Raw genomic sequence first — 115,343 nt, 5'->3', positions numbered from 1 at the left:
ACCCTTGAATGTCGAAGAGTCTTATCCCGCAAGCATGGCCGAGTGTACGCTCGCCGCTTGGTGATAAGACTCTTTTTTTTATTAATTACGGCCCTGCGCCGCGCTGTGTCGTGCTCCGTTCGTTATATTATAACGAATAGAGCGCACCACCGGGTACATGGCTCATTAGTTGCATTTCATCGAACTATTCTCGGCCGCCATACTGTTGCGAGCACAATAGTTGCGTTTCATTGAACTAATTCGACCGATTCGCCGCCAACACACCAAACTCGCCCGTTTAGATGCTCCAAATCGAACTAAATAGGTCTTCCGCTTCGTACAAGACAAATTAGTTGCCCAGAATGACACTATAGCGTATTAACCAGCTTTTTGGAGCGTACCGCATCATGCCGAGCATTGCTCACTACTGGGTACATGGCTCATTACGCCCTCAGAACATTCCCTTTATATTGGCGCGGATGGGATCGAAGCCTCCCGTTACGTCAATAACATTACCGGTCAGGAAATTCGATTTCGGCTCGCATAGGAACAAGACGACGCGCGCGACATCCTCGCCTGCGCCAGGCCTGCCCATCGGCGATTCCGAATCATGTTCATGTTCAACCTCTTCAATCGACCGCTCCTTGTTCGCGCCGCGAATGTCGCCAGGGCCGATTAGATTGACCGTTATGCCGAATGGCGCTTCCTCGACGGCAAGCGACTTCGTGAATGAAACTAGCCCTGTCTTCGCTGCTGCGTACACCGCTCGGTGCGGCCATGCTCTTGCTTCTCCCGCATGACCGAAGCCGAAGTGAATGATTCGTCCCCATCTGCGGCTCCGCATGCCTGGCAGCAAACGATGGTCAAGCAGCATTACGCCAAGCAGGTTGCCATGGAGCAGCCGTATAATCGTAGCTTCGTCGTAATCGCTGAATAAGCGCCGTTCACGCACGAACGGACCGGCGTTGTTGACTAGAATGTCAACGCCGCCGGCCCATCGCTCCGCCTCGCTAGCCAGCTTCTCAACGCCCTCAGCTGACGATATGTCGGCTTGCACCGTAATCGCCCTTACGCCAAGCTGCTCGATCTGGCGCTTCACTTGCTCCGCCTCTAGCTCGCTCTCATAATAATTAAGCACGACATTGCAGCCCTGCTCGGCAAGCTGGATCGCCGTTCTCTTGCCTAAGCCCTTCGCGCTTCCTGTCACTAATGCTGTTCTGCCCTTCAGCTCCACGAGTAATCCCCTCTCCCGCTTATGCTTGCTAATTTCTCATCAGCTTACAGCCGTATTGGAACGACAGGCGCATCGATTCCATTGCCAGCGTAACGCCGTCGGACAAGTCGATCGCTTGCTGCTCGATATTCTCCAGCTTCGCTTCTTCACCGTACATCCGGTGACTTTGGATCAGATCGTCGTGCATCTCCGAATTCATGTAATGAATCTCCGTATTTCTGCGCTTGCGCAGCCGATTCGTCGCTTCCTTGTATTTCTCCTTCACGTCGTTAAGTTTCCACGTCAGTTCAGGATGGGCTTTGCGCTCGCGCATATTGCGAAGCACTGTGAAATACGAGAAATGAGCCTTCACCTTCTCCGTGCGCATATCGAGCAATTCATTCAACAGAGTACCGAGCTTATCCAACAGGGAAAACACCCGTATGAACCCGTTTTTGTCGTAATAGACATACCGGGAATAGTTCATGCGTTCCTCCGGCGACATCTGCTGCACAGAAACGATACGAATTTTTTGCTTATAATGGCTCGCTGCATAAGAACTCTGCTCCAGCTCGTCGAGCGCAGAACGGAGTCCAAGCGTCCATATCTCATATTTGCGCAGCCTATGGTCGGCATCTTGGCCGGCAGCAATACGCTTCGACACAAGTGATCCGAATTCCTCCATGAGCCGAAGCGTTTCCTCCAGACAGCCCGTGGCTTCCCTTGGAGGCTCGTCAAACAGAAATCGAAGCATATCGGCAGCCTCCTTATTAGCTATTTAGCATTTGTAATGATTAGCTCGGACGCTCGTCCCTGAATCGCCATGACCGGAAGACGAGATCGAGCAGAAGTCCGAACAAGCCGGTAATAATCAAGTTATGCAATAAGCTTGTGAAAATAAACCAATCTTCATTGCTCACCGTAGCCGTAAGCAGCGCTCCGCTGAATATTTGCGTAATGACAAGAATGAGCGACCAACCGGCAGCTTTCGTAAGACCTGCTTCCGGCTTGCTTACTTTACGGATGAATACGTACAATCCTGCAATCACAAACCCGAGGACAAGCGCTGCCACCCGGTGGATGAATACGGCGCCTGTAGCGCCTTCGATCTCCGGTACAATCTCGCCGTTGCACAACGGCCAGCCTAGACAGCCGCCTGCCGCCTCGGTATGACGGATGAAAGCGCCTAGATAGACGACAACATAGCAGTATACCGCCGTAGCAAGCGCAATTGGAAAGATGGATGCCGGTACTTTCACAATGCCGGTCTGCCCCCGCTTCGCCCGATACGTCCATACGACGAGCAGCAGCGTTGCAGCGAATGCGATGAGCGATATGCCGAAGTGAATCGCCATGACCGGCGGCGATTGCGGCCACTTCACGGCTGCCGCCCCCATTAACGCTTGAACGATCGTGAAGAGAAGCGCCCCGCCTGCATAGAATAGCGGCTCTTTGTAAGCCCCGCTTTGCTTGTCCCTGCGATGCATGCGCAATACTGCCACATACGTTGCAAGCACCAAGATGCCTTCGAAGCCTGTAACAAGACGATGCGAATATTCGATTAATGATTCCAGCGTGTATGAAGGTACGAATTTGCCATTGCATAATGGCCAGTCATCGCCGCAGCCGCGGCCTGAGTCTGTATTCGTGACGAGCGCGCCGGCGAGCAGTACGAGAAGCATTCCGATGCACGTAGCGATAGCTAATGTGCGAAAACGGCCGGTTACCATAATAAAATCACCTTTTTTCAGGAATTAATCACCTTTCAATTATATCGATAACAAATGTCAAAAGCCATGTTGAAAATGTGACACTTACGCATATTCGCCTTATAAAAAAGGAAAGCCCGCGTCGCGGGGTGAACAGCTCCCTTAACGCGGACTTTCTATTATTTGCTTTCCAGCGCGCCGCTAACCGCGATCGCACGATCGACGAACTCCTCGATCTCCTCGCGCGTCTTGCGCAGCTTGCTTACGAACCTCACCAGCTCCTGGCCTTGCCTGAAGGCGATGAAGCTCGGAATTCCCAAAATATTAAGCTCGGAGCATAAATCGGGCAAATCGTCGCGATCCAGCTCAATGAACGTAACTTGCCCCTCATACTTACTCTCCATATCAGGCATAAAGGGATTAATAAAATGGCAATCCCCGCACCAAGTCGTCTTGAATACGGCAATCGTAAGTCCATCGCTCGCTACGGCGGCGCGAAACGCCTCTTCCGTCGTTAACTTCTCCATACTGCCACCTCCGCTTCTTGTGTCCTAATCCAATTAACATTTGTTCCTGTCCGGCAGGTTATACTTCGCGGGCAATTGTCAACGATTTCTCCCCGTAAAAATCTTGCCACGCAAGCTTCGCATTCAGCGCATTGCTTAAGCTTCGAGCCGGAACATAGGTTGTACCGTCAACACTTGTTACCGGGAATGACCAAGTTGCGCCGACACCGTTAACAAGCACCTTATCGCTTCCGGTCTTTAGCTCTATCGTCGTTTCTGTTGCCTCGTCGTACAGCGTTATCGCTTTTGTCTTCGGATCGTATTGAATTTCGCTGCCTAATGCTTCTGCCGTAGGACGCAGCGGTACAAGCGTAATTCCGCCTTTTACAACGATGGGAGGATTATAATAGCTGTCGACGTAGAAGCTTACGGATTGACGGTTCAAGTGTAATTTGTTTCTCAGTATATCATATACTGCCGAATCCTCCTTGAACAACTTCAAGAGCTGATAGTCACTCAGTTCCAACAGCTGATTCTCGTTAATATACGTTGCCGGAACGACTGCCGGTTCCGCCAACACATCGCCATTAACATTCCAAAGCTCGCTAACCGAAGTTAAAGTGAAACCTTTGACAGGAATGAAAGACAACTCCTCATCTTCTTCAACTGGCAGCGTGTACGATAGCTCGAGACCCTGTTTGCGAATATCCAGCTTGCTGTCAACATAGACGTCGGCTTTCACATTCAAGTTGTCGCCCAGCAAGGTATCGATCAATTCTGGGTCTTCACTTTCCATCGCTTTCAACTCATCCTGCAAATCTTTAAGCATAATAACTGCTTCATCTATTGCTTGTTGAATAAGCTCATCCGTTGTTGGTGCATCAAGCTGTCCGCTCTCCTCGAACGGATTAACGGTGCCGAGCGCTTCCCACACATCCGGATTGCTCGAGAGTACCTCTACGATTCCTTTGATCATTTTTTCCAGACCTGCTTGATCGGCAACAAGCGCATCTACATATTTTTTCACCCATGCCCAAATGGCTTTGCCATCCATCTCGGCATGTACTTGCATGAGTGCGACGGATTCACCGTTAATGGTCTCCGTAACAGGCTTCACATCAATTTTCTCCGGATTAGGCAGGTTGTCGATCGCGTATCCCCCAACCGTATCGATAATCGCATGGCCTAGCGCCGCCAACGATTCTTCTCCGTCTGCACTCGCATTCGCTGCAGTGTCTACGCCAGCAAACTCTGCCGCAAGACTTTCACCCGTCATATCGAGCACGAAAGGCTGCTTGGCGCCTTCAATCTCCACAATCGCATTGGACTCGTTCATTTTCATCGCGAAACCAATCGAAGTTGAATCTCCCAGCGTTAGCTTCCCGTCAAAAGATGCACGCATGCTGTCTTCCATTTTGACATGATCGAGTTGAAGCTCCACTTTAGATAAAAGTTTATAAATAGCAATCTCTTCGTCCAATAAATCATTGAGCGCTTCATCATCAAGTTGCATCTTGAAAGTTAGCGTCTGCTTGCTCTCGCTCGATGTTACTTTAAGCGTATTCTTCAATACCGTGTTCAGGTCGACGCCGCCAATCGCCTGACAACCTGATACGAACACTAATACAAGCGTGAGCAATAGGAGCATCAGCTTGCTAGGCCGTCCCATTTTCTTAATCAATGTAAATACTCTCCTTCATCACTCGTCTATTAAACTTAATCATTATACTAGAGTGTCTATTATATGTAAATGTATGGAAACTAGAACATTTGCATTCTCTATGAGAAAAATCCCTCGCAGTCAGTAGGACCGTGAGGGATTTTGTTTGTTTAAGAAGTCCCATTTTTATAGCGCCTTGCGATAGAACGGCTTCAGTACCTTCGTAAGCAGCTTGCGAAGCGGTCCAGGGAAGGAACGGATATCCTCAGGCGTAATGACGCGAAGCGCAGCCAGCAGGGCGAGATACAGCGCGCCGACGACAGCGGCCGTCACAATGCCGGCTACCATATAGCTCAGCTTGTCCGCCCAGCCGTCCGTCCAAGCGAGGATGCCGTTCTCTGCTCCCCATCCAGCAAGCGCAGATACGGCAACCGCGATGATGTATTTAACCCAGCGGCGTCCGAGCACGTTAAGCTTAACAATTCGGTTAATGGTACGAACGTTCATTAGCGTGATGACGATGAAGCAGATTGAAGAAGCGATAATGAGTCCGTATACGCCGAGGAATGGGGCAAGCGCAATGCTGAATACCACTTTAAGCGCCAATCCGAAGAACGTATGATACATCGGTGTCTTCGGTCTGCCAAGTCCGTACAGGATCGAGTTTGTCGTCATCATCGTAATTTGGAATATCGTTCCTACCGTAAGCAAAGCTACCGTACTGCTTCCGCTTGGGCTCTGAAACAGAAATCCCGTCACGGAGAATGACGCCACCGTAAGAAGCATAGCAATCGGTACCCCGGTGAAGCAGACAATCCGCATAACAAGCGAAGATTGGCGCTGTACTTCATTCATATTGCCAACCGAGAAGGCGGAGGATATAACCGGAATAATCGATGCTCCAAGCGCAATCGCCAGAATTGGAGGGATGCCGGCAAGCGACATCGCCTTAATCGTATAATCGGCGAATACATGCGTAGCCGTCTCCAGATCATAGAACCTCTCCGTCAGACGGATGAACAGCGTGGAATCGAACGTGTATAGAAATTGTACGGTCATCGCCGTTACGACTGCCGGTATAGACATACTGAATATTTCCTTGTAAATCGAGCGGAAACGCAGCTCCGAACCGCTTCCTTGCTGCGACCGAAGATTCGCGCCGCCCTTCCGAGCTTGTTCGGCCAAGTCCTGACGTCTAAGCTTCCGGCCAAAATAGACCATGACTACGAATGCGCCGATGCTGCCGAACACGCTGCCGAAGGTTACGGCCGCCGCTCCCCAAGCATCTCCCCAGCCCCAAGCTAAGACGATCAGGGCGATTCCGATCCCGCCTATGACGCGAAGAATTTGTTCAATAATCTGCGAAATGCCGCCTGCGGCCATGAACTGTCTGCCTTGGAAATATCCGCGCATCATCGCTATGATCGGGAACAGCAGCAAAGCAGGTGCGATCGCTCTTACCGCCAAGTCTGCTATCGGCTTCTTAACGATGTCGGTATACACGGGTGCAAGGATGAACATGGCCGTCGCCAGCAATAAGCCCGTCACGGCCCCGAACAGAAGCGCAGCCTTATATATTCGTCTTGCTTCCTCCGGACGACCCAGCGCATAACGCTGCGAGACCATCTTGCTTATCGCGCTCGGGATGCCGCCCGTTGCGACAACTAGCAGCAGCAAATACACTTGATTGGCAACGGCGAAAGCCAATTGCCCGTCTTTGCCCAGCATGTAATCGAGCGGCACACGTTGAAACAGTCCGAGAAACCGGGCTGTGAGCGCAGCCGCCGCCAGTATGAGCGTACCTTTAATTAACGAGTCTTTTTTCAATACTTGAGAGGCTATGTCTTTCACTCCTGTCTTACACGTTAGCTTTATTGCTTAATGAAAAATTAAAGGACGAGCCACAATACGAACAATATGATCATGATCGCTTGAAGAATGACTTTCACAACTACGCTGGTAAACAATCCGACCATGGAGCCCCAGCCGGCTTTGAGCGCTTTTTTGAACTCCGTGCCAATAATAAGCTCACCGATAACGGCGCCTGCAAACGGACCGATAATAAGACCGAAGGCCGGAATAACGAAAGGTCCGATAATGATACCGATTGTACTGCCGATTACCGATGCCCGATTTCCGCCGAACCGCTTGACGCCCCAAGCACTGACCGCATAATCGGCTATGAAGAGGACGACCAATATGATCGTTTGGATAATCCAGAAGAAGACATCAAAGTCACCGAACGAGAAGAAGAAGCCATACACGAAAAATGCGGCGTAAATCGCGAGCACGCCCGGCAAGATTGGATATACCGTTCCTGCCATCCCGATAACGAATAATAAAACGACAAGAATCCAACCTAATATTTCCATACTCGATCATCCCTTCAGAACGTAACGTCTAATCACTTCCGCGACCCCATGCTCATCGTTCGTAAACGTAACGGCATCGGCGGCATCCTTGACCGCTTGCTGGGCATTGCCCATCGCTACGCCTAATCCCGCTTCGCGGATAGCCGCAATATCGTTCAGACTGTCGCCTACCGCGACAACCGAAGACATATCAATGTGAAGCAGCTCACATAACTCGCGGAGCGCGCTTGCCTTGGACACGCCTTGCGGATTCATCTCCAGATTCCAAGGTGAGGAGTTCGTAATCTCAAGCGCTCCCCAGCTCTGAACCTCAGCCAAAATTTCGTTTCTTGCTTGATCATCCTCCGTGTAATAACCGAATTTGAGCCAATGATAGGAATCGTAATCGGTTGCCGGATTAATCCACTTTTCCTTGTTGTAGACCGTGTCCGTCGTATAAGCCCAGAACCATGGCTCGCCATGCTTTAGTGCTAGCTCGTGCATGCGTTTCACGTACACGGAGCTCAGATGAGTCCGCTTATACAGCACATGCGGCTTATGCCATATCTCGCTCCCGTTAACGGTAATCATCGGTGTATCGAGCCCCAGCTGCTCCGCATAAGGCAATGCGCTTTGGAAGCCTCGACCTGTCGAGAAGCTGACAATTACGCCCGCATCAAGCGCCTTCTGTATCCACTCCGCGTTCTCCGCACTGATCTCGCTTTGTTCGTTCAACAGCGTTCCGTCCATATCCAGTGCGACCAATTTGTAATTCGACATACGTAAATCCTCCCGGCAGCCTAGAAAAAAACCGCATCTATATTTTTTGTACTCTAGTTGACTCAATTATTTTAGCACATTTGGCGCATATTCCAAATGAAAGTATTCACTGGCCTCGCTTTTGTATATACACAAAAGAGCTTGTACAAGCAGTCTTAACCGCTTGTACAAGCTCTCCTTATGTTGCTACTCTTCCACGCTGACGTCCGTCGCTTGCGAGGCTTCGGCGTCAGGGGTCGCATCTGCTGCGCTGCCCGCTGCCGCCGAATCAGCAGGCTTAGCGGCCTTCGCTGCCTTCTCCTCCTCGACTAATCGATCAAGCAACTGCTGCCCCTCAAGCTGTACTTTGGCAAGCGCGTCCTCGATCGATACGCCTCCGTCCTTCACCTGCCCGAGCTGCTGCTCCATGACGCCGTTTATTTGCATCCAGAACTGCTGCGGAAGCTTGCTGTAATCGGACATTGAATTGCTTCTAACCGGCTTCAGCTTGTAAAATGCATCCAGGCTATGTCCCGCTTCGTCCTTGATGTAGGTCGACCGAATCGGCAGTCCATTGTTATAGCCTGACTTCGACTTAACTCTGGCATACTCTTCGCTCGTTATATACGATATAAATTGCCATGCGGCATCCTTGTTAGGCGACTCGGACATGATCGCGAATAGATTGTATGTGCCCATATTGCTGCTCTGATCCGGGGCTTGAATGCTAACGGGCGTCGTCACGACATCCCAGTTCTGCACCATCTTATCCTTAACCGTATTGTACTCGCTCGCTTGCTTAATCTGCTCTAAATAATACGCATCGCCGATCATCATCGCAGTACGGCCGGCAATGAAAGGGTCTCGCAGCAAATAATCTTCATACGTCGTTCCGTTCTCCATCTGCTGCTCCATGCTTTCGTAATAAAGCGCATTCGATGCGAGAGCCGATTGGGCGAGGCTTAGCGCTTGCTTCCAGCCCTCTGAATCCATCGTCATCTGCTGCTTTGACGCATTCACGATTCTTAATCCTTCGGTATTGCCGATCATATTGCCGAGCTCGGACAAAGTGCCGGAATAGCCCGCTTTCATCCCGTAAATGCGCTCCTTCGGCTCGCCCTCGGTAGGGAACTGCTTCGCCAAATGGAGCACTTCTTCCCAGCCCATCTGATCCGTTGGCGGAGCTATCTGATACTTATCGAATAAATCCTTATTATAGTAAAGCACCTGGCTGTAGAACGAAGGAGTCAATGCGTATAGCTGGCCTCCGCCCATTTCCTTCAAGTAATCGATCAGCCCGGGGATGATCGTCTCCGTATCGTACTTTTCCTGCTTCATTACCGTTTCCAGCTCGTATAGCTTTCCTTGCTCGACCAGCTTCTTCAGTTGATCTTCCTGCACCAATACAACATCCGGCTTTTCCTCGTCGATGAACTTTTGCATAGCCTCATTGTAGTCAAAGTTCGGATCGCCATTGCCATTGTTCATATTCTGGGTCGATACGATCTGCAGATCGATATTCGGGTACAAAGCAGCGAAAAGCATTCCGAAATCCTGATAGAAGGCTTGTTCGTTATAGTACATAACCTTCAACGACTGCGGCTTGTCCGATTCGTTATTTCCAGCGCCGAAGCTGCAGCCTGCCCCTGTCAGCAACGCACCGATCAGCCCCGCCGTCGCCGTATACTTCCATATCGATTTCACCATGTCTACTCTATCCCCCATCTCTTTCCAATGAAATATATTCCAAATATTCTAAACGTTAATAGATGGGAGAAAGTTTCATAATAGATCGAAATTTGTAAATAAAAAGCACCTGGTCCTCGGCATTTGCCGATGTTCCAGGTGCTCTAACTCTAATTAGAAACGGTTACCTCCGTTTAAGCCGCCAGCTTGCGAAGTCTCAGCTTCTTCACGACGATGCCTTGCGAAGGTGAGAAGAGCAGCGCTATTGCGAACAATACGCCGGCCGCGCATACGATACAGCCGGCGATCGATGCATCCATTATTTTAGCCGAGAAGTATCCAACTACTGTGCTTGCAATGCCTACTCCGATGCTTAAACCGATCATCATGCCTAGACGCTCCGTTAGCAAGTATGCCGTTGAAGCCGGGATGATGAGCAGTCCGACGACGAGAATCGCGCCGACGCTCTCGAACGAGCTTACCGTTGCCATCGATACGAGGCCCATGAGCAAATAATGGAAGATCGCAACCGGTATGCCGATAGCGGCGGCAAGTGCCGGATCGAACGCGCATAGCTTGAACTGCTTATAGAACAGGCTGATTACGGTCACGATTACGATCAATGTGAAGCCTAACAACCAGACTGCCCGAGGTCCCATATTGACACCGCCAAGCTCCCAGATGTTCCAATGCACATAAGCAATCTCCCCGTACAAGATTGCATCCTGATCCAAATGCACTTGGCGCGCGAACAAGCTGACGAGTACAACCCCGACTGCGAACAAAGCGGTGAACACAACTCCGATTGAAGCATCCGACTGGATACCGCTTTGCTGGAACATTTGGATGAGGAAGGTCGTTAGCAGACCAAATACGAGCGCCGCGAACATCATGAGCAACGAATCTCTCGAGCCGCTCAGCAGGAAGGCGATAACGATACCCGGCATAACGGAGTGGCTTATTGCATCTCCGATCATAGCCATTTTTCGAAGAACTAGGAAGACACCTAATATTGCGCAGCAGCTTGCGACGAGCGAACCCGTCAATAGTATCCAAAAGTCGCTCATACCGCTGCCTCCTTCTTCGTGCTGTCATGAATCGTAATCTCGCGTTCCTGCGCGAACCGTTCTTTCGCCCGTTGGCGCATCAACCGCTTCGCCACCAGGCCCCGCTGCGGTCCGAACAGGATCGATAGCACGAATACGACCGTAGCCGCGAGTACCGTTACCGGTCCAGTCGGCAAGTTCGATACCGATGCGCTGAAAAGTGTGCCGATCGCTCCGCTTGCCGCGCCGAATATACCGGATAGGATGACCATTAAGCTAAGCTTATTCGTCCAATATCTGGCCGATACGGCCGGCGTAATGAGCAGAGCCGCTACGAGCACGACTCCGACCGCTTGAATGCCCGCTACAACGGCAACTACCATCAGCAGCATAAGAAGCTGTTCCAGCGCGGCTACCGGGTAACCGAGACCTCGTGCAAAGCCTGGATCGAATGAAATAAGCTTAAATTGCTTGAACAGCAATGCGCAGACAGACAGCAGTACGACGCAGACGATGGACATCGTAATGACATCGGAGCCGATCATCGATGCCGCCTGGCCGAACAGAAATTTATCAAGACCGGCTTGGTTGCCATAATTGCCATGCTGAATAACAGTTAGAAGCACGATTCCGAGGCCGAAGAATGAGGACAAAACAATGCCCATCGCAGCGTCCTGTTTCAGCTTCGTATGACGCGTAATATAGCCGATACCGAATGTGGCCACTACGCCTGCTAGACCTGCCCCAATGAGAAATAAACCAATCGACTTAATACCCGTCAGCATGAACGCGATACAAATACCGGGCAAAGCCGCATGCGCAAGCGTATCGCCCATTAGGCTCTGCTTCCGCAAATAGGAGAAGCTGCCGATAACACCGCTGCTTAGACCAAGGAGCGTACAGCCGAGAAAGATCCATTGCATGTTCGGGTCTGTAATCATCGACCAAATGTTAGCCATCTGCTACACGCCCTTTCCGTTAGATGCAGTCGGCAATGGAAAGCTGCGGTCAAGAAAGGCCAGTCTGCCACCGTAAGTACGCTGCAGCTGATCCTGCGTGAACACTTGATCGGTAGGTCCGTAAGCTTGCAGCTCCACATTAAGCAGCAGCACCGAATCGAAATAATCTTGAACGGTTGCAAGATCATGATGGACGACGACAACGGTCTTGCCTTGGCGCTTCAGCTCTTGAAGCAGCGTAATAATCGCTTTCTCCGTTGCGGCGTCGACACCTGCGAACGGTTCATCCATGAAATACAGCTTCGCATCCTGCGCCAACGCTCTTGCAAGGAAGACACGCTGCTGCTGGCCGCCGGACAGTTGGCTGATCTGACGATCGGCGAAGTCGGCCATGCCGACCTTGCTCAGACATTCAAGCGCGATTGCTTTCTCCTTCGCGCCTGGTCGGCGAAGCCAGCCGAGATGCCCGTATCGCCCCATCATAACGACATCAAGCGCATTCGTAGGAAAATCCCAGTCGACCGATTCCCTTTGCGGCACGTAACCGATGAGCTTGCGCTGCTCTTTATACGGCTTGCCGTATACGAGCACCTCGCCGCCAATGCTCGGTATGAGCCCTAGCGCAGCTTTCATAAGCGTCGACTTGCCGGCGCCGTTCGGTCCGATTACGCCAATCAGCTCGCCCTCGTTAATTTCGAAGGTTACGTTCCGCAATACTGGTTTCTTCTGGTAAGCAACCGTCAGTCCGTTCACGGACAACGGGGATGGTGCTGATACGTGCGCGGTTTGCTTAGTCATGGCTTTCGTAAGGCTCATATTTATCACTCACTTTCGTTCCATTAGTTTCTTATTCTTATTTCAATGCACTTACAATCGTATCCACGTTATGCTTCACCATGCCGATATAAGTGCCGTCCTCTGTTCCCTCATCGCCCATCGCATCGGAATACAATTGGCCGCCGATCTTCACGTCATGGCCAAGCTGACGAGCGCCTTCAATGACCGATTCAATCGACTTCTTCGGCACGCTTGATTCGATGAACACGGCCTTAATCTTGTTTTCCACCAAGTAATCCCGAAGTTTGCTGACATCCTTGGAGCCGTATTCAGACATCGTATTCATGCCTTGCAAACCCGTGACAGTTAACCCGTATGCTTCGCCAAAGTAGCCGAAAGCGTCATGCGCCGTCACTAGAATTCGTTTGTCCTCCGGTATGAGTGCAATTTGTTCCTTCGCGTACGCATCAAGCTTCTCCAGCTCCTTCAAATAATCGGCAGCGCGCTGTTTGTAATCATCAGCGTTGGCAGGATCTTTCTCGACCAGCGTATCGCGAATGACCTCGGCAGCAGACATCCATAGCTTCACATTGAACCATATATGCGGGTCATGCGAACCGCTGCCCTGTGCCGGATTCGCGTGCAGCTGTTCCTCTTTCAAGTAAGAGGATACGGCAACAGTCGGCTTACGCTTCTCGAGCTGTTCGAACATCTCCGCCATCTTGCCTTCCAGATGCAGGCCGTTGTAGAAAATGATATCCGCGTCATCAAGCTTCTTCACATCGCCTTGCGACGCTTTGTATAGATGGGGATCGATACCCGAGCCCATTAAGCCGATAGCATCGACATGGTCGCCGCCGATCTGCTTGACGACATCCGTAATCATCCCAATCGTCGCCGTCACCTTCAGCTTGCCTGCGCTCTCCCCGCCTTGATTAGTAGTAGAGCCCCCGCATGCCGATACGGCAAGTGCCGTTATGGACAGAAATATAATCGTCATAATGAACCTTCTAATTGCTGAATTGGATTTGGTATGCTTGCGCATGATGTTCCCTCCCTTTCGTGTTTGGAAAATCGAATTTTGAATTTTGTGATTTTTTAATTTAAATGGTTGCGTCTTCACCTTATCGTCAACGGACAAGTTTCCCTTGCGAACATTATTTGACCTAGAGAATATTATTTAGCTTAGTGCCTCTTTTTTTATAATACACAAAAATGTTTCTCTAGTGCAACATTTATTTTTATCAAGCTCATCCTAGCTTTACTAATGAGTCAGTCCGCTCATTAGCTACGCCAATTAGCGATCGTTACTTAAAAAGCAACAGTCGTCCTCTTACACCGCTTTAGCCTGCACATAATCCCATTCAAACCGTCATCCTTTAGATATGATCACAATTTATATGATTTTTCACACAAGACCAGTTAAACAAGATGTAATTGTAAAAACTTATACGATTTATCATACAAAAGTGGTTACTCCATCCACGCAGCCGATGATTTTATACGATTTTTCGATCAAAGACCTTGATTTGACCTATCCGTAAGGTTGGTTTATACGATATATCGTACAACTATTGGTTAGTTACCGTTAATCGACAGCCTCTGGAATCCATACAAAACGAAAAAACTGCCCCTTTCACATCCAATCGATGGATGGAAAGAGACAGCTTATACGCTTATTATTTATCTTATTCCGCCGCAATGCCGGCCGTACCGTCAGCAGTATTGCCAGCATCGGCACCTTCTACCGGAGTCCCGCCAGTGTTAGCGGCAGTCTTCTTCTTAGGCACGCCGTACAACCCAACCTCTTCATCGTAAGCGTCAAAGATTTGACGTGCGATCGGAGAGGCGCCATAGCCGCCGAAGCCGCCGTCAGGTATCACTACCGCAACTGCAAGCTTCGGTTTGTCGGCGGGCGCATAGGCGATGAACACCGCGTTCTCCGCGCGTCGGGTGGCGACATCCTGTTCGGAGGTACCGGTCTTCCGTCTATAGGAGTAATCGACGCCCTCGAAGCCTTCCGACTTAACCTCGGACATGCCTGCTTCGATTTCTTTCCAATACTTCTCGTCAATGTCGATCGAGTTCAATATTTCAGGCGTAAAGCCTTGAATCACATGGCCGTTCGAATCTTTGATTTCGTTCACGAACTGCGGCTTCATCCGCTTGCCGCGATTGGCAAGCATCGCCGCATATTGGACGAGCTGTAGCGTCGTATATTTGCCTTGCTGACCGAAGGACGCATAGATAAGCGCGGACTGCGAGCTTCCGTTCTTCGATTCTTTGAAGTAATCAATAACGCCTTTCGATTCATTCGGCAAGCCGCTGCCGGTCAATACACCGAGACCGAACTGCTTCATATAATCGTCCCAAATTTCGACGCTGCTCTTACCATCTACATTGCCGCGCATATACAGCTTGTTGCCCACCATCGCCGCCATGAACGGGTTAGACGATTTCGCAATAGCGCTTGCACCGTCGAGGCTGCCGTATACGTGATTCAAGGAGTTTTTGATAAACGTCTCATATCCCTCCCGCCCGAAAGAGAACACCCCCTTATCCGGATACCTGGTCGTCGTTGTGAATAAGCCCTCGTTAAGTCCAACCAATACGGACAACGGCTTCATCGTCGAGCCCAGATTCAGAATAGACGATGGATGATCGTTTCTTTCCTCCACCGTCTTGTAGTCGCCGTATACGGTCGAGATCGTGCCGTTCGACAGTCTGTTGCCGATATTTTCGTAATCCTCATTGCTGATTCTTCCGCCCGACCAAATATTCGGATCGTAATCCGGCATGCTTGCCATCGCAATAACTTTGCCGGTATCGACCTCCATCGCCACGGCATAGCCAGTTTTGGCATATTCAGCTCGCTCGTAGGAGTTTGACGACGTTGATATTTTATGGATATGATCGGTAATTGCTTGCTCCGTCTTCAACTGCACATTTTTGTTGATCGTCAGAATCAAGTCCGAACCTTTCTGAGGGTTCGTAATTTCCATTGGACCAATAATAATCCCTTTATTATTGACCGGATACGACTTCAGACCGTTCGTCCCGCGCAATACGTCCTGATACATCAACTCAATGCCGCCGAAGCCCACGTCTTCCTCTTCCAAATACTTGAGTGTCCGGTCAGTAATTTTCATTTTCTCGCTATAAAATTCGCTATCCAGTCGCACGCCGCTATACTTCTTCAAATAGCCGACCAATTGCACGGCGATCGTGCTCTTGTCGTAGTTGCGTATGCTCTCCTCCATAATTTCGATGCCTATGTAGGAATTTTTATTTTCCATCAAATATGCGATTTCCTCGTTCGTTAGGTTGGCCTTAATCCGCCTTGGCGTCGAAATAATATTTCGTTTGGATCCCAAATCCATCTGTCGGATAATATCGCCCACCGTCATCGCCGAAGCGGGATCCCCGTATTTGCTGAACACTTTGTCTAATTCCATCGCCATCTGCTCTGCCTTAGCAATCGTATCAGCCTCCTTGGGCTCCGGCTGCAGGCTGTAATAAAGTGATTGCGTTGAAGTCGAATAAGCGATCGGATGACCGGTAGAATCGTAAATATTGCCCCGAATAGGCGGCATCGCATCGTCGCGCATCCCTTTCTTCAGTCCTTCCGCAGTGAGCGTCGGACCTTCCACGAACTGCAAGACAGCAAGCTTGACGATTAAAATGCTAAATAAAACAAAGGTAAGGAAAAAAAACAAATTAAGCCGGAATGAAAATTGTCGCCTGTTCGCCATCTCCCGTTGATGCGGATCGTCCTGCACTTTTTCACCTCATTACTTCCATACGTACCATCCATTAGGAAATAACGAAATTTAAATGAAAAAGGTTGCAATAAAAAAAAGCTGCCCTTCTCGCATCCAATCGATGGATGGAAAAGGACAGCTTCGTTTATTCATAATCGTTTATTCCGTATTGCCCGTTGCTCCGTCAGCAGCAACATTGCCTGCATCGGAACCATTTACCGGTTGATCAACATAGTTAGAAGCAGTCTTCTTCTTCGGTACGCCGTATAGTCCAACCTCTTCGTCATACGCGTCGAAGATTTGACGAGCGATCGGCGATGCGCCATAGCCGCCGAAACCGCCGTCAGGCACAACAACCGCTACCGCAAGCTTCGGCTTGTCGGCAGGCGCGTAAGCGATGAACACCGCGTTCTCCGCGCGTCGTCCGGCCACGTCCTGCTCGGATGTACCGGTCTTCCGTCTGTACGTGTAATCGACGCCCTCGAAGCCTTCCGACTTAACTTCGGACATGCCTGTTTCAATCTCTTTCCAATATTGCTCAGGAATATCGATCGTGTTCAAGATCTCCGGCGTGAAGCCTTGAATGACATTGCCGTCCGAATCCTTGATTTCATTCACGAACTGAGGCTTCATACGCTTGCCTCGATTAGCAAGCATAGATACATATTGGGCGAGCTGAAGCGTCGTATAACGCCCCTGTTGTCCGAAGGAAGCGAATATAAGCGCGGACTGCGAGCTTCCGCTCTGCGCCTCCTTGTAATACTCGATAATGCCCTTCGATTCATTCGGCAGTCCGCTGCCCGTAAGAACGCCCAGACCGAATTGCTTCATGTATTCGTCCCAAATCTCGACGCTGCTCTTGCCGTTCACATCTCCGCGCATGTACAGCTTGTTCCCGATCATCGCTGCCATGAATGGGTTAGAGGATTTAGCTATGGCGCCAGCGCCGTCGAGACTGCCGTATACGTGGTTCAAGGAGTTTTTGATAAAACGCTCGTACCCCTTCCGGCCAAACGAGAACACACCCGTATCCGTATACCTAGTCGTCGGAGTGAACAAACCCTCATTAAGTCCGATCAACACGGACAACGGCTTCATCGTCGAGCCAGGCGGCAAAATAGACGACGGGTGGGAGTTGCGTTCCTTCTCCGTCTTATAGTCGCCGTATACGGTCGAGATCGTACCATTCTGCAGCCTGTTGCCGATATTCTCATAATCCTCGTTGCTAATTCTTCCGCCTGACCATATATTCGGATCGTAGTCCGGCATGCTCGCCATGGCGACAACCTTGCCCGTATCGACCTCCATCGCTACCGCATAACCCGTCTTGGCATATTCGGCGCGCTCATAGGAGTTCGACGACTCCGATATTTTTTTGATATGGTCGGTAATGGCTTGCTCCGTCTTTAACTGAACAGTTTTATTGATCGTCAGGTAAAGGTCCGAACCCTTCTGCGGGTTCGTAATTTCCATCGGTCCAATAATAACCTCTTTGTTATTAACCGGGTATGACTTCAGTCCGTTCGTTCCGCGCAAAACGTCCTGATACATCAACTCGATACCGCCGAAGCCGACATCTTCCTCTTCCAAGTATTTAAGCGTCGCATCGGTAATCTTCATCTTCTCGCTATAGAACTCGCTGTCGAGCCGCACCCCGCTATATTTCTTCAAGTAGCCGACCAATTGTACGGCAATTGAGCTTTTGTCGTAGTTGCGGATACTTTCCTCCATAATGTCGATACCTTTGAAGTTGCTCTTGTTCTCCATGAAATAGGCGATTTCCTCATTCGTCAGGTTCGACTTGATCCGCCTAGGCGTAGAAATGAAATTTCGTTTAAACTCCAAATCCATCTGCCGGATAATATCATCTACCGTCATGGCCGAAGCCGGATCGCCATACTTAGTGAACACTTTGTCCAGTTCGACCGCCATCTGCTTTGCCTTCTCAACCGCATCGGCCTGCTTCAGCTCCGGCTGTACGCTGTAATACAGCGATTGCGTCGAAGTCGAATAAGCAATTGGATAGCCTGTCGAGTCGTATATATTACCCCGAATAGGCGGCATCGCAACGTTGCGCGTTCCTTTCGCGGCCCCTTCTGCGCTAAGCGTCGGACCTTCTACGAACTGCAAGATCGCAAGCTTCACGATTAAGACGCTAAATAATACGAATGTAACGAAAAAAAACATATTAAGCCTGAATGAAAAATTACGTCTGTTTACGATCTCCCGCTTTTGCGGATCGTCTTGCATGCTTTCACCTCTTAATCATAAATATGCCATTCATTATATCGCAGCAGCTTCTCTAATATGCGTCTGCTCAAAGCCTGGGGAATTGAACCAATCACCGGAAGAGGCCCATGTAGCATCAAGCGGAATCCAATTGTCGTCGCCATCGCCAATGTTCACTTCATTCCAAGCATGCGGTCCGAAGCCGCCGCTTCCATCGGCTCCAAGCCCCGTCACGACTCTCACATCGAGCCCTGCCGTACGTGCCATCACGGCATACAGCCTTGCTGTATCAATACATACGCCTTTGCGCGTTGCGAAGGTGTCAGCCGGCGTCTGTTCTTTCCATATGCCCCGCTCGACGTAATTGTTAGCTTTGTCCCAATCATACTCAATGCGTGAACCAAGCCAATCATATAGAAGACGTGCCTTCGCCTCGTTGTCGTTCCCGTCCTTCGTTACGAATAGAGCGGCCTCAGCGATATCATCCGGTACGGCATAGTCGATAATCTCGTATTTGCGCTGCAGGATTTGGCGGAACTCCGCCTCCACCGCCTCAGCAAGCACTGGGCCTTGACCCTCCAGCATATCGCCTGCAACCGGAGCAAGCATCGCAGCAGCCTCTCGATACAACGGTGATTCGGCGATCTTGTCTGCGTACCAGCCATTAGGGATTAACGAAACATAGACGAATAAAGTTGCAATGAAAAGAAAAGATCTTCCGGCACCATGAACGGCACCAATAATTGCACCTGTAGCCTTGCTGGCATAACGGCGTCCAGGAAGCTCTTCCATTACGCCGCTGCTATTCCTCTCCCGTATGAAGCTGCTCCATGCATAACTGAACAGCGGCTCGGCGAAGCTGGCAATCACTCTGAATATCAAGTAGATAATTAGGAAGAGCATCCCGTACCTTAGCAGCGCGAAATCTCTCAGGCCTGTCAGCAGCGTAAACCACGCTTGCTGCGCACTTCCGAGTTCATGTGCCGGCACTACAACGGTCCGGGTGAGCCACCTCGCAACTTGAGGAGAAGCCCAGCCTGCAAGTTGTCCAGCGATGACAAGTCCCGCTATCGCCACAACGCCCTCCCATACAAAAAAGAAAAGACGCTTCGCTGATCCCGACGCGCCCCTCTTTATCCCTTGCAATAATGAAACAAGCAATAGCAGGAGAGCAATGATCGCTACGGGCTCCAGCTCATCGAACCGCAACATCCAATCGAACATAATCTCTCCTTTCATGAAGCCTTACCGGTATTAGGCTAATATACATCCCCAATATTAACGGAGAATGAATTAGCCGTTGTTCTTCGCTTGATCGATAAAGGCTTGTATCGCGCTATCTACCTCGATCGTTATTTTCGGGGCGCCGCGGAAGGATACGGTCACTTCATTGTCGCCGGGTTTGCCGTTAAGCTCTAGGTTCTTGGTCTTGATTGTATACGAGCCGTCCGCGTTGCTAATGAATTCAGCATCCTTCGCATCGCCCGCCATCGCAGTCATCATTTCTTGCTTCGCGCTGTCAACGACCTTCGTGCTGATCACTTTCAGATCGTCCATCGTATAGCCGCTATAAAGAACGACGCCGATGACGATAACCGCGACAATCGCCCATTTCACGACCGTCTGCACAATTCGAACGATTAGAAGCAGCACGACAATCGCGATAACGAGCACGAACCAGTTGTCTTTGAAAAAAGATGTCCATGTGTCTACGTCATACGCTGAAAAATCTAAAAAATCCATTCGATCCCCTCCATTATACCTCGTACAAAAAGCTATTACAAAACATTATACCCTACGTCCTATATACCGTAAACGCTTCCTTCCACTTTAGCCAGACATATCCTGTCCATTAATGACGTACAAGTAGTTAGTAAAGAGAATGAGCAAGGAGGATAACGGAGTGAAAACTGCCATCTGGCTCTATTTATTTTTGTTTGTCGCGTTCTTCGATTTGCATGCGCAATACCCGATATTGACGCCGTTCGCCATCTCGCTTGGCGCAGCGCCCTCCTTCATCGGACTTATGATGGGAATGTATTCGATCACTCACCTGCCAGGCAATCTCATTGCCGGCTACGGCGTCGATCGATTCGGAAGCCGCTTATTTATTGTTTTCAGCCTCCTCGCGGCAGGCATTATACTCCTCTTTCAATCGCATGTGACTGACCCTTGGCAGCTGCTCGTGCTTCGCTCCATTAGCGGATTCGTGCTCGCTTTCCTGTCGCCTGCCTGCCTGGCGCTGCTGGCGCGCCTGTCGAACAATATTACCGAGCAAGGCAAGCTAATGGCCGGCAACGGTCTCGTCCATACGCTCGCATCGGTCGTCTCGCCGGCAGCGGGGGCGTATCTTGTCGCGAAGATCGGCTTCACGACCGCTTTCACGGTGCTTGGCTGGTTGCTGGTTATAACAGCTGTATGCGCCGTCTTCTTCATCAGTGACAAGCGTATGAATGTCGCTCCTCTGCCTGTCAAAGCAAGCTCCGAGAGCGGAAGCAAGAAGCCGAAGACTGCGCAGCAGCCGCTTGGTGAGGGTACGCCGATCCCTTGGCTCGTCTTCCTGCTGCCGATTGCGACCAGCTGCTCGCAAGGTATATTGTCGTTCGAGCTTCCGCTCATGGCGAAATCGCAGGCATCCATAATGACGACAGGACTGCTGTTCTCCGTCGTCAGTATCGGGGCGCTCATTACGCTCAGCATGCTGTTCCTGAACCGGATCTCAGCTTTCCAACGAACTTTATGGGGGGCATTCATGTTAGCCGTCGTCTACTTCTGCCTGGCGGCTGGTGTCCCTGCTCCGTTCACTATGATGCTGCTGCTGATAGGCATGGCTAAAGGCATTATTCTGCCAGCGTTATCGACGCTGTTAATCGAGTTAAGCGGCGGCGCCAGATACGGCCGCACGTTCTCCATACTGTCAATTGCCTTCTCCGTCGGCGCTTTCATCGGGCCGATGGCCGCAGGCCAGCTGCGCGATCAGCTCTCGCCTTATTTCATCGCTTTCGTCGCTCTCATGCTCGCCGTCGCTGTATTGCCGTTCTACAATTCGAGAATATTAGCTTCTCGCACCTATTTTTCATAAAACTGGGTATTCGCACACGGCAATTGTTCCCTCCGCACATAGGATACATTATGTCAAATGACTATGCCGGCATGACAGAAGCCGATAAGCGAGGCTATCATGAGGGCTGAGAGCATCATTGACCTCTACCTATGAAAGAGGGGTGAATAATAAGATGTCTGGACATGTTGAATCAACTAGCCGGGGCATTGGGCATCACGGCAACAACAACATTGCAACTATTCTGGTCTTGTTTATCTTGCTCGTAATTATAGCGTGTGCTTGCATGTGGTAATGATCCATTACCAGCAAGCGAAGAGGCGGCCCTGCAATAAGCAGGCCGCCTTTATTTTCGCACGAAAGTAACTTAATATAGAGTGGACAAGCTAAGACAGAGGTGATTATGATGGATGTTGCCATTATTGTAGAAGGTAAAAACGACAAAAGCCGTCTGAAACGGGTGCTAACCGAGGACGTTCCCATTTACTGCACGTATGGGACGCCGGGATCGGAGCAGCTTGAGAAGCTGCGTAAGCAAGCAGGCGACAAGCAAATATACATATTTACCGATAACGATGCTTCGGGCAAGCGCATTCGCGGCTTGCTGCGCGATCTGTTCCCGGATGCCGAGCATATTTATACGCGCAAGGGCTATCCCGGCGTTGAGCATACACCCGAGGATTATTTGATCGAGCAGTTAGAAAAAGCGGGCCTCGATGCGCATATTGTATATCCTGCGCCGGGTCCCGCTTTACAGTGGAATAAGGACGAGTTCTAATTACGCTGCTGCTGCTGTATCTTCTACAGCAGCTTGTTCAGCTCGCCTAATATTGTATCTGATGTAACATTCTCATCGCTGCCGTTAATCCATTTGCGGATTTGGCCGTCTTGATCGACAATCGTAATGACGTTCATATGGGCGAACGAGCCGTCTTCTACCTTGGCTACGCTCACGCCGAAGTCTCTTGCGAGCTTGATCGTCTGCTCCTCGTCATCGCCCCGCAGGAACTTCCAACCGTTCGGCTGGGCGAAGTTTCTCTCCGCGAATGCTTTGATGACCTCAGGCGTATCCCTCACCGGGTCGAACGTGATCGATATCAGTTCTGCCTTCGTTCCGAGCTTACCGGATTTTTCCAGCTTTTCTTGAACCTCCGACAACAGGAAGGTCGTCGGCGGACAAACGTCCGGACAATTCGCGAAGTAGAAGTAAACGATTCTCGCTTTGCCGTTCGTCGATTCAAGCGATACTTTGTCACCGCTGTCCACATCGGTCAATTCGAAAGCAGGCGCTGCCATCTCGATCGGCAGCGGTGCTTCCGGCTTAATCACATACGTAAACAATAAATAAATGCCCATTGCCGCGCATAACGCGAGTACTGCAAGTTTAAAACTGTGCTTTTTCAAAAAAACCATCTTCGCATCACCTTCGTCTTCTATCTTCTATTAGGTCAATGTCGTATTCGCGATCATCGCGATGAACACAACCATCAAATAATTAACCGAAATAAGGAAATTCGCCTTCGCCCACTTCTCCGTATCTTGCGCTGCCGTGCCACGAAGCGTATGCACGAGCCATACAACGCCGCAAAGAATGGAAATAATCAAGAAATAAATGCCCGCATAACCGTAAGTATAGAGCAGCACGCAAGTTGGAAGAAGGAGCAGCACATACGGAATCATTTGAAGCTTCGTCCGCTTAATCCCTTTCACAACCGGAAGCAACGGGAATCCCGCCTCGCGATATTCTTCTACCCTTCTTATCGCAAGCGACCAGAAGTGAGCCGGCTGCCATAAGAATAGGAACGCGAACAGAATCCAAGCTCCGGCATCCACCTCGCCCGTTACCGCGCAATAACCGATAACCGGAGGCATGGCGCCTGATATGCCGCCAATCGACGTACTCCATGTCGAGCTCCTCTTAAGCCACATTGTATAGATGACAATATATACGAACCAGCCCAGCAATCCGAGCCAGCCTGTAAGCGGACTAACGAGCACAAACAGTACAGCTAGTCCAACTGTGCCCAAAATAATTCCGTATGCAAGCACGGTTTCCGGCTTCATTCTGCCAGTCGGCAGCGCCCGGTCCTTCGTTCTTTCCATTTTCAGATCAAGCTCACGGTCCCAATAGTTGTTAATGACGGTCGCTGAAGCTATCGTCAGCGTCGAACCGGCCAACATATAAATAAGCAGCAGGAACATCTCCATATCGAAGTCCCATTTGGAAGCTACGATAAATCCGCCTAGAGCAGCAAAGATATTAAGCCGAAGCAGCCGCGGTTTTGTTAATGCAATCAAGTCCTTCAGCACAAAGCAAAGCCTCCCGAGTATGCGACAAGACGCAACTAGCGCCTATCATTCATTGATGAATCGTTCTTAATCATACCGAAAAACACTCTCAATGACAATGTTCGACGGTTTTGTTCATGAATTCGCCACTCAAATTGTGACAAATCTTTTGTAACCAATTCGCCCAGCGCTCAATACAATGGGTATGTAGTTTGATGCCTATAAGGGCCCAGCGCGCATCAAACCGTTTGTGACAGTAGTCAGTATGCGAAGGGAAGTGAACGACCTAAGCCTATGGCCGTTATTAAAACGAATTCCGAGGAAACGAAAATGTTAGCCCGGCTTATGCGTGCGGAAGCGGAAGGCGAAGGCGAGCTTGGCATGCTTATGGTCGGCAATGTCGGCGTCAACCGAGTACGCGGCAATTGCTTGGATTTCAAAAACATTCGTTCGATCCCGCAGATGGTGTTCCAAAGTCCAGGCGGCTTCGAAGCAACCCAGAAAGGTTATTTCTATCAGGCTGCACGAGACAAAGATATTCGGTTAGCTGAGCGAATGATCAACGGGGAAAGACAGCACCCGGCGTCGAACGCGCTTTGGTTCTTCCGTCCTGCGGGCAATTGTCCGAATACGTGGTATGACCAAGGCAACAGCGGCCGCTACAAAGCACATTGCTTCTTCGTTCCGACGCGCGGCGATTGTCCAGCCGTTTATTAACGTTTATCTTGCGTAAACGGCAATCGCTACGCACGAACCGTTAACTGCGTCTTTGCGCAGCTCGGTTCTGTGCCGTAACAGTTACCGTTTCGCGCTGAAATATAAGCACACGAAAGCGAGGAAATCTCGAATGTCCAACGGTTATGGGTACAAAACAGCAGTAAGCCCGGCGAATACTGGTGCTTACGGGTACGGGTATGGCGGCTACGGCATGCAAATGCCAACGACGCTTCCGGCTCAGCAAGGTAATCAAGCTTTCCCTCTTCAAGCGATGGCTAATCAAGCGATGCCTATGCAGGCAATGGGTAACCAACCCATGCCACTCCAAGCAATGGGCAATCAAGCGATGCCGCTTCAAGCGATGAAGGCCCAGTCGACGATGCCGCCAGTAGGCGTGCCTAGCGGCGCAATCGTAACACCATCTGGCGGTAATATCGTATCCCCATTCGTAGAAGAGTCGTATGTGGAGAACATACTACGCCTGAACCGCGGCAAAATGGCTACTTTCTACATGACCTACGAGAACAATAGCCAGTGGAATGCGAAGATTTTCAAAGGCGTCATTGAAGCGGCTGGACGCGATCATATTATTATTAGCGATCCAACGACGGGTATGCGCTACTTGCTGCTGACGCTTAACCTGGACTATGTGACATTCGATGAGCCAATCGCTTACGAATATCCGTTCCAAGGCGGCGTAGTCAGCTCGGCGACTCCGCTCGGACGCTAAGACTGTACAGAGGAGAAGGCCGGCTTGAACGTCCATATATGGAACTTGCCGGCGCCGCCCTCGATCCAACCTGTGATTTGAGACCAAGAAGAACGCTCGCTGCAGCGTTCTTCTTTGATTTGCTCGGCTTGTTCGGCAGTATTCGCTGACCATAACTCGACGAATAGATGGTGCTGATCTGTTCCTTCATATATATGGACGCAATCATTGTCCTTTAGCAAAGCTTGCGTATAACTCAAATAGGTTTCTCGATGCTCGGGTTTAATGCGATATTCAGCGAAACAGATGTACATAATACGTCATACTCCTTTGTCGATTAGATCATAATAACGAATGAACCATAAATGACTTCGCATTACACAACAGGGGGCTTCCAATGGATACAGGTACACATCTCGTTATGGGGATCGGACTGGCAGGACTCGCTGCCGTCGATCCTGTCGTTGCCGCTAATCCATCGATTCAGACTGCCGTTCTGCTTGGTACAATTGCCGGCTCTCAGGCGCCTGATCTTGACGGTCTGCTACGATTTAAAGGCAACGCCGTCTATATTAAAAACCACCGCGGCGTATCTCACTCCTTGCCGGCCATCGCCATTTGGACCATTCTTATTACGGCCGTCCTTCAGCTGCTTTACAGAGGTTCTCTGCCTTGGCTGCACATCGGCGGCTGGGTGCTGTTAGCCGTTTGCGTCCACGTCTTCACCGATTTATTCAACACCTACGGCACCCAAGCGATGCGGCCCTTTACCGATAAGTGGATTTCGTGGAACATTATTCACATCTTCGACCCGGTCGTCTTCACGACCCATATCATTGCTATTTTACTTTGGGCTGCGGGTCTCGTAAATCCCGCACTGCTGTTCCCGTTGCTGTATTTGTTCACCGCTGTCTATTTTGTATGGCGCACATTCGTTCAGCGCGGCAAGATCGCGTTACTTCCCAAACTGGACAAGGAGCATAAGAAAGGCGACTCCTACATTGCGATTCCGACCATATCGTTATCGATTTGGAACGTAGTCAAGGAGGCTCATGATGGCAGCTTTGTAATTGGTACGCTGCACGGCGGCAAGCTGAGATGGCTCGACCGCGTCAGATGCTCAGATCACCCGGCTGTAGCCTTGTCCAAGAACGAACCTGCTATCCGTTCCTTCCTCTACTTCACCAGCTTCGCATGCGCGGATGTTCGCGAGCATAGCTGGGGCTATGAGGTACGATGGTCGGATGTTCGCTACCGGCATCGCAAGCAGTATCCATTTGTTGGCGTCCTACTCATGAATCAGAAGTACGAGACGATCGGCTCCTATGTCGGCTGGCTTAGCGACGAACGGCTTATGAAGCGTCTTCGAATGGATACGTATTAATATTGATTGTAGCCTGCCCCTTGCTGCATAATAGAAGGGGCTTTTGTTTTTGGCTTTTTGCGCAAACCGTTTAAGAAGAAACGCCTGACGGCGTCTTTTCTATAGACGCCATCGTTTCGTCGAAACGTATAGAAAAAGTAGGAGCAAACTCATATACTTTCCTATACGTCAAGCGTAAACGGCTATCGCCGTCCTTTGGCGGCGTAAGCTAACGTTTCGCGGTGAAATATAGGCATAAGGATAAGAGTAAAACTTATACTTTCCTATATTTTAAATAAAAAGGAGCTCAAGGTTTCCCTTGAACTCCATTTGATCCTTGTGTATTAAAAGCGCTTAACGGTAGCCGCCAGAAAGCTGTTGTTCAGCAATTTGGACTAGCTTTTTCGTGATGTAGCCACCAAGGGAGCCCGCTTCACGAGTTGAAATGTTACCGTAATAGCCATCTGCCGGGATTTGTACACCGAGTTCTTGTGCCGCTTCCAACTTCAGTTGATTAAGAGCTTGACTTGCTTGTGGAACGATCAGTGTATTGCTTCTGCTTCCTGCCATGAGGTATTTCTCCTTTCGTCTCCTGCGCTTGATTGTGTGGTGCAAACTTATTATGTGCACAAAAAGAGAAACTATGCTCTATCCCCCAAAAAAATATGATCAAAGTTTGTGAAGGAGAGAATAACGTCATGTCTAAGCAACTATCCTTGTTTTTCGCCGTCGTATCCGTCATATGGATGAGCGCAATGGCTATATCCATCAGTCATAGCGGCTGGCTAGTACTATTGTTCGGTCTGCTATGGCTGTTCACGACAGGTGCCGGTTTTATCGTTAAGGCGCGCATGCGCCGTAAGAAACAACAAGGCTGAACGCCATCTGGCGTCAGCCTTGTTGCTTCTTCCTATCGTTATCCGCTAGCCGCGCGGGCGAAGGAAGCCCATTAGATCCTTCGCATCTGCTAGCGTGCGGGAAGCTACTTCAGACGCACGCTCAGCACCTTGCTTCAAGATATTATGAATCTCGCCTGAATTGCGAATATCGTGATACTTGTTCTGCAACGGCTCAAGCACGGACACAACATGCTCGGCCAAATCCTTCTTGAACGGTCCATAGCCTTGCCCCTCGTAACGCGCTTCGATCTCTGCAATGCTCATGTTCGCGCAGTGCGAATAGATCCCAATCAGATTGCTGATCTCCGGCTTATTCGCCGGGTCATATTTCACTTCGCGACCGGAATCGGTTGTTGCTCGGCTAATTTTTTTGCGGATGACATCCGGAGGATCGAGCAACGCGATGAAGCTCGCCGGATTCGGATTGCTCTTGCTCATCTTCTTGCTTGCATCGTCAAGCGACATGATGCGCGCGCCTACCTTCGGAATATAAGGATCTGGAATCGTAAAGTACGAGCCGAAGCGCGTGTTGAAGCGATGCGCCAGATCTCTAGTCAATTCCAAATGCTGTTTCTGATCGTCGCCTACCGGCACAAGATCCGCGTTATACAGCAATATATCAGCAGCCATTAGCGTCGGATACACGAACAAGCCCGCTCCGACGGATTCTTTTCCTGACGACTTATCCTTGAATTGCGTCATACGCTCCAGCTCGCCCATATTGGCAAGCGTCGTGAACAACCATCCGAGCTCTGCATGCTCGCGCACATGAGATTGAACGAAGACCGTTGCCTTCGACGGGTCGATACCCGCAGCGATGAAGAGCGCCGCTACCGCTTCGGTCTGCTCTCTAAGATTAGCGGGATCCTGCGGCACGCTGATCGCATGCAAATCCACGATCATAAAGAAACATTCCTCGGAATGCTGGAGCTTCACGAAGTTTTGCAACGCTCCGATATAGTTTCCGAGTGTTAGCTGTCCGCTTGGCTGAATGCCGGATAGTACTTTTTTCAAATTCAACTCCACCTTTCTATGGCCATCATCTTTATCGATATAAGGGTTCGAAAAAACGCAAAAAAACCCTCGCCGCAAGGGACGAGAGATCGTGGTGCCACCCTAATTCGTCTGCGCCGCCCGTCACCCTAATGCAGGGGCGAATGCCGCACAAACCTTAACGCTCAGTAACGGTGAGCATCCGGATGAACATTTTCGGCAGAGCTGCAGCTACCGGTTCCGCACATCGGCTCCGGGTTCCATTCAGCTTCGAGGTTTGCACCGGTTCGCAGCTACCACCGGCTCTCTGCACGCAATTCGCCTCAAGCTTACTTGTTCCCATCATCGCATTTAAACTGATTATACTCGCGCTGACATGAATGTCAAGAAGCCATGCGCTCATACGCAAACGTTTGAAGCTGGCGGCAAGACGCCAACAAGAAATAAAGTTGTCCTATAGCCAAAATTGGGAGCATATGCTATATTAAGTCGTATAATCGTAATCATTACTATTAAAGGAGAGAGACGCACCGCATGCTTAAATGGATATTCCGTTTCGGAACGCCGCTTCTCGGTGTTGGCAGCCTGATTATGCTAACCCTGATCGTCACGAATCGCGAGCTGCCGACGGCCATCTTCACGGAAGCTAACTTCCAGTCGTTCAAAATATTGTTCATTAGCATCATATTGGAAGCTTTTCCGTTCATCCTGCTCGGCGTACTCTTCTCAGCGCTGCTGCAAGTATTCGTAACGGACGAGCTCATTCAGAAATGGACGCCAAAAAATCCGGTTGCCGGCGTGCTGTTCGGCGCATTGCTCGGCCTTCTGTTCCCATTGTGCGAATGCGGTATGATTCCCGTCGTCAGACGTCTGATCCGCAAAGGGATGCCCGCGTATATCGGTATCGTATACTTGCTCGCCGGCCCTATTGTGAACCCTATCGTATACACATCTACATACACCGCGTTCCGTACGACGCCGGAGATGGCTTTCGCCCGGATGGGACTAGCTTTCGCAGTATCTTTCATCATCGGGTTGCTGCTTTACAAGTTCATGAAGAGAAGCCCTCTTAAAGCAATGCCTCGGCAAAACCATGAGCATTCAAACACCCATGACCATGAACATCAACACGGCCATGCTCACCATCACCACCATAGCCACGAGCACGAGCATGGAATTGGCGGCAAAGGCTTCCGCTCCAGAATCTCATCCACGATGGCTCACGCATCCGACGAGTTTTTTGAGATGGGCAAATATTTAATATTCGGCGCATTGCTTACCGGAATCATCCAAACGGCTGTCGATCGCAGCACGCTTGCCGTATTCGCTGAGCAGCCCGTATTTTCATACGTGTTCATGATGGGCTTCGCTTTCATCTTATCGATATGCTCCACATCCGACGCTTTCATCGCTTCTTCCTTCAGCGGCATTTTTGATTTCGGCCCGTTGCTTGCCTTTCTCGTATTTGGTCCGATGATCGATTTGAAAAACACGCTTATGCTGCTGTCGACATTCCGCATTAGAATCGTGCTCGCTCTTATCGCATTAACAGCCTCGCTTACTTTCATAGGGGCTTGGTTAACGGAGGTATTCATATGATCCACCATTTACTGCGCGCAACTATACTAACCGGCTTTGCCTTTTTTATCGTTTATTTGTTCCAGACGGATGAGATGACGCTATATATCGCCCCCCGCATGGAACTGTACGTGAAGCTGTCGGCCATCGGCTTATATGCCGCAGCGATCTATCAAATATATGCTGCCCTTCAGAAGCGCATGGGCAAGCAGGAAGTCGACTGCGGCTGCGAGCATGACCATGAGCCTTCGCCTTCCATTGCCAAGAACACGCTCATTTACGGCTTATTTCTCCTGCCGCTCGCGCTCGGTTTTCTAGCACCGACCGGGACGCTTGGCAGCGCCCTCGCAGCTAAGAAAGGCGTCAGTTTATCGGGAAGCCCTTCGTTTGAACGGGCTGACCTGATAACTGCGCCTGTACCTGAGGTTGACCCTGCGCCAATATCGGAAGAAAAAATGCTCGATGCGCTATTCCCTTACGACGAATATACGATCGACCATGCGAATTATGGGAAGATCCTCTACTCCCTGCCTGCGATAGAAGTACCCGAGAAACAATTTATCGAGACGCTGACGACGCTTGATTTGTACCGGGAAGCTTTCTTAGGCAAGGAAGTCGTCCTTTCAGGCTTCGTTTACCGAGAAGATGAAATGGGCAAGGATCGAATCGCGGTCAGCCGCTTCGCCATGAATTGCTGCTCGGCCGATGCCTTGCCTTACGGGCTTATGATTGAATGGCCCAAAGCTAACGAGTATGCCTCAGACGAATGGGTATCCGTCAAAGGAACGCTTAAGACGACCAGCTACATGGATAATGAGATCATTACGCTTGAAGCTACGAAGATCGAGCGAATCGAAGCGCCGGCAACTCCATATGTGTATCCGGATCTGGAGTTTGCTTACTAGACCGCTTTTCGCTGGAAATAGGTCCAGCCTACCAGCCCGAATACGCAGAAACCGCCTACTATTACGATAAACAACGTTTCCATCGACATGTTAAAGGCGCCGAACCCGTAATCGTCGCGTGGCAGCATGGCCAGCATCGGCTGCGCCCACGGATAATAAGGTCCGTATTGCGATGAATTGACGATGAGAATGTTCGGCAGCGTCAATACGACATTAACCGCGAGCGGTGCAGCAAAGCTCTGGAACGCTATCGATACGAATAGCTGCAGCGCCGCGAGCGGCAGGCATGCGACCCAGCCGCCAAGCATCGATCCAAGCAGAATAGACCATGGAATATCGCCGCTGAATCCCTTCATGAAGCCGAGCAGCAGGATGAACAATAGCAATAGAAGCTGAGTTACGCCAACAAGCAGCATGACCATTCCCAGCTTGACGGCGTACACCCCCGTTCTCGATACCGGGAGCGACAGCATCTGCTTCCAGCCCCCGCCGACATGCTCATACCTGCACACGAGTGCGGCGAATATACCTACGAGCAGCGGCAGGAACAGCATGGCATGCAGCGCGGATGCTATCGACAACACCTCTACCCATGGAAATTGTACTCCCTTCTCCAAATCCACTATGCCGATAACTGCCACGAACAGCGGACTGACAGCTGCAAGCAGCCATACAACCGATCGTCTAAGCTTCATCCATTCCGACCGAATCATGCCGATCATCACCTCACATCCTTTCTAACGAACTGATACATGCCGAGGAGCAAGACGATGAGCCCTAGCGCCAAGCCCGCTCCTACCGAATACAGCGGCAGATCCCAAGCATTAATGAGGTACGGCCATTTCCATGGCATCCAATCGGGAAACTGGGACGCGAACATGCCCGCAATCATACCGATAATTCCGACGGTTAACGGCAATGCCTGGTTGTGTATAATAACCGATAGCCCTACTTGGAGAGCAACGAAAGGCATGATCGCAAGGAACGGGTAATATACGGTCGTCATCAGATCGACAATCGGCATTCCCTCTACGCCAAAACCGAGCAAAATGCCCAGAGCAACGGTGAACGGAACAAGCAGTGTGCTAGAGCATAACAGCAATATGGCCGTTACCGCGAATTTACCGAAGAAAATCCTCGCTTTGCCTACTGGAAGCGCCATTGTCTGCTTCCATGCATTCATCTGATGATCAATACCTGCCGTCATGGAGGCAAGAATCGTTAGTCCAATGAACAACGTAGGCAGCATGAGCATAGATACATTATGAATTAATCCGCCCCATAGATCTTCAGCATATATTTGGGTCAAATAATCGTAGCGGAGTCCGAAGTTGACCGCTTGCAGCGCAATTACACCGAACGGCCCTAATAAGACAAGCAGCCAGACGAGCTTCCTCTTCAGCTTGAGGAATTCGACAGACATAATGCGCAGCATCATAAGCTCCCCTCCACTCCTGTCATATCGAGGAAAATGCTCTCCAGCGATACTTTCTCTTCTTCCACGCGGAATACTTGGTGATGCCCGCCAACGAGTCTTGCTACGATTGCGGCTATTGCCGCATTATCCGTCTCCGCGACCGTAAGCTTGCCCTCGTCCAGCGAAGCACTAACCCCGCTTGCGCTTAGCAGCTCCCATGCGGCTTCCGGATCATTTACACCAAGACGGATATGTCCTTGCGCACGCTCGCGCAGCTTCTCAATCCGATCCTCGTAGATCAAGCTGCCCTTTGCAATAATGCCTACTCTTGTCGCCATCTGCTCAATCTCAGACAACAAGTGACTGGAAATTAGAATCGTAACCCCATGCGACTTCGGCAAGCTCTTAATCAACTCGCGAATTTCCAAGATGCCTGCTGGATCAAGACCGTTCGTCGGCTCATCGAGCACCAGCAGCTCAGGATTTCCTAGCAACGCCGTCGCAATACCAAGCCGTTGCTTCATTCCAAGCGAGTACCCTTTGACAGGGCGCTTCGCATCCTTCGTCAGCCGGACGATCGACAGCACCTCGTCAATCCGTGACTTAGGCGCATTTAGAAGTCGTCTTACCGCCTCCAAGTTCTCAATCGCATTCAGATGCCCGTAATACGACGGATATTCAACGAGCGATCCGACTTTGCGCAGGATTTCTAGACGATCCTTGCTTATGTCTTTGCCGAAAATGCGGACCTGTCCTCTAGTAGGCTTCGCCAATCCGAGCAACATGCGGATCGTCGTTGTTTTCCCTGCACCGTTCGGGCCGAGAAAGCCGTATATATCGCCGCGTTCAATTCTCAGATTAACGTCCTTAACGACGGGCTTTCCGCCTAATTTTTTCGTAAGCCCTCGTGTTTCCAATATCATTTCTTTATTCGTTGTCATTGCCTATCACCTCTGTAATCATCTTAAAGGCGTTAGGTTAAGACAACAGGAGCGGCAAGGTTAAGTTTTGTTTAAAAAAACAAGAAAAACCGTCAAGGAGAGTCCTCCTGACGGTTCGATACAGAACCAGCAATATGAATTATCGTTCCCTCGCTGCTGCTTGCGATCTCGCTGAACAGTCCCATCTCCTCCAGCATCAAGGAAGCGATCGCAAGACCGATGCCTGCGCCTCTCTCCTCAGACGTCTCATTCATTCCCGGACCATGATCCGCTATTGTCAAAATTCCGCCTTGCTCCTCGCTTAATCGAAGCGCAACATAACGCCCCGACTGCGCATGACGCAGCACGTTCTGAAAGTAGTTGTCGAGCACTCGCTCCATCCATTCGGGATCGATGTGCCAATACACAGGTACATCCGGCAGGTTGATATCGATGTCAAAGCCTTGCTGCTCGAACGCAGGATACCAGCCAGCAATCGATGCTCTCGCCATCCGGACTATATCAATCCGCTCCGGACGGTACGGATATTTACCTGACTCCAGCAGTGTGAAAGAAAGCAGATTCTCGATCAATTGGCTTACATATTCGATCTTCCGATCAATTAATTGCAGCGATTGCCGACCTACCTCGGACAGTGTCTCCTGCTTTAGGCCGAACGCATGCGCTCTTATCGCAGTAAGCGGCGTCCTTAGATCATGAGAAAGCCTTGCGATCAGCTCTCGCCTAAGTCCCTCCTCATTCGCCTCGCGCTCGCGGCTCGCCTCGAGCTTGCTCACCATCTCATTAAAGGCTACTTCCAACTGGCCGATTTCATCCGGCTTGTTCGTGGCGACAGGAGCCGGTATGCCGTTGTTCGCAGGAAGCGACATGGCCGCTTGCAGACGAACGAGCCTCTTGCGAATGCCGTTGAAAAAAAGGACTGAAATAAATAAAAAAACCGCTAGCACGATCGTTAAAACGATAAGGTACATCGGTAATATCGACTTGGAAGCACTGCCCGCGCCAGATTGCATGAGCACCCTAGGCACTTTGAATACTATAAATCCTTCCGAGCGTGTATCCCCGATAAAAGCTACAATCGTGAAATCCTCTCTGCCTACGCTATCTTTCATGAATTGAACGGTGTACGAAGCGCTCCACTGCGCAGGCAATCGTAATTGCTCGTTCACTGGGAGCTGTAGCTTCGTACGACCGCTGCCATCCACCCAAAATAAAGTCGATTCTGGATACTCCGCTTTCTTACGAATAAGCGCTGCATCAACTTGCTCTGGTGATTGTCCGCTCAGTCTTGCCGCTTCGTCATGCCACATCGTCTCCAATTGGTTTCCGTCGCGGTATAGTCTCGACTCCATCGTATCCGCAATCTTGCCTCCCCCTTGTAAGAAGACGATCACCGACACGACGGGCAGCGATATTGGAAGCAGCATCACCGCGCACAACACAATTAACATGTAACGCGAAAGCAGTGAACGCTTCAAGCCCATCTTCCGCGAATCGTTGCTCAGCCTGTTCATCGCTTCACCCGATAGCCGATCCCACGAATCGTCTCTATAATAAGCGGATTGCTTGGATCGAGCTCGATTTTCTCGCGAAGATACCGGATGTGAACCATAATCGTCTTGTCGCCATCTATATACGGATCTCCCCATACTGCCTCATATATTTGTTCCTTTGTAACAATGCGGTTCAAGTTGTCGAGAAAATAAAATAAAATTTGGAGCTGCTTCGGAGTCAGCGGTATTTCGTCCCCGGTTCGTCCATCGTACACGGCCTGCAGTTGCGGCTTAATAACCAAATGACCAATCGCCAGCTCAAGCTCGATCGGTTGACCGTATCTGCGCAGCAGTACATCCAGTCTTGCCGCAAGCTCATCGGGATGGAACGGCTTCGTCAAATAATCATCCGCGAAGCGAAGACCCTGCAGCTTATCGTCTACTGCTGTTCTTGCGGATAACATAAGGATCGGCACCTGCGGTGCTTCCTTCTTCAGCCGTTGCCCGATCGTGAAGCCGTCAAGGCCGGGCAGCATGACGTCCAGCACAACAATGTCGGCACTGCCAACACGATCCACAGCAGTATCGCCTGTAATCAGCCAATCTACCGAATATCCGCGCCGCTCCAAATCCTCCTTGACCCAAGCTCCGATTTCCTTGTCGTCTTCTATATAAAGCACCTGTTTCATTAACGGATATAACCTCGATTCCGAGCATGATTGTATTATCATAGTCCAAGGCTTCCCCTAAAGTGAAGTTAAATTTCGTTTAAAAAATAAGGGGCCGCCTGCGTGTGAGCAGACAGCCGAATTCGCCATTATTGCCATTCTCGCAGATCATGCTGCTTAGGAACGAAGCGGGTATTCCAATTGGCCATATTGTAATTAGACTCGTAGAGGATACTTGCAGACCAGGAACCGGCGCTAGGCCGAACAGAAAAGTCATACATGATCTCGCCATGCGTCCAATCTCTGCGAAACTTAAGCGCCTCAATCGCCATTTTACGAAATTCTTGCACCTGTAATAACGTGAGTCCTTGCCCTTGGCTTTCGAACTTGCCGTTCCTGCTTTCGATCGGGTGATGCCTGAGACCAAACTTGCCAACTGCATTATTACGAATATGAATCATTACCGTTCCTGCTGCAGCGTTCGTGAGCTCCCCCTCTAGTTTACGAAATACAAAATCGATTTGACGGGCGAGTGGCATAGAATCCAATTCCATACAAACATTCCTCCTTATTAATTATTGTAAAATTTTATATGTATAGATCTCAAGGCATATTATATATGCGCATTGTCCCTATTACAAGATAAAATTTGATAAAATATTACTATTTATGATTCAATTCGACTATTGATCGCAGATCTAAAAGAAGTATTCATTTTCTGATTTAAACAAAAAGTATTTTTTCCCATTAAAGGCATTTTAAAGATAGTTCGATTATCCTGATTTAGATCATAAGTAATTATTGATTACACTTGTCTAATTCTCTTTAAATGGTATCATTTTCTAATTTTTCATTCACCGAAAATAGGTTTAGTATTTTCCGAACAACATTTTGCGCTTATTACAATGGGTAAAAAGGATTCATTTCGTAATCGACAATTATAGACCTTATTCGATAGCGGTGCTATAATATGGATAATCTATTAAAAGGAGCGCTTACATTATGAGCCAATGGTACTATTCGTTATCCGTACGAAATAAACTTTTGATTACGGTTTACTTCAATTTATTGATCTTTGCTATTGCAATGCTGCTTATATTGCAGTTTTCCGGCGGATCGTTAATTGGAGGTATCATCGCTACCATTGTTGTAGCCATAGTTGCGTTCCCTCTCATTTCATTTATCGAGAAGGCGATCAACCATTCCTTCGATGAGATGTCAAACACGGCGTTCCGAATTTCCAAAGGCGATTTTACGCAAAAAATTGATATGACCTCTTCCGTTGCACTGGGCGAGCTGGGACATGCTTTTAACAGTATGATCGACAAGCTGAAGGACATATTGACCGAGACATCCAATATTACCCGTCATGTATCCGAAACAAGCAGAAGCATCTTCGATAAGAACAGCAACATTAAGATCGCGATGGAGCAGGTCGCTGCCTCTGCCAATGAGCTTGCAACCGGGGCAAATGAAATATCCGAGGATGTCGCCGATATGAGCGATTCCATTCACGAAATTGAAATGCGCGTTACATCGTACGCAAGCGCTACGAAAGAAATGAACAATCGGTCCGAGCACACGCTTCAGCTCGTCGAGAAAGGCCGACAAGCGCTTGAAGTACAGTCCGACGGGATGCGCCGCAACGTAGAGGCTACAGCTAAAGTGTCGATGACAATCGAAGAGCTTGCCCGCAAAGCTCAGGGCATATCGGCTATTACGAAGACGATCTCCGACCTGGCTGAGCAGACCAACCTGCTGTCGCTTAACGCTTCCATCGAAGCTGCTAGAGCGGGAGAGCATGGCAGAGGTTTCGCTATTGTAGCGCAGGAGGTGCGCAAGTTAGCCGAAGAGTCGACGTCTTCTACCAAGCAAGTATTCACGCTCGTGAAGAGCATCGATGAAGGCATTAAACATACGATCAGCAATATGAAGGTTAATGAAGAGGTTGTACATATGCAGACTGAGCGTATTCGCGAATCGGAGCTTGTATTTGCCGAAATCGTTCAAAGCGTTCAATTCATTACCGAGCAGATCTACGCATTCGCGCAAGAAAGCGATTCGATGCTTGAGAGCGCTCGCAAAATCGCAGGAGCCATTCAGAATATTTCGGCAATCACCCAGCAATCGGCTGCCGGCACCGAGCAAGTATCCGCTTCGATGAACGAGCAAATTACTTCGGTACAAACCGTCGTTACGGAAACAGAGCGTATGTTAACGATGGCTACCCAGCTTCAACGGACGATCCAAGTATTCAAAGTGAAATAAACAGTCATTCATTAGGAAAAGCCCCTCAGAGAGACCGGTGTGAAGTGCCGGGCCTCTGAGGGGCTTTTTCTCCTATATTCTATAATTGCGCTTGATTCTCCATACGATACGCTTCTCGTCGGCTCTCCCGCTCGCTTTCCTTCAGGCGCGGGCATGTAAAGCAATAATAGCCGCTGTCGACCAAGTAATACAAACAGCAAGAGGACTTCATACGCATTTGCTTGTTCGGATCCTGAAGCGATTCCGTCATGTGAAACTTAACGGCTAACGGATTTTTGTTTCTTCCGAACAACGCCGGATCAAGCTCCTTGACCAGCTTGTAATTGGCCTCCGCCTTTTGCTTAACAGAATCGCATTGGGCGGACGCCATCAATCGATCATAGCCATAGGCAAGGGAGGTAGGCAATTGCCCCCATAACATCGCGCTCTTAAGCGTTCCAGCCCGTTCAATCGACTCGTAGATCGGTCTCACCGTATGAGCGAAGTAATCGCCCAGCTTCTTCGCCTTCCAAAGCTCGACCTCTCCCTCATCATCTGGTCCGTTGACCCAATCTGTATGATTAAGCTTCAATGCGCAGCTAACATATTTGCGATCTTGATAAGTTGCTTCATGTACTTGGAACTGAATATTTTCAAGCGATAGATCGAGCGTTTTGTTCCATGCCGACAGCATATACAGCATACCAAGCATCGGACCTCTGAACCAGCCTGCCATATACACCTCGGCTACCGAAATATCGGTGCCTTTCACTAATGGCATATATGAATTAAGAACTTGCTTCATTATATTCTCATTCAACAAATCAGTTGCCGCGCAACTAAATAGGATGCTCTCTTTGTCGTGAACAGCTAAGTTAAACTCATCATCCAACAAAGCTGCTATCGCCTCATCCATATTCAAATCCATCCCCTCCTACAACCGCAAACGGCTTCCGCCGTCTATTGACGGCTGCACTATGAATGCACATGATAATCGTTTTCATTATATCGTCTCTTCCTCGGATTGACAATGCGCATGAAAAGATGACGGTCGGGAACACTAGCCGCATTGCCTGTTCCACAATAATCGATCGGAGATTGAAGCTGAATGCGCACACAACGACTCTCTATGGCAATGAAATCGGCCGTACTGCTCCTTATTTGCTTAATGCTGCATGCCGGAATTGGCACTTCATCGTCTAGAACATCCTTTGTGTATGCTTCCCTTAAACCGAAACAGGCCGCGAAACAACAGCGTAAAGACGACATGTCATGGGTGAAGCTGCAAAAACAATTTCCCGACAATTACGTGCTTAACGGACCTCGCAATTCGAGGAAGGTTGCTCTTACTTTTGATGATGCGCCTGATCCGAGATATACGCCGGCCATCCTTGATATTTTGGCCCAATATGACGTATGCGCAACGTTTTTTATTGTTGGCAACCGTGCGCAGAAGCATCCGCAGCTTGTTCAGCGCATTCAACGTGAAGGCCATACGATTGGCAATCATTCTTACGATCACGCTGTTATGTCTAAACTATCGCTTAGCGGCTATCGCAAGCAAATATGGAGTACTGACGCAATCCTCAAGAACATTATAGGTTATTCACCGCGTTATGTACGCCCTCCGTACGGGGAGCTGTTGCCGCAGCAGGTGAGATGGAGCAAGCTAGCGGGTTATACAATCGTGAATTGGGATGTCGATTCCGTTGATTGGAAGAACAGTCCAAGCTCAGCCGTGCTTCGCAACATCAAGAAGACGCTCCAGCCAGGCTCGATCATTCTCCAGCATGCAGGCGGCGGTGATGGACAAGACCTCTCAGGGACGGTTAAGGCATTGCCGCAGCTCATCCTCCTATTAAGGAACAAGGGCTACGAGCTGGTCACCTTGCCAGAGCTGCTCGGCAAGTCGGCCGATCGGCCTATACAATGAAAGAAGGCAGACCCCATGACTTATGAAGGGTCTGCCTTAATTTCATTATTCCAAAATATAAATTTTCACTTGCTGAATGCCGAACTTCATCGCTTTGCTCTGACTGTCAGGAACAAAAATGTCGATTCGATTGCCTTTGATCGAGCCGCCGATATCGGTTGCCGTTGCGATCATACCGCCTTGCGGCAATCCATTGTAGTCATAGCCGGTCACATAAAGTTTCGTTCCAAGCGGAATCATCTTCGGGTCTACAGCAATCGTACCTACCTTCAGGCTATTGCCGAAGTAATCGAGCCCAGCCCAGCCGCCGTTCTCGGAAGCAGCCGCCGTATAGGCTGTCGCTTTCACTAGAAGCGACTGGGAATAAGCATACGATTTGCCGCTTAGCGCCGTTACCTTAGAAGCTGTTGTATCGGATGCCTCATTCGCAGCCATAGCTGTAACCTTGTTCGCTGCAGTGTTGCCCGTGGCCGGAATAGTCAACCTAAGGCCTTTATATATATTGTCCGGTTTCACGTTGGGATTAGCTTTCATGATCGAATCAATGGAAACGTCGTATTTCTGAGATAGCTTCCAGAAGGTCGTGCTCTCACCTGCGATATGAGTCCTAGAGGCAGCGTTAACAGAGCTCGATGCAAATAGTACCGATAATCCAACGACTGCTGCGGCGATCATAGTTTTGTTCAAGTCGATATCCTCCTTACGCAAATCGATGCGCTAAGTATTGTTGTCGTTCTCATCAGTATGTGCTTTCATTTCCTTGAAAAAAAGAAACGACAGGGGCGAATGCGCCCCTGTCGTCAATCTCGGGCATTCCAACTGCTTAATGCTTAGCCGATGAACATTTGAACCCATTCGCCGTTCACATAACCAACGCCGATTTTGGTAAAGCTTCCGTTCAAGATGTTGGCACGGTGGCCTGAGCTATTCATCCATGCTGTCATAACCTCTTGCGGAGTACGTTGACCCGAAGCGATATTCTCGCCTGCATAGGAATAAGTGACTCCGAATTGGCGCATCATATCGAATGGCGAACCGTAAGTCGGTGAAGTATGGCTAAAGTAGTTGTTCACGTCCATATCGCGAGCTTTCTCCGTAGCTACCTTCGTCAGCAACGTATCAACCTTAAGAGCGGAAAGGCCTGCTTTAGCGCGCTCTTGGTTCACTAGATCAACGACTTGGGATTGGAAAGCGCTAAGACCAGTGCTAGGCGCTGTCGAAGGTGCTGGTGTCGTTGTCGGCTTTGTTGTTGGCTTTGCAGTAGGAGCTGGCGTCGCAACCGGCTTTGTTGTTGGCTTCGTTGTCGGAGCTGGCGTTACCACCGGCTTCGTTGTTGGAGCTGGAGTTGGGTTAGTCACATTACCCGTTCCTGTATTGCCGCCTGTCGAAGGCAATGTAATGGTGCATCCGTTAAACAGGATCTTACCCAAATCGATGTTGCTAAGGTCAATTCCGTATTTGTTCGCGATTTGGTTAATCGCGTCTTGATTAAATGCGAAAGTATGAACGTTGGAGTTCGTCTTCACTACAGGTGCGGCACCTGCCGTTTGAGCCGAAACACCCGCACCGATCATCGTTGCTGCGATAATGCTGGCGACACCTACACGTATTGGTTGCATCTTCATGAAATTTTCCTCCTAAAAAGATATTATTATTTATACAAAACGTCTTGCGACTGTCATTCCAATGAGACAGTGCTTGTTTTGTATGCGTTCGGTCATCCCCGACGCCACTTATCTTAACATGGGGTTTTTGGCGATTCATGACACAAAAACTGCCAATTCGGACAAAATAACGGTCAAATCCGCACTGTCACTGCTTTATGAGAATCTGCTAATTTGCGATTCTAGCCTTTTTTCATGCGAAAAAAGCCTTAAGGAACAACAAAAAAGCATACATACGGACCTAACCGCATGTATGCCTTCTACTGTCTCTACTTAATCGATTCCAAGCTTGATATTGCCCGTTTCCGACTCCGCTTCGATCTTGATTGCGCCGCTTCCAAGCTTGCCGCTATACGCATGCTCGGTATGCATTGAGGCTTCAATGCCTTTCCAATCGATGTCCCGATTGCCATGCGCATGCTTCAAAACAATTTCCGCCGATTCCGGCTGTTTCTCGACTTCTAAACGGATATTGCCATGGTTTGTTGTTAAAGAGACGTTATCTTTCAATTCATCCGCATTAAAGCGAATATTGCTGCTCTTCGTGCTTCCTTGGACAGCGCCTACTCCATCTTCGATCGTAATATTGCCATGATCGGAATGTACCTTTAATTGTCCGACACTGTATGTTTCGAGCTTAATATTGCCGCTGCTGCTCTGCAGCTCCACATTGTCGCCGGTTACGTTCTCCAGATCCATATTGCCATGACTCGCCGTCAGCTTCACAATGCCGGCTTGCAGCTCCTCAGTATCGATATTTCCGCTTCCCAACGTAATAACAGCTTCCTTGGCCGTTAAATGCTCGATATCGATATTGCTATGCTTTGAATCTAATTCAATGCTATCCCATAGCCGATCAGGCAGCTCGATAACGAGGTCAACATCAACATAATTGAAGCCTACAAAAAAGATATCCTTATAGTCTGCATGGATCTTGGCTGTATCGCCTTCAGCTTCCGCTGTTAGTTCGAACCGATCCACATATTTTTTGCTTGCGCGGCCATCGATACTTACTTTGATATCGCTTGTCGCGCTCCGCTTTATCTCGATATTCACACTGTCTGAATCCACTTTAATGTTATGGATATCTTTCGCATCAATCGTTTTCTCCACTAGAACGGCTTCCGTTCCGAACGTCTTCAAATCCTGCATATTAAAGGTCATAAAGACGCCGATAATTCCAGCAATCAGCATAATGACGGCAAACGTCGCTAGCTTCTTCATTTCGAATTCCCCCTAACGACACGCGTGTTGAACTTCAAATATTTCAAAGTCATAATATAGAAAAGGCTCGTTAGTTTCTTTAGCCCGATCCCAAGCAAAATGGATACCGAGAAGCATATTAACGCCAACGACAGAGCTTGCGGCTTCGTGAAGGTCTCGACCCAGAAGCTGTCCGCGATGGTTGCAAAGCCCACAAAGGCGATTGACAGCGCCACAGCCCACAGGGATAGCAATACGGCTGCTAATGCCACATAAGGTCCGATGATAAAGATCAAATTGAATAGTCCGAGACTAACGGTTGCGAACACGGCGCGCGAAAGTCCTCTATAGGTTTTGCTCGTCTCGGCTTGCTCTACGCGATAACCGAGCAGCAGCTCTCCGGCGATATGTCTTGGGTCACCCAGCTCAAGAGCGGCTTCTTCCTCGCTCTGGCCGTTCTGCGCAGCCTGCTCGAAGTGCAAATAATAATCGTAGAGCCATTCCTTACGCTGCTCTTCGGACACATTCCTGAGCAGCCTGTTCAGCTCGTTCATATAAGACTGTTTTGTCATCATGGCCTCAATCCATCCTCTACTATTTCATTGACTGCTTTCGTAAACGAATTCCATTCTGAGATCAGCATTCGCATGTGACTCCAGCCTTCGGGCGTCAAATGATAATATTTGCGCGGCGGTCCTTCGGTCGATTCCTTCAAATAAGTGGAGAAGAACCCCTCTTGCGTAAGCCGGTTAAGCAGGGGATAGACACTGCCCACTGCGAGCTCGAACTTCTCAGATATCATGACGGCAAGCTCATAGCCGTAGCGATCACCTCTTGTCGTTAGGACGAGAACACATATTTCGAGAACGCCTTTTTTAAACTGAATGTTCATTCCGTATCCTCCAATTGCGTAATGCACGTACTTAATATTGTTAGGTATTCATTAATGTAGAATAGCTTATCGCAAGCACGCGTCTTTTCGATCAGTCTTCAGTAACTATACAATACCATGTAGTATTCTACAATGCAATATAGTGATTACAAAAAAATACCACCATCAAGGGCCGAAGCCGCTTGACGGTGGTATTCCTGTTCAACGGTGATTAGTTAACGCTAACGAACTTGCCTGTAGCTTGCGATTCGAATGCGCACAAGATCACTTTAAGCGACGCGCGTCCGTCTTCGCCAGTTACCGCTGGAGTCGTGTTGTTCACAATGCTCTCGATGAATGCATCGATTACACCGCTCGATTCTTGCTTATCGTTGGTCGAGATAGCGCCTACTTTGTGTTTCTCAACCGTACCGTTGCGCAGCTCAACGATAACTTGATCGTCTGGATGCGTTCCGATCTTCATAACGCCGTTCTCGCACCATAGAATCGTGCTGTTGTCTTCGCCTTTGTAGTACGTCCAGCTTGCAACAAGCGTACCCATCGTGCCGCTCTTCATACGAATCAAGCAAGCCGCGTTGTCGTCTACATCCGTATCTTTGTGCTGTGTGCCAACGAAAGCTGCGATCTCGGAAACTTCGTCGTTCAGCATCCAACGGATAAGGTCGGACTTGTGTACGCCAAGGTCGCCCATTGCGCCCATGATTGCTTCAGGCTTGCGGAAGAACCAGCTGCTAGCGCCGTCGATCGACCAGTTGTCTGGACCCGGGTGTCCGAAGGACGTACGGAACGTAAGCACTTTGCCGAGTATGCCGGATTCAAGGATTTGCTTCGCCTTCACGTGCGGAGGCATGAAACGTTGGTTTTGGCCAACCATCAGATGTACGTTGTTTTTCTTAGCCGCTTCGATCATTGCAGCAGCCTCTTCGTCTGTTACAGCCATTGGCTTCTCAACAAGAACGTGAACGCCAGCGTTAGCTGCAGTAATGGACATAGGTGCGTGAAGCGCGTTCGGCGTATTTACGCTTACTGCGTCAGGCTTCACTTCAGCAAGCATTTGCTCATAATCAGCAAAAGCTTTGGCGCCGAATTGATCTGCATAGTGCTGAGCGCGTTCGATGATTGGATCAACGAAAGCAACAAGCTCAACGTTCGCATGAGACGCATATTCCGGGATATGACGGTATTTCGAGATGGAACCACAACCAATGACTGCTACACGAACTTTGGACATTTAGTTTCCCCTGCCTATCTTATAAGTTAAGTTAGCGAAATATCGCTTATTTCAAATAATTGCTTTTCAACCATTCCATGCTTTCGCCAACGGATTCAAGCGGCGGATTCGCGCAAGTATCTTGCTCTACGATCAACCATTCCACGTTAGCTTTCTCAGCTGCATCAATAATCGGAAGAAGCGGCAAGTCTCCGCGGCCAAGCTCAACCGTATCGATTTGCTGGCCTTTCTCGCCGCCGCGGTAATCCTTCAGGTGAAGAAGCGGCAGACGTCCTGCGTATTTAGCGATATAAGCAAGCGGATCTACGCCGGAATATTGTACCCAGCCGATATCCATCTCTACTTTCAAATATTTCGGATCGATACGCTCGTACAAAGCGTCGAATACGATTTGGCCGTCAATCTCCACTTCGAATTCGAAATCATGGTTATGGTAAGCGAAATCAATGCCTTCAGCTTGGAAACGTTTACCGTATTGCTCAAAATTCACAAGATGAGTACGCCATGCTTCCGTATCGCGTGCGTCAACTGGCAACCAAGGGCAGATTGCATACTTCGCGCCAATCGTTTTCAAATAAGCAATTTCACCATCAAGATTTCCTTCAAGCAGGTGCAGGCCGATATGCGAGCCGATTGCTTTCAGGTTAAGCTCTTGCAACAAGTCGCGCAGCGCTTCTGCTTCCATGCCGCCGTAACCTGCGAATTCTACACCCTCGTAACCAAGTGCGGCTACCTTGCGAAGTGTGCCTTCAAAATCTTCAGCCAATACATCGCGCAGCGTATACAGCTGCAAACCGATACTGAGTCGTGTCATGCGAGTAGCACTCCTTTATATAATCATATTGTGTTCATGGATAAGCTCATTGCTGTACGTTTTCCATTATATATAGTACCCCATTATAAAAACAGCTATCTTATTAGCATTTTTATATGCGATTTTGGTAAATGCATGTTCCAAAATGAAAGGCCCCCTAACAGCAGCCGCTGCAACGGCCATCGTTAGGGGGGGCATACCGCGGTTAGACGGCGATTATACGATTATTGGATCGTGATGACGAACGATGCTTCTGCCGCTCCAGCAGCGAAGCGTGCGACTGTGCCGTCGACTTCAGCCGATGCGCCTTCAACGGAGGCAATTGCGCCAATGCCTTTGAGCGATACCGAGAACGGCTTGCCGCTCGACTTCACCTTGAAGGAAATGGAGTTGCCGCTTCTTACGGCAGAGATCGTCAGCTCAGACACGCCTTTCAGATCACGTACAATCGTCTCAGCAGTACGGCCATCCTCCAGGTTATGCAATTGAAGCTCAACGCCGTCAGCATAATCGTAGTCCGGACGAAGATCGTTCGCGCCAAGCGCAAGGAACGAGTTCGGACGTACAAACAGTGGCAGGCTGAAGAAGTCGTACGTTTCTTTGAACCATTTGCCGCCGCAGGCAATGTCGCCGGTCAGGAAATGCGTCCATTTGCCCGCTGGCAAATAATAGGTCACTTTGCCTGCTTCATTGAAGATCGGTGCAACGAGCAGCGAATCACCCAGCATGTATTGGCGATCAAGCTGTTCGCTTGTTGGGTCTTCTGGGAATTCGAGCACCATTGCGCGCATCGATGGAACGCCTTGTTCAGTCGCTTGTACAGCTGTGTTGAACAAATACGGCATGATACGGCTCTTTAGCTTCGTGAAGTGGCGAGTAACATCAACCGCTTCCGTATCATATGCCCAAGGCACCCGGTACGATTTGCTTCCGTGCAGACGGCTATGGCTCGACAGCAAGCCGAATGCCAACCAGCGCTTGAATACATGTGCCGGAGCCGTGCTCTCGAAGCCGCCGATGTCATGACTCCAGAAGCCGAAGCCGGACAAGCCTAACGACAACCCGCCGCGGAGACTTTCCGCCATCGACTCGTAATCCGCGTAGCAGTCGCCGCCCCAGTGAACCGGGAACTTCTGTCCGCCAGCCGTTGCGGAACGCGCGAACAACGCTGCTTCGTTTTTGCCAAGCTTCTCTTCTAGAACGTCGAACACGACTTTATTGTACTGGTACGTGTAGAAGTTGTGCATTTTGATTGGATCAGAACCGTCATGGTACACGACATCAGTCGGGATACGCTCGCCGAAGTCCGTCTTGAAGCTGTCGACGCCCATATCGACCAAATCACGAAGGTAACCTGCATACCATTCGCAAGCAGCCGGATTCGTGAAGTCGACAAGCGCCATGCCTGGCTGCCATAGATCCCATTGCCATACGTCGCCGTTTGGCTTTTTAACTAGATAGCCGTTTTGCTTGCCTTCTTCGAACAGACGGGAGCGCTGCGCAATGTAAGGATTGATCCAAACGCAAATTTTAAGACCTTTTTCTTTCAGGCGCGCAAGCATGCCGACCGGGTCCGGGAATTGACGCTCATCCCATTTGAAATCCGTCCAATGGAACTCGCGCATCCAGAAGCAGTCGAAGTGGAATACGTGAAGCGGAAGATCGCGCTCAGCCATGCCGTCAACGAATGAGTTAACCGTTGCTTCGTCGTAGTTCGTCGTGAACGACGTCGTCAGCCATAGTCCGAACGTCCATGCCGGCGGCAGCGCAGGCTTGCCCGTCAGATCGGTGTACTTGCCGAGAACTTCCTTCATGCTAGGACCGTCGATGACGAAATACTCAAGCGACTCGCCCGCCACGCTGAATTGAACCTTCTTTACTTTCTCCGAAGCAACCTCGAACGATACAAGCTCCGGATGGTTGACGAATACGCCATAACCTTTGTTCGTTATATAGAAAGGAATGTTTTTGTACGATTGCTCGGAGCTTGTACCGCCATCCTTGTTCCATAAATCGACGACTTGGCCGTTTCTAACAAACGGCGTGAAGCGTTCTCCTAGGCCGTATACCCATTCGCCTACTCCAAGATCAAGCTCTTCGCGCATGAACGCGCCATTGTTTTTCTCCGTAATGTAAGCCATTGATTTTTGCGCGCTGCCCGTAATACGTTCCGAGCCGCGGTAGAAATCGACTGCCCATTCCGGACCTTTGCGTATGCGAACGCTCAGGCTTCCGCTCGTCAATACGGCCTCGTTCTCGTTTTCCTCAATAACCGCATGGCTGCCGTCCGACTTCGATAGCTCGAAAGCAGGTCCGCGATCTACGACACCCGCGTGGTGAATGAGCTTTACGCCGATGACGCCGGGAAGCGGAGAATGAAACTGAACCGTTAGCAGCATCGTATCAAGCATATTGGAGCGTGTTAAGATCGGACGCGGCGATGCGTATGCGATCAGCTTGCCGTCCTGTTGTTCAAAGTCATGCACTTGGACTGCGCCAAGCACATCATAGCCTTCTCGAATCAGCCAGTTGCCGTCAGTAAATTTCATGATCGAACCAACCTTTCTTCATTCATCTATTGGTATAGTGTTGCATTCTTGTATAGTTGCATTATACTGATAATATTAAGAACGAACTAACAGAATAATGCTCATCTATAGCACTATTTTGATGAAATACACGCCATTCATGCAGCCAGAGGCACAAAGGAGACTGGAATGGATCAAACAACACGTCATTCCTTGAAAGAGGACCGGCTTCACGGCAACAATATGTTCCCTTTGGCCGCCTATTGGATCGAGAGGGATGAACCAGGCGCTCCAATTCTTGACTGCCATTGGCATGCGGAGGCTGAATTTTTCTTTGTGCTGGAGGGCGAGGTGCTGTTCCAGGTTGATACCGACTATTTTCCTGTCCGCGCGGGCGAAGCGGTGTTCATCGATGGCGGAGACATTCATGCCGGCCATTCACTGAATGACTCAACCTGCAAATATTGTGCGATCGTATTCGACACCCATATGCTTGCGAGCGGCAGCTTCGACGCTGTTCAAGAGAAATATGTGACACCTCTGCTGGAGAAGAAACGTACTTTCCCTAGACATATTACATCGGCGACCGAATGGGAGCGCTCGTTGCTCTCTCATCTGCGTGGCATGATGGAGGCGTACGATAATGGGCAGAACGGGTTCGAAATCGCGATCAAAGGACGGCTTTATCTCATGCTTCATGAAATATGCTCCGGGAAGCGCTTCGTTAATCGCACCGAAACGAGCAATGCCGATTCTACGAAGATTGACCGTTTGAAGACTGTCATCCTTTATATGCAGCACAATTTTCATCGTCCGATTCGAATTGCCGAGCTCGCCGACCAGATCCCAATGAGCGAAGGCCAATTTTGCCGCTTCTTCAAGACGATGACGAGACAGACACCGATTGAATATTTGAATGCCTATCGCATACGGCAAGCAACGGAGCTGCTGCTGGATCCGGAACGCAAAATAGCGGCGATTGCGTTCGATGTCGGCTTTGAGCATATTAGCTACTTCGTTAAAGTATTTCGCAAAACGATGAAGTGTACACCTTCGCAATTCCGCAAAGAGCGCACAGGAAGCGATTCCTAACGATTCATAGCGGCTTAAGCCGTTCTAAACGGTTCAAAACCGTAGAAGTTACAATATTGTAACCTTATGCTCATTCTTTTTTAAGAATTATTTAATAATTATGCGTTACACTTATGAAAAATTGCAGATCAGGATGGAGGTCCACGCAATGAAAACGATGCTTTTATTCCAAAACAAAACGATTCCCGTATATTTAACCGATACAAATAAACAAGCAATTGAGAAACTGTCCGCGGTATTGAACCGCAAGCTGACTACCGGCAAGAACGCCCTTAAGACATGTATCAAATCCTTAATCAGCGTTGAAATCGTCGGCAGCGAGGCCACTCTTCATTCGTTGTCTGAACGGGATACGCTAACCATTTCCTTATATTAATGAAGCAAACTTAAGCTGTAATCTTGAAGGCAGACATTCGGGCGCCAAGCCCGGTGCCTGTCTTTCTTGACGTTCAATCAACCTTGAAGTTGATTAATTAACTTTGAAGTTATATGATTATGGAAAATAATCGGAATAGAGGATTTAACGATGATAATCGAGGTAAACAGCCGCAATCTGGCTTTTCTTGAATGCTTCGCCTCCGAGACGAGGGTGAAAATAATTGAATTGCTTAACGAGCGGCCGATGAACATTAAAGATATAGCAGAAGCGCTTCGAATTTCATCGGCGATCGTAACGAAGCATATTCAGAAGCTGGAGGAAGTCTCGATCGTGAGAACGGAGAGCATACCAAGTACGCGAGGCCGGCAAAAGGTATGCTTCCTCGCGCTGGAGTCGGCAACGCTTCAATTCAAAGCTCGCAAAGAGACTTCCAATCAGAATAGATATGTCGTCAACATACCGATCGGACAATATTCGCAATATGAGGTTAAGCCAACCTGCGGTTTAGCTTCAGACTCCAAAATAATCGGACTCATCGACGATCCTCGCTACTTCTCCGACCCTGAGCATGTGCAGGCAAGTCATCTGTGGTTCGCCAGCGGTTTCATTGAATATCGAATACCTAATTATTTGGTCGGCAAGCAGACTGCTAAAAACATGTCCATCTCCATGGAAATCTGTTCGGAGGCTCCGAGTTATAATGAACACTGGCCTTCAGACCTGTATTTTTACTTGAACGATATATGTCTTGGCGTATGGACCTGCCCAGGCGACTTCGGAGCAGTAAGAGGTGTTCATACACCGGAGTGGTGGGATTTGGGGACGCAGCATGGCCTGCTCAAACAAATAACCGTCGATGAGAAAGGCAGCTTCATCGACGGCATATGTATGTCTTCTATAACGATTAACGATATCCCAATGGAATTCGGCGAAGACTTCCGATTCCGTATCAGCGCACCGGAAACAGCCGGCCACAATGGCGGACTCAGCATGTTCGGCAAACATTTCGGCAATTACGCGCAAGATATTAATGTCTACGTAGGCTATTAGCCGTAAAAATTACTTTGCGGACTCGGTTTGCTGCTGCTGATCGTTTGGACGCTGTCTTCCTCCGCCGCCTCCGAAGCCGCCACCGCCGGCTCTAAGCGTGATCGATTCCGCTTCCATCGTGTCGTCCTTCAGGTTAATGGACAAGATGTCGTCTGCTTTCAGATCAGCAAGCGCTACCTCCTTCTCGACCATCTCGTTGTTCTCGAATGTTACCGATACGATCTTCGTGGCATCCGTTACTTGAACCGCCATAGTCTCTTCGCTGAACATATTGTCCATATTCATCCGACCGCCTCCATCCTGCGGAGCTTCGCCGTCTGCAGGCGGCTCAGGCATATCCTCGCCTTCAGGAGGCTGACCAGTGCCGTCTCCTTGACCGTGGCCACCACCGAAAGTCATATTCGATTTGTACACGGTTATCGTCTGACCTTCAATGGATTTCACTTTGCCCATAAGATCGGCTTGCATGCCCATTCCCATCTGACCTCCGCCGCCAGCGCCGCCTTGCTGCGCTCCGCCTTGTGTCTGAACCTGATCCGGCTGCTCCGCAGCAGCATCTTCCTTCGTTCCGCAGCCTGTAAGAACGACCGCTAAAGCAAGTGCCCCCACTGCCCATTTCCAACTCTTGTTCATCCTACTATTCCACTCCTTCTGCCTGTTCCTGTGACGGCATTGTAGCATAGCATTATGAACCAAAGATGAACAAGCAGTAACTACTTTGCTTATCTTCTTAACGCAGCGGCAGACTTCCGCTTCGCTCGCGGTTGCCCCATAAGAACAGCATCGTACCTACCCATCCGCAGCATGATGCGGCGATTAGCAAAGACGACATGGATAAGCTGCTCGAAAGTGTTGTACTCAAGAGCGGACCAAGCGTCCCTCTGAATCCGAACAACATTAGATGAATGCCGAATACTTTCGCTTCTTTGCCAGGCGCGAGCTTAAGCACGAAGGAAAGAATGCCAATATCCCATATGGCCTCACCAATACCTTGAATGAAATTGCCGATAAGGACAGCGGGGTAAGCTTCCCAGACACCATACAGCATCGGCACGATAGCATACGCTCCGATACCGACCATCAGTGTATATTTGATATCGAAGCGGTCGATCATCCAACCTGCAATCCAGAAAGTCAGGAGCAGCGCCGTGAAGTATGCGACGCGGGCATAACCGATCTGAATATTAGACATCTCCAGCACATCGACTTGAATGATTTGGTATAGCGGACCTGCGAGCATATTGCCGAAGCCAGACAACGTTGTCGCACCAAGGAAGACGGCTAGCTTGCGATTTTCCTTCACGAGCTCCCATTGTTCCCGGAGTGGAAACCTGCTTGGTTTCTTTCCGTATTCAATCTGCTGCTTCGGCTTGTTGCTCTCTCCCGCTCCATTCTTAGGAAGCTTTAGCGTATTGAACACTCCGATCGAGATAAACCCGGCAATCGATGCCGCGATAAGCGGACCCGAAGGACCGAATGCATCCGACCAGCTTCCAACAAGGTAAGCTAGCGGAATCATGATGATGCCCATAACTACTCGGACATACCCCATCAACCTGCCGCGCAGATCGGACGGGTACATTCGAGAAAGGAGCGAAGCATAAGCCGGGGCTTGAATGCCCATCAATAATTGGAACACTATGGCGACGATCACATACACCGAAGGGTCGGCGAACAAGGCCGGAAGCAATAACAACAATCTGCCAATGGCATTCGGTATAATAACGAACGGTTTCGGATTGTTCGCCTTCTCAATCCATGTTGCCCACATTGGCGAGAACAGCAGCCCAATCGCAGGCGCTGCGCTCAGCAAACCGACTTGCAAATGACTTGCCCCCTGCTGAATCGCAAAGGCGACATAAAATTGATTAATAACAACATTGAATAAACTGAACAAACTCGTCGCCCCAAAATCAATCCGGGCATTGCGCCATACTCTAGCACTCATCGGCAAGCCTAAGCGGACGATACGGCGGTTGCTGTTACCTGAGGGTTCCATGTGGATAATTCCTTCTTCTCTAGTTAGTCGTTTGACAGAGTCGCGAGCACAGAGAGAGGATCCCAAGCGCCGCAAGGGATCCTCTCTCTTCTCTAGCACATCATTTGATTTGATACTACTGCACCCTTAGCCAAATGTACAGATGAAGTTATCGGTAATACATTTGCGTTCAATTTCACCGTTCCGCATTCAATTCAGCTTCGTAATCTTCCTAATCCTGCTGGATTATGATAGACTTTCAATGAATTCGCATACAGCATATACGGAGGTAATAGAATGAGCATCGCAATCGGAATAGATATTGGGGGAACGAAGATCGCACTCGGCTTCGTTGATGAGCAAGGACAGGTGCTTGCCAAGAGCTCTCTCAAGACCGACTTGACTGTAGAGCCCAGCATCATGATCGCACGAATAGCAGATGAAGTAAAGCTGCTTAGCGAGCAGCACAACATAGCACTAGACAGCGTAATCGGCATCGGAGTTGGAGCGCCAGGCCCGCTCGATACGAAGAACGGTACGCTCACTTGCCCTCCTAACTTGAAGAGCTGGTGGGGGTTTCCTGTAGTTGACCAGCTGAAGTCGCATCTCCCGTTGCCTATAAAGATGGAAAATGACGCTACCGCAGCGGCGCTAGCAGAGAAATGGCTAGGCGCTGCTCAGGATTCCGATCACTTCATCTTTATTACGATCAGCACAGGCATTGGCGCCGGCATCTACTTGCATGGCAAGTTGCTTACCGGATCGACTGGCAATGCGGGCGATGTCGGCCATATGATCGTCGACCCTGCGGCTGGCACATGCACGTGCGGCCTGCCCGGCTGCTGGGAATGGATCGCCTCCGGCACAGCCATTACACGCCAAGCGACTGAACTGCTCGGACGCCCCGTCTCCTCGAAGGAAGCATTCGAGCTTGCTGCAGAAGGCGACGCACAGATGTCTGAGCTTGTGAATCGCGTGTTCAATTACATCGGAATGGGCTGCGTATCGCTAATCAACGTACTTGATCCGAACAAAATCGTTATCGGCGGCGGCGTATCCCAGGTTGGCGCTCCATTATTCGATGCCGTTCGGTCGTATGTAGCGAAGCATGCGCTCAACCCTTCCGGAAGAGAGACGGCAATCGTAGCCGCTCAGCTGGAGCAGGATGCAGGTCTTATCGGCGCGGCCGCGCTCGTGCAACAGCCTTATTAATAGAAAAAAAGGCGAATCGGTTAAAGTCCATAAGACTTCTCCGTTTCGCCTTTTCTCATTCATCTTATTAGATAAGAAATTGTTCTATTTCTTCTCTAGAAGGAATGGAGGATTGAGCGCCTTCCTTCGTCACCGCAAGCGCCGATGCCGCCGTCGCGAACAACAAAGCTTGCCGTGTTTCCTTGCCCTCTGCGCTAGCCGCGGCGTACGCCCCGATGAATGTATCACCTGCAGCAGTTGTATCAACAGCCTTTACCCGGTAGGCCGGTACGGCAATAGCCGGCGAGCGGCCATTGCAGTAAAGGCTGCCCTTCTCGCCGAGCGTAACGATTATATTAGCGACTCCTTTGCCAATGAACCATTTCGCTGCTTCCTGCGCTGAAGTTGTATCTGCAACAGCAATGCCAGAGATAACCTGGGCTTCCGTTTCGTTAACGATAAGCGTGTCCAAGTTCGCAAGCAGCTCATCCGATATGCGCATCGCGGGCGCCGGATTGAAGAAGACGCGTGTACCGCCAGCGCTTGCGCTTCGGATGACCGACTCAGTCGTCTCCCATGGAATTTCATTTTGCAGCAAAACGATATCGATTCCCGACCAATCCTCGATCGCGGCCGCAACGTCGGCTACGGTTAACATACCGTTCGCGCCTTTGGACAGCACGATATGATTCTCGCCTTCATGATTGACTGTAATGAAAGCCATGCCCGAGACGCCAGCCTTGCGCTGAACCAACCTTGTATCGACACCTTTGCTTTGCAGCGAGTCAATAAGCGAATCCGCATACGGATCCTCACCGACGGCGCCGACCATTGTGCAATTCCCTCCCGCACGCGCAACAGCAACAGCTTGATTCGCGCCTTTGCCACCCGGTATAAAATCATTGCCTATGCTTGCGATCGTCTCTCCTGGCTGGGGAAAATGCTCAACTTGGTTGACGACATCCATATTCATGCTTCCTACAACGAGGATATGCTTCACCCGAAACCCAATCCCTTCCATTCCCGTATCATTAATTATTGCTCAATCCTATTTTATCAAAAGGAGTCCACTATTACATGATAACCGCATTTATTATTGGCTGCGAGATCGGTTTTTGGGTGTTCGTGCTTGCAGGACTGCTGTTCAGATACATCTTCAAGCTGCCTAAGCTCGGAGCCATACTGCTTGTTTGTACGCCCTTAATCGATCTTGCGCTTATTATCGCAGCTGTATCCGATCTTAAAGATGGCGCAACAGCTACAACGATGCATGGCGTGGCGGCAATCTACATCGGCGTATCGGTCGCCTTCGGACATCGGATGATCCGCTGGGCAGACAGCCGATTCGCGTTTCGTTTCGCGGGCGGTCCACCTCCTGAAGGTAAACCGAAATTTGGCAAGGAGCACGCGAAGTACGAAAGGGTAGCTTGGTTTCATCATTTATTGGCATGGGCTATAGGCTGTGCCATCTTGTACGGCATGATCTTATTCGTGGGCGACGCCTCACGAACGGAGTCCTTGCTTGGCACGATACGAATATGGTCAATCATACTCGCAATCGATTTTGTCATCAGCATCAGCTACACCTTCTCACCGCGCAAGCAGAAGACATTGGAGCAATAAACCGAAAAAACCGTCTAGCAGGAGTATAATCCTGCTAGACGGTTTTTTTCATTCATAATTAGAACGGCTCGATTCCAAGTCGGCCAACGGCGATGAATACAGCCAGAAGCAACAGTACGACGTTCATGCCAATCGCTTGATTTTCCTTATGCTTCACGTGGAAAGCGATAGCAAGAACCATAATGACCGCTAGGCCGATTGCCGCAATGCCTGTAAGTATTGGAGCAATGTCCAGCGCGCCGGGAAGCAGCAAGCCGAGACCGCCGAGAAGTTCGGATATGCCGACGAATAGAATATATCCCGTCGAGCCATTTTTCGCCCAAGACATCGTTTCCCTCACCTTGCTAGGATTAAATGTCTTCATGACACCAGCCATCAGAAACATCAGACCAAGCAAAATCTGAGCAACCCATAATGCAATATTCATAATAGCGCACCCCTCATTACTTGAATTAACTTACTTACTTTATGTAATGTAGTTTATATTATTCATAAGGTTTCGTCAAGTGCCCTTACTACCTTCACTCACATTGTTTCTCCTGCCTGGAAAGACTATAATGTAGAAGAGAAGAGGTGATTCGTATGGAGCATGGACCGATGTGCTCTCAGTTTGAGAAGGCGATTGAATTGCTAAGCAAGCGTTGGGTCGCATTCATTATTTATCAGATGCTGCCCGGCCCCCAGCGTTTTACTCATATCGATCATTCCTTACCGAACTTAAGCGGCAAGGTGCTTTCGGACCGACTGAAGGAGCTTGAGCAGGAAGGTCTTGTAAAGCGCGACGTCTATCCGGAAATACCGGTTCGCATCGAATATTCGCTAACCGAGAAGGGACGAGCGCTCACCCCTCTATTCGTCGATATAGCAAGCTGGGCTAGTCAGTGGATTGAAGTCCCCAAAGAGATTGAATGTACTGAAGACCGCTTTTCCGATTGTTAGATCCTTAATCCTATTATATTGACGCTTTCATTATGCGTACAAAAGCCAAAAAGGAATGTTCGGCATGAGCTTATGCTCATCGAACATTCCTTTTTTTCAATCATCCTTGCGCCCATAGCTTCTTGCAAACCGCTTCATTCTCGCATACGCCTTCGAATCTATTTTCTTCAGCGGGTGAAATTGCGGATGGTTGGTGTTAACCTCAAGTACCCATAGACGCTGCTTCTTATCGTATGCAAAATCAATGCCCATCTCATGCATGCCAGTGCGATACTTGCTTAAGCTGTTCGCGATCTTAAGCGCCTTGGAGGTTAGCTCCCGCTTCCGCTTGGCTGTTCGAGAGGCCGACAAGCCTTGTTTACGCCCCAGCTTCTGCAGTGAATAAATAACGCCGCCCTGATAATAATTCGTTACAATCTTGTCTTTCGCGCCTACCTTTACGAGAAAACCGTTGAACGTCCATGAACCGCCGGGCTTTCGCTGCACCATCGCGCGAATATCATATGACCTGCCGTTAACCTTATCAAGATTAATCGCTTTTTGAATAATCAGTTTGCTGGGCGACTTCGATTTGATCCGCTGGTAGGCTTCCTTGACTGTACGGTAATGATGGACGAGTTGCTTGCGATTGGCGATTTCCTTCAACGTCAGCCCATGGCCCTTCTTCGTCAACTTAAAGATGCCTATTCCTTGCGATCCTGTATTCGGCTTAATGTACACTTTCCCGAAATGCTCCACCAACGATCTCAGATTATTTAGATGAAACGATTCCGTATGAGGGATCATCGACTTCAGCTTCGGATTCGCCGTTAACAGCTTGCTTACTTTGAGCTTGCCGCGAATATTCCGACTTGTGTATTTCTTCTTATACATAGAAATTCACCTCATGTTACCATATGAGACGAATTTCCCGTACACCTGTGCTAACGTATATAGGCATCAAATATACTAATTCACCATTGCCTATCGTTATTTGCTAAGCAATCGATATACAACCGCAGCCGACTCCGCGCGAGTTAATGAAGCCTGAGGATCGAAGCCCGAATCCGTTCTGCCTTTGAGCAATTCCAGCCCATAAGCCGACTTCACCGCTTCTAACGCCCAGCCGCTTATTTGATTCAAATCCGAGAATGGCAGCACGGCTTCTACAGATGTGTTCTTGCCTAATTGAAGCTCGTATGCCTTCACCAGCATCACGGCCATCTCTTCCCGCGAGATCAGCGCATCTGGGTCAAAGGATGTCGCGCTGCGGCCTTTAATAATGCCTGCATTAAACGCAGCGTTAACAGCAGACGCATACCAAGCAGATGACAGAACATCCTCGAAACGATTTGACAACGCACTTTCGCTCATATTTAACGCGCTCACTAGCATTGATGTAAATTCAGCCCGGCTAATCGCTCGACCCGGCTCGAATGCTGTTGCCGATACACCTTTAACGATGTCCTTGGTAGCAAGCTCCGTAATCGGGCCATATGCCCAATGTGCAGCTGGCACATCATTAAACCGTCTAATGACTTCTAGCACCCCGTATGCGCTAAAATGTTCAATCTCGGTTGTCCACTCGCCATTCGCCCATTCGCCGCCTACATACGTCAGTTTGCCATCTTCACTAACATAATAGATGCCGCTATAAGGAGTAGGAGAAGCAGATGCCATCCGCAAAACAAGGGGCTGGCTGAATCGGTTCAGCACTGCCTCATTCCCTGCCTCGCTGCGAATCGACAGTTTGAAATCGAAGGCGCTGCCTTGCAGCTTCACATCTGTATTCGCAAGCGCCGAACCGTTCTGCGACAACATCGCATTTAGCTTGCTGCTGTCTATCGGCTGAAGCGAAATGGTTATGGTGCTTCCCGAACCAGCTGCTAGCTCGCCAAGCTTGTTGCGCAGCTCCGTCAATACTGCTGCCGGAATCTCTAACGCTGTCGTTCCATTGCTAAGCTTGAGCGTTCCTTTCTCTAAAAGATCATAGAGACTCGACGGAATCTCTACAGAGGTAACATTCGCAGGAATCTTTACCGAAAGATTACCCTGTCCATCCTGCTGCAGCTGTTCGCGGGTAAGATTAACCGTATTCGTATCCGTAGCGACAACTTCGCCGGATGCTCCATCGTCTATGCTAGAAGGGGCCTTCTCCGTCATCATAAGCTCGACATCGTCAATGAATCCCCATGTTTCGGCTAGAGCTTCAACGTCAAAACCGATCGTTAGCTTCCCGTTGTTGACGACGATCCCTTCGATTTCGTACTGTTTCCAATTGTTATAGCCTTCGTTGACAATATCGACGGTAAGAGGCGCTTGCGAATCATTCTTCTGGGCGAATAGTTTAAACTTCGTCTCGCCTGCTCCTCCCGACACCCATGCCTTCAATGTATACGTGCCTTTCGGCAGCGAGGTGATCGTTTGCTTTAGCTTATAAGCATAATCCGTTCCGTACCAGTAGTTGAAAACATGACTGCCGGAATGCGAATTTCCCGCATTTTCCTCGATTTTACCCGCATCAGGTGTAACCTCTAGCGTCCAGTGGTTTAGATCTCCGTTCTCAAATCCGCCATTTTTGACGTTGTTCGCAAATTGGAGTACCGTGATCTCGATGCTTGCCTGTTGTTCAAAGCCATCTACAGTACCGTTAATCGTGAATTTTCCTGGCGAATTCCACTTGGAATCGTCTATCTCATCCCAAATAACGACCTTCTCTCGAATCGTCCCTTCGTTATAGAGAACCTTCACCGTTGCAGGCAGATCAACCGGAGCTCCCTTCGGCGTCGTCAGCCCCATGGACGGATATACAAGCACTGGCTCAGCATCTCCCATACTGCCAGGCGTGTAAAGGAAAGCGTCCAAGGAATCGAGCGCATTGCCTTCAAAGTCGAACATCGCTTGATTCTCCCAACCATTTCCTTCACCCGATGTCCAGCCTACTCCAGCAAGCCAAGCCGGCTCCCAATAGAAAGCGCCAAGGCCCATGCCGCCATCGACATTCGCTACTGTATTAAGCACCATCTCCGTGACGAGCTTTTGATTCGCGACCGATGCTTCGAAACCTGCGATGTCAGTCTGCGCTTCCGTTGCGATGTTGCCCAGGTCATCGGCATTGTCGAGCGTATACGGATAAGCGGTTTCCGCTACGACGATTTGTTTGCCGTAACGTGCAGCCATATCGTTCATATTCGTCTTCAACTGCTGGAAAGTTCCGTGCCAATAAGGATAATACGACATGCCGATCACATCGTAATCAAGCTCATTTTCCTTCGCTTTATCGAAGAAATATTGGAATGCAGAATTATTTCCGCCCTCAGCCAAATGCAGCATAATTTTCGTTTCATGGCCGTCCGGCGTCGTATCGCGAACTCCCTGTATACCCGCCTTCAAAAGCTGAGCTAATTGATCGTATCGGCCAATAGCTCCATCCGGCAGCAGCATGCCGCTGTTGATCTCATTACCCACCTGCACCATATCGGGGTAAGCATCAACCTCAGCCAAGTCATTAAGCACTTCTTTCGTATAGTCATATACGGTAGTTTGCAATTGCTCGAAGTTTAAGTTTTTCCATGCTTCCGGCTTTACTTGCTTGCCCGGATCGGCCCAGAAGTCCGAGTAATGGAAGTCGACCAGCAGCTTAAGGCCGGCTGCCTTGACCCGTTGCGACATCTCGATCAAGTGCGCCTTGTCGTTATACCCGTCTGCTTCAACCGGGTTATTCCACAACCGAAGCCGCACATAGTTGACGCCATGATTTTTCAAAATATCGAGCAGATCAGCCTCGATCCCATCCTCGTAGAACTTGATGTTGTTATCCTCAAGCGCCTGCAACGTCGAGATGTCTACGCCTTTGATGAAGTCCTCGGGGTCCAAAGGCTCGCCCTCGACATCCGTTCTTACGAGCTCGAAATCATCGAAATAACCCCATGCCCCCGCTGGCGCATCCACCGCGATGCCAATCTCCACCCGCCCATTCGTAACCACAATGTTGCTTACTTTGTATTGATTCCAGTTGCCGTAGCCGTTATTGGCAGCGGGCGTGCTCAGCTTGCTGCCTCCGAAGTCGTCGGCATATAGCGATAATGCTGGATTGGCGCCTGCGTCTGCACCGCCCGATACCCATGCTCGCAGCTCATACGTGCCGTTATCTATGCCGGTAACGGTTTGTTTTAGACTGAATGTGTAAGCTGCTGCATTCCAATATTCGTAACCGTAGCTGCCGGAATGCTTTTTCCCCGCATTGTCGTTGCTAGCTTTGCTCGTCGAATGTGAGCCGGATACTACCCAATTTGTCAAATCACCGCTTTCGAAGCCCCCGTTCTGCACTTTATTCGGGCCCTCAAGCGCAGATACACGTATGCCTGGTCCCATTCCTGCAACCGTTGTAAGCGTTAGCATAAATAGGATGACTAGAATGATTCGTTTGCGCCACATCGCTTTCATTGTTATCCCCCTTATGGTTAATGCTCTAATTGTAGTTCTCCGGCAAGCCGCTTGGACATCGAGTAAAGCAACTAAAACTAATACCATTTCTACGATTTCCCACTTTTCTGCAAGCTTTTTTGCGATAAAAGAAGCCGGAGCAGGGTCATAACCTGTTCCGACGCGATTTAACTCTATATTTTGTTTTTCTTCCGGTACTCCCCAGGCGTCATGCCTGTCGATTGTTTGAATTGGCGATTGAAGTAGATAATGTTTTTGTATCCGACCTTCTCGGCTATTTCGTATACCTTAAGCGTTGGATCGGCGAGCAGCGTACACACCTTGTTCATCCTGCGCTCATTAAGAAAGTCGCTGAACAGCGTTCCCGTCTCCTCCTTGAACAGATGACCGAGGTAGTTCGGCGTGAAGTCGAAGTGAGCCGCGACCTCCTTCAATGTAATACGATGCTCAAGGTGATCATCCACATACTGCGAAATTTCCTCGAATAGCTTGCGCTTCTGCTTCTGCCCTTTGACATACAACAGCTCCGAAAGCTCAAAAAATCTTCTTCGCAGCCACGACAAAATATCATCCATCGTCTCGAATTGGAACAGCACGGCCGGCTGGTGCGAATCCCACTTAAGCAAATCGTACAAATTCTCGTTCCGTTGGAGCAAATCAGCATGCAGCTTGGACGTAATTCGAATGATGAGGTCGTAAATATCATTTTTGTGCGCGATGGTGACATTGTCATTGAACAGCCGCAGCAAGCAGTCATCAACGAGCACCAAATCATATTCCAAAATCGCTTGAAGCATCTGGTTGACGCTTTCCTCCACGTTTGGTGCGAGAGCGCGGCGGCTCGATGATTGCGAGACATCCTTAATGAGTCTGTTTTTGCCCAGCAGCCACTTCGCGCTTAGCGCTGCCTCTGCCTGTCTGTACGATTCACGAAGCTGTCCGAAATCTGCCGCATGCATTCCAATGCCTATTGTGATGGTGATCGGGAACTCGGCGCGAACCGCTTGAATGAGCTCCTGAAGCAGTGTCCCTAAACGATCGTCATGCATGCCGGATAACAGAACAATCCGAGAATTATGCGCTACAATGAGTGTCCCGATATGATGATCGCGCACAAATTGCAGCACGAATTGGGTATGCTGGGCGAGCTGCGATCTACGCTCTTCATCAGTCAGCTTCCACTCCACATCATCTCGCTCGATAATTGCGACAGAGGTCCCTATTCGAAGCAGCTGCTCCACGAAAGGTTTAATATGCTCCTGCGGCTCGTCGTGAACGGCGTCGTTGAACCAGCGCAACAACAGCTCCTGGTTCACAAGAGACAGCGCCTCCTCTACACTGCGATGACGCTCCCGCTCCTGCTCGACCTTGCTGCAAAGCGATGCCAGCATGTCATAGAGCTCTCCATCGTCCACCGGCTTTAACAAATAGCCTGATGCGTTCAGATGCAGAGCTTCCTTCGCGTAGCTGAAATCCTCATGTCCGCTAATAAAGACGAGCTGTGCTTGCGGATTGATCTCCTTCGCCTTACGCGCAAAGTCGATCCCCGACATAATCGGCATCCTGATATCCGATAATATAATATCGATCTGCTCCGACTCCATAATCTTTAGCGCGGCAAAGCCGCTATTAGCTGTTCCAATTACGTTAAGCGGCAGCGAGCTGCCTGCGACTCTTCGCCGCAGCCATTCCAAATCTATTGCTTCATCGTCGACTAGCAGCACATTCATGCCAGACGTACCTCCTTATGCCTCATCTCAAAGTGTTCAATCGTCTTGCCTTATTATTGCTCAAATCATATACGATCGTCTGCAATAAATAAATAGCTGCTTCAGGCAAACAACAAAAAAAGCCAAACAAAGGATATCCCTTCGCTTGGCCTCAAGATTCTAAATGCTGATTACTGTCCTAATAAAATCTTCGCGTACGGCGAATCGATCGGCAGCATAATGACCGGCTCGTTCTTCAAGGTTGTCACGTAGCTCTCCAAAGTGCGATACAGGCTGTAGAACTGGGCGTCCTTGCCGTAAGCCTCATTATAAATCTTCGCGGCTTCCTTCTCGCCTTCGGCAATGATCTTCTTCGCGTCCGACTCCGCTTGCGCCAGAAGCTCGGTGGCGGTACGATCCGCTTTGGACGTGATTTTGCGCGATTCCTCGTCGCCCTCGGAAAGGTAACGGGCCGCAATCGATTGCCGGTCGGATATCATACGGTTGTATACGCTCTGCTTGTTGCCTTCCGGCAAATCGGTGCGCTTAATGCGGACATCGATCACTTCGATGCCGTAGTTGTCTCTCGTTAGGGCAGCTGTAACATCCTTCGTAATCTCGTCGTTAATGTTCCCTCGCTCCGTTTTTTCGCTAATGATGTTGTCGTAGTTGACCTCCGACAGCTTGCGGCGGACGGAGTTGTACACGGCTTCGTCTATACGCTGAACGCCTCCGCTGACAGACTGGACGGTACGAAGGAATTGCTCGGCATTCGTGATACGCCACACCGTGTAGTTGTCGACGATAATCGGTTTTTTGTCCTTCGTCAGAATCGAAGTTGGATTGCTTTCATAGGTCATCTGATACTTTGGCAACGAAGATACGTTTTCGATGAAAGGCAGCTTGAACTTCAGTCCCGGATTGCTCTCGGCTCTGACGGCTTCCCCGAACTTCAGAACGACCTTGTATTCGCCTTCCTTGACGATAAACATTGATCCGGACACCAGTATGAGCAGCACGACCGCTGAAATGATCATGATCCACTGATTACGCTTCATTGCGCGTCACCTCCTTGGGGAGTTTGCTGCGGCAATGTCGCAGGGTTCGTCGTTTCAGGCTGCTTGGCCGTGCTTCCGCCTTTGAGCAACTCGTTAAGCGGCAAATAGTTGACCGTATCGCTGCCCGAATTCGTAATGAAAATTTGTGCATTCGGCAATATTTTCTCGAGCGTCTCCAGAATCAAGCGGCTTTGCGTGACGTTCGGATTGTTCTTGTATTCGCCGTAAATCGCGTTGAACTTGGCGACGTCGCCTTCCGCGTTCAGGATCCGCGACTTCTTCTGGCCTTCCGCGTTCTCGAGAAGCGCCTGCGCTTCGCCGCGGGCCTTCGGAATACGATCGTTCTCGTATTTCGCGGCGTTATTGATCTTTGTGTTCTTCTCCTCGCGCGCGTTCGTTACTTCGCGGAACGCTTCCTCGACCTGTCCGCTCGGCGGCTCGATGTCCTGGAACTTAATATCGATGATCTGAATGCCGGTTTTGTACTTCGACTGAAGCTCCAGCAGCTTCTCCCGCACTTTATCCTGGATGACGGTTTTGCCGTCCGTAATCGCGTAATCCAGCTTCTCCGAACCGATAACCGAGCGAATCGATGAGCTGGCCGCATTGCGAAGAAAATTTTCAGGATCGTCAATGTTGTAGAGATAATCGTGAATGTTGCTAATTTTCCACTGCACGACCGCGTCCGCCGAAACGATATTTTCGTCTCCGGTGATCATAAGCGCCTCTTCTTCAACCGGCGTAACCGTATCTCCATTCTGACGATAACCGATATGGATGCGCTGCGTCAGCTCGGCCTTTACCGTAATGACTTCCTGAATCGGATAAGGCCATTTGAAGTGGAGCCCCGCCGACTCCTCGCTCGTATACTTGCCGAACGTTAGGATGGCGGCCCGCTCCTGCTCTTGCACCGTATAAAATGACGAGAAACCAAGATAAATGACTACGATTGCGGCAGCCGCGATAAGAATCGCTTTTTTCACCGTTCCTGGCTTTAGCGGCTCTGGCTTACGATTATTGCTCTCCACATTTGTATAGCCGTCCAAGTTGCTCAGAATGACATCTCTCCCCTCTGTGATGTTAAGCTTATGAGGGGTAATACGGTTTTAGATGCCCAAAGGTCTCATTTTTCTAATCAAAAGTAATTCCGCCATCCTTAACGGCCTTCAGCCATTCCCGGGCTATCAGATCATGCCCTGCTGTCGTCGGATGCACTCCATCCCATATCCAATACTTCGCTTCCGCGCGTTCACATGCATCGTTAAACGTCTGTTGCAGCGGTACGAATATAGCCCCGAATTCAATTGCCAGACTGCGAACGATGGCCTGATATCGGTCTAACTGCTCCGACCACACGATCCAACGCTCTTCCGTTGCGCCCGTTCTCAGTATAAACGGCTCGCACAATACAAGCTGCACATTCGGCAACACTTCCTTCGTTTCTTCAAGCAAGTGGCGATAAGCCCGCTCGAACCGGTCGGTTACGCCCGTCGGCTCTTCGTTCACGATACGCCATGCGTCGTTCACGCCGATCATGATGCTGATGACGTCCGGCTTCAAGCTAAAAGCATCCTCATTCCAACGCGCGTATAAGTCAGAAACCCGGTTGCCACTAATGCCTCTGTTATAAAACACGGGCTGCGCTTCCGCGAACTCTCTGCCCAGCTCGGCGGCAGCAATGTAGGCGTAGCTATGTCCAAGCACATGATTTGGATCGTCGTTTCTCCCTCTGCCGCCATCCGTAATGGAGTCGCCTTGAAACAATACGACTTTGCTTTTCCCCATCCGCAATCATTCCCCTTAATCGAATATGTATTTTCCAAGATCATTATATACTAGCTGTACATTTCAAAATAGACCTAAAATACCTCAAAAAAAACAGGCCCCGCGTCGCTTGGACGCGGGACCCGCTTCATATCCGAATTAGAATACAAGTGCTTCTTCTTTGGCTTTGTTGATTCCTTGTTCAATAATTTCAGCCGCTTGGCCAGGCAGTTGGTTATGGCCTTCAACGATAATCGTCGAGAAGTCGGTTACACCGAAGAAGCTCATAATGTTGCGAACGTAGTTCAACGACATTTCTGCTGCTGCAGCTGGACCTTCGGAGTAGATGCCGCCTCTTGCGTTAATAAGAGCGACTTTCTTGTCAGGAATAAGGCCGACTGGACCTTGCTCCGTATATTTGAACGTTTTGCCCGCTTGGTAGATGTAGTCAATGTACGTGTGCAATACCGCTGGAATTGTAAGATTCCAAAGCGGGAAGCCGAATACGACTTTGTCAGCAGCAAGGAATTGATCGATATATTTGGCAGCAACATCGAATGCCGCCTTCTCAGCAGGCGTCATGTCAATTCCGCGCGGTGCCTTGAAGTTGCCGTTGATCATGTCGGCGTTCATGTAAGGCAGCTCTTCTTGGAACAGGTCAAGCTCGATAATTGTATCCTCTGGGTGGCTTGCTTTATAAGCATCCAAGAACGCATGGTATAGTTTCACGCTGACAGCTTGCTCGATCGAACGGTCATTTGCTTTAACGAACAGTATAGTGCTCATTTTGTAACCTCCAATAATATCTATATATTTTATTAGTTTCGTACTTTGTAGTACTTACTTTATTTTATATAGTTTGTTGGAGCGACGCATCGGCAATTAGACTGAAAATCAAGTTCTTCTTCGTCATCATTGATTAGGACTAGTCTTACGACTATCGTCTTAAGACCTCATGAGTCTCTACGGCTTCGTGCCGCCGTTCATATGATGCTGGACCGCATATAATGCGGCCTGTGTCCGGTCCGAGAGCTGCAGCTTGCCCAAAATATTGCTGACATGCGTCTTGACCGTCTTCTCGGCTACGACGAGCGATTGGGCAATGTCTTTGTTGCTAAGACCTTGAGCAATAAGCTGGAGCACTTCCTTCTCGCGCGGGGTGAGCGATTCGTGGCGCTCTGCTGGCTGGAAATCCGTAACGCGTCCGTCTCCCATAGTCATAGACGTGCCTTCCGCTCCCTCTAGCTCTTGTCCCTGTGGTTTAAACTGCGTCAGCAGTGCTCCCGCAATATCGGGATGAAGCTGAACATTGCCCTTATGCGCGCTGCGGATTGCCTCAGCCAACTGCTCCGGCTCGACATCCTTCAGAATGTAGCCTGACGCTCCAGCCTGAAGCGCGGGCACGACATGGCTTTGATCCGAATAGCTCGTAAGCACAAGCACCTTAATATGAGGATATTGCGCGGTTATGAGGCTGCATGCCTCGATGCCATCCATGACCGGCATATTCAAATCCATTAGAATAACGTCGGGCTGCAGCTCAACCGCCCTCTCCACCGCCTCCTGCCCGTTTCCCGCTTCCCCTACAATTTCGAAATCAGGCTGCATCGTCAAGAAGAAGGAAATGCCTTTCAATACGATTTGGTGATCGTCGACTAACAATAGTTTGATCTTCACGGTAACTCCTCATTCCTTGCTCATAATAGCTATGATTCGTATTGATCAAGCGGCATCTTAACCGCGATAACGGTTGGTCCTCCCAGATTGCTCCTTACGTTGAATTGCCCCCCGAGCTGCTCCGCGCGCTCTCGCATCGACAGCATGCCAAGCGTCAGACCGCCCTTTCTATTGTCGAGGGAAAAGCCATTCCCCTTGTCCATTACTTCAAGTGTAACCTCTCCTTCAGCAAGCACAAGTTTAACGTAAGCGATCACCGTCCCCGAATGCTTGCGGACATTATTTAGCGCTTCTTGCCCAATGCGCCATAACGCTTCTTCGACTGCCCTCGGCAACTGCTTCAGGCCGCTAACTTGCTCATATATGGTGAGTCCCATGCTCTGTCCATGCTGTTTTAGAGCGCTAAGCAAGCCGTTCTCTAGACCGGCCGGATGCAGTTGCCAAATAAGCGACCGCATTTCCTTCAGCGTCTCCTGTGACAACTGCTGTATTTCTTTCAACGATGCGCGAACATTTCCTTCTCTGTCCTGCAGCAGCGTTTCCGCTCCCTTGGCTATGAACGATAAGGAGAATACCTTCTGCATGACCGAATCGTGCAAATCCCTCGCCACGCGGTATCTCTCCTCCATGCGCGCCAGCTCGCGCCTCTGCTCGTAGACACGCAGGTTTTCGACGCATAATGTATAGTGATCGCCCAGCGAGTACATAAAGTCCTCATGATATTCATCAAAATGTCCGCGGATCGGGCTGCTGATAAACAGTACGCCGATCGAGCGATTTCGCACGCGAAGCGGAATGGCCGCCGCCGAGGCATAAAGCGGAATCCCGACGCGTTCCAATGAAGGACAAGCCGTATGCTCTGCATTGGACACGACGAACAGCTTGTTGTGACGGAAGGCCGTGCTAATCGGCCCGTTATCATCGATGCTAAGCGACTTCCACTCCTCGTGAGCCTCCCCTTCGGTATAGAACGCTCGTAAGGACAACTCCCCGTTCTCGTATATGAATAGCGACACATGCGGCCAGTTGAACGAATTGCCGATTTCTTGCACCGCTTTGATGGGAAGCTCATTAATGACGCCGATTGCGTGAATCCGTTGTATGACGTCGCTTAGCTTCGAATAATGCAACGCATTCTGCTCCTGCGACTGATAAAGCCTGATTCGTTTTATTGCCGTTCCGATCTGAAAAGCAATGGCCTGCAGAAGCGCCAGTTCGTCCTCTGTAAAACATTCCTTGCCGGGATGTGCCACGTTGAGAAGACCGAACTTGTCTTTGCCCGCCTTCAGCGGCACCGTTGCATGATGCGAAATGCCGAGCGTTCCCTCCTCGAGCCCTTCGGCAATTGCGTATGTAATCCGCTTGCATTCGATTGTATTGACCGCATGAGGAAGCTTATTGCGCCTATAGCGCTCGATGCACCAGCAATCCTCTCCGCACATAGCCTCCTGCCCGTTCGCCGCAAGCGCCGGAGGCAGTCCATAAGCGGCTTGGCATTCGCTCTCCATCGACTCATCCATCATAAAGATCCAGCCCGTACTAAAGCCCGTCACCTGCAGAAGCTTTCCAAGCACCTCGCTCAGCATCTGCTTCATATCATTCGTCGTATTCAGCAGCTCCGCAATTTCTTTGAGCGCGGACAGCTGGTTCGTTCTATTTTCGCTAGACATCAGCAACGCACTCCTTATCGTATTCGCCGCTTACTTTATCGTATATAAGCCAGTATACCGTTTCACAACTGGCATCGTCGACGTCTATTCTTCACCTCGTACTACTTTTTCCGAGAAGCGAAGTAACTCGATAAAACGAGAATAATGTCGAATATTATTAGAAAACGCTTGCCAAAACAATACTAACCTATGTAGAATCATCAAGGGCCATTTTTATTACCAAACTTATTGGCCTACGGAATGTTCCATTAGCGAGCTCAGCTTGCACTACAATTTGAGAGGATTTTTCGATCATGAAAAACGTAATTGGTGTTAATGAAAGACCGGCTATCGGCACAAGCATTATGCTTAGCCTTCAGCATTTGTTCGCTATGTTCGGCTCGACTGTGCTCGTACCGAATCTGCTTGGCGTCGACCCGGCGATTTGCCTATTGATGAACGGGATCGGCACCTTGTTATATTTATGGATTTGCAAAGGTAAAATCCCTGCTTATCTCGGCTCCAGCTTCGCCTTTATCGCCCCCGCCGGCGCTGTTATCGGCGACCAAGCGGCTGGCGGCGGCAGCTATGCTGCAGCTCTTGGCGGCTTCATTGCAGCGGGCGTCGTGTTCACGATTGTTGCCCTTATCGTTCAAGCAGCCGGGACAAGCTGGATTAACGTCGTATTCCCGCCTGCAGCTATGGGCGCTATCGTAGCGGTTATCGGCTTGGAGCTAATACCGGTAGCTGCCAAGATGGCAGGCTGGATTATGCCGGACGGACTTACGCCGGAGGAAGCGTCAAGCTGGTCGCCTGACGGCAGTATTGTTATTCTGTCCACGATCACTCTCGCAGTAACCGTGCTCGGGTCCGTGCTGTTCCGCGGCTTCCTGCGCATCATTCCGATCTTGATCGGCATCGTGGTCGGTTATGTCCTTGCTTTTGCAATGGGGCTCACCGACTTTACGCTCGTTGGCGATAGCGGCTGGATTCAGTCGCCGACATTCACGGCGCCTGTTTTCCAATGGGCTGCAATATTAACAATACTGCCTGCCTCGCTCGTCGTAATTGCCGAGCATATCGGACATTTGGTCGTAACAAGCAATATCGTGGAGAAGGACCTGTCCAAAGAGCCTGGTCTGCACCGCTCCTTGCTCGGCAACGGCATCTCAACGATCATTTCCGGCTTCGTAGGCTCAACGCCGAATACAACATACGGAGAGAACATCGGCGTACTGGCCATTACGAAAGTTTACTCCACCTTTGTAATTGGCGGAGCTGCCGTGCTAGCGATCATTCTATCGTTCTCCGGCAAATTCTCGGCGCTCATCTCCGGCATCCCCGTTCCCGTTATGGGCGGGATATCGTTGCTGCTCTTCGGCGTTATCGCAGCTTCCGGATTGCGTATGCTCGTCGAATCGAAGATCGACTATGGAAGGCCGACGAATATGTTCCTAACAACCGTCGTTCTCGTTACGGGCCTAAGCGGCGTGAAGGTTACTTTCGGCGACTTCTCGCTGTCGGGCATGGCGCTTGCCACAGTGGTAGCGATCGTGCTTAGCCTGCTGTTCAAGGTGTTCGAAGTATTGAAGCTCTCCAACGATACAGAAGCTACAAAACATTAAGCAAAAGGGACGAAGCATTCATGCTTCGTCCCTTTTACTTTGTCTCACCGCATATACCACGCAAAAATAGGCTTGTATCGCCTTCGAGCGTCTAAGCCTCCTCACATATGCCTTCATACGATGAAGCAAAGGAGGGTGCAACCTATGCCCGCATATCGGATTATTGTTGACCTGTCTGACCGAATGCTTCATTTGCTGGATGACGATATCGTCGTACGCTCGTTTCCTGTCGGAATCGGTACGATGGTTACTCAGACGCCGACCGGCGAGTTTACGATCATCAATAAGCAAGCCAATCCCGGCGGACCATTCGGTGCCTTCTGGATGGGGCTCTCAAAGCCTCACTATGGCATACACGGAACCAACGATCCTTCCTCGATAGGCCATCTTGTATCGCATGGCTGTATTCGAATGTACAACGACGATGTTGTCGCGCTATCCAAGCTGGTCCCCGTCCGTACACGCGTTACGATACGCCCTTGAAATAACAAAAAAAACCTTGCCGCTTAAGCAAGGATTGGGTTTGAATAAGTATGGTGCGGTAGACAGGATTTGAACCTGCACGTCCATGGGACACTACCCCCTCAAGATAGCGTGTCTGCCGTTCCACCACTACCGCACATATTGTGTTGCCTTCTCACTGCATTCGCTTCGAGGGAAGAAACAAATGGTGAGCCATGAAGGACTCGAACCTTCGACACCCTGATTAAAAGTCAGGTGCTCTACCAACTGAGCTAATGGCTCGTAAATGGTGACCCGTAGGGGATTCGAACCCCTGTTACCTCCGTGAAAGGGAGGTGTCTTAACCCCTTGACCAACGGGCCTTAAATTGCATTAGGAATTCACATTCCCTTGAGACAACAAAAATGATTATAGCAAACAAACTATCAACATACAAGCCTTTTTTTCAAAAAACTCTTCAGCTATATTCTTCCATCAACCCATTGCGGACTTTTTACAACGTCTTTGCGGTTTTCCCTTCATGGGCTTGCGCGTTTGCGGTCTAAGTCTTGTAGATTTGCGGTCTTAAAACAACTTAAATATTGCGTGGACAATCATGCGAGTTCATCAATTGGAATTAAAAAATCCTTGCTGCTTGAGCAAGGATCGGATTGGATAAGTTATGGTGCGGTAGACAGGATTTGAACCTGCACGTCCATGGGACACTACCCCCTCAAGATAGCGTGTCTGCCGTTCCACCACTACCGCACATATGAAATTGTTGCTTCTTCGCTTCCTTCATTTCCATTCACTTCGAGGGTTGAAGCAAATGGTGAGCCATGAAGGACTCGAACCTTCGACACCCTGATTAAAAGTCAGGTGCTCTACCAACTGAGCTAATGGCTCTCATGAATGTTGATCAACTCTAGAGAGCTGCTTCATAAGCGATAAATCTGAAGTGGTGACCCGTAGGGGATTCGAACCCCTGTTACCTCCGTGAAAGGGAGGTGTCTTAACCCCTTGACCAACGGGCCTTGTTAAGCATGAATGTGGCAAAGAAAAAAGACCGGCTGAACGGTCTTCCCGTTGCATCACTTGAAAAAAATCGTGGCGGAGAGAGAGGGATTCGAACCCTCGCACCACTTACGCAGTCTAACCCCTTAGCAGAGGGTCCCCTTGAGCCACTTGGGTATCTCTCCAAATCTGGCTCCCCGAACAGGACTCGAACCTGTGACAACTCGATTAACAGTCGAGTGCTCTACCAACTGAGCTATCAGGGAAAAGTAAAAGTGACAAGTAATAATTTATCACGGTTCAATTTTATTGTCAAGCGTTATCATGATTAATTTTCCACGGCATTTGCCGCATGCGTATTTGGCCGGATCAAGCTTCTTCTTGCGCATATATTCAAACCCGCATTTGGAGCAAACAAGCTTATAGCGATACGGCCTAACTTGACGTTCGGAGCGCTCCGGCAGCGACTGACAATAACGTGATCCTCCCACATGGGCAAGCAATTGCTTAAAGTCTGCATCCCGATGCTTATAGCCGCGCCTCAGAATATGCAAATGATAATGGCATAGCTCATGCTTAATGATCTTCTCTGTTTCTTCTCGTCCGTAAGCAGACAATTGATGCGGGCTTATCTCAATGTTATGCGTACGCGTAAAGTAACGACCTCCCGTCGCCTTTAATCGGCTGTTGAACGTCGCGCGATGTGTAAAGGCTCGTCCAAAGGATGCCATCGATATTTGCTCGACCCATTGCTGCAGCGTCTCATCATTCATCGTTATTCTCCCCCTACTACTTGAATTTTAAAGGTACGATACGCTACACTGTCAAGTAGGAATGTTATAATCGAGGGGAGTCCAGAACATTTTATGGCAACAATGCGTTACGTCCTTATGAAGCAAAATGAAACAATACTCTTCGTTGAAATGCCCGAATCCCATGCTTATCAGCTCAGCGCGCTTAACCTGCGCCTTCATAAAGAAATCGACAAGCTAACGGCTGATCGCGTACCTAGTCTGCCTTACGCAGTCGCGGAATGCGACGCGGTTGAGCTCCATGACAACTCAATCTCGATCGTAAGCGGACTAGCCTACATTAACGAGCTTGAGGCTGATTTCTCTGAAGTGCAAGAAAAGTCGTACCCGCTTATTTCGCTGTTAACCGAGATTCGCGCGCTTCAAGCTCAGCTTGAGCAATGGTATGAGGAGTATGAGGAAGAGCAAGGCAATTAGTGTGGACCTGCACGGACGTCCGCCCTGCCCCATATTGTAGTATTACAACATGTTGGGCTCGGGAGGGGACGAACGCATATGCCTCAATGGCTTTGCAATCAATTAATGCGCGCATTTCAGAAGAAGGATCGCAGGCAGATCAAGCTGCTTAACGACTGCTGGTACTTCTATCGCAGCAAACAAAGTCCGAAGGAACAAGAAGACAGTAGCACAAGCATATAGACTTGGGCTTCCAGCTTGTTCGGACATAAAAACCGGCTTTCTCTACGATAAGAGAAAGCCGGTTTGTTTGTATGGGGATAATGCAATGAGTCGAATTACATTTTGTTGAAGAAAGTAATTTCGTCAATAGGAAGACGAGTAGAAGGATGGCCTTCAGCCGATGCTTTGCCAATTGGAAGCATCAAAGTAGGAATATAACGTTCAGAGATGCCGAAAAATTCTTTTAGTTGATCGCGGTTGAAGCCGCCCATTGGTACGGTATCTAGACCTTTCGCGCGAGCTGCGAGCATAAGCTGCATCGATACAAGTCCCGTATCGAATGCAACGAGCGATTGCAAACGGTCAGCAGGCAATGAAGGGTACATTTTGGTCGAGTTGGAAACGAAATTGTCAGCTACTTCCTTAGTCATATAGCCTGCCTCAACTGCAGCTCCGTAAATTTGTTCAGAAAGCTTATACATCTCCAAATCGCCGAGCACAATAACGATAGCTGATGCTTCAGCAACCTGTTGTTGATTGAAGGCAATCGGCACTAGCTTTTGCTTCAATTCCGGGTCTGTAACGACTAAGAATCGCCAAGGCTGCATGTTGGATGAAGATGGTGCTTTCGTTGCCGTTTCCAGCAGTTCGCGAATTTCTTGCTCGGAAACAACGTGGCTGCTGTCATATTTGCGTACGGAACGGCGGCTGTGCAAAACGTTAGTGAAGGATGGCTCTGTTGCATCTTTCGTTGATACTTGAACTTGGGAATCAATTTGTGTTGTTGTCATAATGGTCTCCTCCATTTTGTATCTGTGTTTTAGGATGCACAGTTATCAGCAGCATTAACTGCGCAGAATTGCGCATAGTCAGTATCAGCAATAACTGTGCTGTACTTCGCATAGTTAAATGCACATGAACTGTAACTTTTATAAGAACAGTATATGCTGGCCGAATTTATTTGTCAATTAACTTACTTTAGGAAATCAGCTTGCATTAGTTGGAAGTGTAAAAGCACGTAGGGCTAAATCCGCAATCGTATAGGGCTGAAGCGCCTCGAGAGTTTTTCGTTCTACTTCGCTTGCAATTTCAGTGAAGGCTGCCTTCATCTCCAATCCGAATTCTTGCGAGCTTGCCGTATCCAGCATATTGCTGCATAGCGGCTCTCCCACCTTAAGCGCCGTATATACGTCGGCAAGCGTAATCGATTCAGGCGATCGCTTGAGACGATAACCGCCGTCACGTCCTTCTCTTGTCTCGATAAGGTTCTCTCGCGCCAGCTTAACAAGCACACGGCGCAGCAGTGTTGCATCTGCATCTAGACGGCTTGCAATCTCTGCACTTGGACAAATATTCGGCTTCTGAGCCAAAATGACGAGCGCCTGCAAAGATAAGCCGAACCATCTATGAGGTGCTACGTTCGCACACCGTTCTTTATCCATGTTGCTCTCCTTCATTTTCTCGTCCCCCTGCTTATTCGCTATATATAAATTATAGTGGGCTTGCCGATGAACAGGCAAGCCCACTTTATGGCTGAATTCGATTATCGTCTTATGGCTTGCGCATCGTTAAGCTGACACGGCCCTTCTTAATGTCGACACCTAACACCCACACCGTCACATTATCGCCAACCGATACGACATCCATCGGATGCTTCACAAACTTATCGCTCATTTGGGAAATGTGGACAAGACCGTCGTTTTTAATGCCAATATCGATAAAAGCGCCGAAGTCGATCACATTGCGCACAGTACCTTGAAGCTCCATGCCGGCAGTAAGATCCTCCAGGTTAAGCACATCGGTATGGAAGATCGGAGGCGGCAGCTCCTCGCGCGGATCGCGACCAGGACGAAGCAGGCTGTCTACGATGTCTCTGAGCGTCGGGACGCCCACGTCTAACGTGCTCGCTAAGCTTGGCAGGTCGATGGCTTCCAGCTTCGATTGAAGCGCTTCAGTGCCAATCTGTTTCAGTTCCAGCCCTATTGCCCGGAATAGCTTGTCCACGACATCATACGATTCAGGATGAATCGCCGTCCGGTCAAGCGGATTGCCCGCTTCCGGAATACGGAGGAAGCCGATACATTGCTCGTATGACTTCGCGCCAAGCCTAGGCACCTTCTGGAGCTGCGTACGTTTGGCGAATCGGCCATTGTCTTCGCGGTATTTGACTATATTGCGGGCAATCGTTGCGTTAATTCCGGCTACATAAGATAGTAATGACGCAGAAGCGGTGTTAACGTCGACACCGACATGGTTAACGGCCGATTCCACGACGCCGCCCAAGCTCTCATCGAGCCGCTTCTGGCTTACATCATGCTGGTACTGGCCAACACCAATCGCTTTGGGCTCAATCTTTACAAGCTCGGCTAACGGGTCCTGCAGTCGTCTCGCGATCGATACGGCGCTGCGCTCCGCTACGTCTAGCTTCGGAAACTCTTCGGCTGCAAGCTTCGATGCGGAATATACGCTTGCGCCAGCTTCATTAACGATAATATATTTCAGCTCAGCGCCGGCAGAACCTGTTGCTTTACGCTTGCTAATGAGATTGGCAATGAACTGCTCTGTCTCCCGAGAAGCCGTGCCATTGCCGATAACGATCAGCTCGACTTTGTATTGGTCGATCAGACCGTTTATTAATCGCTCAGCTTCGGCAACCTTGTTGTTCGGAGGCGTCGGATAAGAAACCGCCACTTCTAGCAGCTTGCCCGTATCGTCGATAACTGCAAGCTTACAGCCTGTGCGGAAGGCAGGATCGACGCCTAATACGACGTTGCCGCGAACGGGAGGCTGCAGCAGCAGGTTGCGGAGATTTTCGCTGAAGATGGATATCGCATGCTCTTCCGCCTTCTCTGTCAGCTCGCCGCGCACCTCGCGTTCAATGGATGGCGCAAGCAGCCGTTTGTACGTATCCTCTATAATGGCTATAAATACGTCCCGTACAGCTGCCGCCGTTCCGCCCCGAAGCAGCCTGCGCTGAATATAATCGTGAATGCGGTCAGCGGCAAGATCGAAGTTGACACGAAGCACCTCTTCGCGTTCGCCCCGGTTGATAGCTAACACGCGATGCGGCGGCAGCTTGCGAATCGGCTCTTGGTAGCTGTAATACATCTCGTAAACGGTTTCGGCGGACGCATCCTTCGCTTCCGTCCGGATAATTGCCTGATCGAAGGTGTATTTGCGGACCCAGGCACGTACTGCAGCGTCATCAGCGATATTTTCGGCTAATATGTCCATTGCGCCTTGCAACGCGTCCTGTGCGGTCGCTACGCCTTTATCTACGTTAATGTACTTAACTGCTTCAGCCGCCGGATCGCCTTGACGAGGCTGCGACCATATCCACAAGGCAAGAGGTTCAAGCCCCCGTTCCTTCGCCACGCTCGCGCGCGTCTTGCGCTTCTGCCGATAAGGCCGGTACAGATCCTCTACTTCCTGTAGCTTGACCGATTTCTCGATGTCCGCACGGAGCACATCTGTCAGCTTACCTTGTTCATCAATTAAACGGATGACTTCACGCTTGCGCTCTTCAAGATTACGCATATATTGCAGCTTCTCTTCAATAGCACGCAAATCGTTTTCGTCAAGCTCGCCGGTCATTTCCTTCCGATACCTGGCAATGAACGGAATCGTATTGCCTTCATCAAGCAGGCTGACAGCCGACTTTACCTTCGATAAAGGTATCGTAAGCTGAGCAGCAATGCCTTTGATAATGCGATCGCTCTCAGCCGCCTTCTGCTCTGCTGTTAACTTAGACTTTCCAGTTGTTTCTTCCGAGCTATCCTCTATACTACGTACACTTGTATCCGCCAATCCTCTACACCATCCTCTGCAAGCTTAAAATGCTGCGCCGTCCATGGACTGCGCAGCTGAAATTTAACTCGTATGCGGGTTGTTTGCCATTTCGAAGCCGATCTTCGTACGACCTCCATGCCCCGGATAAACTATAGTATCCGAGCTTAGCTTATACAACTTGTTCTTAATGGTGTCGTACAAATCCCGTTCACGGCCTCCTGGGAGATCCGTACGACCGACACTCAACTTGAACAGCACATCGCCGGAGAATAAGTGCTCACCGTTCAGGAAGCTAACGCTGCCTGGCGAATGTCCCGGCGTATGCATAACCTTGAATTTCTGTCCGATCAGATTCAGCGTCTGCCCCTCGGCCAGCGCGTATTCGGCGGGATCAGTCGACAACGGCGGCGTAACATCCTGCCAGCGCATCGAACCGTTCTTGCGCGGATCGGTCAGCCAGTCCGCTTCTAGATCATGAATATAGACGGGGCAATTCGCTGCTTTCCGAACTTCATCTACCCCGCCCATATGGTCGAAATGGGCATGTGTCAGTAGAATTGCTTCAATATGTACACCTTGAATCCGATCCAGCAGCTTCTTCGGATTCATTCCAGGGTCAATAATGATGCCGCGTTCGCCCGTCTCTTGCTCCTCAGTCGTGAGCAAATAACAGTTCGTCTGCAATGGTCCTAACGTAAACATCTCAATCTTCATAATTGCTCCCCTAACTCTTGAGCCTTAGAACGATTCCAGCAACGCGCGGAGCTCTTTAATAATAAGGGACTGATATTCCGTACCTTCTCCGTAGCGACGTCCGATTTCTTGTCTTGTTGCCGCCAGCTTCTCTTGATAATCCGCTGCCTCGCGGTCAGGATTCTCTTGCTTGAACGCAACCATCGGTTCTTGAATATATTTTGGCCTTGGCCCCCATGTGCCAAGCACCGCTCCACCTGTATCAGCGATAATAACGACCGGTACGGAGCGTCCGCCCATCGTCAAGAACTGATCCATCGTGTCTAAATGCTCTTCCATAATAAGAACTTCTGTTGGAATACCGCTAATCGACAACGCCTGGAACACAACCGGAATGTTTCGTACGACGTCGCCGCACCAATCTGCCATCAAGATAAGCACTCGCAGATCGTCACGATTGTTCATCGACTCGAACAGCTCTCGATCCGATTCGTCCGTCCACTCAAACTTGTCATACCAACCGATGAACGCTTCTTTATTTTTGGTCATGCCATCAATAAATTGCTGTGGAGTAATACCTTTGCCCAGCTTGTCTGCTACGCTTTTGCTCATCTGAATCCCTCTTTCGTTGTCATTATAGAATGACTTCCGTCTTAAGTGTTACACGTATCTATTATACCGATTTGCCACGGGAACGTACAAACTTAATAAGCACATAAACGATCAGCAACGCGAGGGCTATCAGGATCGCTGGCTGTACATAAGGAGCTGCCTCTTCACCGACATTTTCCCATTGGTCGCCGAGCGTTTTACCCAAATAAACGAATAGAATCGACCATGGCAGCGAAGCGAGCGCCGTAAGCAACGTAAACAGCCAAAAATTCATTCTTGCCATGCCCGCCGGGATCGAGATCACTTGACGCATAACAGGCACGAAACGAGCGGTGAACACGATGCCCGCTCCGTATTTTTTGAACCAGCTTTCCGCTGTATCGACATGCTTGGGCTTGATCTTAATGTACTTGCCGTATTTCTCGACGATAGGGCGACCGCCGTACCTACCGATTGCGTACAAAATCCAGTTCTGACCGACAGCACCTATCGTTCCGAAAATAACGGCACCCCAGAAAGAGATATCGCCCTTCCATACTAAGTAACCTCCGAAGCCTAGAACAATTTCGCTTGGAATAACTTCAATTAGCAGTCCGATTAAAATACCGAAATACCCTAAGCTTTCAACCCACAACAGCACCTCATGCAAAATATCCTTAATCCATTCCATTCCTGTTCTCAATCCGCCTTCCATCTTAATAATCTACCTTTGTCCGCTTTCACAAGCACTGAGGTTATTTTAACACAAGGCAATGGCAGCATCCACTTTTGTCATGGTCTGACAAGCCTTCGCATAGACTAGCCTATAATGATACGAATAGATGAGGTGATCGTTTCATGTCCAAAGTTTTTATCGTACGGAAAAAGCAGATTCAACTGTTAATCGCTTTTACAGCTCTCGTTGTCGTAGTCGCCGTTTTCTTGAACTGGAATGGGTCCCGTACCGTTAGCGGGCAGCCTACGCAAGCAAGAGTATTCCAGCTCGTAACGACCGAGATTAAGTCGACAACGCAAGACGGTCAAGAAATTGAAGTGTACCGTTGGGATCCCGGGTCCATTATCGTAAATAAAGGCGAGCCCATTGAACTGCATATTACCGGCGTCAGCGGCAAAAGCCATCCCTTCGTAATAGAAGGTCTGGGAGTCCGAGGGACCGTAACACAAGGCAAAACGACGGTCGTATCGTTCACGGCCGACAAACCTGGGACATACCCTATTGTATGCTTGACCCATAGCGACATGCGTCATGACGGGCCTATGGTAGGCTACATAACAGTGCAATAGGTACTCTATAGGCAGTGACCTTCTCTTCTTCGTCCGCATATGTATGGGATATAGAGAGGAGTCGGTTCTTTTATATGAAGCCTAACGCCCAGAAGCATACAAACGGCTTGCCGACAGCACGAAAAATCCGCAGAGCCTGCAGCAACGAGCTCTACCGCACCGTGAAACGAATGAAGCTGTGGGTCTCCAAGGAAAAGATGGAGGAAGCCGAACGTCTTTATACCAAAAAAGTGTTGCTGAATCTGATCTGGATTGTCGAGCATCAGAGCAATCGCAAGCTTCAGTCCGATTGGTGGGACGAGAACGTGAGCGCGGACATTGCCGCCCTATGGGAAGTAGATCGCGACGTACTGTGTGCAGCTTTTCGGGAGTCATATGGGGGCTGAGGCAGTGTTCTATTATGCAAAACAAAATAGCCGAACCAAGCATGCACGGCGCATGACTGGTTCGGCTTTTTAATAATATGCCACACTTCTCGTTTCGTCTTAGTGTTGCTGTTCCTCTAGACGGTCACAAGACACCGTCTTCGTATTGACAGGGTTTCCGCCAACCTGAACGGTAGCCATACCGTTAGCCTCGTCGACATTCTCAATCCAGACGGAATCGCCGTCCAGCATGACGGAGAAAGTCTGATCGGAATCATAAATTTGCTTCGCGCGTGTCGTATCCAAGCTTAATCCCCTCTCTGCTCCGGTTCCATCGTATCAATTGTCGTCTCATCGATAAGACCGCCTTGAATCGTTACGTTGCCGCCGCCAAGGCCCTCATTCACCATTCTGTCAATGTCCATAAAATAATCGTCCCTGCCCTCGTTTTGCGGCTCGGCTGCCGCTTGCTGCGCCTCATTGTTCGTATCGCCCATTCGGCTCGCCTCCTAAGAAGGTTATAAAGTGTTACTCGCAAAATATGCCCGTTTAGTCCGCATTCCATTCATCTGTTACAGGAGCGGCGACAGCATATGGAGAAGCGATTCAGCCGCCTTTTGCTTCCAAGGTCTTTTAGTGAATTGCTGGGCAAGCACCTGACGGCTCTGCTTTAGATCCTCGTTGAAATCGATTGATAACCTTTCTATCGCATCCGGATCGAACAGCAGTGCATTAAGCTCGAAGTTACTGTAAAAACTTCGCATATCCATATTCGCCGTACCTACTGAAGCGAGCATTTGATCGATGATCATCACCTTGGCATGAATGAAGCCTTTCTGATACCGATAAACCTTCACGCCTGCGTCCAGCATATCTTGGACATACGATAACGTCGTCAACAGCACAATCTTCGTATCGGCGATTCCCGGAATGATGAGTGAGACATTTACGCCGCTTTGCGCTGCTGTTCGTAATGCCATCACAAGACTTGGATCGGGGATGAAATAGGGTGTAGATATGCAAATACGCGACCTCGCCGCATTAATGGCGGCAAATGTTACGTCTAATATTTTCTGATCGTTGCGGCCCGGCTCGCTTGGAACGATAAGCACATTCTCCTTGCCCGAGTACGAATCCACTGGCATATAGCGCTGCACGTCCAGCTGCTCCTTGGAGGCAAAGGCCCAATCATTAAGAAACAACTGCTGCAAATCATGTACGACGTTGCCCTGCAGCTTAATATGCGTATCGCGCCAAAAGCCAAGACGCTTATCTTTGCCTAAGTACTCATCACCGATATTAATACCGCCCAGGAAACCAACAAGACCGTCTACGACTACGATTTTGCGATGATTCCGATAATTAAGACGACGTTCATAGAATGCAAACCGCGGCGGCAAAAAACAGCTCGTCTGAACGCCCGCATTGTGCAGGTCTTTCAAAAAATTCTCGCTTATATGCAGACTCCCGATCCCGTCATACACGATCCTTACCTCTACACCTTCCCGTGCTTTGCGAATGAGCATGTTAAGAAATCGCCTTCCAATGCCGTCATCGCGGATCGTATAATAATCCATATGAATATGATGCCTAGCCTCGCTCAATGCCTTCAATATTGCTTCAAACGTTGCTTCCCCATTCGTTAATATTTCCGAGTGATTACCTGCTTTTATTGCAAAAGGTGTCATCGTCGACAATAATTCGAACAGGTTCCTTTGGTTGACCAGTTCTGCGTTGTCCACTTCCTCGATGCGATGCACTTGATTATGCGATGAGGATTGCGGCTCAGGTATAGGTGAAGGATAACTGTGATAACTCTTGAATTTCCTCCCCATCTTACGATTTCTAAAGTCACGACCAACCATAATGTAAGCTAGAAAACCAACATAAGGGAATACTAAAGCAATAAGCAGCCAAGCGGTCATCTGCGAGGGCCTCCTATGCTCCATTAGCATAATTACGGCCAAAAACAAAATATACAGCAACAGTGCCGCAACTAGACAACCGAGCCAAGCGGCCATCTTAACCCTCCATTAACATATTATTTCTCTGTATGTAGTTTGGGCGTGAGCTATTGGCAGTATACGACTTGTTCGAAAAAAAAAAGAGCCCCACAGTCATAAATGACCGCAAAGCTCTTACCAATCAAACTCCGTTATGTTCGATGTATCTTTCAAGAATTCGTGCATGCATGCTTAACTTTCTTCTTATAAAAGACGGTAACGACCTGAAATGTAAACCGAGCTTGTAGCCGATTAGCTTCGCTCCAGATTCAATAATAAGCCGTGGAATGTGCAGCCATTGGCGTGAGTTAAGCAAAGCCTTAAGCTGCTGCTTCACAAGACCCGATCCGGCCTTGCCCACACCGCTGTAAGGCAGCATCCATGAATTGCAACTCATTGATACTCCGTTATCGAAATAGCGGCGCAGCTGCTGCATGATCGAATAGTTATGGGAATGATAGACGATCGCTTCCGCACAGTATGCAACCTTGAAGCCGGAAAGGATACAGCGGGCCGACATAAACAAATCTTCATTGAAAATAACCGGCGCTTGGAATTTCCCCATCGCCTCGAACGTATCTTTACGAATCGCCGCGCATACGTTGGAGCAGAAAAACGTCTTTATTCCCATTTGATTCACATGCTCAAACGACTTTAATTGCGAGTGTTCCGGATAATTATATTGTCTTGCCAGCTTCTCGAGAACATCCGCGCTTGGTCTTGCACATTGCCTGGCATAAGCGTAAACAACCTTATCCTTTTCCAGCAGCGGGTGAACAAGCTTTTCGATCATATGCTCATTCAGCGGCTCAGCGTCCTGCGTCATAAAAAGTAGAATATTACCTTCCGCTGCCTCAGCAGCCATATTGCGTGTACCGCCATGGTCGAACTCGCTTCTGCGTACCGTAATGACCTTAGCTCCCGCTTTCTCCGCTGCCTGCGGTGTTCCATCGGCCGATTCAGAATCAATCACGATGATCTCATAGGGCTGAAACGTTTGCTGCTTAAGCTTTTCTAAAAGAATATGTATATCAGGTCCTGCATTTAATGTAGGAATAATGACGGACACGCGACAAATCGATTGTTGCTCAGTAAGCATTTTTATTTATCAAGCCCTTCAGCACCGTCTTGTAAATAATCTTGATGTCGAATAGGAATGTCCAATTTTCGATGTAGAAAATGTCGTGAACGATACGTTCTTCGATCGAGGTGTCTCCACGCAGACCGTTCGTCTGCGCCCAACCCGTGATTCCCGGTCTGATCTGATGCTTAATCATATATTTCGGAATTTCTTCCTTAAATTGATTAACGAAATAAGGACGTTCCGGACGAGGACCTACAACGCTCATATGTCCTAACAATACGTTGAAAAACTGCGGGAGCTCATCCAGGCTTGTACGCCTGAGGAAGCTTCCGAACTTCGTACGGCGCGGGTCGTTCTTCACCGTCCACTGGGTATCCGAGTCTTTGCCAGACGATAGGCGCATGGAACGGAACTTATACATATGGAAGGACTTGCGGTCAAGCCCCATCCGCTCTTGCTTGAATAGAATAGGACCAGGCGACGTCAGCTTAATGCCGATCACTGCGAACAGCATAAGCGGAGACGTTACAAGAATCGCAGCAAGCGAGAACAAGATATCGAACCAACGCTTCATAATTCGGTTACTTAACTCATCAAGCGGAACATCCCTTACGTTAATGAGAGGAATGCCTGCGAAGTTATCGAAGAACGGCCTTGCTGGCAGCACATCGAAGAAATCCGGAATAATAAGCGTTTTGACACCCGACTTCTCACAAATGGATATAATTTCACTGTACTTTCCGTAGGCAGCTAATGGCAGAGCTATAATAACATCGTCTACTGTCTTCCCATCTATGGTCTGCTCCAGCTCGTCAAGTCTCCCTATAATCGGCTTCATATACCGATGCTCAGGCGCATGCCCCGACTGAAAATCATCAAGGAAACCAATAACCTCATAACCGAGCTCCGGATTATTTTGCAAATTATCATAGAATCTACGACCAACAGAACCCGCACCTAGAATTACAATATACCTCTTATTGAATCCTTGGCGGCGGAATGAGATTAATACCCTCTTAAGTACGAATCGATAGAAAGAAACAGCTACTATATTCATAGAAATAAAAATGATCAGAAATTCCCGAGAGACGTGTACTTCTTTGACGAAATATAATAAGCTCAGCAAGCCGAGGAAACTTATCAACTGCACTTGGAGCCCTTTAAGTAATTCATAAGAAAATGCTTTTCGTCTCTTAGGCGCATAGAATTGCAAGTAGACTCCAATTAATACGGTCGCAAAAGAATATATCGTTCCCCAGAGCAGATACGTTTTGAACGGAACAGAGGCATTATACGGAAGCCATGCGCTCTCGAACTTAAGCCAATAGGCTATCAAAAAAACGATTAACGTAATAAATAGGTCAGTCAGCATATAGAGCTGTGTCAGAAATCGCTGATTTTGTCGGATCATTTGCTTTAGACTCACCCGCAATCTACTAGAATTCGACTCTATCTGCATTGTAGCAAAATGGAAGGAAACTACCAACCTATTTTTTTAACTTGGCCTGCTGATTGATTCGTCGTCTTTTCCTCATCATAGATGGAAAAGTACGCAGTAATCTCGGAAAACATCCGAGCATGGCTGGCTCGCGGACAATGATATAACCTAGCTTCGCTACCTCCACCCCTGCGACAAGTGGCAGTATTCCGAACCAGTGCCAACCAAGCGGCTCGTTCTTGATGAGCGTATAGAACCGATTCATATAAGAATGCTGCCGCACGAATAACGGAATGGCGCTCCTACCTTCCTTCTTCCAGCCCCGCCCATGAAGAGCCCTCGCTGTATGGACATAATAAGAGCGCCAGCCTAGTCGTCTGGCGCGCCATGCCACATCCACATCCTCTTTGTACGCAAAGAATGTTTCGTCGAAGAACTGCCCCTCGAGTGAGATGTCATTTATCATGCGACGAGAATAGATGGCGGCTGCGCCTGATACGCCGAAGACATCACCTGACTGCTCCCAGAAAGCTGCAGATTCCCCCATCCCTCGATCTGTCGCTTGCCTCGATCGGCTCAGCGCTAGACCCGTGCTGTCTATAACAGCACGGTCACTGGCCAACAACAACTGCCCCGTTGCGCTTCCAATATGCGGATGCTGACCCATTACAGCAATAATGTCGGAAATATACGACGGCTGAAGCGTGACATCGGGATTCAGAACGACTGCGTAGTCGGCTTCATATGCTTTTATAGCTTGATTCTGACCACCAGCAAACCCGTTATTTACGTTATTTTCTATAAGCTGTATCGGTAATGCTTGTATAGCGGTATCCTGATACGTTCTTATGATTTTGCAGGAATCGTCCCTTGAGGCATTATCTACAATGACAATGCGCTCGATCGGATGCACTTGCTCACGAAGCGCATTTAAGCAATCTACAATATGTCTCGCACTATTATAAGTAACAATACAGATGCTGACGGACGCCATCTCTCGATCACTCGCCGTTCTTTAAATAATGTTGTAAAGCTTCCCGCCACGGTCGCAGCTCATGAAACCCGTTCGCTAGAATTGCGCCATGCGCCATAATAGAGTAAACAGGTCGAGGCGCAGGACGAGGAAACTCCGCCGTCGTACATGGCACTACCGTCACCTTCTTACCACTCTCTTCGAATATAGCTCTAGCAAATTCATACCACGAAGAGTTGCCTGAATTAGAGGCATGGTAGATACCATATTGCTCAGATTGAACTAATTGGATTAGAAAGGCAGCTAAATCATACGTATACGTTGGCGATCCTACCTGATCCGCAACAACAGTCAGCTGTTCCCGCTCCCCTGCCAGCTTAAGCATGGTCTTCACGAAGTTATTGCCATACCGCCCGTATACCCAAGATGTACGAACAATGAAATATCGTTCCATTAGGGACTGAACAGCACGCTCACCTGCTAGCTTGGACTTACCGTATATCGTTTGAGGATTCGTCTGATCTTGTTCTTGGTACGGCGTATTACCGGTTCCATCGAACACATAATCGGTGCTAATATAGCACATCTTCGCGCCGACAGTTGCTGCTGCCTCAGCTACATAGCGAGTTCCTTGCTCGTTCACGAGATAGGCAACATCCGGTTCAGTCTCCGCATTGTCAACTGCAGTATATGCAGCGCAATGTATCACCACATCCGGCTTATGTTGCTCCAAAACCGCTCGGCACTGCTTGGCAGATGTTATATCTAGCTCCTCTCGCGTCACACCTACGATGAGGATGTTATCTGCGTCCCACTCTGCCAACTCTCGTCCCAACTGCCCGCCCGCTCCAGTTACAACAATTTTAACCTTTGGAGCTTTTGCTGTCATGTTCGATTCTCCAAACGTTCCTGGTAATGCGTCACATAATTTTGCTGGTACGCGCCGGTTGCAACCTGCTCCATCCATTCTTTGTTGGAGAGATACCAATCGATCGTAGATCTGATACCACTCTCATAATCATACTTGGGCTGCCAACCAAGCTCACGCCGTATCTTGTCTGCATCTATAGCATAGCGACGATCATGTCCGAGACGATCCTTTACATAAGTGATCAGCGACTCCGGCTTGCCAAGAGCCTCCAATATGGTGCGGACAACTTGTAAGTTGTTGCGTTCATTACAACCGCCTACATTATATACTTCCCCGCTTTTACCTTGATGAAGAACAAGATCAATTGCACTGCAATGATCCTCTACATATAGCCAATCACGTATGTTTAATCCATCCCCGTATACAGGCAGCGGCTTATCGTTCAGCGCGTTCTGAATCATTAACGGAATCAGCTTCTCGGGAAACTGATAGGGCCCATAATTGTTCGAGCAACGCGTAATATTCACGTCAATTCCAAACGTCTCATGATAGGCTCTAACAAGCAGATCCGCACTTGCCTTGCTAGCCGAATAGGGACTATTCGGGGCAAGCGGTGTTTCCTCCGTGAACATCCCTGTATCTCCAAGCGTTCCATATACCTCATCCGTTGACACTTGTACGAACTTACCAACTTTATATTGTTTAGCGAGATCAAGTAATACCTGCGTACCCAATATGTTCGTTCGCACGAAAATATCAGGCTGCAGAATGCTCCGGTCCACATGTGATTCTGCTGCAAAATTTATAACCGCATCTATATCACTTTCGAATAGCGTCTCCAGCTCTCCGCGCTCCGCTATATCTGCTTTCAAGAAACGATAATTCGGATGCTCCTCCACTTCGCGTAAATTCTCAAGATTTCCAGCATAGGTCAACGCATCAACATTAATAATCCGATAAGCTGGGTATTTGCGCAACATATATATTATAAAATTACTTCCAATAAATCCTACTCCACCCGTTACAAGCAGTTTCACAATTTATGCTCACCCTTCGTATTCAAAGTTGCTATCTGCATCAGCGAATAAAGGCTGAATCCCGTCTTTATCCGACATTATAGGGTTGGATGTTGGCCAATCAATAGCTAATGCCTGGTCGTTCCAGGCGATACCTCGGTCATGTTCCTGAGAATATGGAGCATCCACTTTGTATTGTACTTCAGTATTGGGGGATAGCGTGCAAAAACCATGAGCAAAACCCTTAGGAACAAATAACTGGCGTTTGTTAGCCCCTGACAAAACAAAAGCCTCCCATTTACCGAAGGTAGGGGAGCCTTTTCTAATATCAACAACAACATCATATATCTCACCCGAAGTTACTCTAACGAGCTTAGATTGAGCGAATGGCTCTATCTGATAGTGCAACCCCCTAATAACAAAAGTCTCTACCGATAATGAATGATTGTCTTGTATAAAGACAGACTCGATTCCATGCTGTGAAAGCTTCATGAAGTTGTAGCTCTCCATAAAGAAACCTCGACTATCTTCGAAAACAACTGGATTGATCAGCTTAACACCTGATAGAGTCGTATTTTCAATCCTCAAATCATTCACCGCCATTTACATTTTAAACTTGCCGAAATGCTCGCCATAAACGATATCTTTCGCCAACTCATTTGCTCGACTGTATGAAGCGTGAGTTCCGGCATCCGTCCACCAGCCTTGCATTACTTCATAGGTTAGATTACCGGTCGCGATATAAGCATTATTAACATCCGTAATCTCAAGCTCGCCGCGCAGCGAAGGCTTCAAATCCCGAATAAATCCGAATACGCTGCTGTCATACATGTAGATGCCGGTGACCGCATAGTTACTCTTAGGCATACTTGGCTTTTCTTCGATCGATGCTATTACACTTCCTGTCAATTCTGGAACACCATATCTCTGAGGGTCATGTACCTCTTTAATCAAAATTTTGCCTCCAGTTTGTTGCTTCGAGAAATTATGAACATAAGGGACGATTGAATCGAAAAAAACATTATCACCAAGTATGACTACCATCTTATCGCCATTCACGAACTGTTCCGACAGACCGAGCGCTTGTGCGATTCCTCCTGCCTCATCTTGAACTTTGTATGTAAAATTCAATCCGAAATCTATTCCGCTTCCAAGCAGGTTAACGACGTCACCCATATGATCTTTACCTGTAACAATGAGAATTTCAGAGATACCGGCTTCTTTCAGTTTAGCAATGGCACAAAATATCATCGGATATTTTCCCACGGGGAGCAGGTGCTTGTTTGTAACTTTGGTCAGCGGATATAAACGCGATCCTGTTCCACCAGCTAATATGATACCCTTCATATGGACCACTTCCGGTTTCAGTTATATTATCCTTAAGATTCGATATAGCAATGCTAATTCTCTTGGGTCACTCGTGTTCGCTCTGAAATATTTATCATAGTGAATATCTATCCGATTTTCCCCTTCAGATAGATCGATGTGAAACTCAAATGTATGGAATTGGTTAATCGATTCTATCCGCACTCTGTCTACGACCTTATCATTTACAATCACCGTTATGCGTTGATCTTCGAAGAATGATTGAACTTCCATAGTTATTATTGCAGTACGTGCCTTCGTGGATTTTGCAACAATAGATGACGAAGATCCAATCCCCCATTGGATGACAGGATAATCACGGTCGGAGGAAGATTCGGGATAACTAATACCCTCTAGCGCTCTCCACCCTGTGAAGAACTTACGATGTATGGCATGCAATGGAGCGTTGTCTATCGTTATTCGTTCAGTCGTTTTTACATAAGCTTTGTCCGACATATTATACTGAATTTTCGACGAAAGTACATTTAATGATGGCTCTCCATCATAAGTTCTAGTTATGGCTTTCCCCCATTCTTCTTCTCTCTCCTCATAACTTCTAATCGTATCGATTTCATCCCAATATCCTTGTAAATTTTCCGACAATTGGCCTTTTCTTTTTCTAAAGATACCTAATGGCCCGTTTAATTGCCATAATGTTTCCCGCTGCGCAAATTTCATCCATAAATCAAAGTCGCCTGCAAGTTTCAACTTTGAATTAATTCCCCCAACTACATTCCATAAGTCGACTTTCCAGAAGGTTCCTTCTTGCTGCAAGAAAGTCCAAAATCTATTTTCAGCATAGCCTTCGCTGATAAGATAAGTCGGATAAGAAATGCTTTTCTCCTCGTATATTAACGTATTATCCTCACTTAAATAACAATGCTTACCAGTTACCCACTTGACATCTGGGTGTGAATTTCCTATCTTAATAATCGTTGAAAATGCGCCGGGAACGATGATGTCATCTGCATTAATCCAAGTCATGAAATGGTTATTTTGCATCATCATAAACTTAACAGCTTTATTAATGCCGTCATAGAGTCCACCATCCGCTTCGCTTTTAAAAGTAAACTCAACCCCCCGGCAAGCAACTGGAAAGATCCCTTCGTTCAGCATTTTTTCCCAATATTCAAGCACTTTTACTGTTCCATCAGTGGATTGTGCGTCTTGAACGTGATATCTGATATAAAAATCACCGGATTGCCCAACCACGCTGACGATGGTTTCGCTAATGGTTTTCTCTGCATTTCTGCAGGGTGTAACGATGTATATTATTTCTTTCATTTTGGCCGCTCCCGCTCTTAATGTGGTCCCTCAAATACTATAATGGATGAATGCCGATTTGCTCAATTGCCAGCCCTAGCGTCCGCTTATCATTCGATTGATTGTTGAAAAACTTGTAAGGCGACACCACGAACCGGCTTCGTATTTCTATCACATTCGAGTCCCCTAGGTTATCTACAACCAACGTGTAGGTAATCGAAGATGAGCCGTTCATTGTAAAGGTGTATTTTTTTCTTCCTACTTTTACAACAGCAGCTTCTCCTTCATTCGGACCAAAAGCGTATCCTTTAATTGCAAGTTCAAACTTTCTAGGTAATGCCGACTTTAGTTCAATTTTTGTCTTGCGCTTTGTCGTCCATCTTCCCCAGCCTTCAGCTGAATCAAATCCACTCATTGTCTTAACGAAAGAAGGCCTTCCGCTTCTGAAAAGCATGATACCGTCCTCAAGGTTAGCCCAGTACTCGTACTCTGATACCCTTTTCCTTTTAATATAGTCTTTATATCTCGAAATCAATTTTGATAATAATGGCGATTTCTTACTCCAACTCTTTATAATCGCGACAAATGATCGGTTATGCGCCTGATTGGATGGGAATAGCTCATTGCGAAATTTAGTATAAAAAATATTCGCCGCCTCGATATTACCGTATTTCTTTGCAATCGTCTCCCATTCTTGTAAGCAAGTAGAGAGCCTTTGTGCTGAAAGCCCTCCTCCAACGTAAATGGATACTACCTCATTAGAGTTGTAGAAGCGATGACCTGCCTCTTTGACTCTAAAGTAAAAATCATGATCTGCAGCGATATTCAAATTGCTATCGAATTTATATTTCCGTAGTACTTCAACTTTTGCAGCGACTGTTTGATGGCAGGGCATTCCAGCAAACCAATCATAGTTTAAATATCCATTTTGCAATCTGCGCCATGTGATGTCAAAATCCGCTGCATAATGAACCTCATCGATACCATCTTCTCTTGAATAGATATGATGGCCGTAGACTATGCTTGTCTCCGGGGGAACATGATCAAACAGTCTAGAGAGCGCATCACTAGATGCAAAAGAATCCCCCGCATTCATGAAGATAACCCAATCACCAGTTACATGATCTAGTGAATCAATCATCGTTGGATAGACACCCGAGTCTGGTTTTGAGTGCCAATAATTAATATGAGATTCATATTTTCGAATGATATTAACTGTATCATCAGTGGAGGCTCCATCGATAACTACATATTCCAAATTGGAATAGTTTTGATTTATGACACTTAGAATCGTATCTTCCAATTCAAGCTCCGCATTCCTGCAAACCGTAACGACAGATACTTTAGGTTTATTGCCGCTCTTATCTTCCCTGCTAGCCGTTTCCCACATCAGATTAATTCTGCCTTCGTACTCTTCGTTCTTAATAAACTTTACCAAATTCGTATAATTACTTGCCCATCTTTGATACCCCTTGATCGTAGATTCATGTGCACGGTAACCTATCCTATCAAGATCGACGCTTTCATCTACTTGCAAGGGATGAACGTCATGCGGGTTATATAAATACCCCGATGTACCGTTCGAAATGTATTGATTATAGGGTTCAATGTTCGGAGCAATAACACAACAACCCAAGTTCATCTGTCTAATAAAATCAAGCTCAAATAGAGATTGCTTAGTTGACGCAATATAGATATGGGGGTGTTCTAGTCCAGAAGGTTGCATGTCTTGCTTATTGAAAGATGCAATGCTACGAATGTTTTTACATAAATAAGTCATTGTCGAAATTGACATGCTTTCTTCAGACTCGAAAATAACTTCGATCTCGGAATTATGCTTCTCGATTGATTGTCCAATTGGTTTTGGATAATACTGAATATAAAAACAATTGCAATGGGATTCCGAAAATTTACTATAAATGCTACTCGATAAGCATAATATTTTTAGGTTTTTATTACTTTCAATAACATGAGGCAGCCCGGGATCTGCCAAATCACATAAGTCGGGCACAACTACAATATTTTGATACGATCGTATTGAGCTCCGCATTTGCACGTAGGCTTGAAATCCGCGAGCGATTACGGTCTCATAATCTTCTGGATTGACTTTTAAAGTCAGACCCGAATACTGAAACAGCTCCACGTCGCCAACCTGCCGGAGCATTTCTTCAACGATGTCATTTTCGAATTTACGATCCGTCAAATACAATATTTTCATCTTCTCGCTCCTAAAACGGCTCATTAAGACCTTTAATAAACCTTCTATAACACCATATGAATCCATATGGTGTGACTTGCTTTATTGACTTCTTAACGATTGTGACCGCTCTTCGTAGTGCTGCTTTCAACACAAGCTTCTTACTTCTTCTAAAAGCACGTGAAGGCGCTTCTATATAATCAATAATTTGATTTTTGTTAAGATTCCATTTGTGTCTCCCTGCTACTACCGTTTCATGGGCGTTCCTTTGAACTGCCTTTAGATTATTCATTTCAATGGGTTGAGGATTATTAACATCGAATAAAAATCCATTTATTCCGTGAACAATATATTCATTCATCGTTGGATTATCGGCGGCTATTACAACTTTCCCCATAGCCATTGCTTCAAGAAAAGAAAAACCGATACCCTCTCTAAGTCTTGGCGCAATATAAATACTCTTTGATTTCATTGTGTTTCTATAATCATCTTTACTTTCAAACCAGTCACTAAAGGTGATCTTATATTCGGCAACTTCATTCTCGGTTGGTGACACAAATTGCTGATATGGATCTACAGCTTTATGAATATGAATGGACTCGACTTCCGTAATCTCTATCAGCTTAGTTACGGTATGCCACGTAATCTCATTTCTTCTCTGCCAAAAGAAAACTGATATATGATCTAATTCTTGAAAGGTATCCGCTTCAGGGAAATGTTGAATATAAAATGCATTAAAATTTAAAGCCATAAGCTTCTTATGCAACGTAGAGCTAAAACAAACGATTTTTATATTACGGAGCGGATACCAAAAGTCTTCGCCTTGATCCCAAACGGCATCATACATTGGAAAATAAATCACATTACTGCATGTTATATTAGTCAGCATTTGCGGCGAAATATTTTGCCAAAAAACCACTGCCCGATATGTCTCGTTGATATGGCTTACATCTGGTTCTAACCCTGTTTGCCAGCTGTCGTCATAAATTAATTCCACCTCATATTTACTTTGCAGCAACTCAAGAATTGACGCGTTTGACTTGGTCTTTTCGTGATAGGAGTGGCCGATCACAACGATTTTATCCATAAACAACTCACTTTCACCCAAGAATTATCCGTTCTTCATTTTTTGCTTTTGATATATTCGTAATACTCCATAAGGCAATAAAAACTTTATGGTTCTTTTCACAAATTTGAATCCGCGTTTTATTAATTTGGTCAACTTCCATGCTCTTGAATTGTATATCAACTGTAACTCATGATGTATGAGTTCTCTTTCGCTTAACGCTTGAGCATTGACATAGACCATGGAATTGATTTCATTCTTAATTGCTTGTTTATCTTGAATCAACACACCGATTTCGTCCAGAAGAAATGATACTTTTTGGTTCAATTTCTCTCTGTCATTCGTTGCACTTTGAATTGCTGCAATTCTTTCCTGATCCAATCTTTCCTTCTCCGCTTCCAGTTCATTAATTCTTGAATTTAATTTGTTATTTTGATGAACGACGGTATCTCTTTCTGCGCTCAAGTCATCGTATTTCGTGACCAATAGTTTTTGCTCAGAATGATTGAGATCAAGTGCTATCTGCAGTTTTTCAATATCATTTCTTAATGAATCGCGCTCGATGGCAACAATTTTTTTTTCCGAGCTAACAGATAGATACGATTCCTCAACCCTGTTCAACTCGTTATGCAATTCGTAACTGACATCTATTGCATAATCCGCAATCGATTGAGACAAACCAGGTAAAATTCGTGGAATAGCTGCTTCATAAGTACTGTATGAATGTTTGATTAGTTCCATATAGAGCGATTTATATTTATCTCCCTGCTTTTCAAGCCGGAAGTGTTGCTCTGCGTACTCGCGACAATCAATTTCCGATATTCCACTTTCGCCGTTAAGGATAGCTAGAATGTGACGAGACATAGATTGCGTATCACCAAGAGCACACAAAAAACCTGTTACATGATTAACTATCGTATCCTTGATTCCACCAGTATCAAATGCAACAACAGGTGTACCGCAAGATAAACTTTCTAACATGAGATTGGGAAGGTTATCTTCTTCGGAAGGCAATACGAGAACATCGGATGCTGAATAGATTTTGGCGAGCAAGTGATCATCATTTAAGTAACCAAATGCTTTATAAGGAAGTCCCAAATCATCAAGTGCTTCCGATGTGTTACCAAAAGTGAAAATGCACAGCTCATCTTTGGCGATCAAAGATTTTATATACTCATTTTGTTTAAGGTAACTTAAGGATTCTATTAAATGTTTAAATCCTTTTCTTCGTTCCTTATGGTCTTGAGCTCCAAAGAGGATGATTTTGGTTTTATCCTTTATACCGAATTCTCTTCTGGCAACTAATTTATCATAGGGCTTAAAGATGTCCGTTTCTAAAGAATTCGAAATAACTTCAATTCTATTGTTTTTAAACACGGAACTTTCTCTTGCGCTTTCTGCCAGCCATTGGCTCGGTGTTACAATCGTAACATCCTTGGGCAGATGGTCGATTTTAGCTCTCAGTATCTGTTTCGTAATATCGTATGGGTTATATCGAAGCTGTGGGCAATGACTACAATCGTTCTTGTATTTTTCACAACCGTGCGTATAATGACAAGCTCCAGTAAATGGGTTCTGGTCATGCAACGTCCAAATTAAAGGTTTACCCAAACTTCTTAATTTCATAATTGCTTCTATTGATATAAACATTGAAATCCAATGCAAGTTGATTGCATCGTACTCATGGAGCGAATCGAGAAATTCAAACCCAACACTAGGGTACATAAGTGAAGAAATCGTGTTTCCATCTTTAATATTTCGATAAAAATACTTATTCGCAATTTCATTAAAAAGCTTATTATCTACTTCAGGAGTTGCAAGTTTAATAACATCGTCTTGCTGTGAAGTCTGGTGCTTAACGAATAGCTTACTCTCAACGCCGACCAAGTTTAATGCCTTATTCAATCTATATGCTGCTTTGCCTGCGCCACCCGCATCATGAGTATTTAATTGCGCAATTTTCAAATAAATCACCTTGCTTATTTAGTCTATTTTAAAAATAGATGCTTGATTTTGTTTTTGACTCTCATACTCAATGATCTAGTAGCGACAAGATGTTCAAATCCCGTCATTCTTTCCGCAAGTCTTATATTCTCTTGAATCAATGATTCCATTTTCGAAGTGACAGACTGCAGTTCATTCATCATATAATTGTATTTTGCGTCTTGCTCAGCTTTATACTCCACCAAGCTAGCCTGCATCTGTGAGTATTCTAACGCCCGCAGTCTCTCGGATATTTCGATCGACTTATTTATCGATAACCCTTCATAAGGGGTATACTTTCCCTCGTCCCTAGGCAACTGTTCAAGAAACAACTCTCTCCCTTTCTCTTTAAAATAAATGTCCGCAAGCTTTTGATTATTCGCTTCGTAATATTTCAAGATTGTCTTGCTGTCTTGCGGCGATAAAAACGGTACATATGCGTCCCTGTTCCTCATGCTTTCTGAGACTTGATGCATATTATGTGTCATGGTTCTATCGGAGTTCGGATGGTCGATTTTATCGATGATTCGTTTATATTCAAGAACGTCTCTGCCTAACCTGGTGTTCTCACTATTAATTGTTTTAAGGGGAACATTCCAATCTTTATGGTCGCTATATTGCAAGATATGCGTAAAGAAATCATTAATAATATCGCCATCTAGTTGTTGTGCCTCATACACTCTAATAATAATGTTTTCTTTTCTAAATACTGCCGCCCATTTCTCATAAAGCTTATATAGATCAAACCAATCTTTCCATTCCTCAAAATAGCTAAGTATATTTGTTTTTTTCTTTATTAATTTTTCATATCCGTCCTTAAGCATTTGGTTGTACCAAGATTCAATTCGATAATCCTGTCTTCTTGCATAAAATACTACCTTTACCTCTAGATTAAATTCAAAAGCTATTTTAGATATAGTTTCAATACTAAATTTTTCAAATTCATACGTCTTATGCTGATCGTACTTGATATGAGTAAAGAGAAGGTCTGGTCCCAATTGTCCTAAAGTCTCAACAGAGATAATCGACTTCTGGCATTGCTTTTGCTCCATAGACTGGACCATTTGAGAGAAAAACTGTCGTGTATTCGAAAGATCGTGTTCATGATTACACTTTTTCTCAAAATCACTTAGCAAGATTCGTACAAAGTTATAATGAGCAACTCCATAGTTCCCAGCTTCGAAGTGATCATATAATATTCCGCTATTTACTAGCTCCTCTTGATTGTTTGCTAGAAAAGTCTGAAGAGCTGAAGTTCCTGTTTTAGGCAAGCCGATGTGTAGCAAGAGCTGCTTCAAAATAACACCTCATATCGATACTCAAATATTATAGACCTTTATAAATCTCAACATTGTTTTTAATGTATACTTTTGCAGGGCTGAATCTTATCTTTTCTCTTTGCATAACTTCGAATACAACCGTATTTTCAACGTAATCATAGTAATGCGCCATTTGATTCGGAATAACCGGCTTCGTGACTTGTGCGGTTATATTATACGTCCCATCTTTTAAAGGTAATTGCGTTGTGAAATCGATAATTACCTTCTGGCCAGAATGGAAATCGATAATGCCAACCTCTTCAAACCTTGTTGTGCTGCCCAATATCTCGATATTTTTGTCATCTCTAATAAAATAGCCAACTACTGCTTCAATCGATTCGAAAAACTCAACATAAATTCTAATTCTGATTTTTTGGTTAAATTTAGCATAAGCAATAGGTTTACAGGAGTCGTCAAGCAGTTCGACATACTTGATTTTTGCCTCTCCGCTGCCATGACGAAATTGCTTAGTATTCTCGATGAACTCTGCGTTATCTTTAAACTTTAATTCACCACTTTTTTTGACATCATTATTTTTAACAACCTTTTCGCCTACTAAACTGAAAAATAAGTTTGACTGGTTGCGATTGAGCGATTCATCTCTTAATTCTTTGATGAATAAATCCGCTATCTCCGAAGCTTCGCCAATCGCGCACATTTCTCCAGATTTCAAGTAAATACATCTATCACATAAAACCTTAATCGTGTTAATATCATGCGTTACGAACAAAATTGTAGTTCCTTTGTTCATAATTTCATTCATTTTACTCATACATTTTGCTTGAAAATACATATCCCCAACAGATAGCGCTTCATCAACAATTAAAATATCTGGCTCTACGTTAATTGCGACGGCGAAGGCTAATCTTACGAACATGCCACTTGAGTATGTTTTGACTGGTTGATTAATAAAATCGCCGATATCCGCAAATTCAATAATCGCAGGCACCTTTTGTTCGACTTCTTCTCTGGTATACCCCATCATCGTTGTATTTAAATAAATATTTTGCATTCCTGTATATTCTGGGTTAAAACCCGCCCCCAGCTCCAATAAAGCAGATATTTTGCCATTTGCTTGAACGGATCCATTCGTCGGCGTCAATACCCCAGTAATAATTTTAAGCAAAGTTGATTTGCCCGATCCGTTTTTTCCAACTATGCCAATAGACTCGCCCTTTTTTATTTCAAATGAAATATCATTTAACGCATGAAATTCCTGATGATAATTTTTTGAGAATACGTTTAGAGACTCCTTCATACGGTCAATCGGCTTGTTGTACAATTTATAAATTTTAGAGAGAGCTTCGACCTTTATCGCAAAGTCATTGTTCATTCACTTACACCTCATTTACTAAAGTACATCTGCAAAGTGTGGTTTTAGTTTTTTATAAAAGCCAGCACCCACAACAAATAATAAGAGCGTCAAGCACCAAAACCATGCCGTTTGATTATAACGTTGCCAGAACCATACGTGATTAATTAAGGTGTCTCTATAGCCTTCTACAATATAATACATCGGATTCAATTTGAAAAAGGCTTGGTATTTCTCAGAAACCATTGTATACGGCCACATAATCGGAGTGAGCCACATTCCAAATTGCACGACAATCGTGACAATATTCGTTGCATCCTTAAAGAAGGGAGCAATAGTAGCTGTTATATAAGTAAGCGCCGTTACCAAAAGAACCATACAAAAAGAATAATACAATAATTGAATGTAAATGATCTCGGGGTAATATCCATAGACAGCAAAAATAAGAAGGAGAATTACTATAAATACTCCGTGTATAAAAGTTGCTGAAATGACTTTTATAGGGGGGAGCAAGCTAACTTTAAATACGACTTTCTTAATAAGATAGCTGTATTCTCCGAAACAATTGGCCGAACTCCCCCAAGCGTCCGCAAAAAAAAACCACGGAATTAACCCTGCAGCAAACCAACAAATAAAAGGCACATCCAACATGGCGGTCGAACGAAAACCCACTTGAAATACGAACCAAAAGGTTAGGAGTGTCATAACCGGTTGAATAAAAGCCCAAATGATTCCTAGAGCGGATCCAGAATAACGTGTCTTAAAATCATTTTGAGCAAAGCTCCATACTAAAACTCTGCTCTTCCATAATTCTTTGAATAACCGTTCAATCTTCTTCATTTATGTTGTCCCCCGAGAATTTCTATCCGTTGCAATAATTTGACGATAGAACTCATATAAAACTTCAGTGTTTATCGACCAGTCAAAGTGGTTTTCCGCAAATAACCTTCCGTTCTCCCCGATCCTCTCGCGAAGATTACCATCTTTCAACAGGAATTCGAGCTTATCCGCAATCTCAACTGCACTTCCTTCCTGTAAGAGGATGCAGTTGTTGCCCTCGGTTAAATAATGCCCGATATTGGTATTCGGTAATATAACAGGTTTCCCCATCGCAAAAAACTCCGGAAGCTTAGATGGAAAACGGTAATCATTAAATGCATCGGATTTGCCCGGCTGCACGAAAGCATCGGCTAGAGAAAGCACCTTCGGAAGCATCTCGCGCTCGATAAAACCCAATTCGACAAAGCAATCGCCCGCACTACTAATGACAGAGTCTTTAAAATGAACAAAATCTCGTCCTGTTCGGACAAGCTTTACGTGGATGCCTTTTCTATTTAACGCCGCTACCGCAAGGTAAAGGCTGTAAACTTCATTTTGATTAGAATGATGAACATTACCACTGTAAACGATTGTATGATATCCATCCGGAATCCCTAACTTCTTTTTTAAAGCGATATCCACTGAACGTTTATAGAATAACGTTTTATCATATCCAGGCCAAACTACTTTGCCGGGTATTTGAGATGGCTTAAACTCCAACAGCGTTTGAATTATAGTAGTAACACCGTTCGAACCATTCAGAAATTCCTTATATTTAATGGGATGTGAATAGTGTTTGTCCATTAAGCGTGTAATTATTTTCTCTGGGAGCTCGCGCAAATGTTCTGCTTTAATTTTGTATTTAGCTTCTACTATGGCTTCCTCGTTGTCCTCAAGATGAACGATATAAGGGCAGACGTAATGTTCGGCAATCCTCTTAGTGAACGATCCGACTATCTCTCTCGGCGTCCAAGCATGAATCAGGTCTGGTCCAGCACCATTGCGGAATTTAATCTTTTTCAAATCGCGAAAATTATAAATAGCGAACTTAGCCGTACCTATTACTTCGATCGACTCTTTATTTCGTGGTACGCAAACACCGCAATCCAGTCCTCTCTCTACCAAGTGATTCGCATAATGATAGATATGAATAGCGCTATTACTGGAAAAGTCGTGATAGTTTACAAATAGTATATTCACTTGAAATGCTCTCCCCAACGATCAACCATAAGCGACCGATCCATTTGGTTCACTGTTGAAGGCGCTTGAATATTAATGGCACGGATGATCGCCTTTGATGTCACCTTAATAGGTATCCCTTTACTTCTCGCTCGTAGACAGAGGTCTAAAACCGCGTCTAACGAAACAAACAATTCATTCAGTCCATTAAGAGCTTGAAACAATTGTTTCTTTATCATCATACAGATCGGCTCGTCGGATAGAATTGCCACCCCCCTGCTATTTTCGGAAACACTTTCGGCTACTACAATTGCCCCAGCCTGGAATGCTTCTAATAGCAGGATCATTTCTCTTAGCCATTCGGGGTTCGTAATTACATAGCGATTGCTTATCAATAGGATATTTTCACAATCTACCGCTTGTATTGCACGATTAACAGCCCTCGGAGAACCTAATGGATCGGTGGAGGATATCTCCAAGAGCTCATATTCTATCTCCTCACTACACTCGGTGAGCTCGGTGATAGAAGCGACGCAACTCTTCGACTCCCCACCAATTTCCTCATTCACCACAATAATTCTAACCTTGGCACAAACTTTACGCACCGGTGAATTCCCATCTTTACAAGCGAGTGCATGAGGAAATATACTATCGAGCCTTGTACTTACATCAGTACCTGTCTCTATCAACGTTTTCAGCATTCTCATGTAATATCGATACATTATTGCTTTGTATGCCTTATAAAATATTTTGGATAAACCATATTGCTGAATTTTCTTAATCGGCTTTGCTAGAAACTTGTTAGACATACTCATTCATACCTAGCTCTTTGAGCATATCTACCATGCTCTTCACTTCTTGTGCATTATCTTTTGAACAGATAAGCAAGGCGTCGTTTGTTTCCGCAATGATTAGATTATCCACACCGATTGTCGCAATCAATCGTTCGTTTCCAAAGACAATGCTATTTTTAGTTTTGAGACCGAGATGCTTAGCTTTCACGATATTACCTTCATCGTCCGGCGAAAAAATACTCCCTAGCGCGTCCCAACTTCCGACGTCATTCCAACCAAAATCTCCAGGAACGACAATGACTTCATCGCTTCTCTCAAGAATTCCGTAGTCTATAGAAATATTCTGCAGAGTGGGATACATCTCCGAAATAGCTTCCCATTCATTATCAGTCCCTATATGCTCATACACTTGCATAAAACTCTTGTACAGTCTAGGAAGATATCTGCGGAAGTTCTCGATAATAATACTCGTTTTCCACACGAACATTCCGCTATTCCACACGTAATTCCCGGATGCAAAATACATCTTGGCTTTCTCAAAATTAGGCTTCTCGACGAACTCAAACACATCAAACGCTTCGTCTAATGAATTGCTTTTATCAAAGTTAATATAACCATATCCCGTTGATGGGAAGGTTGGCTTAATTCCAATTGTGATCAGTTTGTCTTTCTCTTCTGCAAGAAGACAAGCCTTATCGAGTACCGTCCTGAAGCTTTCTTCGTTCGTAATGTAATGGTCAGAGGGGAGTACAACCATTACGGAATCCTTATACAGTTTGTCCAAGACCAAAGCAGCGTATAGAATACACGCCGCAGTATTCTTACCGACCGGCTCCCGTAAAATATTATTGCGAGGAACCTTGTCCAATAATATTTCTTCAACAAGCGAAGCTTGAGTTTGGTTGGTCACAATCATGGTGTTCTCAACCGAGATTATGCCCTCGTATCGGAGAATGGTGTCATTAATCATTATATCGTTGCCGCTAAGATTTAGGAGCTGTTTGGGCTTATTCTGCCTGGATAACGGCCAGAAGCGCGTTCCTCCGCCACCAGCCATTATCACCGCAAATCTATTCATTTGGATCCACTCCTATACTCATTACAAATTATGCAGATAGCTGTTGTAAGTGGATTGAATTCCATCGCTCAACTTTGTATTCGCCTGCCATCCTAGCGAATGTAGTTTTGAGACATCCAATAATTTTCGTGGAGTGCCATCCGGCTTTGTAGGATCTTTTGTAATCCTCCCATTAAAGCCTACAATCTCAGCAATTAGATGAGCTAATTCTAAGATTGAAATATCCTTGCCTGTGCCGACATTCACTGTCTCGTTCCCGTTATATTCTCTCATCAGGTATAGGCTCGCATCAGCTAGATCATCGACATATAAGAACTCTCGTCTCGGAGTACCGCTTCCCCAGATTACAACTTCCTGAATATCATTCAGTTTGGCTTCATGGAACTTACGAATCAACGCCGGCAGAACGTGAGAGTTCTGCAAGTCATAATTGTCATTCGGTCCAAATAAATTAGTAGGCATTGCGCTAATATAGTTGGTGCCGTACTGGCGATTATAGAACTCACACATCTTTAAACCTGCAATCTTGGCGATTGCATAGGCTTCGTTAGTCGGTTCGAGGTATCCACCGAGCAAATATTGCTCCTTGATTGGCTGATCTGCCATTTTGGGATAAATGCAGGAACTTCCGAGAAACAACAATTTATTAACGCCATGTTCATAGGAGGAATGGATTACATTCGACTCTATCATTAAGTTATTGTACATGAACTCAGCTGGATATGTATTATTGGCATGAATTCCACCGACCTTTGCTGCTGCAAGGAATACATATTCCGGTTTTTCCTCCGTGAAGAACTTCTCCACTTCCGTCTGTCGTGTTAAATCCAGCTCAGAGGATGTTCTGGTAATGATGTTACTGTAACCCTCATCCTCCAGCCTTCTAACGATTGCTGATCCGACCATCCCTCTATGACCGGCAACATAGACCCTGCTATTCTTTTCCACCGTTCATTCCCTCCTTATTAATTAATCGAACGCTTTGCGAATTCGCTCTTCCTTCTCTACATACCTCATGTCCTCTTGAACCATCTCCCTAACAAGCGATTCAAAGCTTGTCTGGGTAGGATTCCAGCCAAGCACCGTTTTGGCTTTCGTAGGGTCTCCAAGCAGTTGTTCAACTTCGGCCGGACGGAAGTATTGCGGGTCTACTTCGACGAGCACATTACCCGTTCTGCGGTCAATTCCCTTCTCATTAACCCCTGAGCCGCTCCATTCCAGCTCAATCCCTGCCTCCTTGAAAGCAAGATCACAGAATTCCCTAACGCTGTGCATCTCGCCTGTGCCAATGACAAAGTCCTCCGGCTGTTCGTGCTGCAGCATCAACCACATGCACTCCACATAATCTCTGGCATGCCCCCAATCTCGAAGTGCATTCAGATTCCCCAAGTAGAGTTTCCTTTGTTTACCTTGCGCAATTCTGGCTACTGCCAGCGTTATTTTTCTCGTAACGAAGGTTTCGCCTCTTCTTGGAGATTCATGATTAAACAGAATGCCGTTGACAGCAAACATATTGTATGATTCCCTATAATTTTTAACAATCCAGAAACCATATAACTTAGCGACGCCATATGGGCTTCTTGGGTAAAATGGAGTCGTCTCTCTTTGTGGCACTTCTTGCACCAACCCATATAGTTCCGAAGTTGAAGCTTGATAGATCCGAGTTTTTTCCGTCATGCCCAGAATCCTTACCGCCTCAAGTATTCGCAATGTACCTATGGCATCAGCATTGGCCGTGTACTCTGGCGTCTCGAACGAAACCTTAACATGTGACTGAGCAGCTAAGTTATAAATCTCATCCGGTTGAACTTTTTGTATGAGAGATATAATATTGGTCGAATCTGTCATATCGCCATAATGAAGATATACTTTTCTATGCTTGTGCATATCTTCGATTAGTTCATCAATGTATAAATGCTCGATTCTATTTGTATTAAAGGAAGAACTTCTTCTGATCACACCATGCACTTCATATCCCTTTTCTACCAACAACTCCGCTAAATAGGATCCATCTTGTCCTGTGATCCCCGTGATTAGTGCTCTTTTCATCTTTTAACTGTCCTCCATATTTCTGTAATCTATATTAACTGATTAGCCTTGATATATTTAATGATTCTATCCACGCTTTCCTCGACGGTTAACTGATCCGTTTCAATGGTGATTTCAGGAGAGGTAGATATCTCATAAGGTGAGGTAATGCCTGTAAAATCCGGTATTTCACCCTTTCTAGCTTTTTTGTAGAGCCCCTTGGGATCCCGTTGCTCACATTGCTCAAGAGAACATTTTACATATACTTCAATAAACTCCCCTTGCTCGAACAAGCTTCGGACCTCTTGTCGATCTTGAATGTAGGGGGAGATAAATGCCGCCGTCACGATGGATCCTGCTTCTACAAACAGCTTCGAAACTTCTCCTACACGGCGAATGTTCTCTTTTCGGTCTTCCGGACTAAACCCAAGATTCTTATTTAGCCCCCGACGTACGTTGTCGCCATCCAGAATATAAGAATGATAACCGTTGTTATAAAAAAAATGATCTAGCGCGTTCGCGATTGTCGATTTACCTGAGCCTGAAAGACCCGTCAACCAGATCACAAAACTACCATGCTTATTGCTTTGTTGTCTCATTTCTTTAGTAACATGGTAACCTTGAGGTACAACATTTTTTGCGTTTTCCATGTTCTCTCCTTCATACATCTGATAATAATAACATCACTAATATATTTGGTAACGCCGGATATCGAATACAACATAAGATATAAAACCGGCACTGCTGACCTCATTCCCAAATTCATATTGCAGCTATATTCGGGTAATCAGGGAGAAGTTTATGTATAAATAAAAAATAATAATATATTAGATAGATAAGGAACTCCATAACAATATGGCTACCTTGAATCTAACTAGACTTAGAGTGAGCTTCTGTTCCTAAGCACTAATCAACGCTTCATTTTAGTCCGCTGATAATGACACAGCAAATGACATACCGACGATTGCCTTCGATCATCTTGTTTTATCTTATCAAACTTTCCATCTGTATTATACCTAAATCTCCTACCAAACTTGAATATTTTGTAGAATCGAGACGAAGCTCGCTTTTTTTCGACAAACACATATCAAACATTTTTGTAAACATCATACAAAACACCAACCTGCTCTTATAGTAATCTATTATCCAATTTGATAATATACATAGAGGAAACAATTGTCGAAAATTGCTAGATCACATACACGGATAAGGAGTTTTGATTAAATGAGCGCAAGAAAGAGCACAACGAGCGGCACAAGACCGCTTATTGCGACAAATATTTCAATATGGAGCTGGATTGGTGCCATCGGTATCGCCTTATTTCTACTAATCTCGCCCTATAACAAGGCTTTATTCAACGGCTATTCCTTCAACTTCGAGTCGTCGATCTACAAGGCGGTATTCTTCGGACTAGTGTTATTGCTGTTAACGGCCGTTTATTTGCTTAAACACTGGAAGCTGGACGATTACCGGGGAATGCTCTCGATCGCTGCTCTTCTGCTCCCTTTCATCTACTGGTTAGCATCATTCCAGGCGGTTTCCAGCTATTACGCTTCATTCATGACCTTCATATTTGTACTGCTTGCTGCTTTGTTTATCGCAGGACTCTACTTTGCGGAAACCGTGCAGACGCGCAAGCTGATCGAATATGCGCTAATGCTTTCCTCTTATATCATTGTACTGTTCGGTTTGTTCAATTTGTTCGGTCAAACGTATTATCGCGATGCATTATGGCTTGCCCATGATGGATACAGACTCACAGCTGTCTTCCAATACTCGAATACATATGCAAGTTTCCTTGTCGCCGTATTTCTAGCCGCCCTCTATTATGCATCACACTGCACAAGATGGCAGGCAAGACTGGCTCATTCGCTTATGCTCGTTCCGATATGGATTTCGTTCATGCTGACCTACTCGCGCGGCGCTATCGTCATCATTCCGGTTATGGTGCTCGCAGTTCTTCCGTTCCTTCGTTTCTCTCGTCAGATTACATACATCGTATACATGATTCTATCCGTTCTAGCTGCAATGGCCGTACTTGGACCGATAACGACGAAAGCCGATGCGATTGCTAAGCTTGTTCAGCCAACTGCAGACAAGCCAGTAGATACGATCTCGTTGTTCAGCTCGTTGCCGTTGCAAAGCTGGGCGCTGCTAATTGCTGCATCAGCTGTCGTTGCCGGCATTATATTGCTCGTTGAAGCCAAAGCGTCAGACTGGATTGAAGCCAAAACAACGAAGATTGCATCGTTCAAATGGTCTTTCCTTGCCGTTCCCGCTGCGATAATCGTTTTAGGCGCAATTGCGGCTGGCGCACTGTTAGGAAGCAGCGCCGTACGAGGGATGCTTCCGGATAAGATTGCCGTGCGTTTCGAGAGCATCAACTTCCAGCAGCATAGTGTGCAGGAACGCTTCACCTTCTATAAGGATGGCTTGCGCTTAGCTGAAGACTACCCGTTGCTTGGCGGAGGAGGCGGAGCTTGGCAATCGCTATTCGAGCAATACCAGAACAACCCGTATTGGAGCAGACAAGCCCATAGCTTCTTCGTACAGGTGCTCGTTGAGACCGGTTGGCTCGGTCTAGCATCGCTTGTCCTGTTAATTGGCGGAGCCTACTGGTTCTATATTCGCTCCTATATCCGTCATCCTGAGCGTAGAGGAAGTCATCTTATCTTCTTCATCTTCTCTCTTGCGCTTCTCATGCATAGCGCTCTAGACTTTGACATGAGCTTTGTATTTATAAGCAGTATCGTGTTCCTGTCGCTAGGCTGTATGGTCGCCCCTTTCGGCAGCAAGCTCCCTATCGAGCGTTTGCAAAAGATAAAGCTTGCAAGCTGGAGCCGTTTCATCTATCCGGCAATCATCGGCTTATCAGCTATCGTTCTGCTTGTTATAACCATTTCCAACAATAGCGCCAATCAGCTGTATAACAAGACGATTCGCCAAGCATCACAGAAAGGCGCAACGCTTGGCGATGTGCTGCCGTCGCTCGACAAAGCAATCAAACGATCGCCGAACCAAACGACGTTCAGTCTGACCAAGGCGAACTGGCTTAAGCAAGCCTATGACAATAGTAAGGACGGGGAAGTGCTAGCTGGTGCGTTGTTCATCTTGGAAGAGGCGAAGAAGCATGATCGCAATAATCGCAGCATTATTGCAATGCAGTTAGACCTCTACCAGCTTAACAATCAGCTGTCTACTTCGATTGAATTGTTGGAGGAAGGCATTACCAAGTTTCCTTGGGATATTCAGTTCTACGACAAGGCAATTCTCGCTTATGGAGAGGGTATAAAGGATGCAGATGCCAAACAAGACAGCGATTCTGCGGACCAATACAAATCCCGCCTGAGCGAAATCGCGCAGGAAGTCGAACGAAGAACGGCACAGCTTGCCGATCTGCCACCTGAACAGCAGCAAGGACGCTCCTTCAGCTTGTCTGAGCCGGCCCAAGAAGCGCTTCAGACACTTCTAGCAAGCAATTAACTTACCTTTATAGAAAGACCGCAGAAGCGCATCCTGATGCGTCTCTGCGGTCTTTCTTCCTCCTACAGCCATAATTTTAATGGTATGTTTCGAGGCTTCCAAGAATAAATAGCAATAGTACGCCCAAATCTATTCTGGCAGGAAGGAGAAGCCAATTGAAACGAGCGCGGAATCCCAAATGGTCTTTTGTGGTGATGCGCGGCGCTGACAAAACCGTTAAACAGTTTCACGTATCGAAGCGGTCGGTCGTCGTGATACCGACTGTCGCCGTACTCGCGGTTTCAGGCTGGATTGCAAGTCTCCAGGTGCAAGCGACCGATGAAATCGACGGTCTGGAGGAGCAATTGTCTAATCAGACTGCACAGTTCACACAAACCGTCTCCGGAAAGGACGAGGCGATCGTCTCATTGCAGCAGGAATTGCTCCAACTGTCGCGCCAAGCGCAAGAAATGAAACAAAAGCTGATTGAGCTTCAAGAGCTGGAAAATAAGCTTAAGCAGTTCATCGAGAAATACGGCAGCGGAATCGCTCCATCTAGCGGCGAGGCTAATGGGGTTGAGAAAGAAGTAAGCACGCTGTCCGGAGGAACTAGCAGCCCAAGTTCAACGAATCTTTCCCGGACCTCTTATTCTTCCGCTCTCATGGGAGGCAATGCCCGTCAGCTTGCTTCGCTTGCTCAGTATACAGGCCTTGATCTACAGGCGCTTAGCGGTATGGTCGATTCCATGGAAATATCGATGGAGCAGACGCTGAGGCATGCGCAAGCGAGAAGAGAGACGGTCGACGGCTATCCCTCCGGCTGGCCGACACGTTCCAGGCAACTAACATCAGGCTTTGGTTATCGCAAAGACCCTTTTAGCGGGAAGACCGCCTTTCATGCCGGCATCGATATAACAGGGAAACTCGGAGACCCTGTATTCAGCGCGGCCGAAGGAACCGTGACGGAGACGGGCATCGACGGCGTATTTGGCAAATATATTGTCATCGAGCATTTGGGCGGCTTAAAAACTACTTATATGCACTTGAAACAGATTGAAGCAAAGGAAGGCGATCTCGTCGTTCGCGGCGAGAAAATCGGCCTGCTCGGCTCGAGTGGCAGAAGCACGGGCCCGCATTTGCATTTTCAAATCTTACAGCAGAGCGAACCGGTGAACCCACTGAAATATCTCGCTCTCGTAAAGGAGAATTGAAGCTTATGTTCAAGGAGAACAAACGGGTCATCGCAACCGACACGCTAATCGGTCAGGGCACCCTAACCGAAGGTAAAATGGTATGCGAGGCAAGCCTCCGCATCGAGGGGGAATATCGCGGCGACATTGAATGCAAAGGCAATGTCATCATTGGCGAATGCGGCGTAGCGCGCTCGAACATTACAGCTCAAGACGTTACCGTTGCCGGGAAAGTCATTGGCGATATTACGACGAAAGGTCGGCTTATTATTACGGCATCCGGCCAAGTGAACGGCAATCTGTACGCGAACATACTCATTGTCCAAGACGGCGGCATCATTAATGGCAGCTGCCAGATGGAAGTGCCTAAGGAAGCCAAGGGCAAAGGCGCTTCCGACTCAGACAGTCATCATGCCGCTAATAGCAAGGAACAAGGCGGCAGAGAAGGCAAGGAGAAATCGAGGCAAGCCGGTTAATAGGGCGAGGTCTTATACTTACTTTTTCCAAAAATAAAAACAAGCCGTTCCAGCACACTCTCCTCTACTAAGAGCCTGAATTGCTGAAACGGCTTGTTGAATTAACCGGCTACATCCCGCTTGTTAAATATGTACCAGGTGAGTGCAATAAACAGCGCGTAATAAATACCGAGTATTCCCAGCGAGAATCCAAGTGTCATGTCGCCATCCGTCGTTTGCCCGATGTATCTCGTAAGATCCAGATGAGTGAACAGCAAATAGTCGATCCACTTGTAATTCAGCAGTGAGAACAGGGAATTAATGATATCCATGGCTAGCAATAGGAACAGGGCAAGACCAATCGCAAGGGCGCTGCTGCGGAATATCGTAGACAGCATGAATGCCAGCGTAATCATAACGACCAGCGCAACAAACTTCATCACATAGAACTGGAAGAGGAACTGCAACGATGACATGTTCTCTTGTCCGGGCAATTGCTCCTGAATCGCGTTAGCGGTATCGGATGGAAACAGTCCGAAGCACAGCCAATTCACCAGCCATACACTTCCGAACAGCATTACGGTCAACAGAGCAGCGAACAATACCACTGAAATATATTTGGACAGCAATATTTTTGATCTCGACCATGGTCGAATGAGGAGCAGCTTGATCGTTCCTGAAGTAAACTCCTCCGCTACGCTTACTGCCGCAATGACCACAGAGAAGATAGTCACGAGCAGAAATAAAATAAATGACTCCCAGTAAGCAACCGTCCACATCGTAGTTTCCCGGCCATCTAGAATGAGCCACATGACCGAGATCAGTATTACTGCGCCAATCAGTAAGCCCGCCATGATATAGGTCCGCGGTCGGAAATAGATTTTAATATTTTCGTTTCGTACAAGCTGCATAAAATCACCCAATTCGCTCGCCTCCTGTCACTTCCAAGAATTGATCTTCCAGCGATTTGATCTGTGCGCGGATACCGAATACTTTAATGCCTGCCGAGACTAAATGCGCATTAATAGCAGCCGTCTGCTCGCGATCAACTTCTACTGCGATCGCACCGATGCCCTCAGCTTGAGCAACGAACTCAGCAGCCGCAAGGGCTTCAATCGCCGCTTCTACTTGATCGACCTCAATAAGCGTACGCACGCTATCTGATGACGGCTTGCTGCCCTGCAGCACTCGGACGTCGATTAGTTTACCGTTCTGGATAATAGCTACACGGTCGCACATCAGTTCCATCTCTGCAAGCAAGTGGCTCGATACGAACACCGCAATCCCTTCGACCTTGGACAGCTCGCGCAAATAATCGCGCAGCTCGCGAATACCGGCCGGATCGAGACCGTTAGTAGGCTCATCGAGAATAAGCAGCCTCGGTTTATGTAGAATGGCCTGCGCTACGCCAAGTCGTTGCCTCATGCCAAGCGAGTACGTCTTCACCTTGTCATGAATCCGCCCCTCCAGCCCGACGAGCCGAACGACCTCCTTCACTCTTGCTTCCGTGACGCCTGGGAACATGCGAGCGAAGTGCATCAGATTCTGATAACCGGATAAATATTTGTACATTTCCGGATTTTCTACGATTGCGCCTACATGCTTAATCGCTTTCTCGTATTCATTCGCGATGCTATGGCCTTCAATCCATATTTCACCTTCTGTTATGGAAATCAATCCAACCATCATACGGATGGTTGTCGTCTTGCCCGCGCCGTTAGGACCAAGAAAACCAAATACTTCCCCAAGCGGCAATTCCAAGGTTAAGCGGTCGATGATCGTACGGCCGCCAATTCGCTTCGTTACATTTTGCAATCGGACTACTGGCTGCTCCACTCAATTACACTCCTTTGTACTGCAATTAATCAATCTAATCATTATAAATGATATAGGAAACAAATGGAAGTTAATGATTGGTACAATGAAAAAAGCCTTCATCTACAAATTTCCGTAGATTGAAGGCCTTCAATGTCGTCCGCCTTAGTAGATATGCTCGGAATGCTCGGCAACCTTGGCATCTGCTCGAAGGAACACTTTGTAGTCATAATGATCGAATTTCGCGTTTATCGTATTGGCCGTCTTCTCTTCTTTCAGACTGCATGCCGTGCAGAAGCACATCGGATGCACGACTCTGTAAAACCCGGTTCGGAATTGTACATTAGTCTTCGGACTTGGGACCAGTTCTCCGCATGTTACGCAATAATAACGCTGATCAATTCGGTTCATTGGCTAGATCGCTCCCTCTCGTCTATATGTATAATGGGTCAATCCTCCACCTCATGCTACAATATGTATCTTTTTTGCGTAAAATTTACGATCAGATTACCTCTCTTCTTCGATATCGTCTTTTTGCAGCAAATCTCGCCAGTTTGGGCCATAGGGGCAGCTGCAGTGCCGCCGCTTCCAGCAATCTCGCTTGCCATCCATAAACGTAGACTATTCTGCCATCACGATGTACAGCCTTTAACCGGCCAATAATACTCGTAAAGTCGATCGGAGCACTCCTCAGCCTGCTGGTATCACCTCGAAAAGTATACCGTGTTGCATTCAACGCTTTCTCCACATTAACGATTCGTTCGATGAGCAGCTCCCCATCCACGCTTGCGTATAAGCATACATCGCCAGGTCGAAGGTCCTTCTCATTTGCTCTTGAGAACGTTGATATATTGCCCTCGCGCAGCAGTGGAAACATGGCATCCCCATAGCAAGTAACATCGATTTCGCCTTGACGTTCAACGATAGACGCTATTATTGCAGGCAGCCCCATACGCTTCTCTACAGCTTTCATAAATCTGCTCCTACACCAAGTTCGATTGACTTATAATCTCATCCCATTTGATGCCTAAGTTAATGACATCATCTTCGGCCAGTTCAGCCCCGCTCTGCACCTCAAGCAGTTCCAGATCGGTAATAGCACGCAGGCTATGACGGGTACGTCCGGGTATCGTTACGGCGTTGCCCGCTGAGACCGGTCTCAGCTCTTCATCAATAATAGCTACTCCTTCGCCTGACAAAATCGTCCACGTTTCGCTTCTATTAAAATGAAGATGATAGCTCATATTCTCTCCTGCCGCGATGAAAACTCGCTTGGAGACGACCTGCCCTCCTGACGCTAGACGCGCCTTATCGACAATGATCGTATGCCCCCAATGCTTTTCCTCATAGTTAGGTTTTGCATTCATCGCCAGCAGCATTTCACTGATCTGATTGCTATGCAATCGATCGGCAATTAAGATGCCATCGGGGCTCGCCGCTACAAGCAGGTTGCTGAGGCCGATAATTTGAATGGGAATATCGAGATGATTAATAAGCTGTGACTGGTCATGAGAACGCTCGATCTTCTCCTGCTCCTTCAATGGAAACGCGATTTCCTCCGATATCGTCCGCCATGAGCGAAGATTTTTCCATACGCCGTTGTAGTAGACGACCGAACGGGATGTCTCGCATTCCAATAACGCAGTCTCGATGCTAGATTTAGACAGCTTCGAATATTGCTTATACAGCTCGTCGTAATGGATAGGAAGACTCAGCGCGATTAGCTTCGAGATCATATAATCGAGTGAGAAAGCGTATATTCCGCCGCCCAGTGGCGGCTGTTGCTCATCTCCAGACTTCGGCGCCATCCCGATTAACATAAGCTGCGAGCCGCTTTCGCGAAGCCGATCCGGAAGCTCCTGGACCCATTCGAAAAAATCACTTTCAACATATGCATCAACCGGCATAATTATGACGGTCTCGGCGAGCGAGACACCTGCGATCGAGTAAAGATACGAAGCAGCCAGCGCAATGGCGGGAAAAGTCCCGCGTTGCTCCGGCTCTATAATAAGCGGCGTCCTCTGGCCTGTCTGCCGTTTCAGAAGCTCCATCTGCTCTATGCTTGTCGCAAATCTCGTATGCTCCTGAAGTCCGGCGTCGCCAAGCTGACGCCATAACCGCTGCACCATAGACTCGAGATCCCCATTAGGCGCCTCCAATACGGACAAATATTGCTTCGCCCTCGTGTTGCTGGACAAGGGCCACAAACGCTTGCCCGAGCCTCCTGACAACAATATAATTTTCAATAGCCTCGTCCCCCTGCCTGCGCAGGTTGTCCAAGTATGGGTTGACTGAGAACCCGTCTCCAATGATTCTGATGAACGACCCGTTGATAGGATTGATGAATCTTGAACTGCTGAGGCTGTTGGGCAAGCAGCTCTTGATTCATGACTCTGACAAGCAGAGAGCGCAACAGACCAGAAGACTGGAAGGACATGCCGTGAAGATATGTCTCCTGGACCTTCTTGTTCCACTGAATCGTCCCGCGCAGCACAATTGGAATTTGATTAATCGTCATGCGAATATCGACCATGTAATTCTCTTGAACCGGAAGCTGAACCTTGCTTGAGAAACACAATCCTTCATGACTTAAGTTCATGAGAACAACCGTGCTTACTCCGCGCGACAGCAGCTGTCCGCGCTTGTCCATCAGACGAAGCTCTGCTTCTACACCTTCTTGAAAACGCAAACGGATATGTGCCCTGGAATTGTCTTTGTCATGCAGCGACATAAAGCATTCCTCCTATTCTATGAAATGTTTTTTTCGTCATTTTCAATAGAAAAGCATGCAAATCGTGCGATTACGTATTAGTATTATAAGTAGCAGACAGCGGATCATTCAGACATTTCGGGGGGAAAAGAAATGAATATCGGCGACCGAATCGCTCAATTGAGAATTGTACGGGACTGGACACAGGAATTGACCGCAGCTAAGCTCGGTATCTCTCGCGCCTCATTATCACATTATGAGAAAAATCGGAGGGAAGTCAGCAACGAATTGTTGGCCAAATTCGCGGACTTATATGAGGTCACAATCGATTATCTGGTTGGACGGACGTTAATTCCTAAGCAGGTTCTAACCGAAGAGATTCGCAGCTTCGTCGATCGACTTGAACTGACGGACGAGCAGTTGTTAAGCAAATACAGTCTCACTTTGGATGGCAGAATGCTCACGCTAGATGAGACGAAACATTTCATTGCCTACCTCAGAGAGAGACGTTCAGCCTTCTAGATGCTTCTCGGCCCAGATCTCGTCTTGAATGCCCATTTCCGCTAGTATCAACGAAACCTCTAGCAGCACTTTAGCAGATGCTGCGTTCATTTCTTCATCGGATTGATTCATTAGGTCACTCACTGCCACAATCGTCTCCCACATCTATTAATAGACCTTTAATGCTGCAATATATCCATTATAAACCAGTCCATAGATGGAGACTGTCGGATAATGGTTGCGGCTTTTTTCTATTTTGGTGGCATTTTGTCGAAAAATAATAATTGCAGAAAAAAACTACGACGGCTCAATTTACGATCTTACAAATAGGTAATTGGGCTACACGGTAACCAACACCATTTAGTAGTGATCTAAAAGATTAAACATATTTTCATTCCGCTCTGGCCATTGTTCTCGATCCGAGCGCAGTTTATTAAGATGCTCTTCTATATTGTCTGGCGTAATTCGAACGCCAAAATATGCGGGTACTTTATTTGTTTCTTCAGCCAGCATTCTATAGAGAATGAGATCACCTATTTTATTGGAGAAATGGGAAAGATCATTATAGTTTTCTGACTCGTTCAAAGAACTCATTGATATTTCATGATAGCCCGAGAAGTCCCAGATAGGGGCTATATTAACCAACTGGCGTTTCCATTCTTCAAAACTGTCCCATATGTCGTTTTGCCAATATGTCTCTAGAAGAATTGCATGAACGGGGCTGATATATATATATAATTTGAGATGATACTGGTCACATAGTTCTTTAATTTTTTTCATGTAGTTCATACTGTCGGATGATATTTGAAATGCAGTAGGAATAACTTGCAATGTAGCTTGATTAAAATTTGGTGGGAATACAAAAGTTTCGTCAAAACTGCCATCGCCTATAAACCTATGCTCAGTGAATCTAGTCGTATGATTGAGGTTATCGATTACTACCTTTCCACTGTCTATTAAAGCTTTATCAGAAAGTAAAGTCGCCAATAGATCCTGCATGTACAGAGGAGAAGATAATCTGCGCTCAACATAATTGGCGTGGTTTGAAAAATTAGAATTGAATACCTCAAAATCTAACCCAAGAAATACGGTGTTTAAATTTTTATCGACCTTTATGGCATACTCCAAGTATTTGTAGTTTATATAAGGAGTAGCGGCGGAGAGTCCTAAATTATATGCACGGTTGCCGGTTATTCGTTTGATTGCAGGCGGATGTATGCGCATAGCTCTAGATGTTCCTAGAACAATGGTCTCGGGCTGAACTTTTTTGCTCTGAAAAGTTTTTATTAAGTATGGGTCGCTCTCAATGATTTTGTTATAGTTAAAGCTTTTCCCTGAGTAATGATAGATTCCATAGGGATCGACCACATAATTAACGGATGCTATTGCAGAAAGTGCAATTAAAGTTAAGGAGAGCGTAATTAATGTCCACTTTTTATAAGTTGTCATGGGTTC

113 protein-coding genes, 8 tRNA genes, 2 pseudogenes and 1 other annotated feature are annotated in these 115,343 nt (G+C 47.6%); of the genes and pseudogenes, 26 read left to right on the top strand and 97 right to left on the bottom strand.

Annotation, left to right across the window (positions count from 1 at the left end):
• Positions 1 to 430 precede the first annotated feature (430 nt).
• From AC1DF0_RS10620 to AC1DF0_RS10540, 17 genes are all read right to left on the bottom strand, one after another.
• Positions 431 to 1,207, bottom strand: a complete 777-nt coding sequence (locus AC1DF0_RS10620; protein WP_477573985.1) for an SDR family oxidoreductase — start codon at positions 1,205 to 1,207, stop codon at positions 431 to 433.
• A gap of 34 nt (positions 1,208 to 1,241) precedes the next feature.
• Positions 1,242 to 1,946, bottom strand: coding sequence for a Cthe_2314 family HEPN domain-containing protein (locus AC1DF0_RS10615; RefSeq protein WP_477573905.1), 705 nt, complete (start codon positions 1,944 to 1,946; stop codon positions 1,242 to 1,244).
• A gap of 40 nt (positions 1,947 to 1,986) precedes the next feature.
• On the bottom strand, positions 1,987 to 2,922 hold the full coding sequence (locus tag AC1DF0_RS10610) for a COX15/CtaA family protein (RefSeq protein WP_477573904.1): 936 nt from the start codon (positions 2,920 to 2,922) through the stop codon (positions 1,987 to 1,989).
• A 158-nt stretch (positions 2,923 to 3,080) separates the two neighbouring features.
• Positions 3,081 to 3,428: a thioredoxin family protein gene (locus AC1DF0_RS10605; RefSeq protein ID WP_477573903.1), complete on the bottom strand. Its 348-nt coding sequence runs from the start codon at positions 3,426 to 3,428 to the stop codon at positions 3,081 to 3,083.
• A 58-nt stretch (positions 3,429 to 3,486) separates the two neighbouring features.
• The gene (locus tag AC1DF0_RS10600; RefSeq protein WP_477573902.1) at positions 3,487 to 5,088 is read right to left on the bottom strand and encodes a copper amine oxidase N-terminal domain-containing protein; all 1,602 of its coding nucleotides are present in this window, start codon (positions 5,086 to 5,088) and stop codon (positions 3,487 to 3,489) included.
• Between the two features lie 165 nt (positions 5,089 to 5,253).
• A complete protein-coding gene (locus tag AC1DF0_RS10595; protein WP_477573901.1) occupies positions 5,254 to 6,918 on the bottom strand; it encodes a putative polysaccharide biosynthesis protein in 1,665 nt (554 codons plus the stop codon).
• A gap of 38 nt (positions 6,919 to 6,956) precedes the next feature.
• Positions 6,957 to 7,439, bottom strand: a complete 483-nt coding sequence (locus tag AC1DF0_RS10590) for a DUF456 domain-containing protein (protein ID WP_442051518.1) — start codon at positions 7,437 to 7,439, stop codon at positions 6,957 to 6,959.
• Positions 7,440 to 7,445: 6 nt separating this feature from the next.
• Entirely contained in the window at positions 7,446 to 8,198 is a 753-nt protein-coding gene (locus AC1DF0_RS10585) for a Cof-type HAD-IIB family hydrolase (RefSeq protein ID WP_442051517.1), read from the bottom strand.
• A gap of 186 nt (positions 8,199 to 8,384) precedes the next feature.
• On the bottom strand, positions 8,385 to 9,884 hold the full coding sequence (locus AC1DF0_RS10580) for an ABC transporter substrate-binding protein (protein ID WP_442051516.1): 1,500 nt from the start codon (positions 9,882 to 9,884) through the stop codon (positions 8,385 to 8,387).
• 173 nt (positions 9,885 to 10,057) lie between these two features.
• Entirely contained in the window at positions 10,058 to 10,930 is an 873-nt protein-coding gene (locus tag AC1DF0_RS10575; protein WP_442051515.1) for a metal ABC transporter permease, read from the bottom strand.
• On the bottom strand, positions 10,927 to 11,868 hold the full coding sequence (locus tag AC1DF0_RS10570; RefSeq protein WP_442051514.1) for a metal ABC transporter permease: 942 nt from the start codon (positions 11,866 to 11,868) through the stop codon (positions 10,927 to 10,929). The genes AC1DF0_RS10575 and AC1DF0_RS10570 overlap by 4 nt, the downstream gene beginning before the upstream one ends.
• A 3-nt stretch (positions 11,869 to 11,871) precedes the next feature.
• Positions 11,872 to 12,666, bottom strand: a complete 795-nt coding sequence (locus tag AC1DF0_RS10565) for a metal ABC transporter ATP-binding protein (RefSeq protein WP_477573900.1) — start codon at positions 12,664 to 12,666, stop codon at positions 11,872 to 11,874.
• Positions 12,667 to 12,721: 55 nt separating this feature from the next.
• A complete protein-coding gene (locus AC1DF0_RS10560; protein ID WP_477573899.1) occupies positions 12,722 to 13,690 on the bottom strand; it encodes a metal ABC transporter solute-binding protein, Zn/Mn family in 969 nt (322 codons plus the stop codon).
• A gap of 643 nt (positions 13,691 to 14,333) precedes the next feature.
• Positions 14,334 to 16,424 (bottom strand): peptidoglycan D,D-transpeptidase FtsI family protein, encoded by a 2,091-nt coding sequence (locus AC1DF0_RS10555; RefSeq protein ID WP_477573898.1) that lies wholly within the window; start codon positions 16,422 to 16,424, stop codon positions 14,334 to 14,336.
• A 141-nt stretch (positions 16,425 to 16,565) separates the two neighbouring features.
• A complete protein-coding gene (locus tag AC1DF0_RS10550; protein ID WP_477573897.1) occupies positions 16,566 to 18,656 on the bottom strand; it encodes a peptidoglycan D,D-transpeptidase FtsI family protein in 2,091 nt (696 codons plus the stop codon).
• Positions 18,657 to 18,689: 33 nt separating this feature from the next.
• Positions 18,690 to 19,859, bottom strand: a complete 1,170-nt coding sequence (locus AC1DF0_RS10545) for a transglutaminase domain-containing protein (protein ID WP_477573896.1) — start codon at positions 19,857 to 19,859, stop codon at positions 18,690 to 18,692.
• Positions 19,860 to 19,928: 69 nt separating this feature from the next.
• The gene (locus AC1DF0_RS10540) at positions 19,929 to 20,378 is read right to left on the bottom strand and encodes a hypothetical protein (RefSeq protein ID WP_337098117.1); all 450 of its coding nucleotides are present in this window, start codon (positions 20,376 to 20,378) and stop codon (positions 19,929 to 19,931) included.
• Positions 20,379 to 20,538: 160 nt separating this feature from the next.
• On the opposite strand from AC1DF0_RS10540, the gene AC1DF0_RS10535 reads away from it, so the two are divergent.
• Both AC1DF0_RS10535 and AC1DF0_RS10530 read left to right on the top strand, forming a co-directional pair.
• Positions 20,539 to 21,717: an MFS transporter gene (locus AC1DF0_RS10535; protein WP_442051508.1), complete on the top strand. Its 1,179-nt coding sequence runs from the start codon at positions 20,539 to 20,541 to the stop codon at positions 21,715 to 21,717.
• Between the two features lie 385 nt (positions 21,718 to 22,102).
• Entirely contained in the window at positions 22,103 to 22,474 is a 372-nt protein-coding gene (locus tag AC1DF0_RS10530; protein ID WP_442051539.1) for a ribonuclease M5, read from the top strand.
• Between the two features lie 23 nt (positions 22,475 to 22,497).
• Here the strand turns inward: AC1DF0_RS10530 and AC1DF0_RS10525 are convergent, their stop codons facing one another.
• Together AC1DF0_RS10525 and cyoE are read right to left on the bottom strand one after the other, a co-directional pair.
• Positions 22,498 to 23,109, bottom strand: coding sequence for an SCO family protein (locus AC1DF0_RS10525; protein WP_477573895.1), 612 nt, complete (start codon positions 23,107 to 23,109; stop codon positions 22,498 to 22,500).
• 30 nt (positions 23,110 to 23,139) lie between these two features.
• Complete coding sequence (cyoE, locus tag AC1DF0_RS10520; protein WP_477573894.1) at positions 23,140 to 24,006, bottom strand: heme o synthase; 867 nt, start codon at positions 24,004 to 24,006, stop codon at positions 23,140 to 23,142.
• Positions 24,007 to 24,279: 273 nt separating this feature from the next.
• Between cyoE and AC1DF0_RS10515 the strand changes: the two genes are divergently transcribed.
• Both AC1DF0_RS10515 and gerQ read left to right on the top strand, forming a co-directional pair.
• Positions 24,280 to 24,702, top strand: a complete 423-nt coding sequence (locus AC1DF0_RS10515) for a cell wall hydrolase (protein ID WP_442051505.1) — start codon at positions 24,280 to 24,282, stop codon at positions 24,700 to 24,702.
• 130 nt (positions 24,703 to 24,832) lie between these two features.
• Entirely contained in the window at positions 24,833 to 25,432 is a 600-nt protein-coding gene (gene gerQ / locus AC1DF0_RS10510; RefSeq protein ID WP_442051504.1) for a spore coat protein GerQ, read from the top strand.
• On the opposite strand, the gene AC1DF0_RS10505 is transcribed toward gerQ, so the two are convergent.
• On the bottom strand, positions 25,429 to 25,725 hold the full coding sequence (locus AC1DF0_RS10505) for a hypothetical protein (protein WP_442051503.1): 297 nt from the start codon (positions 25,723 to 25,725) through the stop codon (positions 25,429 to 25,431). The genes gerQ and AC1DF0_RS10505 overlap by 4 nt on opposite strands.
• Positions 25,726 to 25,808: 83 nt before the next feature.
• On the opposite strand from AC1DF0_RS10505, the gene AC1DF0_RS10500 reads away from it, so the two are divergent.
• A complete protein-coding gene (locus AC1DF0_RS10500; RefSeq protein ID WP_442051502.1) occupies positions 25,809 to 26,795 on the top strand; it encodes a metal-dependent hydrolase in 987 nt (328 codons plus the stop codon).
• A gap of 333 nt (positions 26,796 to 27,128) precedes the next feature.
• On the opposite strand, the gene AC1DF0_RS10495 is transcribed toward AC1DF0_RS10500, so the two are convergent.
• Positions 27,129 to 27,344, bottom strand: a complete 216-nt coding sequence (locus tag AC1DF0_RS10495) for an alpha/beta-type small acid-soluble spore protein (RefSeq protein WP_337098126.1) — start codon at positions 27,342 to 27,344, stop codon at positions 27,129 to 27,131.
• A gap of 128 nt (positions 27,345 to 27,472) precedes the next feature.
• Here AC1DF0_RS10495 and AC1DF0_RS10490 point away from each other — a divergent pair, with 128 nt between their 5' ends.
• Positions 27,473 to 27,652 carry a DUF5325 family protein gene (locus AC1DF0_RS10490; protein WP_442051500.1) on the top strand — a complete coding sequence of 60 codons (180 nt, stop codon included), beginning with the start codon at positions 27,473 to 27,475 and terminating at the stop codon, positions 27,650 to 27,652.
• A gap of 45 nt (positions 27,653 to 27,697) precedes the next feature.
• Here AC1DF0_RS10490 and trpS read toward each other — a convergent pair whose 3' ends face one another.
• On the bottom strand, positions 27,698 to 28,687 hold the full coding sequence (gene trpS, locus AC1DF0_RS10485) for a tryptophan--tRNA ligase (protein WP_442051499.1): 990 nt from the start codon (positions 28,685 to 28,687) through the stop codon (positions 27,698 to 27,700).
• A gap of 74 nt (positions 28,688 to 28,761) precedes the next feature.
• Positions 28,762 to 29,021 (bottom strand) — a binding site (T-box leader).
• 179 nt (positions 29,022 to 29,200) lie between these two features.
• Here trpS and AC1DF0_RS10480 point away from each other — a divergent pair.
• Together AC1DF0_RS10480 and AC1DF0_RS10475 are read left to right on the top strand one after the other, a co-directional pair.
• Entirely contained in the window at positions 29,201 to 30,265 is a 1,065-nt protein-coding gene (locus AC1DF0_RS10480) for a permease (RefSeq protein WP_442051498.1), read from the top strand.
• The gene (locus AC1DF0_RS10475; protein WP_442051497.1) at positions 30,262 to 31,149 is read left to right on the top strand and encodes a TIGR03943 family putative permease subunit; all 888 of its coding nucleotides are present in this window, start codon (positions 30,262 to 30,264) and stop codon (positions 31,147 to 31,149) included. Before AC1DF0_RS10480 ends, AC1DF0_RS10475 begins: the two co-directional genes overlap by 4 nt.
• Here the strand turns inward: AC1DF0_RS10475 and AC1DF0_RS10470 are convergent.
• The 6 genes from AC1DF0_RS10470 to AC1DF0_RS10445 all read right to left on the bottom strand — a co-directional run bounded on the left by AC1DF0_RS10470 (position 31,146) and on the right by AC1DF0_RS10445 (position 36,222).
• Positions 31,146 to 31,871: an ABC transporter permease gene (locus tag AC1DF0_RS10470; protein WP_477573893.1), complete on the bottom strand. Its 726-nt coding sequence runs from the start codon at positions 31,869 to 31,871 to the stop codon at positions 31,146 to 31,148. The two genes, AC1DF0_RS10475 and AC1DF0_RS10470, sit on opposite strands and share 4 nt — an antisense overlap.
• Entirely contained in the window at positions 31,871 to 32,587 is a 717-nt protein-coding gene (locus AC1DF0_RS10465) for an ABC transporter permease (RefSeq protein WP_477573892.1), read from the bottom strand. Before AC1DF0_RS10465 ends, AC1DF0_RS10470 begins: the two co-directional genes overlap by 1 nt.
• Positions 32,584 to 33,507 carry an ABC transporter ATP-binding protein gene (locus AC1DF0_RS10460; RefSeq protein ID WP_442051494.1) on the bottom strand — a complete coding sequence of 308 codons (924 nt, stop codon included), beginning with the start codon at positions 33,505 to 33,507 and terminating at the stop codon, positions 32,584 to 32,586. The genes AC1DF0_RS10465 and AC1DF0_RS10460 overlap by 4 nt, the downstream gene beginning before the upstream one ends.
• A gap of 92 nt (positions 33,508 to 33,599) precedes the next feature.
• Positions 33,600 to 35,021, bottom strand: a complete 1,422-nt coding sequence (locus tag AC1DF0_RS10455; RefSeq protein WP_477573891.1) for a HAMP domain-containing sensor histidine kinase — start codon at positions 35,019 to 35,021, stop codon at positions 33,600 to 33,602.
• Positions 35,018 to 35,689, bottom strand: a complete 672-nt coding sequence (locus tag AC1DF0_RS10450; protein ID WP_442051492.1) for a response regulator transcription factor — start codon at positions 35,687 to 35,689, stop codon at positions 35,018 to 35,020. Before AC1DF0_RS10450 ends, AC1DF0_RS10455 begins: the two co-directional genes overlap by 4 nt.
• A 128-nt stretch (positions 35,690 to 35,817) precedes the next feature.
• Positions 35,818 to 36,222: an O-methyltransferase gene (locus AC1DF0_RS10445; RefSeq protein WP_337098136.1), complete on the bottom strand. Its 405-nt coding sequence runs from the start codon at positions 36,220 to 36,222 to the stop codon at positions 35,818 to 35,820.
• Between the two features lie 448 nt (positions 36,223 to 36,670).
• Here AC1DF0_RS10445 and AC1DF0_RS10440 point away from each other — a divergent pair, with 448 nt between their 5' ends.
• Positions 36,671 to 37,936 carry a methyl-accepting chemotaxis protein gene (locus AC1DF0_RS10440; RefSeq protein WP_477573890.1) on the top strand — a complete coding sequence of 422 codons (1,266 nt, stop codon included), beginning with the start codon at positions 36,671 to 36,673 and terminating at the stop codon, positions 37,934 to 37,936.
• Positions 37,937 to 38,015: 79 nt separating this feature from the next.
• Here the strand turns inward: AC1DF0_RS10440 and AC1DF0_RS10435 are convergent, their stop codons facing one another.
• On the bottom strand, positions 38,016 to 38,831 hold the full coding sequence (locus tag AC1DF0_RS10435) for a (2Fe-2S)-binding protein (RefSeq protein ID WP_442052342.1): 816 nt from the start codon (positions 38,829 to 38,831) through the stop codon (positions 38,016 to 38,018).
• A gap of 192 nt (positions 38,832 to 39,023) precedes the next feature.
• Between AC1DF0_RS10435 and AC1DF0_RS10430 the strand changes: the two genes are divergently transcribed.
• On the top strand, positions 39,024 to 39,848 hold the full coding sequence (locus AC1DF0_RS10430) for a polysaccharide deacetylase family protein (RefSeq protein WP_477573889.1): 825 nt from the start codon (positions 39,024 to 39,026) through the stop codon (positions 39,846 to 39,848).
• Positions 39,849 to 39,893: 45 nt separating this feature from the next.
• Here AC1DF0_RS10430 and AC1DF0_RS10425 read toward each other — a convergent pair whose 3' ends face one another.
• From AC1DF0_RS10425 to yicI, 8 genes are all read right to left on the bottom strand, one after another.
• Positions 39,894 to 40,535, bottom strand: a complete 642-nt coding sequence (locus AC1DF0_RS10425) for a 3D domain-containing protein (RefSeq protein WP_442052339.1) — start codon at positions 40,533 to 40,535, stop codon at positions 39,894 to 39,896.
• A 143-nt stretch (positions 40,536 to 40,678) separates the two neighbouring features.
• Complete coding sequence (locus AC1DF0_RS10420) at positions 40,679 to 41,473, bottom strand: CAP domain-containing protein (RefSeq protein ID WP_442052338.1); 795 nt, start codon at positions 41,471 to 41,473, stop codon at positions 40,679 to 40,681.
• Positions 41,474 to 41,785: 312 nt separating this feature from the next.
• Complete coding sequence (locus AC1DF0_RS10415) at positions 41,786 to 42,736, bottom strand: DUF4097 family beta strand repeat-containing protein (RefSeq protein WP_442052337.1); 951 nt, start codon at positions 42,734 to 42,736, stop codon at positions 41,786 to 41,788.
• Complete coding sequence (locus tag AC1DF0_RS10410; RefSeq protein ID WP_477573888.1) at positions 42,733 to 43,290, bottom strand: HAAS signaling domain-containing protein; 558 nt, start codon at positions 43,288 to 43,290, stop codon at positions 42,733 to 42,735. The genes AC1DF0_RS10415 and AC1DF0_RS10410 overlap by 4 nt, the downstream gene beginning before the upstream one ends.
• The gene (locus AC1DF0_RS10405) at positions 43,287 to 43,607 is read right to left on the bottom strand and encodes a PadR family transcriptional regulator (protein ID WP_337098143.1); all 321 of its coding nucleotides are present in this window, start codon (positions 43,605 to 43,607) and stop codon (positions 43,287 to 43,289) included. The genes AC1DF0_RS10410 and AC1DF0_RS10405 overlap by 4 nt, the downstream gene beginning before the upstream one ends.
• Before the next feature lie 211 nt (positions 43,608 to 43,818).
• A complete protein-coding gene (locus AC1DF0_RS10400) occupies positions 43,819 to 44,838 on the bottom strand; it encodes a Gfo/Idh/MocA family protein (protein ID WP_442052335.1) in 1,020 nt (339 codons plus the stop codon).
• 46 nt (positions 44,839 to 44,884) lie between these two features.
• Positions 44,885 to 45,652, bottom strand: coding sequence for a sugar phosphate isomerase/epimerase family protein (locus AC1DF0_RS10395; RefSeq protein ID WP_442052334.1), 768 nt, complete (start codon positions 45,650 to 45,652; stop codon positions 44,885 to 44,887).
• A gap of 224 nt (positions 45,653 to 45,876) precedes the next feature.
• A complete protein-coding gene (gene yicI, locus AC1DF0_RS10390) occupies positions 45,877 to 48,201 on the bottom strand; it encodes an alpha-xylosidase (RefSeq protein WP_477573887.1) in 2,325 nt (774 codons plus the stop codon).
• Positions 48,202 to 48,369: 168 nt separating this feature from the next.
• Between yicI and AC1DF0_RS10385 the strand changes: the two genes are divergently transcribed.
• The 3 genes from AC1DF0_RS10385 (at position 48,370) to AC1DF0_RS10375 (ending at position 50,701) form a co-directional block, all read left to right on the top strand.
• The gene (locus AC1DF0_RS10385; protein ID WP_477573886.1) at positions 48,370 to 49,272 is read left to right on the top strand and encodes an AraC family transcriptional regulator; all 903 of its coding nucleotides are present in this window, start codon (positions 48,370 to 48,372) and stop codon (positions 49,270 to 49,272) included.
• A 148-nt stretch (positions 49,273 to 49,420) separates the two neighbouring features.
• Positions 49,421 to 49,648, top strand: coding sequence for a 3-dehydroquinate dehydratase (locus tag AC1DF0_RS10380; protein WP_307206793.1), 228 nt, complete (start codon positions 49,421 to 49,423; stop codon positions 49,646 to 49,648).
• A gap of 150 nt (positions 49,649 to 49,798) precedes the next feature.
• Positions 49,799 to 50,701 (top strand): ArsR/SmtB family transcription factor, encoded by a 903-nt coding sequence (locus AC1DF0_RS10375; RefSeq protein ID WP_442052330.1) that lies wholly within the window; start codon positions 49,799 to 49,801, stop codon positions 50,699 to 50,701.
• 9 nt (positions 50,702 to 50,710) lie between these two features.
• On the opposite strand, the gene AC1DF0_RS10370 is transcribed toward AC1DF0_RS10375, so the two are convergent.
• Positions 50,711 to 51,334, bottom strand: coding sequence for a hypothetical protein (locus AC1DF0_RS10370; protein ID WP_477573885.1), 624 nt, complete (start codon positions 51,332 to 51,334; stop codon positions 50,711 to 50,713).
• A 97-nt stretch (positions 51,335 to 51,431) separates the two neighbouring features.
• Positions 51,432 to 52,700: an MFS transporter gene (locus AC1DF0_RS10365; RefSeq protein ID WP_477573884.1), complete on the bottom strand. Its 1,269-nt coding sequence runs from the start codon at positions 52,698 to 52,700 to the stop codon at positions 51,432 to 51,434.
• Between the two features lie 276 nt (positions 52,701 to 52,976).
• Here AC1DF0_RS10365 and AC1DF0_RS10360 point away from each other — a divergent pair, with 276 nt between their 5' ends.
• Entirely contained in the window at positions 52,977 to 53,891 is a 915-nt protein-coding gene (locus AC1DF0_RS10360; RefSeq protein ID WP_442052327.1) for an ROK family protein, read from the top strand.
• Positions 53,892 to 53,958: 67 nt separating this feature from the next.
• Here AC1DF0_RS10360 and rbsK read toward each other — a convergent pair whose 3' ends face one another.
• Positions 53,959 to 54,891 carry a ribokinase gene (gene rbsK, locus AC1DF0_RS10355; protein WP_477573883.1) on the bottom strand — a complete coding sequence of 311 codons (933 nt, stop codon included), beginning with the start codon at positions 54,889 to 54,891 and terminating at the stop codon, positions 53,959 to 53,961.
• Between the two features lie 56 nt (positions 54,892 to 54,947).
• Between rbsK and AC1DF0_RS10350 the strand changes: the two genes are divergently transcribed.
• Entirely contained in the window at positions 54,948 to 55,493 is a 546-nt protein-coding gene (locus AC1DF0_RS10350; protein WP_442052325.1) for a hypothetical protein, read from the top strand.
• Between the two features lie 58 nt (positions 55,494 to 55,551).
• On the opposite strand, the gene AC1DF0_RS10345 is transcribed toward AC1DF0_RS10350, so the two are convergent.
• On the bottom strand, positions 55,552 to 55,920 hold the full coding sequence (locus AC1DF0_RS10345) for a DoxX family protein (protein WP_442052324.1): 369 nt from the start codon (positions 55,918 to 55,920) through the stop codon (positions 55,552 to 55,554).
• 155 nt (positions 55,921 to 56,075) lie between these two features.
• Between AC1DF0_RS10345 and AC1DF0_RS10340 the strand changes: the two genes are divergently transcribed.
• Positions 56,076 to 56,432 (top strand): winged helix-turn-helix transcriptional regulator, encoded by a 357-nt coding sequence (locus tag AC1DF0_RS10340; RefSeq protein ID WP_442052323.1) that lies wholly within the window; start codon positions 56,076 to 56,078, stop codon positions 56,430 to 56,432.
• A 96-nt stretch (positions 56,433 to 56,528) separates the two neighbouring features.
• Here the strand turns inward: AC1DF0_RS10340 and AC1DF0_RS10335 are convergent, their stop codons facing one another.
• The 10 genes and pseudogenes from AC1DF0_RS10335 to AC1DF0_RS10290 form a co-directional block, all read right to left on the bottom strand.
• Entirely contained in the window at positions 56,529 to 57,305 is a 777-nt protein-coding gene (locus AC1DF0_RS10335; protein WP_477573882.1) for a YheC/YheD family protein, read from the bottom strand.
• A gap of 96 nt (positions 57,306 to 57,401) precedes the next feature.
• Positions 57,402 to 60,857 carry a glycosyl hydrolase 53 family protein gene (locus AC1DF0_RS10330; RefSeq protein ID WP_477573881.1) on the bottom strand — a complete coding sequence of 1,152 codons (3,456 nt, stop codon included), beginning with the start codon at positions 60,855 to 60,857 and terminating at the stop codon, positions 57,402 to 57,404.
• A gap of 173 nt (positions 60,858 to 61,030) precedes the next feature.
• Positions 61,031 to 62,587 (bottom strand): response regulator, encoded by a 1,557-nt coding sequence (locus AC1DF0_RS10325; protein ID WP_442052320.1) that lies wholly within the window; start codon positions 62,585 to 62,587, stop codon positions 61,031 to 61,033.
• A gap of 170 nt (positions 62,588 to 62,757) precedes the next feature.
• Positions 62,758 to 63,624, bottom strand: coding sequence for a protease modulator HflC (gene hflC / locus AC1DF0_RS10320; protein ID WP_442052319.1), 867 nt, complete (start codon positions 63,622 to 63,624; stop codon positions 62,758 to 62,760).
• A complete protein-coding gene (gene hflK, locus AC1DF0_RS10315) occupies positions 63,621 to 64,652 on the bottom strand; it encodes an FtsH protease activity modulator HflK (protein WP_477573880.1) in 1,032 nt (343 codons plus the stop codon). The genes hflC and hflK overlap by 4 nt, the downstream gene beginning before the upstream one ends.
• Positions 64,653 to 64,755: 103 nt before the next feature.
• Positions 64,756 to 65,409 (bottom strand): SGNH/GDSL hydrolase family protein, encoded by a 654-nt coding sequence (locus tag AC1DF0_RS10310; protein WP_442052317.1) that lies wholly within the window; start codon positions 65,407 to 65,409, stop codon positions 64,756 to 64,758.
• Between the two features lie 138 nt (positions 65,410 to 65,547).
• Entirely contained in the window at positions 65,548 to 66,174 is a 627-nt protein-coding gene (locus AC1DF0_RS10305) for an FMN-dependent NADH-azoreductase (RefSeq protein WP_442052316.1), read from the bottom strand.
• Between the two features lie 177 nt (positions 66,175 to 66,351).
• A pseudogene (locus AC1DF0_RS10300) lies at positions 66,352 to 66,552 on the bottom strand (response regulator transcription factor); the annotation flags it as partial.
• Between the two features lie 89 nt (positions 66,553 to 66,641).
• A pseudogene (locus AC1DF0_RS10295) lies at positions 66,642 to 67,065 on the bottom strand (response regulator); the annotation flags it as partial.
• Between the two features lie 29 nt (positions 67,066 to 67,094).
• Entirely contained in the window at positions 67,095 to 68,735 is a 1,641-nt protein-coding gene (locus tag AC1DF0_RS10290) for a GAF domain-containing sensor histidine kinase (protein WP_442052315.1), read from the bottom strand.
• Positions 68,736 to 69,028: 293 nt separating this feature from the next.
• On the opposite strand from AC1DF0_RS10290, the gene uraA reads away from it, so the two are divergent.
• Both uraA and AC1DF0_RS10280 read left to right on the top strand, forming a co-directional pair.
• The gene (uraA, locus tag AC1DF0_RS10285; RefSeq protein WP_442052314.1) at positions 69,029 to 70,339 is read left to right on the top strand and encodes a uracil permease; all 1,311 of its coding nucleotides are present in this window, start codon (positions 69,029 to 69,031) and stop codon (positions 70,337 to 70,339) included.
• 144 nt (positions 70,340 to 70,483) lie between these two features.
• Positions 70,484 to 70,822, top strand: coding sequence for a L,D-transpeptidase (locus AC1DF0_RS10280; RefSeq protein WP_442052313.1), 339 nt, complete (start codon positions 70,484 to 70,486; stop codon positions 70,820 to 70,822).
• Between the two features lie 51 nt (positions 70,823 to 70,873).
• Here the strand turns inward: AC1DF0_RS10280 and AC1DF0_RS10275 are convergent.
• The 9 genes from AC1DF0_RS10275 to AC1DF0_RS10235 all read right to left on the bottom strand — a co-directional run bounded on the left by AC1DF0_RS10275 (position 70,874) and on the right by AC1DF0_RS10235 (position 72,567).
• Positions 70,874 to 70,958: transfer RNA gene (locus AC1DF0_RS10275), tRNA-Leu, on the bottom strand.
• A gap of 49 nt (positions 70,959 to 71,007) precedes the next feature.
• Positions 71,008 to 71,083, bottom strand: a tRNA-Lys gene (locus AC1DF0_RS10270).
• A gap of 5 nt (positions 71,084 to 71,088) precedes the next feature.
• Positions 71,089 to 71,163: transfer RNA gene (locus AC1DF0_RS10265), tRNA-Glu, on the bottom strand.
• 300 nt (positions 71,164 to 71,463) lie between these two features.
• Positions 71,464 to 71,548, bottom strand: a tRNA-Leu gene (locus AC1DF0_RS10260).
• Between the two features lie 62 nt (positions 71,549 to 71,610).
• A tRNA-Lys gene (locus tag AC1DF0_RS10255) sits at positions 71,611 to 71,686 on the bottom strand.
• Between the two features lie 53 nt (positions 71,687 to 71,739).
• Positions 71,740 to 71,814, bottom strand: a tRNA-Glu gene (locus tag AC1DF0_RS10250).
• A 74-nt stretch (positions 71,815 to 71,888) separates the two neighbouring features.
• Positions 71,889 to 71,979, bottom strand: a tRNA-Ser gene (locus tag AC1DF0_RS10245).
• A 5-nt stretch (positions 71,980 to 71,984) separates the two neighbouring features.
• A tRNA-Asn gene (locus AC1DF0_RS10240) sits at positions 71,985 to 72,060 on the bottom strand.
• Between the two features lie 27 nt (positions 72,061 to 72,087).
• The gene (locus AC1DF0_RS10235) at positions 72,088 to 72,567 is read right to left on the bottom strand and encodes a SprT family protein (RefSeq protein ID WP_477573879.1); all 480 of its coding nucleotides are present in this window, start codon (positions 72,565 to 72,567) and stop codon (positions 72,088 to 72,090) included.
• Between the two features lie 93 nt (positions 72,568 to 72,660).
• On the opposite strand from AC1DF0_RS10235, the gene AC1DF0_RS10230 reads away from it, so the two are divergent.
• Both AC1DF0_RS10230 and cmpA read left to right on the top strand, forming a co-directional pair.
• Complete coding sequence (locus AC1DF0_RS10230) at positions 72,661 to 73,023, top strand: hydrolase/acyltransferase (RefSeq protein WP_442051303.1); 363 nt, start codon at positions 72,661 to 72,663, stop codon at positions 73,021 to 73,023.
• 78 nt (positions 73,024 to 73,101) lie between these two features.
• On the top strand, positions 73,102 to 73,245 hold the full coding sequence (gene cmpA, locus AC1DF0_RS10225) for a cortex morphogenetic protein CmpA (RefSeq protein WP_442051302.1): 144 nt from the start codon (positions 73,102 to 73,104) through the stop codon (positions 73,243 to 73,245).
• Between the two features lie 95 nt (positions 73,246 to 73,340).
• Here the strand turns inward: cmpA and AC1DF0_RS10220 are convergent, their stop codons facing one another.
• The 6 genes from AC1DF0_RS10220 to uptA all read right to left on the bottom strand — a co-directional run bounded on the left by AC1DF0_RS10220 (position 73,341) and on the right by uptA (position 78,988).
• Entirely contained in the window at positions 73,341 to 74,015 is a 675-nt protein-coding gene (locus AC1DF0_RS10220) for a nitroreductase family protein (RefSeq protein ID WP_477573878.1), read from the bottom strand.
• Positions 74,016 to 74,210: 195 nt separating this feature from the next.
• Entirely contained in the window at positions 74,211 to 74,681 is a 471-nt protein-coding gene (locus AC1DF0_RS10215; protein ID WP_477573877.1) for an Rrf2 family transcriptional regulator, read from the bottom strand.
• A gap of 94 nt (positions 74,682 to 74,775) precedes the next feature.
• A complete protein-coding gene (locus AC1DF0_RS10210) occupies positions 74,776 to 77,031 on the bottom strand; it encodes a Tex family protein (RefSeq protein WP_477573876.1) in 2,256 nt (751 codons plus the stop codon).
• A gap of 63 nt (positions 77,032 to 77,094) precedes the next feature.
• Positions 77,095 to 77,727 carry an MBL fold metallo-hydrolase gene (locus tag AC1DF0_RS10205; protein WP_477573875.1) on the bottom strand — a complete coding sequence of 211 codons (633 nt, stop codon included), beginning with the start codon at positions 77,725 to 77,727 and terminating at the stop codon, positions 77,095 to 77,097.
• Between the two features lie 24 nt (positions 77,728 to 77,751).
• Positions 77,752 to 78,318 (bottom strand): thioredoxin family protein, encoded by a 567-nt coding sequence (locus AC1DF0_RS10200; RefSeq protein ID WP_475823647.1) that lies wholly within the window; start codon positions 78,316 to 78,318, stop codon positions 77,752 to 77,754.
• A 61-nt stretch (positions 78,319 to 78,379) separates the two neighbouring features.
• Positions 78,380 to 78,988: an undecaprenyl phosphate transporter UptA gene (uptA, locus tag AC1DF0_RS10195; protein WP_442051307.1), complete on the bottom strand. Its 609-nt coding sequence runs from the start codon at positions 78,986 to 78,988 to the stop codon at positions 78,380 to 78,382.
• Positions 78,989 to 79,155: 167 nt separating this feature from the next.
• On the opposite strand from uptA, the gene AC1DF0_RS10190 reads away from it, so the two are divergent.
• Both AC1DF0_RS10190 and AC1DF0_RS10185 read left to right on the top strand, forming a co-directional pair.
• Positions 79,156 to 79,602, top strand: a complete 447-nt coding sequence (locus AC1DF0_RS10190; protein ID WP_442051297.1) for a cupredoxin domain-containing protein — start codon at positions 79,156 to 79,158, stop codon at positions 79,600 to 79,602.
• A gap of 74 nt (positions 79,603 to 79,676) precedes the next feature.
• Complete coding sequence (locus tag AC1DF0_RS10185) at positions 79,677 to 79,988, top strand: dehydrogenase (RefSeq protein WP_442051296.1); 312 nt, start codon at positions 79,677 to 79,679, stop codon at positions 79,986 to 79,988.
• 99 nt (positions 79,989 to 80,087) lie between these two features.
• On the opposite strand, the gene AC1DF0_RS10180 is transcribed toward AC1DF0_RS10185, so the two are convergent.
• The 23 genes from AC1DF0_RS10180 to cysC all read right to left on the bottom strand — a co-directional run bounded on the left by AC1DF0_RS10180 (position 80,088) and on the right by cysC (position 104,405).
• Positions 80,088 to 80,273 (bottom strand): H-type small acid-soluble spore protein, encoded by a 186-nt coding sequence (locus AC1DF0_RS10180; protein WP_442051295.1) that lies wholly within the window; start codon positions 80,271 to 80,273, stop codon positions 80,088 to 80,090.
• 2 nt (positions 80,274 to 80,275) lie between these two features.
• Positions 80,276 to 80,464: a hypothetical protein gene (locus AC1DF0_RS10175; protein WP_442051294.1), complete on the bottom strand. Its 189-nt coding sequence runs from the start codon at positions 80,462 to 80,464 to the stop codon at positions 80,276 to 80,278.
• A gap of 75 nt (positions 80,465 to 80,539) precedes the next feature.
• Complete coding sequence (cls, locus tag AC1DF0_RS10170) at positions 80,540 to 81,988, bottom strand: cardiolipin synthase (RefSeq protein ID WP_477573874.1); 1,449 nt, start codon at positions 81,986 to 81,988, stop codon at positions 80,540 to 80,542.
• Between the two features lie 124 nt (positions 81,989 to 82,112).
• Positions 82,113 to 83,069 carry a glycosyltransferase family 2 protein gene (locus AC1DF0_RS10165; RefSeq protein ID WP_477573873.1) on the bottom strand — a complete coding sequence of 319 codons (957 nt, stop codon included), beginning with the start codon at positions 83,067 to 83,069 and terminating at the stop codon, positions 82,113 to 82,115.
• A complete protein-coding gene (locus AC1DF0_RS10160) occupies positions 83,059 to 84,465 on the bottom strand; it encodes an undecaprenyl-phosphate glucose phosphotransferase (protein ID WP_477573872.1) in 1,407 nt (468 codons plus the stop codon). Before AC1DF0_RS10160 ends, AC1DF0_RS10165 begins: the two co-directional genes overlap by 11 nt.
• A gap of 76 nt (positions 84,466 to 84,541) precedes the next feature.
• The gene (locus AC1DF0_RS10155; protein WP_477573871.1) at positions 84,542 to 85,486 is read right to left on the bottom strand and encodes a glycosyltransferase family 2 protein; all 945 of its coding nucleotides are present in this window, start codon (positions 85,484 to 85,486) and stop codon (positions 84,542 to 84,544) included.
• Between the two features lie 7 nt (positions 85,487 to 85,493).
• A complete protein-coding gene (rfbD, locus tag AC1DF0_RS10150) occupies positions 85,494 to 86,354 on the bottom strand; it encodes a dTDP-4-dehydrorhamnose reductase (protein ID WP_477573870.1) in 861 nt (286 codons plus the stop codon).
• Entirely contained in the window at positions 86,351 to 87,373 is a 1,023-nt protein-coding gene (gene rfbB, locus AC1DF0_RS10145; RefSeq protein ID WP_477573869.1) for a dTDP-glucose 4,6-dehydratase, read from the bottom strand. The genes rfbD and rfbB overlap by 4 nt, the downstream gene beginning before the upstream one ends.
• Before the next feature lie 9 nt (positions 87,374 to 87,382).
• Positions 87,383 to 87,955 carry a dTDP-4-dehydrorhamnose 3,5-epimerase gene (rfbC, locus tag AC1DF0_RS10140; RefSeq protein WP_477573868.1) on the bottom strand — a complete coding sequence of 191 codons (573 nt, stop codon included), beginning with the start codon at positions 87,953 to 87,955 and terminating at the stop codon, positions 87,383 to 87,385.
• Positions 87,956 to 88,699 carry a sugar phosphate nucleotidyltransferase gene (locus AC1DF0_RS10135; protein WP_477573867.1) on the bottom strand — a complete coding sequence of 248 codons (744 nt, stop codon included), beginning with the start codon at positions 88,697 to 88,699 and terminating at the stop codon, positions 87,956 to 87,958. It lies immediately after the preceding gene.
• A 21-nt stretch (positions 88,700 to 88,720) separates the two neighbouring features.
• Complete coding sequence (locus AC1DF0_RS10130) at positions 88,721 to 90,001, bottom strand: glycosyltransferase (protein WP_477573866.1); 1,281 nt, start codon at positions 89,999 to 90,001, stop codon at positions 88,721 to 88,723.
• Positions 90,002 to 90,038: 37 nt separating this feature from the next.
• Positions 90,039 to 92,198, bottom strand: coding sequence for a glycosyltransferase family 2 protein (locus AC1DF0_RS10125; protein ID WP_477573865.1), 2,160 nt, complete (start codon positions 92,196 to 92,198; stop codon positions 90,039 to 90,041).
• Between the two features lie 10 nt (positions 92,199 to 92,208).
• Positions 92,209 to 93,264: a glycosyltransferase gene (locus tag AC1DF0_RS10120; protein WP_477573864.1), complete on the bottom strand. Its 1,056-nt coding sequence runs from the start codon at positions 93,262 to 93,264 to the stop codon at positions 92,209 to 92,211.
• Between the two features lie 24 nt (positions 93,265 to 93,288).
• Positions 93,289 to 95,208, bottom strand: a complete 1,920-nt coding sequence (locus AC1DF0_RS10115; RefSeq protein ID WP_477573863.1) for a glycosyltransferase — start codon at positions 95,206 to 95,208, stop codon at positions 93,289 to 93,291.
• Positions 95,209 to 95,231: 23 nt separating this feature from the next.
• Positions 95,232 to 96,524, bottom strand: coding sequence for a hypothetical protein (locus AC1DF0_RS10110; RefSeq protein ID WP_477573862.1), 1,293 nt, complete (start codon positions 96,522 to 96,524; stop codon positions 95,232 to 95,234).
• Positions 96,525 to 96,552: 28 nt separating this feature from the next.
• Positions 96,553 to 97,878 carry an ABC transporter ATP-binding protein gene (locus tag AC1DF0_RS10105; protein ID WP_477573861.1) on the bottom strand — a complete coding sequence of 442 codons (1,326 nt, stop codon included), beginning with the start codon at positions 97,876 to 97,878 and terminating at the stop codon, positions 96,553 to 96,555.
• An 18-nt stretch (positions 97,879 to 97,896) separates the two neighbouring features.
• A complete protein-coding gene (locus AC1DF0_RS10100) occupies positions 97,897 to 98,697 on the bottom strand; it encodes an ABC transporter permease (protein ID WP_477573860.1) in 801 nt (266 codons plus the stop codon).
• Entirely contained in the window at positions 98,698 to 99,876 is a 1,179-nt protein-coding gene (locus AC1DF0_RS10095; protein WP_477573859.1) for a glycosyltransferase, read from the bottom strand.
• On the bottom strand, positions 99,873 to 100,670 hold the full coding sequence (locus AC1DF0_RS10090) for a glycosyltransferase family 2 protein (protein WP_477573858.1): 798 nt from the start codon (positions 100,668 to 100,670) through the stop codon (positions 99,873 to 99,875). The genes AC1DF0_RS10095 and AC1DF0_RS10090 overlap by 4 nt, the downstream gene beginning before the upstream one ends.
• Positions 100,657 to 101,727, bottom strand: coding sequence for a mannose-1-phosphate guanylyltransferase (locus AC1DF0_RS10085; RefSeq protein ID WP_477573857.1), 1,071 nt, complete (start codon positions 101,725 to 101,727; stop codon positions 100,657 to 100,659). The genes AC1DF0_RS10090 and AC1DF0_RS10085 overlap by 14 nt, the downstream gene beginning before the upstream one ends.
• A gap of 21 nt (positions 101,728 to 101,748) precedes the next feature.
• Positions 101,749 to 102,675, bottom strand: a complete 927-nt coding sequence (gene fcl / locus AC1DF0_RS10080; RefSeq protein ID WP_477573856.1) for a GDP-L-fucose synthase — start codon at positions 102,673 to 102,675, stop codon at positions 101,749 to 101,751.
• Positions 102,676 to 102,696: 21 nt separating this feature from the next.
• Positions 102,697 to 103,776 carry a GDP-mannose 4,6-dehydratase gene (gmd, locus tag AC1DF0_RS10075; protein ID WP_477573855.1) on the bottom strand — a complete coding sequence of 360 codons (1,080 nt, stop codon included), beginning with the start codon at positions 103,774 to 103,776 and terminating at the stop codon, positions 102,697 to 102,699.
• 29 nt (positions 103,777 to 103,805) lie between these two features.
• Positions 103,806 to 104,405 (bottom strand): adenylyl-sulfate kinase, encoded by a 600-nt coding sequence (gene cysC / locus AC1DF0_RS10070; RefSeq protein ID WP_477573854.1) that lies wholly within the window; start codon positions 104,403 to 104,405, stop codon positions 103,806 to 103,808.
• A gap of 574 nt (positions 104,406 to 104,979) precedes the next feature.
• Between cysC and AC1DF0_RS10065 the strand changes: the two genes are divergently transcribed.
• The 3 genes from AC1DF0_RS10065 (at position 104,980) to AC1DF0_RS10055 (ending at position 108,883) form a co-directional block, all read left to right on the top strand.
• A complete protein-coding gene (locus AC1DF0_RS10065; protein ID WP_477573853.1) occupies positions 104,980 to 107,238 on the top strand; it encodes an O-antigen ligase family protein in 2,259 nt (752 codons plus the stop codon).
• 155 nt (positions 107,239 to 107,393) lie between these two features.
• Entirely contained in the window at positions 107,394 to 108,428 is a 1,035-nt protein-coding gene (locus AC1DF0_RS10060; protein WP_477573852.1) for a peptidoglycan DD-metalloendopeptidase family protein, read from the top strand.
• A gap of 5 nt (positions 108,429 to 108,433) precedes the next feature.
• On the top strand, positions 108,434 to 108,883 hold the full coding sequence (locus AC1DF0_RS10055) for a bactofilin family protein (RefSeq protein WP_477573851.1): 450 nt from the start codon (positions 108,434 to 108,436) through the stop codon (positions 108,881 to 108,883).
• A gap of 101 nt (positions 108,884 to 108,984) precedes the next feature.
• Here the strand turns inward: AC1DF0_RS10055 and AC1DF0_RS10050 are convergent, their stop codons facing one another.
• From AC1DF0_RS10050 to AC1DF0_RS10025, 6 genes are all read right to left on the bottom strand, one after another.
• Positions 108,985 to 109,785 (bottom strand): ABC transporter permease, encoded by an 801-nt coding sequence (locus tag AC1DF0_RS10050; RefSeq protein WP_477573850.1) that lies wholly within the window; start codon positions 109,783 to 109,785, stop codon positions 108,985 to 108,987.
• Positions 109,778 to 110,698, bottom strand: coding sequence for an ABC transporter ATP-binding protein (locus tag AC1DF0_RS10045; protein WP_477573849.1), 921 nt, complete (start codon positions 110,696 to 110,698; stop codon positions 109,778 to 109,780). Before AC1DF0_RS10045 ends, AC1DF0_RS10050 begins: the two co-directional genes overlap by 8 nt.
• Before the next feature lie 144 nt (positions 110,699 to 110,842).
• Complete coding sequence (locus AC1DF0_RS10040) at positions 110,843 to 111,088, bottom strand: hypothetical protein (RefSeq protein WP_337098211.1); 246 nt, start codon at positions 111,086 to 111,088, stop codon at positions 110,843 to 110,845.
• Positions 111,089 to 111,179: 91 nt separating this feature from the next.
• The gene (locus tag AC1DF0_RS10035; protein ID WP_477573848.1) at positions 111,180 to 111,650 is read right to left on the bottom strand and encodes a hypothetical protein; all 471 of its coding nucleotides are present in this window, start codon (positions 111,648 to 111,650) and stop codon (positions 111,180 to 111,182) included.
• Between the two features lie 10 nt (positions 111,651 to 111,660).
• Positions 111,661 to 112,923 (bottom strand): sugar phosphate nucleotidyltransferase, encoded by a 1,263-nt coding sequence (locus tag AC1DF0_RS10030; RefSeq protein ID WP_477573847.1) that lies wholly within the window; start codon positions 112,921 to 112,923, stop codon positions 111,661 to 111,663.
• A complete protein-coding gene (locus AC1DF0_RS10025) occupies positions 112,920 to 113,408 on the bottom strand; it encodes a PilZ domain-containing protein (protein ID WP_477573846.1) in 489 nt (162 codons plus the stop codon). The genes AC1DF0_RS10030 and AC1DF0_RS10025 overlap by 4 nt, the downstream gene beginning before the upstream one ends.
• A 132-nt stretch (positions 113,409 to 113,540) precedes the next feature.
• On the opposite strand from AC1DF0_RS10025, the gene AC1DF0_RS10020 reads away from it, so the two are divergent.
• Entirely contained in the window at positions 113,541 to 113,909 is a 369-nt protein-coding gene (locus tag AC1DF0_RS10020; protein ID WP_442051285.1) for a helix-turn-helix domain-containing protein, read from the top strand.
• Here AC1DF0_RS10020 and AC1DF0_RS10015 read toward each other — a convergent pair.
• Both AC1DF0_RS10015 and AC1DF0_RS10010 read right to left on the bottom strand, forming a co-directional pair.
• Positions 113,898 to 114,032 (bottom strand): hypothetical protein, encoded by a 135-nt coding sequence (locus AC1DF0_RS10015; protein WP_477573845.1) that lies wholly within the window; start codon positions 114,030 to 114,032, stop codon positions 113,898 to 113,900. The two genes, AC1DF0_RS10020 and AC1DF0_RS10015, sit on opposite strands and share 12 nt — an antisense overlap.
• A gap of 216 nt (positions 114,033 to 114,248) precedes the next feature.
• On the bottom strand, positions 114,249 to 115,337 hold the full coding sequence (locus tag AC1DF0_RS10010) for a hypothetical protein (protein WP_477573844.1): 1,089 nt from the start codon (positions 115,335 to 115,337) through the stop codon (positions 114,249 to 114,251).
• Positions 115,338 to 115,343: the final 6 nt, after the last annotated feature.

Source organism: Paenibacillus sp. 05T425 (genome assembly GCF_056396205.1).
The sequence above is the reverse complement of the archived record's forward strand: the minus strand, read 5'-3'. Positions and strand labels throughout refer to the sequence as shown.

Bases quoted from the DNA above. Each gene is read 5' to 3' on its own strand.
- AC1DF0_RS10615 (WP_477573905.1), bottom strand. From the start codon at position 1,946: ATGCTTCGATTTCTGTTTGACGAGCCTCCAAGGGAAGCCACGGGCTGT.
- AC1DF0_RS10610 (WP_477573904.1), bottom strand. From the start codon at position 2,922: ATGGTAACCGGCCGTTTTCGCACATTAGCTATCGCTACGTGCATCGGA.
- AC1DF0_RS10605 (WP_477573903.1), bottom strand. From the start codon at position 3,428: ATGGAGAAGTTAACGACGGAAGAGGCGTTTCGCGCCGCCGTAGCGAGC.
- AC1DF0_RS10590 (WP_442051518.1), bottom strand. From the start codon at position 7,439: ATGGAAATATTAGGTTGGATTCTTGTCGTTTTATTATTCGTTATCGGG.
- AC1DF0_RS10585 (WP_442051517.1), bottom strand. From the start codon at position 8,198: ATGTCGAATTACAAATTGGTCGCACTGGATATGGACGGAACGCTGTTG.
- AC1DF0_RS10580 (WP_442051516.1), bottom strand. From the start codon at position 9,884: ATGGTGAAATCGATATGGAAGTATACGGCGACGGCGGGGCTGATCGGT.
- AC1DF0_RS10575 (WP_442051515.1), bottom strand. From the start codon at position 10,930: ATGAGCGACTTTTGGATACTATTGACGGGTTCGCTCGTCGCAAGCTGC.
- AC1DF0_RS10570 (WP_442051514.1), bottom strand. From the start codon at position 11,868: ATGGCTAACATTTGGTCGATGATTACAGACCCGAACATGCAATGGATC.
- AC1DF0_RS10565 (WP_477573900.1), bottom strand. From the start codon at position 12,666: ATGACTAAGCAAACCGCGCACGTATCAGCACCATCCCCGTTGTCCGTG.
- AC1DF0_RS10560 (WP_477573899.1), bottom strand. From the start codon at position 13,690: ATGCGCAAGCATACCAAATCCAATTCAGCAATTAGAAGGTTCATTATG.
- AC1DF0_RS10550 (WP_477573897.1), bottom strand. From the start codon at position 18,656: ATGCAAGACGATCCGCAAAAGCGGGAGATCGTAAACAGACGTAATTTT.
- AC1DF0_RS10545 (WP_477573896.1), bottom strand. From the start codon at position 19,859: ATGTTCGATTGGATGTTGCGGTTCGATGAGCTGGAGCCCGTAGCGATC.
- AC1DF0_RS10540 (WP_337098117.1), bottom strand. From the start codon at position 20,378: ATGGATTTTTTAGATTTTTCAGCGTATGACGTAGACACATGGACATCT.
- AC1DF0_RS10530 (WP_442051539.1), top strand. From the start codon at position 22,103: ATGGATGTTGCCATTATTGTAGAAGGTAAAAACGACAAAAGCCGTCTG.
- AC1DF0_RS10525 (WP_477573895.1), bottom strand. From the start codon at position 23,109: ATGGTTTTTTTGAAAAAGCACAGTTTTAAACTTGCAGTACTCGCGTTA.
- AC1DF0_RS10515 (WP_442051505.1), top strand. From the start codon at position 24,280: ATGGCCGTTATTAAAACGAATTCCGAGGAAACGAAAATGTTAGCCCGG.
- gerQ (WP_442051504.1), top strand. From the start codon at position 24,833: ATGTCCAACGGTTATGGGTACAAAACAGCAGTAAGCCCGGCGAATACT.
- AC1DF0_RS10505 (WP_442051503.1), bottom strand. From the start codon at position 25,725: ATGTACATCTGTTTCGCTGAATATCGCATTAAACCCGAGCATCGAGAA.
- AC1DF0_RS10500 (WP_442051502.1), top strand. From the start codon at position 25,809: ATGGATACAGGTACACATCTCGTTATGGGGATCGGACTGGCAGGACTC.
- AC1DF0_RS10495 (WP_337098126.1), bottom strand. From the start codon at position 27,344: ATGGCAGGAAGCAGAAGCAATACACTGATCGTTCCACAAGCAAGTCAA.
- AC1DF0_RS10490 (WP_442051500.1), top strand. From the start codon at position 27,473: ATGTCTAAGCAACTATCCTTGTTTTTCGCCGTCGTATCCGTCATATGG.
- AC1DF0_RS10480 (WP_442051498.1), top strand. From the start codon at position 29,201: ATGCTTAAATGGATATTCCGTTTCGGAACGCCGCTTCTCGGTGTTGGC.
- AC1DF0_RS10475 (WP_442051497.1), top strand. From the start codon at position 30,262: ATGATCCACCATTTACTGCGCGCAACTATACTAACCGGCTTTGCCTTT.
- AC1DF0_RS10470 (WP_477573893.1), bottom strand. From the start codon at position 31,871: ATGATCGGCATGATTCGGTCGGAATGGATGAAGCTTAGACGATCGGTT.
- AC1DF0_RS10465 (WP_477573892.1), bottom strand. From the start codon at position 32,587: ATGATGCTGCGCATTATGTCTGTCGAATTCCTCAAGCTGAAGAGGAAG.
- AC1DF0_RS10460 (WP_442051494.1), bottom strand. From the start codon at position 33,507: ATGACAACGAATAAAGAAATGATATTGGAAACACGAGGGCTTACGAAA.
- AC1DF0_RS10455 (WP_477573891.1), bottom strand. From the start codon at position 35,021: ATGAACAGGCTGAGCAACGATTCGCGGAAGATGGGCTTGAAGCGTTCA.
- AC1DF0_RS10450 (WP_442051492.1), bottom strand. From the start codon at position 35,689: ATGAAACAGGTGCTTTATATAGAAGACGACAAGGAAATCGGAGCTTGG.
- AC1DF0_RS10445 (WP_337098136.1), bottom strand. From the start codon at position 36,222: ATGGAATTGGATTCTATGCCACTCGCCCGTCAAATCGATTTTGTATTT.
- AC1DF0_RS10440 (WP_477573890.1), top strand. From the start codon at position 36,671: ATGAGCCAATGGTACTATTCGTTATCCGTACGAAATAAACTTTTGATT.
- AC1DF0_RS10435 (WP_442052342.1), bottom strand. From the start codon at position 38,831: ATGGATGAGGCGATAGCAGCTTTGTTGGATGATGAGTTTAACTTAGCT.
- AC1DF0_RS10430 (WP_477573889.1), top strand. From the start codon at position 39,024: ATGCGCACACAACGACTCTCTATGGCAATGAAATCGGCCGTACTGCTC.
- AC1DF0_RS10420 (WP_442052338.1), bottom strand. From the start codon at position 41,473: ATGAAGATGCAACCAATACGTGTAGGTGTCGCCAGCATTATCGCAGCA.
- AC1DF0_RS10415 (WP_442052337.1), bottom strand. From the start codon at position 42,736: ATGAAGAAGCTAGCGACGTTTGCCGTCATTATGCTGATTGCTGGAATT.
- AC1DF0_RS10410 (WP_477573888.1), bottom strand. From the start codon at position 43,290: ATGATGACAAAACAGTCTTATATGAACGAGCTGAACAGGCTGCTCAGG.
- AC1DF0_RS10405 (WP_337098143.1), bottom strand. From the start codon at position 43,607: ATGAACATTCAGTTTAAAAAAGGCGTTCTCGAAATATGTGTTCTCGTC.
- AC1DF0_RS10400 (WP_442052335.1), bottom strand. From the start codon at position 44,838: ATGTCCAAAGTTCGTGTAGCAGTCATTGGTTGTGGTTCCATCTCGAAA.
- AC1DF0_RS10395 (WP_442052334.1), bottom strand. From the start codon at position 45,652: ATGACACGACTCAGTATCGGTTTGCAGCTGTATACGCTGCGCGATGTA.
- yicI (WP_477573887.1), bottom strand. From the start codon at position 48,201: ATGAAATTTACTGACGGCAACTGGCTGATTCGAGAAGGCTATGATGTG.
- AC1DF0_RS10385 (WP_477573886.1), top strand. From the start codon at position 48,370: ATGGATCAAACAACACGTCATTCCTTGAAAGAGGACCGGCTTCACGGC.
- AC1DF0_RS10380 (WP_307206793.1), top strand. From the start codon at position 49,421: ATGAAAACGATGCTTTTATTCCAAAACAAAACGATTCCCGTATATTTA.
- AC1DF0_RS10375 (WP_442052330.1), top strand. From the start codon at position 49,799: ATGATAATCGAGGTAAACAGCCGCAATCTGGCTTTTCTTGAATGCTTC.
- AC1DF0_RS10370 (WP_477573885.1), bottom strand. From the start codon at position 51,334: ATGAACAAGAGTTGGAAATGGGCAGTGGGGGCACTTGCTTTAGCGGTC.
- AC1DF0_RS10365 (WP_477573884.1), bottom strand. From the start codon at position 52,700: ATGGAACCCTCAGGTAACAGCAACCGCCGTATCGTCCGCTTAGGCTTG.
- AC1DF0_RS10360 (WP_442052327.1), top strand. From the start codon at position 52,977: ATGAGCATCGCAATCGGAATAGATATTGGGGGAACGAAGATCGCACTC.
- rbsK (WP_477573883.1), bottom strand. From the start codon at position 54,891: ATGGAAGGGATTGGGTTTCGGGTGAAGCATATCCTCGTTGTAGGAAGC.
- AC1DF0_RS10350 (WP_442052325.1), top strand. From the start codon at position 54,948: ATGATAACCGCATTTATTATTGGCTGCGAGATCGGTTTTTGGGTGTTC.
- AC1DF0_RS10345 (WP_442052324.1), bottom strand. From the start codon at position 55,920: ATGAATATTGCATTATGGGTTGCTCAGATTTTGCTTGGTCTGATGTTT.
- AC1DF0_RS10340 (WP_442052323.1), top strand. From the start codon at position 56,076: ATGGAGCATGGACCGATGTGCTCTCAGTTTGAGAAGGCGATTGAATTG.
- AC1DF0_RS10335 (WP_477573882.1), bottom strand. From the start codon at position 57,305: ATGTATAAGAAGAAATACACAAGTCGGAATATTCGCGGCAAGCTCAAA.
- AC1DF0_RS10330 (WP_477573881.1), bottom strand. From the start codon at position 60,857: ATGAAAGCGATGTGGCGCAAACGAATCATTCTAGTCATCCTATTTATG.
- AC1DF0_RS10325 (WP_442052320.1), bottom strand. From the start codon at position 62,587: ATGAATGTGCTGCTAGTCGACGATGAAGCAATAGATTTGGAATGGCTG.
- hflC (WP_442052319.1), bottom strand. From the start codon at position 63,624: ATGAAGCGTAATCAGTGGATCATGATCATTTCAGCGGTCGTGCTGCTC.
- AC1DF0_RS10310 (WP_442052317.1), bottom strand. From the start codon at position 65,409: ATGGGGAAAAGCAAAGTCGTATTGTTTCAAGGCGACTCCATTACGGAT.
- AC1DF0_RS10305 (WP_442052316.1), bottom strand. From the start codon at position 66,174: ATGAGCACTATACTGTTCGTTAAAGCAAATGACCGTTCGATCGAGCAA.
- AC1DF0_RS10290 (WP_442052315.1), bottom strand. From the start codon at position 68,735: ATGTCTAGCGAAAATAGAACGAACCAGCTGTCCGCGCTCAAAGAAATT.
- uraA (WP_442052314.1), top strand. From the start codon at position 69,029: ATGAAAAACGTAATTGGTGTTAATGAAAGACCGGCTATCGGCACAAGC.
- AC1DF0_RS10280 (WP_442052313.1), top strand. From the start codon at position 70,484: ATGCCCGCATATCGGATTATTGTTGACCTGTCTGACCGAATGCTTCAT.
- AC1DF0_RS10235 (WP_477573879.1), bottom strand. From the start codon at position 72,567: ATGAATGATGAGACGCTGCAGCAATGGGTCGAGCAAATATCGATGGCA.
- AC1DF0_RS10230 (WP_442051303.1), top strand. From the start codon at position 72,661: ATGGCAACAATGCGTTACGTCCTTATGAAGCAAAATGAAACAATACTC.
- cmpA (WP_442051302.1), top strand. From the start codon at position 73,102: ATGCCTCAATGGCTTTGCAATCAATTAATGCGCGCATTTCAGAAGAAG.
- AC1DF0_RS10220 (WP_477573878.1), bottom strand. From the start codon at position 74,015: ATGACAACAACACAAATTGATTCCCAAGTTCAAGTATCAACGAAAGAT.
- AC1DF0_RS10215 (WP_477573877.1), bottom strand. From the start codon at position 74,681: ATGAAGGAGAGCAACATGGATAAAGAACGGTGTGCGAACGTAGCACCT.
- AC1DF0_RS10205 (WP_477573875.1), bottom strand. From the start codon at position 77,727: ATGAAGATTGAGATGTTTACGTTAGGACCATTGCAGACGAACTGTTAT.
- AC1DF0_RS10200 (WP_475823647.1), bottom strand. From the start codon at position 78,318: ATGAGCAAAAGCGTAGCAGACAAGCTGGGCAAAGGTATTACTCCACAG.
- uptA (WP_442051307.1), bottom strand. From the start codon at position 78,988: ATGGAATGGATTAAGGATATTTTGCATGAGGTGCTGTTGTGGGTTGAA.
- AC1DF0_RS10190 (WP_442051297.1), top strand. From the start codon at position 79,156: ATGTCCAAAGTTTTTATCGTACGGAAAAAGCAGATTCAACTGTTAATC.
- AC1DF0_RS10185 (WP_442051296.1), top strand. From the start codon at position 79,677: ATGAAGCCTAACGCCCAGAAGCATACAAACGGCTTGCCGACAGCACGA.
- AC1DF0_RS10175 (WP_442051294.1), bottom strand. From the start codon at position 80,464: ATGGGCGATACGAACAATGAGGCGCAGCAAGCGGCAGCCGAGCCGCAA.
- cls (WP_477573874.1), bottom strand. From the start codon at position 81,988: ATGGCCGCTTGGCTCGGTTGTCTAGTTGCGGCACTGTTGCTGTATATT.
- AC1DF0_RS10165 (WP_477573873.1), bottom strand. From the start codon at position 83,069: ATGCTTACTGAGCAACAATCGATTTGTCGCGTGTCCGTCATTATTCCT.
- AC1DF0_RS10160 (WP_477573872.1), bottom strand. From the start codon at position 84,465: ATGATCCGACAAAATCAGCGATTTCTGACACAGCTCTATATGCTGACT.
- AC1DF0_RS10155 (WP_477573871.1), bottom strand. From the start codon at position 85,486: ATGGCGTCCGTCAGCATCTGTATTGTTACTTATAATAGTGCGAGACAT.
- rfbD (WP_477573870.1), bottom strand. From the start codon at position 86,354: ATGACAGCAAAAGCTCCAAAGGTTAAAATTGTTGTAACTGGAGCGGGC.
- rfbC (WP_477573868.1), bottom strand. From the start codon at position 87,955: ATGGCGGTGAATGATTTGAGGATTGAAAATACGACTCTATCAGGTGTT.
- AC1DF0_RS10135 (WP_477573867.1), bottom strand. From the start codon at position 88,699: ATGAAGGGTATCATATTAGCTGGTGGAACAGGATCGCGTTTATATCCG.
- AC1DF0_RS10130 (WP_477573866.1), bottom strand. From the start codon at position 90,001: ATGAAAGAAATAATATACATCGTTACACCCTGCAGAAATGCAGAGAAA.
- AC1DF0_RS10125 (WP_477573865.1), bottom strand. From the start codon at position 92,198: ATGAAAATATTGTATTTGACGGATCGTAAATTCGAAAATGACATCGTT.
- AC1DF0_RS10120 (WP_477573864.1), bottom strand. From the start codon at position 93,264: ATGGATAAAATCGTTGTGATCGGCCACTCCTATCACGAAAAGACCAAG.
- AC1DF0_RS10105 (WP_477573861.1), bottom strand. From the start codon at position 97,878: ATGAACAATGACTTTGCGATAAAGGTCGAAGCTCTCTCTAAAATTTAT.
- AC1DF0_RS10100 (WP_477573860.1), bottom strand. From the start codon at position 98,697: ATGAAGAAGATTGAACGGTTATTCAAAGAATTATGGAAGAGCAGAGTT.
- AC1DF0_RS10090 (WP_477573858.1), bottom strand. From the start codon at position 100,670: ATGAGTATGTCTAACAAGTTTCTAGCAAAGCCGATTAAGAAAATTCAG.
- AC1DF0_RS10085 (WP_477573857.1), bottom strand. From the start codon at position 101,727: ATGAATAGATTTGCGGTGATAATGGCTGGTGGCGGAGGAACGCGCTTC.
- gmd (WP_477573855.1), bottom strand. From the start codon at position 103,776: ATGAAAAGAGCACTAATCACGGGGATCACAGGACAAGATGGATCCTAT.
- cysC (WP_477573854.1), bottom strand. From the start codon at position 104,405: ATGGAAAACGCAAAAAATGTTGTACCTCAAGGTTACCATGTTACTAAA.
- AC1DF0_RS10065 (WP_477573853.1), top strand. From the start codon at position 104,980: ATGAGCGCAAGAAAGAGCACAACGAGCGGCACAAGACCGCTTATTGCG.
- AC1DF0_RS10055 (WP_477573851.1), top strand. From the start codon at position 108,434: ATGTTCAAGGAGAACAAACGGGTCATCGCAACCGACACGCTAATCGGT.
- AC1DF0_RS10040 (WP_337098211.1), bottom strand. From the start codon at position 111,088: ATGAACCGAATTGATCAGCGTTATTATTGCGTAACATGCGGAGAACTG.
- AC1DF0_RS10035 (WP_477573848.1), bottom strand. From the start codon at position 111,650: ATGAAAGCTGTAGAGAAGCGTATGGGGCTGCCTGCAATAATAGCGTCT.
- AC1DF0_RS10025 (WP_477573846.1), bottom strand. From the start codon at position 113,408: ATGTCGCTGCATGACAAAGACAATTCCAGGGCACATATCCGTTTGCGT.
- AC1DF0_RS10020 (WP_442051285.1), top strand. From the start codon at position 113,541: ATGAATATCGGCGACCGAATCGCTCAATTGAGAATTGTACGGGACTGG.
- AC1DF0_RS10010 (WP_477573844.1), bottom strand. From the start codon at position 115,337: ATGACAACTTATAAAAAGTGGACATTAATTACGCTCTCCTTAACTTTA.